This is a genomic window from Flavobacterium notoginsengisoli, from assembly GCF_014207905.1.
Lineage (GTDB): Bacteria > Bacteroidota > Bacteroidia > Flavobacteriales > Flavobacteriaceae > Flavobacterium > Flavobacterium notoginsengisoli_A.
This window is the reverse complement of sequence record NZ_JACHLB010000002.1, coordinates 57,672-173,014: the sequence shown is the minus strand read 5'-3', so window position 1 is coordinate 173,014 and position 115,343 is coordinate 57,672. Positions and strand designations below refer to the sequence as shown.

95 protein-coding genes, 2 tRNA genes and 2 pseudogenes (2 of these 99 cut by a window edge) are annotated in these 115,343 nt (G+C 33.0%); 54 read left to right on the top strand and 45 right to left on the bottom strand.

Features of this window, described 5'->3' with window-relative positions; genetic code table 11:
- The 8 genes and pseudogenes from HNP35_RS07630 to HNP35_RS07595 all read left to right on the top strand — a co-directional run.
- Positions 1-1,291 carry the 3' portion of a hypothetical protein gene (locus HNP35_RS07630; protein ID WP_184160004.1) on the top strand. Its footprint begins 203 nt before the window's first position, so the window shows 1,291 of its 1,494 coding nt (coding positions 204-1,494); its start codon lies off the left edge, out of view; the stop codon is at positions 1,289-1,291.
- Positions 1,291-1,866 (top strand): sugar O-acetyltransferase, encoded by a 576-nt coding sequence (locus HNP35_RS07625; RefSeq protein WP_184160002.1) that lies wholly within the window; start codon positions 1,291-1,293, stop codon positions 1,864-1,866. The genes HNP35_RS07630 and HNP35_RS07625 overlap by 1 nt, the downstream gene beginning before the upstream one ends.
- Positions 1,866-2,255 carry an SMU1112c/YaeR family gloxylase I-like metalloprotein gene (gene gloA2, locus HNP35_RS07620; RefSeq protein ID WP_111363319.1) on the top strand — a complete coding sequence of 130 codons (390 nt, stop codon included), beginning with the start codon at positions 1,866-1,868 and terminating at the stop codon, positions 2,253-2,255. Before HNP35_RS07625 ends, gloA2 begins: the two co-directional genes overlap by 1 nt.
- A 343-nt stretch (positions 2,256-2,598) precedes the next feature.
- The gene (locus HNP35_RS07615) at positions 2,599-3,876 is read left to right on the top strand and encodes a chloride channel protein (RefSeq protein ID WP_184160000.1); all 1,278 of its coding nucleotides are present in this window, start codon (positions 2,599-2,601) and stop codon (positions 3,874-3,876) included.
- 85 nt (positions 3,877-3,961) lie between these two features.
- Positions 3,962-4,561: an HPP family protein gene (locus HNP35_RS07610; protein ID WP_184159998.1), complete on the top strand. Its 600-nt coding sequence runs from the start codon at positions 3,962-3,964 to the stop codon at positions 4,559-4,561.
- 210 nt (positions 4,562-4,771) lie between these two features.
- The gene (locus HNP35_RS07605; RefSeq protein ID WP_091492080.1) at positions 4,772-5,314 is read left to right on the top strand and encodes an IS1096 element passenger TnpR family protein; all 543 of its coding nucleotides are present in this window, start codon (positions 4,772-4,774) and stop codon (positions 5,312-5,314) included.
- A gap of 96 nt (positions 5,315-5,410) precedes the next feature.
- Positions 5,411-5,767: pseudogene (locus tag HNP35_RS07600) on the top strand (four helix bundle protein); the annotation flags it as partial.
- A gap of 44 nt (positions 5,768-5,811) precedes the next feature.
- Positions 5,812-6,870 (top strand): nucleoid-associated protein, encoded by a 1,059-nt coding sequence (locus HNP35_RS07595; RefSeq protein WP_184159994.1) that lies wholly within the window; start codon positions 5,812-5,814, stop codon positions 6,868-6,870.
- An 85-nt stretch (positions 6,871-6,955) separates the two neighbouring features.
- Here HNP35_RS07595 and HNP35_RS07590 read toward each other — a convergent pair whose 3' ends face one another.
- Together HNP35_RS07590 and HNP35_RS07585 are read right to left on the bottom strand one after the other, a co-directional pair.
- Complete coding sequence (locus HNP35_RS07590; protein WP_184159992.1) at positions 6,956-7,537, bottom strand: TetR/AcrR family transcriptional regulator; 582 nt, start codon at positions 7,535-7,537, stop codon at positions 6,956-6,958.
- A gap of 72 nt (positions 7,538-7,609) precedes the next feature.
- A complete protein-coding gene (locus HNP35_RS07585; RefSeq protein ID WP_184159990.1) occupies positions 7,610-8,362 on the bottom strand; it encodes an SDR family oxidoreductase in 753 nt (250 codons plus the stop codon).
- 227 nt (positions 8,363-8,589) lie between these two features.
- On the opposite strand from HNP35_RS07585, the gene HNP35_RS07580 reads away from it, so the two are divergent.
- A complete protein-coding gene (locus tag HNP35_RS07580; protein WP_184159988.1) occupies positions 8,590-10,959 on the top strand; it encodes a GAF domain-containing protein in 2,370 nt (789 codons plus the stop codon).
- Positions 10,960-11,201: 242 nt separating this feature from the next.
- On the opposite strand, the gene HNP35_RS07575 is transcribed toward HNP35_RS07580, so the two are convergent.
- The gene (locus HNP35_RS07575) at positions 11,202-12,380 is read right to left on the bottom strand and encodes a Pycsar system effector family protein (protein ID WP_184159986.1); all 1,179 of its coding nucleotides are present in this window, start codon (positions 12,378-12,380) and stop codon (positions 11,202-11,204) included.
- A 26-nt stretch (positions 12,381-12,406) separates the two neighbouring features.
- Between HNP35_RS07575 and HNP35_RS07570 the strand changes: the two genes are divergently transcribed.
- Positions 12,407-16,138 carry a metallophosphoesterase gene (locus HNP35_RS07570; RefSeq protein ID WP_184159984.1) on the top strand — a complete coding sequence of 1,244 codons (3,732 nt, stop codon included), beginning with the start codon at positions 12,407-12,409 and terminating at the stop codon, positions 16,136-16,138.
- A gap of 125 nt (positions 16,139-16,263) precedes the next feature.
- Here HNP35_RS07570 and HNP35_RS07565 read toward each other — a convergent pair whose 3' ends face one another.
- The gene (locus HNP35_RS07565) at positions 16,264-17,121 is read right to left on the bottom strand and encodes a hypothetical protein (protein WP_184159982.1); all 858 of its coding nucleotides are present in this window, start codon (positions 17,119-17,121) and stop codon (positions 16,264-16,266) included.
- An 86-nt stretch (positions 17,122-17,207) separates the two neighbouring features.
- Positions 17,208-18,260 (bottom strand): hypothetical protein, encoded by a 1,053-nt coding sequence (locus HNP35_RS07560; RefSeq protein WP_184159980.1) that lies wholly within the window; start codon positions 18,258-18,260, stop codon positions 17,208-17,210.
- A gap of 106 nt (positions 18,261-18,366) precedes the next feature.
- On the opposite strand from HNP35_RS07560, the gene HNP35_RS07555 reads away from it, so the two are divergent.
- Genes HNP35_RS07555 through HNP35_RS07545 form a run of 3 tightly spaced genes read left to right on the top strand, consistent with a single transcriptional unit; the run spans position 18,367 to position 22,480 of the window.
- The gene (locus tag HNP35_RS07555) at positions 18,367-19,278 is read left to right on the top strand and encodes an ABC transporter ATP-binding protein (RefSeq protein ID WP_184159978.1); all 912 of its coding nucleotides are present in this window, start codon (positions 18,367-18,369) and stop codon (positions 19,276-19,278) included.
- 3 nt (positions 19,279-19,281) lie between these two features.
- A complete protein-coding gene (locus HNP35_RS07550) occupies positions 19,282-20,118 on the top strand; it encodes an ABC transporter permease (protein WP_184159976.1) in 837 nt (278 codons plus the stop codon).
- A 13-nt stretch (positions 20,119-20,131) separates the two neighbouring features.
- On the top strand, positions 20,132-22,480 hold the full coding sequence (locus HNP35_RS07545) for a T9SS type B sorting domain-containing protein (protein ID WP_184159975.1): 2,349 nt from the start codon (positions 20,132-20,134) through the stop codon (positions 22,478-22,480).
- A gap of 106 nt (positions 22,481-22,586) precedes the next feature.
- On the opposite strand, the gene typA is transcribed toward HNP35_RS07545, so the two are convergent.
- Positions 22,587-24,383 (bottom strand): translational GTPase TypA, encoded by a 1,797-nt coding sequence (typA, locus tag HNP35_RS07540; protein ID WP_184159973.1) that lies wholly within the window; start codon positions 24,381-24,383, stop codon positions 22,587-22,589.
- Positions 24,384-24,551: 168 nt separating this feature from the next.
- Between typA and HNP35_RS07535 the strand changes: the two genes are divergently transcribed.
- The gene (locus HNP35_RS07535; protein ID WP_184159971.1) at positions 24,552-26,261 is read left to right on the top strand and encodes a PAS domain-containing sensor histidine kinase; all 1,710 of its coding nucleotides are present in this window, start codon (positions 24,552-24,554) and stop codon (positions 26,259-26,261) included.
- Between the two features lie 5 nt (positions 26,262-26,266).
- Positions 26,267-26,674, top strand: coding sequence for a response regulator (locus HNP35_RS07530; RefSeq protein ID WP_184159969.1), 408 nt, complete (start codon positions 26,267-26,269; stop codon positions 26,672-26,674).
- A 147-nt stretch (positions 26,675-26,821) separates the two neighbouring features.
- On the opposite strand, the gene rpsT is transcribed toward HNP35_RS07530, so the two are convergent.
- The 4 genes from rpsT to proS form a co-directional block, all read right to left on the bottom strand.
- Positions 26,822-27,073 carry a 30S ribosomal protein S20 gene (rpsT, locus tag HNP35_RS07525; RefSeq protein ID WP_091492106.1) on the bottom strand — a complete coding sequence of 84 codons (252 nt, stop codon included), beginning with the start codon at positions 27,071-27,073 and terminating at the stop codon, positions 26,822-26,824.
- 154 nt (positions 27,074-27,227) lie between these two features.
- A tRNA-Glu gene (locus HNP35_RS07520) sits at positions 27,228-27,299 on the bottom strand.
- Positions 27,300-27,343: 44 nt separating this feature from the next.
- A tRNA-Glu gene (locus HNP35_RS07515) sits at positions 27,344-27,415 on the bottom strand.
- A 78-nt stretch (positions 27,416-27,493) separates the two neighbouring features.
- On the bottom strand, positions 27,494-28,972 hold the full coding sequence (gene proS / locus HNP35_RS07510) for a proline--tRNA ligase (RefSeq protein ID WP_184159967.1): 1,479 nt from the start codon (positions 28,970-28,972) through the stop codon (positions 27,494-27,496).
- 102 nt (positions 28,973-29,074) lie between these two features.
- On the opposite strand from proS, the gene HNP35_RS07505 reads away from it, so the two are divergent.
- The 5 genes from HNP35_RS07505 to HNP35_RS07485 all read left to right on the top strand — a co-directional run bounded on the left by HNP35_RS07505 (position 29,075) and on the right by HNP35_RS07485 (position 34,670).
- Complete coding sequence (locus HNP35_RS07505) at positions 29,075-30,115, top strand: hypothetical protein (protein WP_184159965.1); 1,041 nt, start codon at positions 29,075-29,077, stop codon at positions 30,113-30,115.
- Positions 30,116-30,154: 39 nt separating this feature from the next.
- Positions 30,155-31,657: an OmpP1/FadL family transporter gene (locus HNP35_RS07500; protein ID WP_184159963.1), complete on the top strand. Its 1,503-nt coding sequence runs from the start codon at positions 30,155-30,157 to the stop codon at positions 31,655-31,657.
- A gap of 176 nt (positions 31,658-31,833) precedes the next feature.
- Positions 31,834-33,147 (top strand): 30S ribosomal protein S12 methylthiotransferase RimO, encoded by a 1,314-nt coding sequence (rimO, locus tag HNP35_RS07495; protein WP_144218453.1) that lies wholly within the window; start codon positions 31,834-31,836, stop codon positions 33,145-33,147.
- A gap of 41 nt (positions 33,148-33,188) precedes the next feature.
- Positions 33,189-33,740, top strand: coding sequence for a hypothetical protein (locus HNP35_RS07490; RefSeq protein WP_184159962.1), 552 nt, complete (start codon positions 33,189-33,191; stop codon positions 33,738-33,740).
- Positions 33,741-33,767: 27 nt separating this feature from the next.
- Entirely contained in the window at positions 33,768-34,670 is a 903-nt protein-coding gene (locus tag HNP35_RS07485) for an N-acetylmuramoyl-L-alanine amidase (RefSeq protein WP_184159960.1), read from the top strand.
- 430 nt (positions 34,671-35,100) lie between these two features.
- On the opposite strand, the gene HNP35_RS07480 is transcribed toward HNP35_RS07485, so the two are convergent.
- From HNP35_RS07480 to HNP35_RS07450, 7 genes are all read right to left on the bottom strand, one after another.
- Entirely contained in the window at positions 35,101-36,192 is a 1,092-nt protein-coding gene (locus HNP35_RS07480; protein WP_184159957.1) for an outer membrane beta-barrel protein, read from the bottom strand.
- A 610-nt stretch (positions 36,193-36,802) separates the two neighbouring features.
- The gene (locus HNP35_RS07475; protein WP_184159955.1) at positions 36,803-37,765 is read right to left on the bottom strand and encodes a glycoside hydrolase family 5 protein; all 963 of its coding nucleotides are present in this window, start codon (positions 37,763-37,765) and stop codon (positions 36,803-36,805) included.
- Positions 37,766-37,776: 11 nt separating this feature from the next.
- Positions 37,777-39,009 (bottom strand): glycoside hydrolase family 27 protein, encoded by a 1,233-nt coding sequence (locus HNP35_RS07470; protein ID WP_184159953.1) that lies wholly within the window; start codon positions 39,007-39,009, stop codon positions 37,777-37,779.
- A gap of 85 nt (positions 39,010-39,094) precedes the next feature.
- On the bottom strand, positions 39,095-40,150 hold the full coding sequence (locus HNP35_RS07465; RefSeq protein ID WP_184159951.1) for a hypothetical protein: 1,056 nt from the start codon (positions 40,148-40,150) through the stop codon (positions 39,095-39,097).
- A gap of 17 nt (positions 40,151-40,167) precedes the next feature.
- The gene (locus HNP35_RS07460) at positions 40,168-41,766 is read right to left on the bottom strand and encodes a RagB/SusD family nutrient uptake outer membrane protein (protein WP_184159949.1); all 1,599 of its coding nucleotides are present in this window, start codon (positions 41,764-41,766) and stop codon (positions 40,168-40,170) included.
- 12 nt (positions 41,767-41,778) lie between these two features.
- Complete coding sequence (locus tag HNP35_RS07455; RefSeq protein ID WP_184159947.1) at positions 41,779-44,976, bottom strand: SusC/RagA family TonB-linked outer membrane protein; 3,198 nt, start codon at positions 44,974-44,976, stop codon at positions 41,779-41,781.
- 318 nt (positions 44,977-45,294) lie between these two features.
- On the bottom strand, positions 45,295-46,173 hold the full coding sequence (locus HNP35_RS07450) for an AraC family transcriptional regulator (RefSeq protein ID WP_184159945.1): 879 nt from the start codon (positions 46,171-46,173) through the stop codon (positions 45,295-45,297).
- Between the two features lie 304 nt (positions 46,174-46,477).
- On the opposite strand from HNP35_RS07450, the gene HNP35_RS07445 reads away from it, so the two are divergent.
- From HNP35_RS07445 to HNP35_RS07410, 8 genes and pseudogenes are all read left to right on the top strand, one after another.
- Entirely contained in the window at positions 46,478-47,614 is a 1,137-nt protein-coding gene (locus HNP35_RS07445; protein WP_184159943.1) for a glycoside hydrolase family 26 protein, read from the top strand.
- 39 nt (positions 47,615-47,653) lie between these two features.
- Complete coding sequence (locus tag HNP35_RS07440; RefSeq protein ID WP_184159942.1) at positions 47,654-49,045, top strand: MFS transporter; 1,392 nt, start codon at positions 47,654-47,656, stop codon at positions 49,043-49,045.
- A 27-nt stretch (positions 49,046-49,072) separates the two neighbouring features.
- Positions 49,073-50,263, top strand: a complete 1,191-nt coding sequence (locus HNP35_RS07435) for a glycoside hydrolase family 130 protein (RefSeq protein ID WP_184159940.1) — start codon at positions 49,073-49,075, stop codon at positions 50,261-50,263.
- 6 nt (positions 50,264-50,269) lie between these two features.
- A complete protein-coding gene (locus tag HNP35_RS07430; protein WP_184159938.1) occupies positions 50,270-51,460 on the top strand; it encodes an AGE family epimerase/isomerase in 1,191 nt (396 codons plus the stop codon).
- A 34-nt stretch (positions 51,461-51,494) separates the two neighbouring features.
- Positions 51,495-52,043: a carbohydrate binding domain-containing protein gene (locus tag HNP35_RS07425; RefSeq protein ID WP_184159936.1), complete on the top strand. Its 549-nt coding sequence runs from the start codon at positions 51,495-51,497 to the stop codon at positions 52,041-52,043.
- A 6-nt stretch (positions 52,044-52,049) separates the two neighbouring features.
- Positions 52,050-53,279: a glycoside hydrolase family 26 protein gene (locus HNP35_RS07420; RefSeq protein WP_184159934.1), complete on the top strand. Its 1,230-nt coding sequence runs from the start codon at positions 52,050-52,052 to the stop codon at positions 53,277-53,279.
- A 163-nt stretch (positions 53,280-53,442) separates the two neighbouring features.
- Positions 53,443-54,729 (top strand): glycoside hydrolase 5 family protein, encoded by a 1,287-nt coding sequence (locus HNP35_RS07415; RefSeq protein WP_184159932.1) that lies wholly within the window; start codon positions 53,443-53,445, stop codon positions 54,727-54,729.
- A 131-nt stretch (positions 54,730-54,860) separates the two neighbouring features.
- Positions 54,861-56,840 (top strand): annotated as a pseudogene (locus HNP35_RS07410) (glycoside hydrolase family 97 protein).
- 56 nt (positions 56,841-56,896) lie between these two features.
- Here the strand turns inward: HNP35_RS07410 and HNP35_RS07405 are convergent.
- Positions 56,897-57,853, bottom strand: coding sequence for an aldo/keto reductase (locus tag HNP35_RS07405; protein ID WP_184159930.1), 957 nt, complete (start codon positions 57,851-57,853; stop codon positions 56,897-56,899).
- 107 nt (positions 57,854-57,960) lie between these two features.
- Between HNP35_RS07405 and HNP35_RS07400 the strand changes: the two genes are divergently transcribed.
- Together HNP35_RS07400 and HNP35_RS07395 are read left to right on the top strand one after the other, a co-directional pair.
- Positions 57,961-58,191 (top strand): DUF433 domain-containing protein, encoded by a 231-nt coding sequence (locus HNP35_RS07400; RefSeq protein ID WP_184159928.1) that lies wholly within the window; start codon positions 57,961-57,963, stop codon positions 58,189-58,191.
- Positions 58,191-58,526: a DUF5615 family PIN-like protein gene (locus HNP35_RS07395; protein ID WP_184159926.1), complete on the top strand. Its 336-nt coding sequence runs from the start codon at positions 58,191-58,193 to the stop codon at positions 58,524-58,526. The genes HNP35_RS07400 and HNP35_RS07395 overlap by 1 nt, the downstream gene beginning before the upstream one ends.
- A 97-nt stretch (positions 58,527-58,623) precedes the next feature.
- On the opposite strand, the gene bglX is transcribed toward HNP35_RS07395, so the two are convergent.
- The 3 genes from bglX to HNP35_RS07380 all read right to left on the bottom strand — a co-directional run bounded on the left by bglX (position 58,624) and on the right by HNP35_RS07380 (position 63,777).
- Positions 58,624-60,921, bottom strand: a complete 2,298-nt coding sequence (gene bglX, locus HNP35_RS07390; RefSeq protein ID WP_184159924.1) for a beta-glucosidase BglX — start codon at positions 60,919-60,921, stop codon at positions 58,624-58,626.
- 386 nt (positions 60,922-61,307) lie between these two features.
- Positions 61,308-62,687, bottom strand: a complete 1,380-nt coding sequence (locus tag HNP35_RS07385; protein WP_184159922.1) for a sialate O-acetylesterase — start codon at positions 62,685-62,687, stop codon at positions 61,308-61,310.
- Positions 62,677-63,777, bottom strand: coding sequence for an SGNH/GDSL hydrolase family protein (locus tag HNP35_RS07380; RefSeq protein WP_184159920.1), 1,101 nt, complete (start codon positions 63,775-63,777; stop codon positions 62,677-62,679). Before HNP35_RS07380 ends, HNP35_RS07385 begins: the two co-directional genes overlap by 11 nt.
- A 216-nt stretch (positions 63,778-63,993) precedes the next feature.
- Here HNP35_RS07380 and HNP35_RS07375 point away from each other — a divergent pair, with 216 nt between their 5' ends.
- On the top strand, positions 63,994-64,503 hold the full coding sequence (locus tag HNP35_RS07375; RefSeq protein WP_184159917.1) for a C40 family peptidase: 510 nt from the start codon (positions 63,994-63,996) through the stop codon (positions 64,501-64,503).
- A 127-nt stretch (positions 64,504-64,630) separates the two neighbouring features.
- Here the strand turns inward: HNP35_RS07375 and HNP35_RS07370 are convergent, their stop codons facing one another.
- Both HNP35_RS07370 and HNP35_RS07365 read right to left on the bottom strand, forming a co-directional pair.
- Positions 64,631-66,211, bottom strand: coding sequence for a L,D-transpeptidase family protein (locus HNP35_RS07370; protein ID WP_184159915.1), 1,581 nt, complete (start codon positions 66,209-66,211; stop codon positions 64,631-64,633).
- Positions 66,212-66,377: 166 nt separating this feature from the next.
- Complete coding sequence (locus HNP35_RS07365) at positions 66,378-66,794, bottom strand: DUF1573 domain-containing protein (protein ID WP_184159913.1); 417 nt, start codon at positions 66,792-66,794, stop codon at positions 66,378-66,380.
- 164 nt (positions 66,795-66,958) lie between these two features.
- Between HNP35_RS07365 and HNP35_RS07360 the strand changes: the two genes are divergently transcribed.
- The 3 genes from HNP35_RS07360 to HNP35_RS07350 all read left to right on the top strand — a co-directional run bounded on the left by HNP35_RS07360 (position 66,959) and on the right by HNP35_RS07350 (position 69,756).
- A complete protein-coding gene (locus HNP35_RS07360) occupies positions 66,959-68,224 on the top strand; it encodes a sensor histidine kinase (protein WP_184159911.1) in 1,266 nt (421 codons plus the stop codon).
- Positions 68,221-68,907, top strand: coding sequence for a response regulator transcription factor (locus tag HNP35_RS07355; protein WP_184159910.1), 687 nt, complete (start codon positions 68,221-68,223; stop codon positions 68,905-68,907). Before HNP35_RS07360 ends, HNP35_RS07355 begins: the two co-directional genes overlap by 4 nt.
- Before the next feature lie 84 nt (positions 68,908-68,991).
- The gene (locus tag HNP35_RS07350) at positions 68,992-69,756 is read left to right on the top strand and encodes an MBL fold metallo-hydrolase (RefSeq protein WP_184159908.1); all 765 of its coding nucleotides are present in this window, start codon (positions 68,992-68,994) and stop codon (positions 69,754-69,756) included.
- Between the two features lies 1 nt (position 69,757).
- Here HNP35_RS07350 and HNP35_RS07345 read toward each other — a convergent pair whose 3' ends face one another.
- On the bottom strand, positions 69,758-71,974 hold the full coding sequence (locus HNP35_RS07345; protein ID WP_184159906.1) for a B12-binding domain-containing radical SAM protein: 2,217 nt from the start codon (positions 71,972-71,974) through the stop codon (positions 69,758-69,760).
- Positions 71,975-72,087: 113 nt separating this feature from the next.
- Between HNP35_RS07345 and HNP35_RS07340 the strand changes: the two genes are divergently transcribed.
- The gene (locus HNP35_RS07340) at positions 72,088-75,699 is read left to right on the top strand and encodes a T9SS type B sorting domain-containing protein (protein WP_184159904.1); all 3,612 of its coding nucleotides are present in this window, start codon (positions 72,088-72,090) and stop codon (positions 75,697-75,699) included.
- A 63-nt stretch (positions 75,700-75,762) separates the two neighbouring features.
- Here HNP35_RS07340 and HNP35_RS07335 read toward each other — a convergent pair whose 3' ends face one another.
- Positions 75,763-77,040, bottom strand: a complete 1,278-nt coding sequence (locus tag HNP35_RS07335) for an MFS transporter (RefSeq protein ID WP_184159902.1) — start codon at positions 77,038-77,040, stop codon at positions 75,763-75,765.
- A 273-nt stretch (positions 77,041-77,313) separates the two neighbouring features.
- Here HNP35_RS07335 and bshC point away from each other — a divergent pair, with 273 nt between their 5' ends.
- From bshC to HNP35_RS07320, 3 genes are all read left to right on the top strand, one after another.
- Positions 77,314-78,903: a bacillithiol biosynthesis cysteine-adding enzyme BshC gene (gene bshC, locus HNP35_RS07330; protein WP_184159900.1), complete on the top strand. Its 1,590-nt coding sequence runs from the start codon at positions 77,314-77,316 to the stop codon at positions 78,901-78,903.
- 123 nt (positions 78,904-79,026) lie between these two features.
- Entirely contained in the window at positions 79,027-80,298 is a 1,272-nt protein-coding gene (locus HNP35_RS07325; protein ID WP_184159898.1) for an acyltransferase family protein, read from the top strand.
- Positions 80,299-80,517: 219 nt separating this feature from the next.
- The gene (locus tag HNP35_RS07320) at positions 80,518-80,937 is read left to right on the top strand and encodes a nucleoside-diphosphate kinase (RefSeq protein ID WP_012026941.1); all 420 of its coding nucleotides are present in this window, start codon (positions 80,518-80,520) and stop codon (positions 80,935-80,937) included.
- A gap of 150 nt (positions 80,938-81,087) precedes the next feature.
- Here HNP35_RS07320 and HNP35_RS07315 read toward each other — a convergent pair whose 3' ends face one another.
- Positions 81,088-81,384 (bottom strand): DUF721 domain-containing protein, encoded by a 297-nt coding sequence (locus HNP35_RS07315; protein WP_184159896.1) that lies wholly within the window; start codon positions 81,382-81,384, stop codon positions 81,088-81,090.
- Entirely contained in the window at positions 81,365-81,805 is a 441-nt protein-coding gene (locus HNP35_RS07310; RefSeq protein WP_184159894.1) for a lipocalin family protein, read from the bottom strand. Before HNP35_RS07310 ends, HNP35_RS07315 begins: the two co-directional genes overlap by 20 nt.
- A 315-nt stretch (positions 81,806-82,120) precedes the next feature.
- Here HNP35_RS07310 and HNP35_RS07305 point away from each other — a divergent pair, with 315 nt between their 5' ends.
- Positions 82,121-82,651: a hypothetical protein gene (locus tag HNP35_RS07305; RefSeq protein WP_184159892.1), complete on the top strand. Its 531-nt coding sequence runs from the start codon at positions 82,121-82,123 to the stop codon at positions 82,649-82,651.
- Positions 82,652-82,738: 87 nt separating this feature from the next.
- Entirely contained in the window at positions 82,739-83,809 is a 1,071-nt protein-coding gene (locus HNP35_RS07300) for a serine hydrolase domain-containing protein (RefSeq protein ID WP_184159890.1), read from the top strand.
- Between the two features lie 74 nt (positions 83,810-83,883).
- Here HNP35_RS07300 and HNP35_RS07295 read toward each other — a convergent pair whose 3' ends face one another.
- The 12 genes from HNP35_RS07295 to HNP35_RS07240 form a co-directional block, all read right to left on the bottom strand.
- Positions 83,884-84,048, bottom strand: a complete 165-nt coding sequence (locus tag HNP35_RS07295) for a hypothetical protein (protein ID WP_184159888.1) — start codon at positions 84,046-84,048, stop codon at positions 83,884-83,886.
- Between the two features lie 6 nt (positions 84,049-84,054).
- On the bottom strand, positions 84,055-85,008 hold the full coding sequence (ftsY, locus tag HNP35_RS07290) for a signal recognition particle-docking protein FtsY (protein WP_184159886.1): 954 nt from the start codon (positions 85,006-85,008) through the stop codon (positions 84,055-84,057).
- A gap of 189 nt (positions 85,009-85,197) precedes the next feature.
- Positions 85,198-85,350, bottom strand: coding sequence for a DUF4295 domain-containing protein (locus HNP35_RS07285; RefSeq protein WP_070261881.1), 153 nt, complete (start codon positions 85,348-85,350; stop codon positions 85,198-85,200).
- Between the two features lie 77 nt (positions 85,351-85,427).
- On the bottom strand, positions 85,428-85,610 hold the full coding sequence (gene rpmG, locus HNP35_RS07280; RefSeq protein ID WP_008253902.1) for a 50S ribosomal protein L33: 183 nt from the start codon (positions 85,608-85,610) through the stop codon (positions 85,428-85,430).
- A gap of 27 nt (positions 85,611-85,637) precedes the next feature.
- Positions 85,638-85,874 carry a 50S ribosomal protein L28 gene (rpmB, locus tag HNP35_RS07275; RefSeq protein WP_008468080.1) on the bottom strand — a complete coding sequence of 79 codons (237 nt, stop codon included), beginning with the start codon at positions 85,872-85,874 and terminating at the stop codon, positions 85,638-85,640.
- Positions 85,875-85,945: 71 nt separating this feature from the next.
- Positions 85,946-87,199: a CinA family nicotinamide mononucleotide deamidase-related protein gene (locus HNP35_RS07270; protein ID WP_184159884.1), complete on the bottom strand. Its 1,254-nt coding sequence runs from the start codon at positions 87,197-87,199 to the stop codon at positions 85,946-85,948.
- Between the two features lie 155 nt (positions 87,200-87,354).
- Positions 87,355-87,699 (bottom strand): Hpt domain-containing protein, encoded by a 345-nt coding sequence (locus tag HNP35_RS07265; RefSeq protein ID WP_184159882.1) that lies wholly within the window; start codon positions 87,697-87,699, stop codon positions 87,355-87,357.
- Positions 87,699-88,310, bottom strand: coding sequence for a fumarylacetoacetate hydrolase family protein (locus tag HNP35_RS07260; protein ID WP_091492172.1), 612 nt, complete (start codon positions 88,308-88,310; stop codon positions 87,699-87,701). The genes HNP35_RS07265 and HNP35_RS07260 overlap by 1 nt, the downstream gene beginning before the upstream one ends.
- A gap of 94 nt (positions 88,311-88,404) precedes the next feature.
- Entirely contained in the window at positions 88,405-89,175 is a 771-nt protein-coding gene (locus tag HNP35_RS07255; RefSeq protein WP_184159880.1) for a 3'-5' exonuclease, read from the bottom strand.
- A gap of 220 nt (positions 89,176-89,395) precedes the next feature.
- Positions 89,396-90,754, bottom strand: a complete 1,359-nt coding sequence (locus HNP35_RS07250; protein ID WP_184159878.1) for a dihydrolipoamide acetyltransferase family protein — start codon at positions 90,752-90,754, stop codon at positions 89,396-89,398.
- Positions 90,755-90,838: 84 nt separating this feature from the next.
- Positions 90,839-92,002, bottom strand: coding sequence for a glycosyltransferase family 2 protein (locus HNP35_RS07245; RefSeq protein ID WP_184159876.1), 1,164 nt, complete (start codon positions 92,000-92,002; stop codon positions 90,839-90,841).
- Positions 92,003-92,034: 32 nt separating this feature from the next.
- Positions 92,035-93,219: a BamA/TamA family outer membrane protein gene (locus tag HNP35_RS07240; protein WP_221433432.1), complete on the bottom strand. Its 1,185-nt coding sequence runs from the start codon at positions 93,217-93,219 to the stop codon at positions 92,035-92,037.
- A 143-nt stretch (positions 93,220-93,362) separates the two neighbouring features.
- On the opposite strand from HNP35_RS07240, the gene HNP35_RS07235 reads away from it, so the two are divergent.
- On the top strand, positions 93,363-93,923 hold the full coding sequence (locus HNP35_RS07235; RefSeq protein ID WP_246453390.1) for a hypothetical protein: 561 nt from the start codon (positions 93,363-93,365) through the stop codon (positions 93,921-93,923).
- A 214-nt stretch (positions 93,924-94,137) separates the two neighbouring features.
- On the opposite strand, the gene HNP35_RS07230 is transcribed toward HNP35_RS07235, so the two are convergent.
- Entirely contained in the window at positions 94,138-95,328 is a 1,191-nt protein-coding gene (locus HNP35_RS07230) for a DUF5009 domain-containing protein (protein ID WP_184159874.1), read from the bottom strand.
- Positions 95,329-95,440: 112 nt separating this feature from the next.
- Between HNP35_RS07230 and HNP35_RS07225 the strand changes: the two genes are divergently transcribed.
- Complete coding sequence (locus tag HNP35_RS07225) at positions 95,441-96,178, top strand: tyrosine-protein phosphatase (protein WP_184159872.1); 738 nt, start codon at positions 95,441-95,443, stop codon at positions 96,176-96,178.
- Positions 96,179-96,183: 5 nt separating this feature from the next.
- On the opposite strand, the gene HNP35_RS07220 is transcribed toward HNP35_RS07225, so the two are convergent.
- Complete coding sequence (locus HNP35_RS07220; protein ID WP_184159871.1) at positions 96,184-97,602, bottom strand: undecaprenyl-phosphate glucose phosphotransferase; 1,419 nt, start codon at positions 97,600-97,602, stop codon at positions 96,184-96,186.
- Between the two features lie 145 nt (positions 97,603-97,747).
- Here HNP35_RS07220 and HNP35_RS07215 point away from each other — a divergent pair, with 145 nt between their 5' ends.
- The 5 genes from HNP35_RS07215 to HNP35_RS07195 all read left to right on the top strand — a co-directional run bounded on the left by HNP35_RS07215 (position 97,748) and on the right by HNP35_RS07195 (position 102,461).
- Complete coding sequence (locus tag HNP35_RS07215; RefSeq protein WP_184159869.1) at positions 97,748-98,713, top strand: T9SS C-terminal target domain-containing protein; 966 nt, start codon at positions 97,748-97,750, stop codon at positions 98,711-98,713.
- Positions 98,714-98,762: 49 nt separating this feature from the next.
- Positions 98,763-100,625 carry an ABC-F family ATP-binding cassette domain-containing protein gene (locus HNP35_RS07210; RefSeq protein WP_184159867.1) on the top strand — a complete coding sequence of 621 codons (1,863 nt, stop codon included), beginning with the start codon at positions 98,763-98,765 and terminating at the stop codon, positions 100,623-100,625.
- A gap of 96 nt (positions 100,626-100,721) precedes the next feature.
- A complete protein-coding gene (locus HNP35_RS07205) occupies positions 100,722-101,087 on the top strand; it encodes a four helix bundle protein (protein WP_184159865.1) in 366 nt (121 codons plus the stop codon).
- Positions 101,088-101,186: 99 nt separating this feature from the next.
- The gene (locus tag HNP35_RS07200; RefSeq protein WP_184159863.1) at positions 101,187-101,660 is read left to right on the top strand and encodes an FKBP-type peptidyl-prolyl cis-trans isomerase; all 474 of its coding nucleotides are present in this window, start codon (positions 101,187-101,189) and stop codon (positions 101,658-101,660) included.
- 21 nt (positions 101,661-101,681) lie between these two features.
- Positions 101,682-102,461: an O-methyltransferase gene (locus HNP35_RS07195; protein WP_184159861.1), complete on the top strand. Its 780-nt coding sequence runs from the start codon at positions 101,682-101,684 to the stop codon at positions 102,459-102,461.
- Positions 102,462-102,522: 61 nt separating this feature from the next.
- On the opposite strand, the gene HNP35_RS07190 is transcribed toward HNP35_RS07195, so the two are convergent.
- A complete protein-coding gene (locus HNP35_RS07190) occupies positions 102,523-103,182 on the bottom strand; it encodes a DUF6565 domain-containing protein (protein WP_184159860.1) in 660 nt (219 codons plus the stop codon).
- Between the two features lie 283 nt (positions 103,183-103,465).
- Between HNP35_RS07190 and HNP35_RS07185 the strand changes: the two genes are divergently transcribed.
- The 4 genes from HNP35_RS07185 (at position 103,466) to secA (ending at position 108,679) form a co-directional block, all read left to right on the top strand.
- Positions 103,466-104,158 carry an ABC transporter ATP-binding protein gene (locus HNP35_RS07185; protein ID WP_184159858.1) on the top strand — a complete coding sequence of 231 codons (693 nt, stop codon included), beginning with the start codon at positions 103,466-103,468 and terminating at the stop codon, positions 104,156-104,158.
- A gap of 75 nt (positions 104,159-104,233) precedes the next feature.
- Entirely contained in the window at positions 104,234-104,803 is a 570-nt protein-coding gene (locus tag HNP35_RS07180; RefSeq protein ID WP_184159856.1) for a cob(I)yrinic acid a,c-diamide adenosyltransferase, read from the top strand.
- A gap of 217 nt (positions 104,804-105,020) precedes the next feature.
- Complete coding sequence (locus HNP35_RS07175) at positions 105,021-105,242, top strand: DUF2795 domain-containing protein (protein ID WP_007138072.1); 222 nt, start codon at positions 105,021-105,023, stop codon at positions 105,240-105,242.
- An 89-nt stretch (positions 105,243-105,331) separates the two neighbouring features.
- Positions 105,332-108,679, top strand: a complete 3,348-nt coding sequence (gene secA / locus HNP35_RS07170; RefSeq protein WP_184159854.1) for a preprotein translocase subunit SecA — start codon at positions 105,332-105,334, stop codon at positions 108,677-108,679.
- A gap of 155 nt (positions 108,680-108,834) precedes the next feature.
- On the opposite strand, the gene HNP35_RS07165 is transcribed toward secA, so the two are convergent.
- Both HNP35_RS07165 and HNP35_RS07160 read right to left on the bottom strand, forming a co-directional pair.
- Positions 108,835-109,500 (bottom strand): TrmH family RNA methyltransferase, encoded by a 666-nt coding sequence (locus HNP35_RS07165; protein ID WP_184159852.1) that lies wholly within the window; start codon positions 109,498-109,500, stop codon positions 108,835-108,837.
- Positions 109,493-110,128 (bottom strand): hypothetical protein, encoded by a 636-nt coding sequence (locus tag HNP35_RS07160; RefSeq protein WP_184159850.1) that lies wholly within the window; start codon positions 110,126-110,128, stop codon positions 109,493-109,495. The genes HNP35_RS07165 and HNP35_RS07160 overlap by 8 nt, the downstream gene beginning before the upstream one ends.
- 94 nt (positions 110,129-110,222) lie before the next feature.
- Between HNP35_RS07160 and HNP35_RS07155 the strand changes: the two genes are divergently transcribed.
- The 3 genes from HNP35_RS07155 to HNP35_RS07145 all read left to right on the top strand — a co-directional run bounded on the left by HNP35_RS07155 (position 110,223) and on the right by HNP35_RS07145 (position 114,753).
- On the top strand, positions 110,223-110,912 hold the full coding sequence (locus tag HNP35_RS07155; RefSeq protein WP_184159848.1) for an SIR2 family NAD-dependent protein deacylase: 690 nt from the start codon (positions 110,223-110,225) through the stop codon (positions 110,910-110,912).
- A 78-nt stretch (positions 110,913-110,990) separates the two neighbouring features.
- Positions 110,991-112,337 (top strand): adenylosuccinate lyase, encoded by a 1,347-nt coding sequence (gene purB, locus HNP35_RS07150; RefSeq protein ID WP_184159846.1) that lies wholly within the window; start codon positions 110,991-110,993, stop codon positions 112,335-112,337.
- A gap of 178 nt (positions 112,338-112,515) precedes the next feature.
- Entirely contained in the window at positions 112,516-114,753 is a 2,238-nt protein-coding gene (locus tag HNP35_RS07145) for a cation:proton antiporter (RefSeq protein ID WP_184159844.1), read from the top strand.
- 163 nt (positions 114,754-114,916) lie between these two features.
- Here HNP35_RS07145 and HNP35_RS07140 read toward each other — a convergent pair whose 3' ends face one another.
- On the bottom strand, positions 114,917-115,343 hold the 3' portion of the coding sequence (locus HNP35_RS07140; protein WP_184159842.1) for a peroxiredoxin. 212 nt of this gene lie beyond the right edge of the window; 427 of the gene's 639 nt are visible here — the last part of the coding sequence; its start codon lies beyond the right edge, outside the window; the stop codon is at positions 114,917-114,919.

Genomic DNA, 115,343 nt, shown 5'->3' with positions numbered 1-115,343 from the left:
AGAATTAAAAAAAACTGCTTCACAAGAAGAATTATTGCAATTAACCAAACATTCGAATGCAGTTGTGCGTTGTTATTCTTTTTGGGCTTTAGGCAATTACAAAAATTTTGATTTGTTTTCGTTAGTAAAAGATCATATTAATGACGATGCTCCAGTAAAAACGCAATTTGGCTGTATAATTTCAACCGAAAAAGTAGGCGATTTTTTCATTAATCTTGTAAATCCTGAGAATGAGAATTCTGAGATTAGGCAACTAACTAAGAAGGAATTTTCGAAACTAGAAACTATCTTAATCAATCAAGAAAACAGTCTTTATGCTTTAAATAATGCAATTGAAAGCGCAACGCCAACGAAAGCTTTATATCCTAAATTACGCGCTTTAGTTATAAAAAAACATAACCAAAGCGCTTTAGTTACTTTATCTAAATATAAAAACCCAAATGATATTGAGCTCATTCTTACCAATAGAGAGAAAGAGCTAGACGATGATGGCGAAAGTGGCTACTTTTATACTTATAAAGCCATTCAAAATTTTCCCGATCCGCATTTCTTTCCTTTTTTAGAAAAGAGGTTATACGAAACTTTAGATAATGATCATTTTTCTAATGAATGGTTAGAAATGTATGCCGCAATTGCTGCTTACAAAGATGCAAAAGCATTAGAATTATTAAAAATTCCTTTTACAAAAGTTCAGCATCAAAACATTAAAGAATATCATATCAAGTTTGTTTACGAAGGCATTTTAGTAAATCCATCTCCATTATATGATGATTTGTTGTGGAAAATTTGGCAAGAAGAACATATTATTACCTTGGAAGGATTTACATATTTACTGCAATTGAATAGTGGTAAAACTTTAGAGTTTTCTAAAAAGGAACTTATGCCGAATTATCAGATAAAAAACACAAAATCAACTGCGAGATTCACTCAGGGAATATTCACTGAAAATCTCGAAGAAACTATGCTGAATTTTTTATTAATTAATGACAAACCATTTACTTACAAAATTCTAAAAGAAAAAATTGCAACGGCCTATGTCAATGATTTCGAAATTTATTGTGCAAAAGTTTTAGAACTGGGTGATAAATCTTTCGCAGAAAGTCTTTTTAAAAGACTAAAAAATGAAGGCAATCCGCATGTTTATCTCCAAATCGTAGAAACACTAATTTCTTTTAAAGACAAAGCTATTAACGAAAGAATTCTAGAAGTTAGAAAGCAAAATAAAAATATGAATGTAGATTGGGGAAGTTATTCCTTAAATGCAATCCTCGAAAAAAACAACATTAAATAATGAAAACAGAAAAAGAAAAAATGATCTCTGGCGAATATTACAATGCTTTTGATCCTGAACTATTTAAAGGTCGCAGAAATGCTAAAAATCTTTTGCATAGTTTAAATGTAAAAGAATATAGAGTTACCAAAAAGGCAAAAGAAATTTTAAAAGAACTGATTCCAAATGCTGGAGCAGGTTTATATATTGAGCCTCCTTTTCATTGCGATTATGGTTATAATATTTTTTGTGGAGAAAACGTTTATTTTAATGTGAATTGTGTTGTTTTGGATTGTGCTCCTGTGAATATTGGTTCGAATGTATTCATTGCGCCAAACGTTCAAATTTATACGGCATCTCATCCGCTTGACGCTGAATTGAGAAAAACACTCGAAAATGCTTATCCCGTTACCATTGGCGACGATTGCTGGATTGGCGGAAATTCGGTTATCTGTCCTGGAGTGACAATTGGAAAAGGTTGTGTTATTGGCGCTGGATCTGTTGTAACAAAAGACATTCCAGACAATTCACTTGCTGTTGGAAATCCAGCAAAAGTTATTAGAAAATTAAATCAAGAACCTGAACAAGAAAAATAATGCTTACCCTTAATAAAGTCCATCATATTGCCATTTTGTGCTCCGATTACGAAAAATCGAAATATTTCTACACGCAGATTTTAGGTCTGACTATTATTAGAGAAATTTATCGTGAAGAACGCCAATCTTATAAGTTAGATTTGGCTTTAAATGGTTCTTATGTTGTCGAATTATTTTCATTTCCTAATCCGCCGCAACGACCTTCAAGACCTGAAGCTGTTGGTTTACGCCATTTGGCTTTTGAAGTTATCAATCTAGAAGAAACGATTGCTTTTTTAACTTCAAAAAATATCGAATCAGAACCAATCAGAATTGATGAAACTACCGAAAAACGTTTCACTTTTATTGCTGATCCTGATTTATTGCCGATTGAGTTTTATGAGCGCTAAGCTCTTGCCACAAAGACACTAAGACACGAAGATTTTATCTCATTTTTGTCATTTCGACGAAGGAGAAATCTTCGTTACTAGATCGACAAAGATTGTCAATTTTGATTGCGGAATTACTTGCGAAGATTTCTCCTTCGTCGAAATGACAAACTTTGGCTTTAACCATCCATTTAAGAAAAAAACTTCGTGTCTTAGCGCCTTTGTGGTAAGCCTTCTCTTGAATGATTTTTCTTCCTTATATCGATTTTAACACACTAAAATCAAGATTTATTATAAAAAAACCAATTTTGATGCTTAATTTTGTAATCCGCATAAAAAAAGTGCGGAATCAAATTTACTTCTGATGAACAAAACGGCGCAAATCAAAAAAAATCATCAATTCATTAAATTCCGAAAATTAGTTATTGTTTCTATTTTAATTGGTTTTCTTTCAGCCTTTCTCGGAATTTCACTCAAAAAAATCACAGAATATTACGAAGAGATTTTCTTTCATGAAGTTTCAGTTCATCCATTCTTTTACATTATTTTCCCTGTTTTCGGATTATCTGTAATTTATTTTCTAAGACAATATCTTTTCAAGAAAAAAGAAAATAAAGGAATTAAAGAAGTTTTTGAAAGCACACAAACTAAAAAAAATCTTCCATCTTATAAAATTCCATCTCACTTTATAAACGGATTATTGACTGTTATTTTTGGAGGTTCGACCGGAATCGAAGTTTCTACCGTTGTTGCTACAGCTACAATTGGTTCTGTGGCTCACGAAAAAGAAAATGTTTTCCGTCAATACAAAACAGAATTAATTTGCGCAGGAGTTGCAGCTGGTGTTACGGCACTTTTCAGCAGTCCGATTGCGGGCGTTTTATTTGCTTTTGAAGTCATTTCCAGAAAAGTTACTCGTGCTTTTGTTATTTCCAATTTAATCGCCGTTTCAATAGCTTTTGGATTATTGACGATTTTAAAAGAAGAACCTTTATTTGCGGTTTCCATTACAACATGGCATTTAAAAGCGATTCCTTATTTCATTCTTTTAGGAATTCTAGCTGGAATGAATTCGGTTTATTTAACTAAATGTGTTTTATTCATTAAATCACAATTCGGAAAAATCAACAAACACTATTATAAAATCATTATCGGATCTGCGGTCTTAAGTGTTTCACTTTTCTTTTTCCCTCAATTATACGGAGAAGGTTATCATGCTATAAAAGGAATTTTCGGAACTTCGAATCAGCTTCCTTTAACTATAACTCTAGCTTTAAGTTTTATTGCAATATTGATTTTAAAACCAATTGTAACTTCAATTACGCTTGCTTCTGGTGGTGACGGAGGTGTTTTTGCTCCAAGCTTATTTATCGGAGCATTTTTAGGATTATTATTGGCTTCTGTTTTAAATACTTTCTTTCATGTAAATGTAATTCCAGTGAACTTTATGATTATCGGAATGGCAGCTGTTTTGAGCGCTAGTATTCATGCGCCTTTTACAGCCATTTTCTTAGTTTGCGGATTGACAAATGATTATACCTTGTTTTTTCCAATTTTAGCAGTTTGTCTGATTTCAAAATATACAGCAAAAGCAATTTATCCTTACACTGTTTACAGTTATTCGCCAAGTTTGGTTAAATAATTGAAGATTTATAAAACAGTAATAAACAGCGAAAGCAAAGTGTATTTAAAAACATAACGAACAAAAAAACATCATATTACCAACTATGCCTGTTCAAAAAATAAAAAGAAGCTACAGAAAGACACGTTACATTTTATACAAAGAAACTTTAGTAGATTATAAAGAACATTTTTGGTCATTTTTAGGGTCTTTTGTCGGCATTGGAATTCTCGCTTATCTTGAATCTTCTCATTTTTATGGTCCTGATGCCGTTTTCTTAATAGGCTCTTTTGGAGCTTCAAGCGTTTTGGTTTACGGAATAATTCAAAGTCCGTTTTCTCAGCCTCGTAATTTAATTGGAGGTCATTTGATTTCAGCTTTTATTGGCGTTACCGTTGGCAAACTGGTTCCTGATATTGTCTGGTTAACGGCTCCGCTTGCTGTTTCGCTTTCGATAATTTTCATGCAGATTACCAAAACGCTCCATCCGCCGGGAGGAGCTACAGCTTTGATTGCTGTTACAGGTTCTGCCCAAATAAAAGGCTTGGGATATATGTATGTAATTTCGCCTGTTTTAACTGGAGTTCTGATTTTATTTGTAACGGCTCTCATTTTTAATAATATGACTTCAAGCAGAAGTTATCCGAGTCATAGTACTTATCATAAACATTATCATAAAATTCGAAAAAGAATTACTGGGAAGTAATTTTATGTCTTTCCTGCAAGGTTTTAAAAAACCTTGTAGGTATAACTTTAAATATAATTACAAACCTACAAGGTTTTGGAAACCTTGCAAGATCTCCAATCCAAAACAACAGTAAATCAAAAGATTAAAATCTTTTCAACAAATCGTAATTCAAAATTCGTATTTCGTTTTTTATATTTTACCTTTGACCTCTCAATAAAAACAAAGATTATGGTTTATAAATTTAGAGTTATTCTAGACGCCGAAGAAGATATTTTTAGAGACATCGCAATTCTTGAGGAAGATACACTTGAGGATTTACACAATGCAATCTTCAACGCTTTTGGTTTTGACGGATCAGAAGTAGCATCATTCTACACTTGTGATGACACTTGGAATCAGGAAGATGAAATTCCGCTTTTTGATACTGGAGATGTTCCTGGCGAAATAAGAACCATGAACGATTACCCATTATCTAGTATCTTAGACAAAGAAAATACTAAAATCATTTACGTTTACGATTTCATCAGCATGTGGACTTTCTTAGTTGAATTGGCTGCAATCGAAGATGAAGCTGTTGGAGCAACTTACCCAGAAACTTTGTTTTCTCACGGAGAAATGCCTTCAGACGCTATCGAAAAAAACTTCGAAGCCGATGATATGCACAATGATATCTACGGAGAATTTGAGGATGACTTAGACGAAGATGATCTTGATATGTTCGAAGGAGACGACAGCTTCGAAGATTATGGATTTGAGGAGAATTGGAATTAATTTTTGAGGTTCTAAGGTTCTGAGATGCTAAGGCTCTAAGGTCTTTGCTTTGACAGACTTTTCTTATTTTTATACTAAATTTAAAAATAAGAAAAGAGCAATTTTAGAACTTTATTGGTCTGGCAAAAATCGATGGCTTTGACGACCAAAATTTATTTTTCAACAAACAATTTTCCCAAAGAAGAAATCTTCGGATTAACTTCACAAATTAGACGCAGTTCAATTTCTATCCCGAGTAATATTGCAGAAGGATTTGGTCGAGAAAGCGATAAAGAACTTTTACGTTTTTTAAACATTTCTGTAGGATCATTATTTGAAATGCAGACTCAATTAGAAATAGCAAAAAACATATCTTATTTAAAAGAATACGATTTTAACAACTTATATGAGGACAGTCGCGAAATAGAACGAATGTTAGTTTCTTTTATCAAAAAAATAAAAGAAAGAAACTAAACCTTAGTACCTTAGCTTCTCAGAACCTCAGAACCTATATACACATGATAAATCTTTTCAATACCCACATCGACACGCTTTCGATACACCGCGTAGGAAACAAGAGCCGTAACGAAGCTATTTTTTTATCAGAGCAGCCATTTAATCTTAACGATGAGATTGTTCCTTTGATAAAAGAGTTCTTTTTTAAGCCTTTTAGAGAAAAAGAAGAAAACTATTATCAGTTTGCACACGAAGTGGACTTGGATTACAATGACATGTTTAAATACGCAACAGAGATTTTTGCTAATCCAGCGAATATACATGAGATTTCGAAAAACATTACTAAACATTTATACGAACAATCAAATCATCCGCACATTAAAAATGGTGAGGTTTATGTAACGTATTTAACCAATCTGAGTATTGATAATAATGTTGTTGATGCTATCGGAATTTTCAAAAGCGAATTGCAAGCTGACTTTTTACAATTTGAAGAAAAGGAAAGCAACCTTGAAATGATTCTGCAACAAGGAATCAACTTGAATAAATTAGACAAAGGATGTTTGATTTTCAACTACAAAAAAGAAGAAGGATACAAAATTTTGACTGTTGATAGTAACCGTTATGATGCGCGTTACTGGTTAGAGCACTTTTTATCTGTTGACGCATTTGAAGATGAAAATTTCATCACTAAAAAATATTTAAAATTCTGTCAAAACTTTGCCAAAGATGTTGTTTTGCCAGCAGAAGATAAGAAAGAGGAAGTAATGTTTATGAACCGATCTGTGAATTATTTCGCTAAAAATGATCAGTTCGAAGAGCAGAATTTCTTGAATGAAGTACTAGATAATCCTGATTTGATTCCTGAATTTAAAAACTATAAAGTTGATAAAGGAGAAAAATACAGCATCGAAGATGTTACATCATTCCCTATTGCCAACGCAGCAGTTTCTGACGCTAGAAAATCGATTAAAAATGTGATTAATTTAGATACTCACATTCAAATCAAAATGGATTTTATTAATCCAGAAAGTGCAGAAAAATTTGTTGAAAAAGGCTGGGATGAAGAAAAACAAATGTATTACTACTTAGTTTACTTCAACAAAGAAGAGAAAAGCTAAGAAGTTTTCATTTTCTATTACTTACTTAAAACAGAAAACGGCAGTTACGTTTGTAACTGCCGTTTTTTATTTGCTTAAATTCTTTCTAAAATAAAGAAAAAATTGCTTTTAGAATATCGTCATAAACTTTTTTGTCTTTCTCGCCTGCTCTCGCCAAGACCCGAATTCCAGAATAATTATTAAAGATAAAACGCGCTAACGATCTAGCTTCTTGTTTATCTGAAATCTGACCAGACTTCTGCCCTTTTTCTACTGCATTACAAAAAATATCTTCAACAGCTTTTTGGTTATCGTGAACGATTTTTCCAATTTCAGGGTCGTGCATCGCCAATTCAACCGCAGAATTTACCATAAAACAGCCTTTCGTAATGCGATCTTGAAGACTTTCTAAAACAGCTTGTTTGAAAATTTCAGTAATCGTTGTTCTAATATTCTCAGATTTTTCAAAAAGCTCTATTAGATTCTCCTGATTTTGCAGCTGATACCGCTTTAACGACTTAACAAAAAGTTTTTGCTTGTCACCAAAAGTATCGTAAAGACTAGAGCGACTTAATCCTAAATGTGTCACCAAATCTTGCGCAGAAGTTCCGTTGTAACCTTTGTGCCAAAAAATTTCAATTGCTTTATCTAAAGCCTGATCTTCGTTAAATTCTTTTGTTCTAGCCATTGCTTTAAAATTAAAATCCTTTTCAAAGATACTAAAAATACGGAACAATCGTTCCTGAATTTGTCAAAAAAATTATAATACTGTATTTACAGTAAGTCCACCGTCAATAACAATTTCTGTCCCTGTAATGAATGAAGAATCGTCTGAAGCTAAGAAACTGATTGTTTTAGCAACTTCCGCAGCTTGTCCAAAACGTTTCAATAAAATTTTGTTTCCTAAAGCAGCTCCTAAACCTTCTACTTCTTCTTTTTCTAAACCAACTTTTCCATATAAAGGTGTTTCAATTGGACCAGGAGAAACCGCGTTTACTCTGATTTTTCTTCCTGCTAATTCAGCTGCAAAGATTCTGTTTAATGATAAAACTGCTGCTTTACTTGCTCCGTATACACTTGAACCAGGCATTCCTAATTGAGCATTTACAGAAGTATTAAAAATAATAGAACCACCATCATTTAAAATTGGTAATACTTTTTGAACAGTAAAATAAACTCCTTTTACATTCACGTTCATAATACTGTCATAATGATCTTCTGAAGCAGAATCTACTGGAGCAAAAGCTGCGATACCGGCATTCAAAAATAAAACATCAACTTTTCCGAATTGTGCTTTTACTTCTTCTACCAAACTGTCAATTGATTTTAAATCAGATTGATCTGCAACAATTCCGGTAACGTTCAATTCTGTTTCTGCTTTTGCTAAAGCTTCTTTGTTTCTTCCTGTTACAATTACTTTTGCTCCTTTTGAAGCTAAATCAGCTGCTGCTGCGTATCCTATTCCACTGTTTCCACCTGTAACTATTGCTACTTTGTTTTCTAAATTTTTCATTTTATTTGTTTTTTAAGTTATTGATTATTCAATTATTATGGTACAAAGATATAATAACGGAACGATCGTTCCGTTATTATTATTGTTAAAAATAAGTTAAAATTAAAAGCGCGTATTTTAAAGCCTTTATTTATAAGGGATTTAGTTATTTAACTATAAATGAAAGAAATCGTAAAATGTCTGAGATTCTTAATTTATCATTAATTTTGCATTAAAAATAAACTAAGATGGATATTCAATTTTTTAAAGAAAGTCCTTTCACTACCATAATCTCTTTTCATAAGCTAATTGAATCTTTTGAAGAAATTGCTTTGTCTGATGTTGATTACAGATCAAATTATGCCAAAGCGATTTTAGAACAAATTGAATTGATTCCGGAATTAAGGACAGGAATCCAAGATTATTCAGTAATCAAAAACAATGAAGCTTTAATCAAAAATATTTTAGCCGATTTATTTCCGACTGCATTAACGCATAACGAAATAAAAGCGGTTACCATTCCATTTCAAAATATCTCTTTTAATTATACTGAACGTTTCAAAAAAATTCTAAAAAACGCAGGAGACGAATTTTATATGGAAATTCGTGATTTTAGTGAACATCAATTTTACATCAATAACTGTTGTTTAATTTTAAGCTATTATTATAACCAACATATCGATTTTAACCAGCCTTTTTTCTACGATATTCCAGATGAACAAGGTGTTGAAAGACACTACCGCATTTTATACAATGCTGATTTTATGGAAATAATCCCAACTGAAAATTCTGTAGAACTAACGCAGCAAGATATCGACCAGCTTATTGACAATTATAATGATATCGATTTATGGAAATCTAAATTTCCTTCTGGAAGCTGGATTTTAAGAGGTTTCGGAATTGTTTCTCTTTTTGATGCTACTACCGAAAGCGCTATTTCGACTTTAAAAAGTAATTTGCTCAAACCAGGAGAAAAAACTGTTGCCACTGGTGAAGAAGTTTCTAATATTTTTCAGTCAATCTTTAATCTTCCTAATTTAAAAGTTGGTTTTATTGTCTATAATCCAGAAGAAGAAAAATTCCTCAGACCAGCAAAATACAATGACAAACTTATAAGCTATCTGCTTTCATCTGATCAGGAAATAGATTGCAAAAATGCTTTCTTTGGCTGTTCATTCGAAAATCTATTAGACAAAAAAGAGCCTTTTGTTATTTCTAATGTGAAAAAATTCACAGAAGAATCTGTGAACAAAAGACTTGGAGAGCATTTGTTAGCACAAAACATTCACAGCTGTATTTTTGCACCAATAATAAAAGACGGGCATTTATTAGGAGTTGTCGAATTGGTTTCTGAAAATCCGAGAGATTTAAATAGTGTAAATGCGACAAAATTAGAATTGGTTCTTCCGTATTTAACAGATACAATTGACCGATATAATACGGATATGCAACACCAAGTTGAAGCGATTATTCAACGTGAATACACGACAATTCATCCTAGTGTTTACTGGAAATTTAAGAAAGAGTCTCAGAACTACTTTCAAAATTTAAATCATACAAAAGATTATATTTTTAAGGAAATTGTTTTTAAAAATGTATTCCCGCTGTATGGACAAATTGACATCAAAGGTTCTTCTGAACATCGAAATGAAACGGTAAAAACAGATTTAAAAAGTCAGCTTTCTGCTCTTTTAGAAATTTTCGAAAATCAGGATTCGAATTCAAATTTAGTTCTTTTGGAACAAAGAAAGTTTGAATTGGAATCTCTCAGAAGCGAATTAGATTTCCCTCTAAAAGCAGATACTGAACAACACATTCAGCGTTATATTGAAGAAGAAATTCATCCGATACTTAAAAACACAAAAAGCAACCCTAAAAACGAACAATTAGAAAAACTTTACTTTGAAAGTCTGGACGAAAAAACAGGAATGTTTTATCAAGAAAGAAAGAAATTTGACAATGCAATGTCAATCATAAATAAAAGATTGGCAACGGTTTTAGATAAAAAACAAGTTGAAGCACAGCAGATTTACCCTCATTATTATGAGCGTTTTAAAACGGATGGTGTAGAACACAATCTATACATCGGAGCTTCAATTTCGCCAACAAAACCATTCGACATTATGTATTTGCATAATCTTCGTTTATGGCAATTACAGACTTTATGCGAAATGGAATTGGAACATCACGACCTTAAAGAATCACTTCCTTACGAATTGGATGTGACTTCGTTGATTTTAGTTTTCAGTTCTCCCCTTTCTATTCGCTTTAGAATGGACGAAAAACGTTTTGATGTTGATGGAACTTATAATGCACGATATGAAGTAGTTAAAAAACGTATAGACAAATCTCATATTAAAGGCACAACTGAACGAATTACTGAAAAAGAGAAAATTACAATTGTATATTCTCAAAATAGCGAAGAAGCAGAATACCTAAAATACATTAAATATCTACAGCATAAAAAAGTTTTGGAACCTGCTATTGAACAATTTGAGGTAGAAGATCTTCAAGGAGTTTCTGGTTTGAGAGCGATTCGCGTAAAAGTGATCAACAACAATGCAAAACCAGGTGTAAAAAAAATAACCTATCAAGATTTATTAGATGAGCTCAACTAACCAGTTGGGCTTTTTTTATATTTAAACACATAGAAACATAGATTTCGAAACTTTAAAGAGGCGTTTCACTTGCATCAATACACATAGTTATGTGTGAGAAACTAGTTTCTTTCTTAATCCTTTTTTGATAAAGAGAAAAAACTATGTTTCTACGTGTTTAAAATACTTCTGCAAAAAAAAAGAGCTTTGTCAAAGTTCCAAACTTTGACAAAGCTTTAATCGTAACAATATTTTCTAATTTTTTAAATCGATTTAAAAGCAATCACAAACGCAATTACGGTGATAATAATTCCGACCATAAAAAAGTTGTAGGCAATTCTGAGTAGATTGTATTTTCGCTGTAAAACCAAACCTAGATAATACAAATCTTTGATCATTGTAGAATACAGATAATCTCTGTCTTTCATCATTTCATTCATGGCCCAATCATAATCTTCTAAAGGCATTTTATAGAAATTTCCGAAGAACATTAAATTTACTTTTTTCGCTTCAACATCATCGCGAGTAAAAAAACCTGAAGTTACTTTTGGTCTTGTAGAAAGAATTGCAAAAATAATTGTGACAACACTCGACATCAGCATAATAAAAGTTGGAACAACTAAATGTGCATTTTTAGGACTATCCAATTTAGGTATAATTGAAGAGAGTGCAATCGAAATGATAATCGCATTTACAGATAAAAGAATATTTGCTTTACTATCTGCAATGCCGCTTAAGCGTGTATGATTCCCAAGTGTAACACGAAATAAAGTATCAATTCCGCGATCTGGTTTTTCTGTTTTATCTTTCTTTTTATTTTCTTCTTCGATTGCTGCGGCCGCTTTCAATTCTTGTTTATTTATTTTTTTCTGAATCAAAAGCAGATTTTTTTCTTTTAAAGGTTGCCATTTTCTTAGAGCATAGTCGGTATAAAATCGATGTTTATTCAATAAGAAATTCAAATTTTCTCTTGTCCATTCTGCATTTGAGAAGTTTACAATTCCAGTATTTTTCAATTCTAGTCGTAATAATTCGCAAGTTGTGGTATATTCAGTTCCCATTAAATGTGCGTAATCAGCATCTTTAATGATTTTTTCTAAATGCGTTTTAGGCTCATATTCTTTAGCTGTAGCTAAAATTAAACTCGAAACAAGAGCAATAAATTCTTCTGATTTTCCCTTTTCTTTTAAAAAATCTTCTGCAATTTTCACACTTTTACTTTCGTGGTTTTCGTAACCGTCAACATATCCCGTATCATGAAACCAAGCAGCAACTAAAAGTGCCTCTTTATCACCATCTCCGACATCTTCTTTTTTACAAAGTTCTTTTACCGCAGTAACCACTGTGAAAGTATGGTTAAAATTATGGTAAGAATATAAATTAGAAAGTTTATCTTTGAGTAAATTACTGACGAAATCTTCGGATTGTTCTATTAGATTCATAAAGAATATTTTTATACCACTAAATTATGAAATTGTTTTTGGATAATCATTTTATTGCCAAAATTAAAACTGGAACGGTTACTCTACTTCTACTTTTCCTAGTTTATTCTTGTGCAACTCACAAGCCCCAATACGGAAAAAATGTAAGCTCGATCGAGAATGAAAACGCAACAGATACCATAAAAATTGCGCATACTTTCTATCTTGTAGGTGATGCTGGAAATGCTGACGAAGAACAAGCACAGCAAACACTGGAACTTTTACATCAAAGACTGAAAAAAGCCAGTAAAAAATCGACTTTGCTTTTCTTGGGAGACAATATTTATCCTAAAGGTTTTCCGAGCGATAAAAAGTCTGGAGACAAGGCTTTAGCCGAAACAAAACTTACTAATCAATTAAAATTGGCCGATGGTTACAGAGGAAAAACCATCTTTATTCCAGGCAATCATGATTGGTACAGCGGTATTAAAGGTCTTGAATTACAAGCCGATTTTGTAACAAAACATCTAAATGACAAGAAAGCTTTTTTACCTAGAAAGTCTTGCCCGATAGAAGATGTGAAAATTGATAGTATTACAACGTTAGTAACTATCGATAGCGAATGGTTTCTAGAAGATTGGGATAATCATCCAACAATCAATGATAATTGCGAAATCAAAACCAGAGAAGCTTTTTTTGAAGAACTCGAAAACATTTTAAACAAAAATCAGGAGAAAACTGTTGTTCTGGCTATTCATCATCCTTTACTAAGCAACGGTACTCATGGTGGACAATTTTCATTAGAAAAACAATTATTCCCTTTAGAACAAAAAATTCCTTTACCAATTATTGGTTCGTTCATCAATTTATTACGAAAAACATCTGGTGTTAGTCCACAAGATATTCAGAACAAACAATATACAATTTACGCTAAGCGAATTAAAACACTTTTGCAAAAGCAGAAAAATGTTATTGTAGTTTCTGGCCACGATCATAACTTGCAGTACATTAGCAATGAAAATATTCAGCAAATTATAAGCGGTGCAGGATCTAAATCTGAAGCTGCCAGAGCTGTGCATGACAATGACTTCTCTTATGGTGGAAATGGTTATGTAAAACTGACTTTATTTAAAAGCGGTGATGCCAAAGTTTCATTCTATGGAAATGAAAACAATAAAGAAAAACTTCTTTTTGAACGTGAAATTATAAAAGCCAAAGAAATTAACTGGGCTTCAGATATTCCAAATAAATTTCCATCAAAAATTACAACTTCTATCTATTCGCCTAAAATGACAGATAAAAGTTGGTTTCATAGTTTCTTATTCGGAAAACATTACAGAAAATATTACAGTATGCCCATTGAAGCAAATGTTGCAACTGTTGATACGCTAAAAGGTGGACTGAAACCAATTCGCGAAGGCGGTGGACATCAATCGGTTTCTTTAAGAATGTCTGATCCTAAAGGGCGTGAATTTGTAATGCGTGGCATGAAAAAAAGTGCGACCGTATTTTTACAATCTGTTGCTTTTAAAGATCAATATGTGGTAAATGATTTCGAAGATACTTATACAGAAAGTTTCTTGTTTGATTTCTACACTACTTCTCATCCATATGCTCCATATGCAGTTGATGGTATGTCTAACAAAATTGGATTACTACATACAAATCCAATTCTATATTACATTCCACGACAAAATGGTTTGGGTGAGTTTAATGCAGGCTTTGGAGATCAATTGTATATGATTGAAGAAAGACCAGCTGATAATCATTTAGATGGCAAAAACTTTGGTAATCCAAGCAATATCATTGGCACAGATGACATGATGCTGAATCTCCATAAAGATGAAAAATATTCAGTTGATGAAAAAGAATATATAAAAGCTCGTTTGTTCGACATTTTAATTGGTGATTGGGACAGACATAGCGATCAATGGCGTTGGGCAGAATTTAAAAAGGATGGAAAAGTAATTTACAAACCTATTCCGCGCGACAGAGATCAAGCATTTGTAAAATATGATGGGGCTTTGCTTTCTATTTTAATGAATATTCCGGCATTGCGTCATATGAGAACTTTTAAGGATAAAATTGGCAATGTAAAATGGTTAAGCAGAGAACCTTATCCGATGGATTTGGCTTTCTTAAGAACCTCAGATCAAAAAGATTGGATTGAACAGGCAAAATATATTCAAGATAATTTATCTGATGCTGATATCGAAAAGTCTTTTAAAAACATGCCAAAAGAAGTTCAGGATGAAACTGTCGATGAAATTATTCGAAAATTAAAAAACAGAAAAAAAGAACTTCAGAAATATGCTGCCATTTATGCTGATGTTTTAAGCAGAACGGTTATGATTGCCGGAACAGACAAAAAAGACAAATTTGTTCTAAATCATAATGCTAAAAAAAGTATAGAAATTCAGGTTTTCAGAAGTAAAAAAGAGGGAGACGATTTGCTTTACTCTAAAACAGTTACAGATGCCAAAACCAAAAATTTATGGATTTACGGCTTAGATGATAATGATATTTTTGAAGTAAAAGGCAATTACAAATCAAACATTAAGATTCGTTTAATTGGTGGACAAAACAATGATACTTATAATATCGAAAACGGAAGAAAAGTTATTGTTTACGATTTTAAATCAAAAGAGAACACCTATAATTTAGATTCTAAAACTCAGACTCAATTAACAGACGATTACGATGTTAACTTATACAACTATGAAAAACCGAAATACAATGTCGTTTCTGGGCTTCCAAACATTGGTTTTAACCCTGATGATGGAGTAAAAGTTGGTATTAATTTCAATTATACGGTGAACAATTTTAAACAAAATCCGTATACGCAAAGACATGTTTTAAATGCTTTTTATTATTTCGCAACGGGTGGTTTAGAGTTTAATTACGCTGCACATTTCCCTGGATTACTCGGAAAATGGGTTATTGATGTTGAATCTCTTTATACTACCCCAAATTTTGCCATGAATTATTTTGGCTACGGAAATGAAGCTCAATATGATGATGATTTAAGCATGGATTACAACCGTGTTCGAATCAGAAAATTTAATGCTTCTGGAGCTATCAGACACGTTGGAAGATATGGTAGCGAATTTAGCATTCAACCCATTTTCCAGAGAATGACGGTTGAAGAAACTGAGAATCGTTTTATCAATCTTCCGAATATTGTAAATCCAGATGTATTTAACAGTCAGAATTACGGAAGTTTGAAAGTAAAATATCTTTTCAAAAATTCAGATTTTGCAGCAAAACCAACTCTTGGAATGTTTTTTATGATTGCTGGAACATGGACAACCAATCTAGAGGAAACCAATAAAAACTTTCCAACTCTAGAAAGTGCTATAGGTTTTACACATAAAATTGACAAAACAGGAAAACTGATTTTAGCAAGTTATCTGAAAGGAAAAGCCATTTTTAATAATAATTATGAATTTTATCAAGGTGCAGCTTTAGGAGGAGATACAGATTTAAGAGGATTTAGAAACGAACGCTTTTTAGGAAATTCGTATTTTTCTCAAAGTTCTGATTTACGTTTAAGCCTGGGCAGAATAAGAAAAACAATTGCTCCTTTTACTTACGGAATTCTAGGCGGTTTTGATTACGGAAGAGTTTGGCTTGATGGCGAAGATTCTAAAAAATGGCACCACGATTACGGCGGCGGACTTTGGTTGAATGCAATCAACGTTTTAACTGCACGAATCTCATACTTTAAATCTCCTGACGAAATTGGAAGGGTGATTTTTGGAGCAGCATATAGTTTTTAAGTTCCTAAGGTTCTGAGATGCTAAGATTCTAAGTTTTTTTCTTAGATACGATAAAAAAAACAGCCATGCATTCATGGCTGTTTTTTTTGAAACTTAGTTCCTTAGAATCTTAGCATCTCAGTAACTTAGAGCTTAAATTCGTAGACCTTTCCTCCTATCTTATCGGCTTTTTCATCTGCGATCAAAAGGGTGTTATTATCTTTAAAAACGATGGCTTCTTTTTGAGAAAAATGATTTAGTTCTATTTGCGTATGAGTTCCTTTGTGAAATAAATCTCCTTTAAAACCTTTAAATAAAAGCACTTTATCATGACTAAGCAAGGCCACTTTTTTTCCGTCTGGACTAATTGTGGCGCTCGTTAAAACACAATGATTGTAATTACTACAAGTTTTAAACTCTCCTATTCTCACTGCTTTTTGAGTTCCTGCGACATTTTTTATTTTGTAGATAAACGCAGTTCCATCAAAACCTTTACTTCTGTTTTTGGTAAAAAGATAGAAATAACCATTGAATTCAAAGAAACCTTCTACATCATAAAACATTTCTTTTTTCTTTGGCGGAAATTCTTTTTGTTCAGGATACGAGAATGAAATTTTATATTCGGCTTTAGCCAAATCATTATTCAATTGATTTTTGGCAACTTTATAAATGCATAGATCTCTTCTTTCGTTGTCATTATTTCCGAAATCGCCTATGTAAATATTTCCTGTTTTATCTTTTGTAATATCTTCCCAATCTACATTTGTAGCGTTCGAAATAGTTATGGTTTTAGCTAATTTCCCTTTTGAATCAATAGCGTAGATAGCATTTTTGTTTCCGCTATCTTCCAAAGTATAAAGAATATTTGTTTCAGGAAAATAAGTAATTCCAGAAGACTCTTTTATTTTTTTTGGAAGCGAATAAAGCTCTTTTAAGTCAGAACTAGATTGTTGCTGACAAGCCAATAAAATTAAAGAAACGACTATTAAAAAAGATTTTTTCATAAGATTTATTTTTTTTTAGCCACAGCTTAAAAGAATTATAATGATTATAAAATCTTTTAATCTGTGAAATCTGTGGCAAAATACTTTTAAACTAAATGTGTGTTTTTAAAATTACGCGTAATAAATTCGAATGCTGCGTGCATAATATGTCCCATTGATTTTGCATTTTTAAACTTCATATCGTTTGTATATCTGTACAATTCCATTTTTAACTGCAATAAATGTTCTTGAGTCGAAATCGTGTCATGGCACATTATATTTAGTAATTTATTAATTCTGGTTTCTGCCGAATGGATACGTTTTGCCAAAATAGCTCTTTCTTCATCTTTATATTGAATAATTGAACGCTCTTCTAATTTCTCCTTAATCAATTGAATCATCGGAAAATTTTCTTTAAAAAACTGCGGGCGATAAACTTTGAAATTTCCCTCATAGCATTGCTGGTCAAAATCGATTGGGCGAATTTTATAAACTACCTGATCAAAATCGTGAATTGGAACAATTACATAATTGTAAGCACGCATATCGCCTAAAAGACGAATCATACAGCGTTCATTAAATTTTACAAACTCTTTAGCAATTTGCGCTTTTTCGGTTTCAGAACAGCTTTCTAATAAAGTATCCATAAAAACATCGCCTGGAATTCCGATAATATGCTCCTCGATCAAAGTGTCTTTATAAACTAAAAAATTGATTTTATCTGGCGAAAGAATATCTTCCAGTTCTAATCCATAAATCCTCGAAGCATCGGCTTTTTTAATGTAAAAATGAACGTAATTATCGTTCAGAATATTTCTAACTTTTATTCTAAAAGGTTTCGAATTTCCGAAAGTACAATAATCAATTGCATCGACATTTAGATACTGAATAATTTCACTATTTCCATCAGAATGCAAAAGCGAATAAATTTTCTTTAGGTTTAAATCAATTTCATTGCGTTCAAATTCGCCGTAATACACTCTAATCCAAAGTGTATCGGTGTCATTTTTATCATAAACATTTATGGAACCCGAAAAACGAAGCAGATCATCATAAAACACAGAAACCTTAGAAATACGCTCGTATCTTTCTAAATAACTTAAAAGTGGCTGTGTTAAAGGATAAGACGGTTTTTTTAAAACCATTAAAGGCTCGCTCATTTTGAATATCTTTAATACAAATTTACATCAATACGATTGAAAGTTAGAATTTAAAGTAACAAAAATCAAGTTGATTCGTCATACTAAAAACTAAAACCAGAAAAATTTGGAAACCATATTAACCATTGAGAATCTAAATAAAAGATACGGCCGAATTCAGGCTTTAAAAAATGTGTCTTTTACTATACAGAAAGGTCGTGTTTATGGCATTCTTGGCCCGAACGGCAGCGGAAAATCGACTACATTAGGTATTGTGCTTAATGTTGTAAATAAATCGTCTGGAAATTATAAATGGTTTGACGGAAAAGTAGAAACACATGAAGCCTTGAAAAAAGTTGGAGCAATTATAGAAAGACCCAATTTTTACCCATACATGACAGCAGAACAAAATTTGAAATTGGTTTGCAAAATCAAAAACATCAATTATTCTAAAGTAGCAGAAAAACTAGAATTAGTTGGTCTGGACGATAGAAAAGACAGCAAATTCAGTACTTTTTCTTTAGGAATGAAACAGCGTTTGGCAATTGCATCTGCCCTTTTAAACGACCCTGAAATTTTAATTTTAGATGAACCAACCAACGGATTAGATCCGCAAGGAATTCATCAGATTCGAGATATTATTAGAAAAATTGCTTCTCAAGGAACTACTATTTTGCTTGCTTCACATTTATTAGATGAAGTCGAAAAAGTTTGTTCTCAAGTAATTGTATTAAGAAAAGGCGAAATTTTATATTCTGGTCCTGTTGATGACATGGCTTCAAACGAAGGTTTTTTTGAAATTCAGTCTAATGACAATTTGCTATTAAAAACAGCTCTACAGGAACATTCTGCAATTGATCACGTTTCTGAAGAAGATGGAAAAGTTTTAGTTTATCTGAAATCTGAATTATCTGCTTCTGATTTAAATCAGTTTTTATTTTCCAAAAATATTGTTTTAAGCCATTTGGTAAGACGTAAAAACAGTTTAGAAGCTCAATTTTTAGAATTAACCAAAAATGCTACCGCTCAAAAAAACTAAACCATGAAAAGACTTCTTTCTATAGAATTGCAAAAAATCTGGATGAATAAAGCCAGTCGTATTTTAACCTTAACTTACTTTATATTACTTTCTTTTATAGCCTTAATTGCATCCATAAAATTTGATATTGGGCCATTTAAATTTCATTTAGCAGAAATGGGAATCTTTAATTTTCCTTTTATTTGGCATTTTAATACTTATGTAGCTGCTTGGTTAAAATTCTTTTTGGCGATTGTAATTGTTTCTATGATGGCTAATGAATATAGTTACGGAACTTTAAAACAAAATCTAATCGATGGATTAAGTAAAAAAGAATTTATACTTTCAAAATTCTTGACAGTAGTTTTATTCGCCTTCGGATCAACTGTTTTTATTTTTATCTTGAGCCTAATTTTAGGATTATTTTATTCTTCTTACACAGAGTTCAGCATTATATTTAGTGACTTAGATTACCTCTTAGCTTTCTTTGTAAAACTCACGGGTTTCTTTTCTTTTTGTTTATTTTTAGGAATTCTTGTAAAACGTTCTGCTTTTGCTTTGGGATTTCTTCTGGTTTGGAGTATTATCGAAGGAATTATAAAAGGAACTTTGGCATTTAAAATTTTCCCAGACAGCAATACAGATGAAAAAATAATGCAATTTCTGCCTTTAGAAGCAATGTCAAATCTAATTGTTAATCCTGGGCCAAGACTCTCTGTCGTTAAAAATATTGGTTCACAAATAGGAATTGAAACAGATATCGATTACAGTATAAACTATACGGCGATTTTTATTGTTCTAGCATGGACATTCATATTTATATCTTCTGCATACAAATTATTAAAAAATAGAGATTTATAGTATATTTGTTACTATGAATTATGTAAAAGTAATACTCCTTATCTGCCTTTTGCTTTGTATCGGGTCTAAAACCAGCGCCCAAAATATTTCTGTTGATCCAACTGTAACGCCAGATGTTTTAGTTAAAAATATTTTGATAAACAGCTCTTGTCTTAGTATAGATAATGTAAGTGCATCTGGAAATCCACTAGCAGGACAACAAAGCTATGGTTCTTTTACAGGAGGGAGTAATTTTCCATTTTCTACAGGACTTGTTTTAGCCACTTCTGCTAGCAAAAATGCCGAAGGACCATATAATCAAGCAACTTCTATAGGTGTAAAAGTATTTTCATGGAATGGCGATCCAGATTTAAATACCGCATTAGGAACTTCTACGAGTACACACGCAACAGTTTTAGAATTTGATTTTATACCATCTACTAATTCAATAAGCTTTAATTATTTTTTTGCTTCGAATGAGTACCAATCGTTTTACCCCTGTTCTTATTCAGACGGATTTGCTTTCCTAATTAAAGAAGTAGGAACAACAGATCCCTATAAAAATTTAGCCGTTCTACCTAACACAACTACTGCCGTTTCTGCAACGACTGTTCATCCAAAAATAAACAGTGCCGTTGTTGAAGGAACGCCAAAACCAGGATGTGAAGCAGTTAACGAAAACTATTTTAACGGCTATAATCCTGCGTCAAGCCCAATTAACTACGCAGGACAAACGGTAGTTATGAATGCTTCGACCGATGTTGTACCGAACAAAAAATATCATTTGAAATTGGTTGTCGCAGATGATTTAACTAGAAATTTTCCTTCAGCAGTTTTTATAGAAGGAGGCAGTTTTTTAAGCAAAATAAATTTTGGAAAAGACAGAACATTTGCCAACGATAATCCGGTTTGCTTTGGAGAAAATTTCGTTTTAGACACAAAATTAAATGGTGCTGATTACACTTTTAAATGGTATATAAAGGATGCTTCTAATAATTATGTTTTATTATCAGGCGCTACAACTCCTACTTATGCGGTGATTACGCCAGGAACATACAAAGTTGAAGCTACTTTAAATAGTGCTTCTTGTACAGCAACGGGAGAAATTTCAGTAGAATTTACCCAAGAAATTAAATCAACAAATACTTCTATATTACAATGTGACGATGATACTGACGGAATCACATTTTTTGATTTAACTAAAGTTGCTAATATTGTAAAAAACAACGTTTCTCAGATTACCAATCAAGGTTATTATGAAAGTTTGGCAAATGCAAGAAACAAGGTAAATCCAATTCTTAATCCAAAAAAATATTTTAATAAATATCCGAATCAGGTTGTTTATGCTCGAATTGAAAACACTTACGGCTGTTTTGCCACTCCACAAATTGCGCTTAATGTTTCTCCCTACATTATCCCCGATCAGCCTCCGTTTACAACATGCGATGAAGATCAAACCCAAGATGGTTTATATCAATTCAATCTAGCGGAACAAGTAACGCCTCAAATCACATCAACACTTCCTTCTGGGCTTGTTGTCAATTTCTTTTTAACGGCAGATGATGCTTTAGCAGAAACAAATCCTTTAGCTAATATCTTCAAAAATACTGTTCCCTTTAATCAAACCATTTATGTTAGAGCTATAAATGGCCCTGATTGTTATGATATTGCTCCTGTAGAACTGGTTGTACATACTTTTGATCCACCAAATTTTGAAGACGAAACCTTATATTTATGTAAAGGAGAAGAAATGAGTTTAACAGTTGCTTCTGGTTTTAAAACGTATCAATGGTCAAATGGTGAAACTAATAATTCGACAATAATTAATACTGCAGGAGATCATACAATTTCGGTAACCGACTCAAATGATTGTCAAAAAACAAAAACATTCAAAGTAATTTTATCTGAACCTGCTACTATCACAGGTGCTGACGTAAAAGATTTTTCCGGAATAGATAATTCTGTAAAAATTGTATATACTGGTGTAGGAGATTATGAATTTTCGCTTGACGGATCTGTTTTTCAAGACGATCCAACATTTACGCAAGTACGTCCAGGAATTTATAATGCGGTGGCTGTAGATAAACATGGCTGTGGTATTTCAAATTCATTTTTACTTTACGTATTAGACTATCCTCGTTTCTTTACTCCTAATGGAGATGGCTACAATGACCTTTGGACAATTCAGAATATAGATCAAATGCCGGATTACAGCGTTTCTATTTTTGACCGATATGGAAAATTATTAAAACAGATGAATCAAAACAGTTCTGGTTGGAATGGAATTTTCAACGGACATGAATTGCCTTCAGACGATTATTGGTTTACTCTTTTATTTGTCAACGGAAAGATAGTTAAAGGACATTTTTCATTAAAAAGATAACTTTTAATAAATTTCAATTTTTTAAAAATCCAAATTCCAATAATAAAAAGAAATCCCAAAATCTAAATTAGAATTTGGGATTTTTTATATTGAAATTTAAATCGAATTAGATTTTATATCTTTTTCTATCTGTTTCACTTAAATAAATCTTTCTTAAACGTAAAGATTTTGGAGTAACTTCAACATACTCATCTTTTTGGATGTACTCTAAAGCTTCTTCTAAAGAGAATTTGATAGCTGGAATAATTCTAGCTTTATCATCAGCTCCAGAAGAACGTACGTTAGAAAGTTTTTTCGTTTTAGTAACGTTAACAGTCATATCGTCGCTACGAGTGTTTTCTCCAATTACTTGTCCTTCGTAGATATCCTCGTTAGGATCAACGAAGAATTTTCCACGGTCTTGTAATTTATCGATAGAGTAAGGAATTGCTTTTCCGTTTTCCATAGAGATTAAAGAACCGTTGTTACGTCCAGGAATTTCTCCTTTGTATGGTTCGTACCCGATGAAACGGTGTGCCATAATAGCTTCACCAGCAGTAGCAGTAAGTAATTGATTTCTTAATCCGATAATTCCACGAGATGGAATATTGAATTTAATAATCATACGCTCACCTTTACCTTCCATAGAAAGCATTTCACCTTTACGGATAGTTACGAATTCAACCGCTCTACCTGAAAGGTTTTCTGGCAAGTCGATAGTTAATTCCTCAATTGGCTCACATTTAACACCATCAACTTCTTTGATGATAACTTGTGGCTGACCAATTTGAAGCTCGTACCCTTCTCTTCTCATTGTTTCGATAAGAACAGATAAGTGAAGTACACCACGACCAAAAACCATGAATTTATCAGCAGAATCAGTTTCTCCAACTTTCATCGCTAAATTTTTCTCCAACTCTTTTGTTAATCTTTCACGGATGTGACGAGAAGTAACAAATTTACCTTCTTTACCAAAGAAAGGAGAATCGTTAATTGTAAATAACATACTCATTGTTGGCTCATCGATAGCGATAGTCTGTAAAGCTTCTGGATTTTCAAAATCAGCAATTGTGTCACCAATTTCAAAACCTTCAACACCTACAACAGCACAAATATCTCCAGCAATAACTTCTTCTACTTTTCTACGGCCTAAACCTTCAAAAGTGTGTAATTCTTTAATTCTAGATTTGATGATTTTCCCATCTCTTTTTACTAAAGAAATTGGCATTCCTTCTTTTAAAGTTCCTCTTTCAAGACGTCCGATAGCGATACGACCTGTAAATGAAGAGAAATCTAAAGATGTAATTAACATTTGAGGAGTACCTTCAGAAACTTTAGGAGCTGGTACATTAGCAATAACCATGTCTAATAAAGGTTCAATGTTTTGAGTTTGAACTTTCCAGTCTTCAGACATCCAGTTATTTTTAGCAGAACCGTAAACCGCTGGGAAATCCAATTGCTCTTCAGTAGCACCCAATTCAAACATTAAATCAAAAACTTTCTCGTGAACTTCTTCTGGAGTACAGTTTTCTTTATCAACTTTATTAATAACTACGCATGGTTTTAAACCTAAGTCAATAGCTTTTTGTAACACGAAACGAGTTTGTGGCATTGGCCCTTCAAAAGCATCCACTAGCAAACATACACCATCGGCCATGTTCAATACACGTTCTACTTCACCTCCAAAATCCGCGTGGCCAGGAGTATCAATAATATTGATTTTTGTTCCTTTGTATTGAACTGATACGTTTTTAGAAGTAATTGTAATACCTCTCTCACGCTCTAAATCGTTATTATCAAGGATTAAATCACCTGTGTTTTCGTTTTCACGAAATAACTGACAGTGATACATAATTTTATCAACCAAAGTGGTTTTACCGTGATCGACGTGGGCAATAATTGCAATGTTTCTAATAGATTCCATCTGTGATTTTTAATGGGCGCAAAGGTACACTTTATTTTGATAAAAAAAACGTTTCTATTATAGTTTACGTATATACAATCAATTAGTTAATATAAATCACCAAAATATAGCCTTTAAATTGACATTAACATATGTTTAGTTATAGTTAATTTAACTATATTTGGAGTAATGAAAAGTAAAACTCTCCAAATTACTCTTATTTACACCATCATAACGATAATTATGGCAATTATTTGTCATCAATTACTAACAACCTACTTTTCTCTTACTCAATACCCAACTTTATCTCTCATAAAGGACATTTTAATCATTTTAATAACCGGAGTAGTTTTTAGTTTTATCCTTTCAAAAAATGAAAAAAAGAATATTACGATTTTTGAGAAGTTAAACAAGACTAATGAAGAAATAAAGGAATCCAATGAAAAGTATGACATTGTAGCAAAAGCAACAAGTGATACCATTTGGGACTGGAAAATCCAAGAAGACAGCATAAATTGGAACAAAGGAATAGAAAGCGTTTTTGGATACAATCCTGAAGAAGTTGGCAAAACCTCTAAGTGGTGGTTTGACAAAATACATCCTGAAGATAGCATCCGAATGTCTATCAAATTATACTCTTTCATTGAACAAAAAACTCAAAATTGGCAGGATCAATATCGTTTTAGATGTGCAGATGGAACTTATAAATATGTTCTCGACAGAGGATTTCTATTAAAAGATGAAAAAGGAAGAGCCATCAGAATGATTGGAGCTATTCAAGACATTACCAAACAAAAAGAAGAAGAACAGCGTTTAAAACTTCTAGAAACAGTAATTACCCAATCTAAAGACTCTATTTTAATAACCGAAGCTAATTCGCCAGACGGCAAGATACCAAGAATAGTGTATGTCAATCCTGCTTTTTCTCAAATGTCTGGCTATCTATCTAATGAAATAATCGGAAAATCACCTAATATTTTTAAAGGGCCAAAATCCGATTCAGATGAATTGAAGAAATTATTAAAAGCCATAAAAAACGAAGAGGAATGCCTGATTGAAACTATTACTTACACCAAAAACAATGAGGAATACTGGGTGCGTTTCTCTATGATTCCAATTTTCAATAATGAAGAAATAATCACTCACTGGATTTCTATACAACGAGATATTACTGAGGAAAAAAAATTAGAAACAGAAAAAGAACATCTTATTCGAGAACTTACACAAAACAACAAAGATTTAAAACAGTTCTCTTACATTACTTCTCATAATCTTAGAGCTCCATTATCTAATCTTATCGGTCTTTTAAACCTAACAGAAGATATTCCGATAGAAAATGAAGAACTACAAGAAATTTTAGCCGGTTTTACAAAATCTACGCATTTACTTAACGAAACTATTAATGATTTAGTAAAAGTAATTATCATTAAAGACAACCCTTCGATGCAAAAAGAAGTGGTTTCATTAAAAGAGGTTTTTGAAAATGTGTTCAGCCAATTATCTTTCCAAATTGAACTGCACAAACCAATTATCAAACTTAAGTTTGACAAACTACCACAGCTAACCACAAACAAAGCTTACATAGAAAGTATTTTACTTAATCTGCTCACCAATTCAATAAAATACAAATCTGAAAATAGAAAACTAAAAATAGCGATAACCGCCGAACAGATAGACAACAAAGCAGTACTAACCTTTAAAGACAACGGAATTGGAATTGATCTAGAAAGAAACCGAGATAAAGTTTTCGGGCTATATCAAAGATTCCACAATTACCCAGACAGTAAAGGATTAGGTCTTTATCTTGTCAAATCACAGGTAGAAACAATGGGAGGAGTAATTGCTATAGATAGTGAAGTTAACAAAGGCACCACATTTACAATAACATTTAAAAACTAATTATTATGCTTGAGCAGATTTTATGCATTGACGATGATCCAATCACATTAATGCTATGCAAAAAAGTAATTTCAAAATCTTCATTTTCACATGAAATTATTACAGCTCAAAACGGTGAAGAAGCACTCCATCATTTCAACACCTTAAAATACACTAATGACAAAAACAGAAGAAAACCCGAGCTTATTTTCTTAGATTTAAATATGCCTATTATGGGTGGCTGGGAATTTTTAGATCATTTTACTTCTTCTGCTTACAACGAATTTAACGCTGCTCCTGTAATTGTCTTATCATCGACTATTGATCCTGAAGATCTTGCCAAAGCAAAAAAATACCCAATCATAATTGATTTTCTTTCAAAACCAATCACGCAGCAGATGCTAGAGTATCTTAAAAAGAAAATAAATCTTTAAACAAAAAAATCAATATTTTAAAACCCAAATTCAGACTTAGTATTAAACCATCGTTTTTTATTTGATTTTAAAATATTGACCGATAACATATAAACAAAAAAAGTCCTCTAAAAGAGGACTTTTATATTTTTAGCAAATTGCTTTTAATTACAATTTAGCAACGTGTTTCGTTAATTTAGACTTCAAGTTAGAAGCTTTATTATCGTGAATGATGTTCTTTTTAGCTAATTTATCAATCATAGAGATCACAGTTGATAATTTAGCAGCAGCATCAGACTTATCAGTAGCTAATCTTAATGCTTTAATAGCATTACGAGTAGTTTTGTGTTGGTATCTGTTAAGAACTCTTTTCTTTTCGTTACTTCTGATTCTTTTTAATGCTGACTTATGATTTGCCATTTTCTTTAATTTTAGATGTAATAATTATTATAAATACTAGTTAAAAAAGAAAAACCTCCCACAATTATAAAAACAATCACTTTGGTTTTAACTAATAAAACAAAAACCGAGACACCAATTTTTGTTTTACAAAACTTATTTACAACTAATTTTGTAGTCCGTAGGGGAATCGAACCCCTGTTACCAGGATGAAAACCTGGCGTCCTAACCCCTAGACGAACGGACCTAAATTCTCCTAAGTTGGAAACTTTTCAATATGTATATAACTTGTAGTCCGTGGGGGAATCGAACCCCCCTTACCAGGATGAAAACCTGGCGTCCTAACCGATAGACGAACGGACCGTGCTTCTCTAATGCGGATGCAAAGATACATCTATTTTTTAGTTGCACAATAGCTGATGCTATTTTTTTTATCTTTTTTTAATAAGCCTTTGCAAAAAGCACTCTTTTAGAAGAAGGATTACCAGTAAACACACAGCTTCCCGCCTCTTCAACAGCATCCAAAGGGATACAACGAATCGTCGCTTTTGTCAAATCTTTTATTTTTTCTTCAGTCGCTGCGGTACCATCCCAATGAGCTGAAATAAAACCACCTTTTCCTTCTAAAATTTCTTTAAATTCCTCAAAACTATTTACTTCCGTAATATGTGTATTACGATAATTCAAAGCTCTATCAAATAAATCTTTTTGAATCTGTTCTAAAAGATTATTAACGTGATCAACAATATTTTCATTTGAAACGACTTCTTTCGACAAATTATCGCGTCTTGCCACTTCAAAAGTTCCATTTTCTAAATCTTTTGGACCAACAGCAATTCTAACCGGAACACCTTTTAATTCCCATTCAGCAAATTTAAATCCTGGCTTTTGAGTTGTTCTATCGTCATATTTCACAGAAATCTTCAGCTTTCTCAATTTAGCAGTCAACTCATTAACCGCAGCTGTGATTTCAGCCAATTGCTCATCCGTTTTATGAATAGGAACAATAACAACTTGAATTGGCGCTAAATTCGGAGGAAGAACCAACCCTTGATCATCTGAATGCGTCATAATAAGAGCTCCCATCAAACGAGTTGAAACTCCCCAAGAAGTTCCCCAAACATGTTCTTGCTTTCCTTCTGCATTAGCAAACTTAACATCAAAAGCTTTTGCAAAATTCTGACCTAAGAAGTGAGATGTCCCAGCTTGCAACGCTTTTCCATCTTGCATTAATGCCTCAATACAATATGTTTCATCCGCACCTGCAAAACGCTCTGTTTCTGTTTTAATACCTTTTACAACAGGAATAGCCATGAAGTTTTCAGCAAAATCCGCATAAACATTCATCATTTTTTCAGATTCCTCAATTGCTTCTGCTTTTGTAGCGTGAGCAGTATGCCCTTCTTGCCATAAAAACTCGGCCGTTCTTAAGAATAAACGCGTACGCATTTCCCAACGAACTACATTGGCCCATTGGTTAATTAATAAAGGTAAATCTCTATAAGACTGCACCCATCCTTTATATGTAGACCAAATAATTGCCTCACTAGTTGGACGAACGATAAGCTCTTCTTCCAATTTAGCATTTGGATCAACCATTAATTTCCCCGGTCTTTCCTCATCATTCTTTAATCTATAATGTGTCACAACAGCACATTCTTTCGCAAATCCTTCAGCATTAGTTTCCTCAGCCTCAAACATACTTTTGGGTACAAACAAAGGAAAGTACGCATTTTGATGTCCAGTCTCCTTGAACATACGATCTAATTCAGCTTGCATTTTTTCCCAAATAGCATATCCGTACGGCTTAATCACCATACATCCTCTAACTCCTGAATTTTCAGCTAGATCTGCTTTTACAACCAGCTCGTTATACCATTTCGAATAATCTTCTGATCTTGTAGTAAGGTTCTTACTCATATTATATAGTTTGGCACAAATTTTGTTTTAAATAATTTTAACTAAATAGTTTGACAAAACTAACTATTTTTGTAATGTGCAACAATAAAAAACACCACAGATATGAAAACTAACATTTCTATTCGCCAAAACTCTAATCATTTTTACTTAATTGGATTATTGAGTTTATTGCTTACGTCGTGTGGTTCTTACCAAAATTCATCTTATCATGACAATGATGGTGTTTATGGTAACTCATCAAACAACTATGTGCAAGCTACTTCTAATGGCACAAACAATCAATACAAAGAATACTTTAAATCTTTGCAAGACGACAATCAGCCAACTGAAATTTTTACAGACGTTGATAATTACACTAACTACGCAGAAAATGACAGTACTCAAACTGCATCTGTAGGCTACCCTGCTTGGGGAAGCAGCAGTTCTGACGTTTCTGTAAATGTATATTCAGATCCAATGTGGTCATTCGGATTCGGAATGGGTTACCCATACTATGGATGGGGATACGGAGGTTATTATGGCTGGGGATACCCAGGAGGCTACTGGGGAGGTGGCTGGGGTTATCCAGGTTATTGGGGACCAGGTTGGGGCTGGGGCTACCCAGGATACTGGGGTGGCGGTTATTACGGCTACAACAACTATAACTACACTTACGGAAGAAGAGGTTCTGCCGCATATTATGGAGGAAGAAACTACGCTTCTGACAGATCAGGCTATATGTCAAGTAGAGGCTATGCTACTAATAGAAACTACTCTAGCAGAAACTACACTACTAACAGAAGTAGCTATACAACAAATAGAAATTACACAACCAACAGATCTAGTAACGGCTATACAGATTTCAGAAGAACTTCTACAGTAAACGGAAGAACATCAAGTCCTACCTTTACAAACAGAAGATCTAGCACAAACGGATCTGATTACAGCAACAGCACTTATAGCAACAGAAGATCTTACAACAATAATAGTAGCGGAACTACAAACAGAAGTTACACACCTAGCAGCAACAGCAACTCATCTAGAAGCTATAGCCCTAGCCCATCACGTTCAATGAACAATAGTGGCGGCGGAAGCATGAGATCGTCTGGCGGCGGCGGAGGCGGCGGAATGAGATCTGGCGGTGGCGGTGGAGGAAGAAGATAATTTTTTTCTCAAAACAATTTCAAACTAAAACTTATCAAAATGAAAAAAATATTATTCCTATTTATAACAGGACTAACTGTCAGCGCGTCATATTCTCAAGAAGTTTCAGATGCTTTACGCTATGCACAGGACAATCTAACTGGAACTGCTCGATATAGAGCAATGAGCGGTGCTTTTGGTGCAGTTGGTGGAGATTTATCCGCTTTAAGTGTGAATCCTGCAGGTTCAGCAATTTTCAACACGAACCAAGTTGGAGTATCTTTCAGCAATCAGAATATTAAAAACAATTCTAATTATTTTGGCACTCAAACTTCTGATAAAGAAAACTCATTTATCTTAAACCAAGCTGGAGGTGTTTTTGTTTTTAAGGATCATAATCCTAAAAATGGATGGAACAAAATTGCTATTGGAGCAATGTATGAGAATACAAACAATTTCAACAACAATATTTTTTCTGCAGGAACAAATCCAACGAATTCAGTTGATGGTTATTTCTTATCTTTTGCAAATGGAATTCCATTAGGAAATATAACAAACAACCCTTACGAAGATTTAACTTATAGAGAGCAACAAGCATTTTTTGGTTACGAAGGTTATGTAATTAATCCTGTCGCAAACAATAACAACAACACAGCTTACACCTCTAATGTACCAGCTGGAGGAAACTATTATCAAGAAAATGAGATTTACTCTAGAGGCTACAATAGCAAAGCAAGTTTTAATATTTCAACTTCCTACAAAGACAGACTTTATTTTGGTGCCAATTTAAACGTCCACGTAACTGATTATAGAAGAACTTCAAGTTTTTATGAGGACAACATAAACCCTTTAGAAACTTACGATACAGTTTCGAATTTGCGTTTTAACAATGAATTATACACTTACGGAAACGGGTTTTCTTTCCAATTGGGAGCAATAGGAAAAGTAACAGAGGCTCTTAGAGTTGGTTTATCTTACGAATCAAACACTTGGTACACACTATATGACGAAGTTACACAAAGCTTATTTACTACAACTGAAAATAGCGCAGGTGATTCATTTGACAATCGTGTAAATCCAAATGTTGTAAATGTATATGACTCTTACACTTTACAAACACCAGACAAGTGGACTCTTAGCGCAGCTTACGTTTTTGGGAAATCAGGTTTAATCAGTATTGATTATTCTACAAAAAATTACGGAAACAGTAAATTCAAACCTACTAACGATGCTGGTTTCAGAGGAGTTAATGCTGACATAAGCAATGACTTAAAAAGAAATGACGAACTTAGAATTGGTGCAGAATACAAAATCAAACAATTAAGCTTAAGAGGCGGATATCGTTTTGAAGGAAGTCCGTACGAAAACAGAAGAACAATAGGAGACCTTAATAGTTTTTCTGGTGGTTTAGGATATGATTTTGGAGGAACAAAATTAGATTTAGCTTATTCTTACGCTCATAGAAAATCAAATCAAGGATTTTTCTCAACAGGTTTTACAGACGGCGCAAACATTAATTCCAAATTGAACAATGTAACGCTTACCTTATTATTCGCATTGTAATTAAAATTAAATAGATTTATGGAAATTTCCGTCAGGTTTTTATCTGGCGGATTTTTTTTAAACCATTATGAAAGCTTTTTCAACGCATTAACTTCATAAAAAACAGCTAAAACAACTTTAAAACTAGTGCTGTTTGAATAAAAAAAGTGTAATTTTGCACTCCAATTTATAAAAGTATGAGAACCAAGTCTTTAAAAAAGAACAAAATTAACGTAATCACTCTTGGGTGTTCAAAAAATGTTTATGATAGTGAAGTCCTTATGGGACAGCTGCGCGCTAATGGAAAAGAAGTTGAACATGAAGCTCCTGCAGAAAAAGAAGGAAACATTATTGTAATCAATACTTGTGGTTTTATTGATAATGCTAAAGCAGAATCAGTAAACATGATTTTGGAATACGCTGATAAAAAAGACAGAGGAATTGTTGATAAAGTTTTCGTTACAGGATGTTTATCTGAACGTTATAGACCCGATTTAGAAAAAGAAATTCCGAACGTAGATCAATATTTCGGAACTACAGAATTACCTCAGTTATTAAAAGCTCTTGGAGCAGATTATAAACATGAATTACTTGGAGAACGTTTAACAACAACTCCAAAAAATTACGCTTACTTAAAAATTGCTGAAGGTTGCGACAGACCTTGTAGTTTCTGTGCAATTCCTTTGATGAGAGGTTCTCACGTTTCTCAGCCAATTGAAAAATTAGTTAAAGAAGCTCAAGGTTTAGCTAAAAACGGTGTAAAAGAATTAATCTTAATTGCTCAAGACTTAACTTATTACGGACTTGATCTTTATAAAAAAAGAAACCTTGCTGAACTTTTAGAAGAATTAGCAAAAGTTGAAGGTATCGAATGGATTCGTCTTCACTATGCCTACCCTACTGGTTTCCCAATGGATGTTTTAGAATTAATGAAACGCGAGCCAAAAATTTGCAATTACATTGATATTCCATTACAGCATATTTCAGATTCTATTTTGAAATCAATGCGTCGTGGAACTACTCAGGCCAAAACAACTCAATTATTAAAAGACTTCCGTGCTGCAGTTCCTGGAATGGCAATTAGAACAACTCTTATTGTTGGTTATCCTGGCGAAACTCAAGAAGATTTTGAAATTTTGAAAGATTTTGTTCAGGAAATGAAATTTGACAGAATGGGTTGTTTTGCTTATTCTCATGAAGAAAACACTCATGCTTATTTACTAGAAGACAATGTTCCAGATGATGTAAAACAAGCAAGAGCTAATGAAATTATGGAATTGCAATCTCAGATTTCTTGGGACTTAAATCAGGAAAAAGTTGGTAAAGTATTTAGATGTATTATTGACAGAAAAGAAGGTGCACATTTTGTTGGTAGAACTGAATTTGACAGTCCAGATGTCGACAATGAAGTTTTAATAGATGCCTCTAAACATTATGTAAAAACTGGAGAATTTGTTAATATCAAGATAATAGAAGCAACAGAATTTGATTTATACGGAGAACCTGCTTAAATTTACACTGAACAATTCTTAATTAAGATAAAAATACTTTTATGAAACCAACTCAAACTTTATTTATTTTAGTTTTTAGCTTATTCTGTTTTACTGCTTCTGCACAGTATGGTGGAGGCTACAACAATGGCTATGGTGGTTACGGAAACGGCTACGGAAGAGGTGGCGGAATGGGAATGGACAGAAGTATGATGGGAGGACAACAGCAAGGAACTCCAAGCAAACCAAAGGAAACTCCTCCAGAAGAAACTGCAGCTATAGTGGTTGAACAAATGAAACCTCAAGTAAATCTTGACGAATTGCAAGCAATTGCAATTACAAATGTTTTAGCAGAAAGCATCAGAGAACAAGGTATTTTACTGAAAAACGAAAGTAGCAGCCAAGATCAAAAAATTGAGCAAATAAAAGCTTTAAGAGAAAATACAGATAAAAAAATTACAGCATTCTTAAATCCAGACCAAGTTGAGAAATACAAAACTTTTATGGACACTTTGAAAGAGGTTAAGAAAACTAAATCTAAAAAGAAAAAAGACAAAGATTCTAAAGATACTAAAGAAGTAAAAGAAAATACAGATACGAAAATCTCTGAATAATCGTTTAAACTTATAAAACAACGAATTATGACAAAAAAGCTTTTTTGTTATCTGATTTTAGCTGCTATAATCAGTTCCTGCTCTACTAATCCGTATAAAAGTACGGAAAAGGCTTATGACCAGCAGTTAAAGACTTTAGAAAACCAAATTACAAGTAAAGAAGCAAAACCAATTCCAGCTACAACAGTTGTTATTGATACTTCTTATGCGCAACAATTGAAGATTGTAAAAGATACTTTATCTAAAACAAATTCAACTTATTTGCAAAACGGGATTAATACCGAATGGATTGGCACGGTAAATTTTAATTTAAGAAAACCAAGCTTCGTTATTATTCATCATACTGCTCAAGATTCTCTTCAACAGACAATTAATACTTTTACAAAAACGAAGACACAAGTTAGCGCCCATTACATTATTTCAGAAAATGGAAAAGTGGTACAAATGCTTAATGACTATCTAAGAGCGTGGCATGCTGGAAATTCTACTTGGGGAAAAACAACCGATCTAAATTCTTGTTCTATCGGAATTGAATTGGACAATAATGGTTTTAAACCTTTTACAGAAGCACAAATTAGCAGTTTAGTAGCTTTACTAACTAAATTAAAAAAGGATTACAACATTCCGACGCAAAACTTTTTAGGTCATGCTGACATCGCTCCAGGAAGAAAACAAGATCCAAGTGCTTTATTTCCTTGGAAAACACTTGCCGAAAAAGGATTCGGAATTTGGCCAGATGAAGTTCTAGAGCCAGCACCATTTGATTTTAAAATCGAACCAGCGCTTAGGATCATTGGCTACAATACCAAAAATTTAACAGCCGCAATTCAAGCTTTTAAACTGCATTATATTCAAACAGATGCAACATCTGTTTTAGACAGAAAAACAATCGATACGATTTATTCTATTTACAAAAAACAGGTTCAATAAATAATAATTTGAATTCAAAATATGCAACGCATTTCTAAATTAGAAATGCGTTTTTTTTTATTATCAAAAGAAGCTATCATATACAGAATTAGACGCACTGCGGTGCGTCTCCAAAAGTGAACTATATCGGTTAAATTATATTAGAATAACCTCTTTTCCAAAACTAACTTCAATGCACTAAAAAGAATATCAAAGTAAACCTTATACAGTTTTACATCAGTTTAAAGTAAGAATCCAATACTTCATCATAACCAAATTAGTTTATAACTGCAATCTTAATTCTTAATTCTTAATTCTTAATTCTTAATTCTTAATTCTTAATTCTTAATTCTTAATTCTTAATTCTTAATTCAAGCAAAATAAAAAAGCTGCCAAAACATTAGTATGTTTCGACAGCTCCAAAAAAAAAAAAAAATATCAATCTTTATCTCTAGAAAGAGTATGTTGTAGCAATTAATCCGTAGAAGCTTCCTCCTGTTGGCATCACATCTTTATCTAAAAAGATATCTTCTGATGCAGCGTCGTATCTTAACTCTGGGATGATTGTTAGTTTTCCAACTTTAAAGTTCAAAGAAACTGTATTTGCAAAAACACTTGATCCAGCTAATGTTCCAAGACTTGGAGCAGCATCTTTTGCATCAAAATATTCCATTCTGTACGCTAAAAGAAGAGATGGGCTGAAAGAGTAGTTTGCATATCCTACGATAGAAAACCATTCTCCATCTAAAGCGCTATCAAAATCGTTAGTTGTTTTAGCATATGTTGCATTTAAACCAAGTGCAAAACTATCGCTGATGGTTTTAGAAGCAGTTAAATCAAACTGTGTTTTGTTTTCATCTGAAACTGGAATTATACTTCCTGGAATTGGGTTAGTACTTCCTGTTGTAAAATTCAAGTAAGCACTTCCTGTTTCTCCAATATATCCCACTTGTCCGATAAATGTTTTTTGGTAAGATCCCGCATCCATAGCTGATTTAAAATCTGTTGGATTTGTAAGTCCTAACATAGCAGTAAATTTACCAGAAGTATATTGTGCTTTCAAACCAGTATTAAAGAATGGTCCGTAAGAGAAAGCATAAGACATACTATAGTTTTTATTATCTACAGCATCTAGTACCTCATATCCGATATGAGTTCCGAAACTACCTGCTACAAATTTAAATTCGTCAGTCACGTTATATGTAAAATATAACTGTTTAATTAAAAATTTTGCACTTGCATCTTTATCCGGTGTTTCATTATATGAAAACTCTGCAGCTCTTTTTCCGAAACCTAAATCTACAAAAACAGATGCTTTTCCGAAAGTATGCCCTGCTTCAATAGATGCCATTCCTAATTCAAATGAATTCTGAGAGTTGGTAAAGCTCGTTAATCCATTCATTTGTTTTGAAAAATCATATTTATAATACGCATCGGCAGAACCTCCCCAAGTGGTTGCAGGTGGAGCAGCAGCTTCATCTTCTTGGGCAAAGGCAAAAGAACTTGTTAACATGGCGGTTAAAATGTAAAATGCTTTTTTCATGTTTTAAATTGGTTTTTAGTTATTAAATTGATTCTGGTTAGTTAATCTTTTATATATCTATGTAATAGTATAAGTCATTTCTAAAAACTTTCAGCGCCTCAAATCATCATCATTTTCATTAGCGAATTTATTAACTTTTGTATCATCAGAATAATTCAAAACTACTTTTTTGACGTTTTAAGCGAAGAATTACGGATTACAAAAATTAATCTTCCAATAATCGTTATTTGATATTTATCGATAATTGTTTTTGAAAATTCAATAACAAAATTTTAAGAGTTTTTACAAAATAAAGAGGGTTAAAAGTAAATTTTACTACAAAAACAGGACACAAATAATCAAAAAACAGATTAAAAAACATACTACCCCCAAAAAAATAGGGGGTAAATACAAATTAAAATAAAAAAAGCAAAAACACAGAATAACCTAATTAAGGAATATAGACTAAAAACCCATTAAAAAAAATTCTTACAAAATATAACTCTCAAATTACTACAATTTGTGATCTAAATGAAGTGGTTTTAATTGACCTAAAAATGCTTTTTTAAAAGAATAAAAAAAGCCCGCTCATAAACGAACGGGCTTTTTAATGCTAAAAAAATATCTTTATTTATTCCTTATTATACTTGCGTAGAAATTCACGCACTTTAATGCCCGAATCTTTTAAGTCTTCATTTTTCCATTTTCCTTCAGAATTGGCTGATTTTTTCAAAATAGAACAAGTTTCATCTTTATCTGAAACTGACCATGTAATCCAGCTCAGTTTTTTAGATTCCATCCAATCAATATAATCCTGCCAAGCTTTATAATCTAAAGGTCCGTCACCAGAAGCTTCCATCCCAGCCGATTCTGATATAAAAACAGGCAAACCTCTTTTTATGGCTTCATCTGTTCTATCTCTTAAATATTTTCCGTGAGTTGCTGCATAAAAATGCATTGTATACATTATATTAGTATAACCTACTATAGGATCTTCGGCTGGACGATCAATATCCTGATCCCAATGCGGGCAGCCAACCAATATAATGTTGTTAGGATCGTTCTTTCGAATAACCTTTATTATTTCTTCTGCGTATGCTTTTACTTCTCCCCAAGTTTCATAATCAGGTTCATTAAATACCTCATATATAATATTAGGATACTTAGCGTACTTTTTTGATACCTCATCAAAAAACTGCTTGGCTTCTTTTAGATTGATATTATGGCTGTGCCAATCTATTATTACATAAATATCTGATTTTATAGCTCCCTTTACGACAGCCTCTACTTTTTCTTTAGAAAATTCTGGATCTTTTATATAAGAATGATCTCCAAGCTCAATTCCCATTGCGGCACGAACTACATTACAATTAAAATCTTTTTTCAGCCAACTTACCGCTTTTTCGTTATAAAATCTTGGCCACAAGCTATGCCATCCAAAACTTAATCCGCGAAGTACTATTGGGTTATTATTTTTATCTACCAATTGCGTGCCTTGAACACTCAGTGGCCCGTGCTTTTTTACAAACTGCGCTTTAGAAACATTTACAATCATTAAAAGAGAAAAAGCGACATGCCAAACTTTTGATTTCATAATGATAGTTTTTAAGGAATTAGTTTTAATGTTATAACATCGTGTGAAGCAATTTCGGCAGTAAAAGCTTTTTTAGTATTTCCTGCTTCTTTATTTTTCCAAAGATCTTTTATTTTATAAGTTGCTTTAGCAAAATCTGCTTCATATCCGAAATCAGCATCTTTAATACTGTTTTTCTTCCAATCAAAATTGATTTTTTTAGCACTTTCGGTTCTATTTATAAAACTTACTGCCCACGCTCCATCTGAAAGCGGTTTAACCCAAACCTCTACTCCATCTAAAATAATATATTTAAATCCTTGAACTCCTAATTTATCCTGATTTACAGCTAGCAGTTCTTTATTTGTCAAAATCGCTAATGTTTCTTTTGACATTTTTCTATAATCGTTTCCTGTGAACAATGGCGAAGAAAGCATACACCACATAGCAAAATGGGTTTTATCTTCGGTATCATTCATTTCATTTCCAACTTCCATCATATCAAAATCGTTCCAATGATCTGGACCTGAATATTTACGGATGTCTTTTCTCATATCAGCAATTTTCATAAATCCCCATGAAGACCAATTTTCAGGGTGTTTGAACTCGCAATCAAAACATGGATAAATATCTCCCGAAATTCTCCAAAGATTTCCAATAGGTTTTCCCCATTCCCAAGGCTGATTATCTCCCCATTCGCAAAGACTAAAAACGATTGGTCTTCCAGCAGTTTTAAGCGCATTGCTCATAGTTGCATACGCTTCCTTTGCAGTAATTCCTTCTGTATTACACCAATCATATTTTAGAAAATCGATTCCGAGTTTTGCATAAAATCTTGCATCCTGATATTCATAGCCACGCGTTCCAGGATAACCTGCACAGGTTTTTGTTCCGGCGCAATTGTACAATCCGAATTTTAAACCTTTATTATGAACATAATCGATAAGAGCTTTCATTCCGCTTGGAAATTTCTCAGGATCTGGCACCAAATCACCATTTGCGTCGCGTTCGTGCGTCATCCAACCATCATCTAATACAATATAATTGTAACCAGCAGCCGCCAAACCTGAAGAAACCATTATATCTGCAGTTTCTTTTACCAATTTTTCATCAATATTAGTTGCAAAGGTATTCCAAGAATTCCAGCCCATTGGAGGTGTCATGGCGAGACCTTCAAATTTTCCGGCTTGCTGTTTATGTGTATTTCCTTGGCTAAAACTTAAACTAGACAAACTTAAAGCGAGCAACAAAGCGATTTTTTTCATTTTATAAAAACTTAAATTATTATAAAAAGATGTTCCCTAATTTCTCAACTAGGGAACATCTCACAAACTAACTCAAAACAGAATCTTATTTTAATACAAATCCTAGATCATCAAACAGTACGACGTTACCGCCATCATTATTTGATTCTTGGAAAGTAATCATACTTAAAGTTGTAGGATTTCCTAATTTATCAAATGGAATTTCCATATAAACCCATGTTGTTGTTACAGGAATTACATAATTAGCTCCTCCATTCATACTGAAATTTACTTGACCATTTTTAGCTCCTTTTACTGCAATCCTGAAAGCCTTGTATTTAGACAAATCAATATTAAAGCCCCAGTTTCCGCCATCCCAAGCACTGAAAGTCCATTGCCAAGATTTTTCACCTTGATAAGAATCTCCATCAAAATCAAAATTTACACCTTTTCCTGCCCAAGGTCCACCCCATTGCATTCCATACAATTTATCATCATATAAAGCTGTACCAATTGCTTCTTTTGAAACTGCAGTACCTGAAATATTAGTTACAGCAAGATTTCTATAATCAGCATTTGCTGGAATTTTCACTACAATCTGTTCTAAAGTTGAAGAAACAATTGTAACTGGAACTTCTGGCAACGTTGCTGTTTTTGCAAGTGTTACAACCGGATTTAAGAAATATTTACCTTTAATAATTACCTCATCGCCTGCCGCACAGTTGATATAATTAAATCCTGAGAAAGTAGGAACTGGAGGTGCAACCGTAAATGGCATTGTCACAGTTCCATTTTTTGTAACTATTTTTAACTCATTTGAAGCATTTGCATAAGGCGTATTTTCATCAATTAAAACAACAATATCTGTATCTGTAACAAATGTTGGTCTGAAATAAGTATCGTAATCATTAAAGTAGATTTTTTCTGTAGTTAAGAAACCTTTTCCATGAATGATATAATAGTTTTTAGGATCACCAACAGTTACAGGAGTTGAAGGAAACATATTTCCATTCTCATCATAACCTGAACGCACAACACTTTCTATAACAGGCGCACCTGAATATGCATCGGCACTATCATCATTGGAGCATGAAGTAAAAAACATTAAAGAAAGCATTAATGACATGCACGCTGCTAACGAAACAATTTTTATATTTTTCATATTTATATTTTTAAAAATTATTTAAAAGTATACGGTGCTACTTCTTTTAATTTTGGATTTTTAATTAAATCATCAGCTGGATAAGGCAATAATAAGTTTGTTGCAGATATCGTGATGTGTCTCTCATTTTCTTTATCTCCTCTATTTTGAGCTTCTAAAATTGCTTTAGCTTGAGCGAAAGGAAGACGACCTAAATCAAAATAATAATCTCCTTCGCAAGCCAATTCTGCACGTCTTTCTTTGAAAATATCATTGAAAGAAATTGATGCTTTTTCAGATAAACCAGCTCTTTTACGAACTGCATTGAACGATTTTAGAGCACCAGCATCTGTTGTACTTCCTGATTGAGATCCTAAAGTAGCTTCTGCATGAATTAATAGCAATTCCGCATAACGCATCATATAGCTATTCATACTGCTTTCTCCATTAAAAGGCGCATTAAAGGGCCCAGTTATTGGAAGATTTTCTTTTCCGATTACATATTTTTTAAGACCAGCTCCAGAATTTTGCGCTTCATTTGCCAATTCAAAAGTGTACCCTAAAAGCTTCGGAGAATCTACTGCCAATGTTTGTGCGTAAGTTAAATTTGGATAGTAATCTCCTGGAAGCATAAAAGTTTCAATTCTTCTTCTATCTCCATTTTCAAAAACATTATGAATTAAATCTTGAGAAGGCGCAATCTGCCCAGAATAAGTAGTTTCTACTAATCTGTTTTCTGGCGCAAATAAAGTATTCGAAAAATTTCCTTCAAAATAAGTTCCAGCACCTGTCCATTGCCAAGAAAAAATAGATTCTTCGTTGTTATTATTTTTTTGAAGCCATAAATCTGCGAATGATTTTGTTGGCAGCTCTTCTCCTCCCAACAATTTAAACTCTCCACTATTGATTACTTCTTGTGCCATCGCTTTCGCTAAATCATATTTCTTCTGATATAGATAAACTTTTGCAAGAAATGCTTTTGCAGATCCACTTGATACGTGTGCGTTTGAAGCGTAATCAGAACCTCTATTCTTTTGTCTCAAATTTGCAATTGCATATTTCAAGTCGTTTTCTATGAATTTATAAACGTCTTCGACAGGATTACTTGGAATTACAAAATTTTTAGAATAATCTGCATTGTTTTCAATAATTGGCACATTTCCCCATAATCTTACTAAGAAGAAATAAGAGAAAGCTCTAATAAAATGTGCTTCTCCCAAAGCATTATTCAAAGCTTCTTTACTAACATTTGGACCAACACTTTGCGGAAGATTACTAATGTAAGCGTTAGAATTTGCAATTGCTCCAAAACATGATCTCCATGCGTCAGAAATAAAAGCTTGAGAATTTGTAAAACTCAAATCGGTAAACTTACCAAAGTCATTGTATTGGCTTGCGTACATATTGCCAGAAATTACATCTGTAATACCATAAAAAGCCGATTTATTCATATTAAACCAAACGATACCGTACAATCCGTTTGCCGCATTATCCAATTTCGTATCCGAATCGTAATAATTACCAACAGTTGGTGCTCCTTCGGCTGGAACATCAAGGAAATCTTGAGAACAAGAAGAAGACATTAACATTAATAATGTCATAAAAACTGCACTGCTTCTTTGTATTATTTTTTTCATCTTTAATTCGTATTAAAATTCAACATTAAAACCAAAAGTGATTTGTCTTGGCACAGGATAACGCCCGTTATCGACACCAGACAACAATGCATCTTGGTTAAAAGAACCTACTTCAGGATCGTATCCTTTATATTTCGTAAACGTGTATAAGTTTTGTCCAGAAGCATAAATTCTCAATCTTGTTAAACTTAGTTTAGAAATCATTTCTGAAGGAAGCGAATATCCTAGAGTTACGTTTTGAATTCTTAAATATGATCCGTTTTCAATGTTGCGAGTTGAAATGGCATTATTGATATGATCATAAGTTGAAGGTCTAGGAAGCGATGCATCTAAATTTGAAGCAGAATAAAAATCAGCAGCTTCAGTTAAATAATTTGTTCCCATATAACTGTTCATCGTACCAGACAAACGGGTTAAGTTCATTAATTTATTTCCTGCAGTTCCTTGAAGGAAAATAGATAAATCGACATTTTTGTATTTGAAATTATTAGTTAACCCATAAGTGAATTTTGGATTTGGATTTCCAATTGGAACTAAGTCATTCAAATCAATAACACCATCATTGTTTTGATCTTTATAAATCACATCTCCTTTTTGGAATGCCGGCTGTAAAGAGTTTGTTCCATCTTTTAAAACAACTTTAGTTCCATTCCCATCCGTATGACCATATTTTGTCAAATCATCATCAGTTCTGTAGATTCCTAAAGCTTCGTAACCAATAAACGAACCAATCGGAAGACCTTCTGTTGTTCTAGAAACTGTTACCGTATTATAAGCTAGAGTATTCATTGTTTTTACAATGTTTAAGCCAGCCATATTAGTCACTTCATTTACATATCTGGTGAAGTTACCGCTCACATTCCAAGAGAAATTATCAGAGAATTTTTCTGTGTAACCTAATGTAATTTCAATACCTTTATTTTCCATACTTCCAAGATTAAAGTAAGGAGGATTTACACCACCTTCGTAATCTCCACCTCCAGAAAGGTAATTTGGAAGCGGCACTTGGTACAAGAAATTTTTATTGACTTTTTTATACACATCTACCGTAGCAGTAAGTTTTGAACTAAACATATTAAAATCTAGACCGATATTCGTCTGATCTTGAGTTTCCCATTTCAAATCTTTATTTGGCGTATTTGCAGGAAGATAAGACGTTCCCATTGTGCTATTTACTAAGTGCAAATTAGAATCGTATAGATTATTTCCGATTTGATTATTTCCTGTTTGTCCCCATCCAACTCTAATCTTGATACCGTCAACATATTTTCTTGTGCCTTCCATAAATTTTTCATTAGAAAGTTTCCAAGAACCACTTACAGAACTAAAAACACCCCATTTATTTCCAACAAAGAATTTAGAAGAACCATCCGTTCTAACAGAAGCAGTCAAACCATATAAATCTCCATAATCATAAACTACCCTTCCTAAATAAGAAGCTAAAGTTTGTGTTCCAGAATAAACTCCGCTTGTAACTGCTTTAGACAAATCTGAAGCTGAAAGCGATTTATCATTATTGTCTTTATAACCGTAACCCGTTATAGAATAACCTTCCCAGTGCGCTCTGTTCGATTCCTGAACGGCTAAAACTGTAAAATTGTGTTTACCAATTGTATTCTTATAAGTAAGCATGTTTTTTAAGTTCCAAGAATTTCCAGTTGATGGATTGTAATATAAGTTAGCATAACTTTTTACAGCATTTCCTAAAGAATACATCGGATCAAAACGCTGTCCTAAATTGTCATAAATATATCCACCTGCTTCAAAACGATATTCTAAACCTTTTAAAATATCAATTTGCGTGTAGAAATTTCCAGAATAGTTTTTTCTAACTAATGTATTCGAACCTAATAAAGAAGTCGCAACAGGATTTACAAAAGAAGTCTGTCCTCCCGCCGGCGGACCTGCAAATGCACCTGACAATTCTCTAACAGCAACATCTGGAGTTGCCAATAATGAAGTAGCAACAACACCATTGAATTGCCCGTTTAATGTTAATTTTTCATCTGTAATAGCTCCGCTTACGTTTACACCAACTCTGATGAATTTGTTAACCCTTGCATCGATATTAGATCTAAAATTATATCTTTTAAAACCAGACTCAATTACAATTCCTTCCTGATTTAAAACTCCTCCAGAAATATAATAATTGATTCCGTCTTTACCTCCAGAAAAAGACAACTGATTCGATTTCATGATTCCAGTTTCATAAATCGCATCTTGCCAATCTGTTCCAGCACCCAAAATCTCTGGATGAGCAAACTCAGGACGTTTTGCAGTCGGATCATAAACATCTGCCAAAGCGTTTTGGTGAACTGCATATTGCTGTAAATTCATTGAATGCAATTTTTTAGGCAGATTGCTAATAGAATAAGAGTTCTCGAAAGTTAATTTCCCCGTTCCTTTTCTACCCGATTTTGTTGTTACAATTACAACTCCATTCGCTCCTCTAGAACCATAAATTGCTGTTGCAGAAGCATCTTTCAAAATATCGATAGATTCAATATCATTTGGATTGATTAATGATAAAGGACTTATTGTGATATTTCCCGCGTTAGAGAAGTTAGAATCTCCAGCCGCATTTCTTCCAGAAGTAGATGAATTTCTTGCATCTCCAGAAATCGGCACACCATCAATAACGTACAAAGGCTCATTTGTACCTGTTAGAGAAGAAACCCCACGAATTCTTACCGAAACGTTACTTCCAGGCGCTCCAGAGTTACTATTTACGACTACCCCAGCAGCTTTACCTTGCATCATCTGATCAAAAGAAGCTACTTTTAGATTTTCAATATCTTTAGAAGCAATACTAGAAATCGCACTGTTTACATCTTTACGCTTTTGAGTTCCGTATCCAATTACAACTACGTCTTTTAAGTCTTCTGCATTAGATTTTAAAATTACGTTAATCGTTTTTTTACCTTCTACAGCTACCTTTTGTGTTGTGAAACCGATGAAAGAAAATACTAGAGTCGAATTTGGCGGAACATCAATAGAATATTTACCATCAAAGTCTGTTGAAACTGTTGTTTTAGAGCCTGCAACCGAAATGTTTGCTCCGGGAATCGATAACCCTTTTTCGTCAGAAACAGTTCCTGAAACTTTTACCTGAGCTGTAATAAAATTACTTGCCAGCAACAAAAATAATATCAATGGAACTGCTCTGTGGTTAGCCTTCCAATGAATAAAGTTAGTCATTAGTTTTTTCATAATAAATGTTTGGTTAGTTTAAAGTGTTTATTGCCAATCTAAAAGATAAAACGAGCCTGGATATATTTTATCTTTTAAATTATTTAACAAATCTATAACACTGGGGATTATCAAATCGATAATATTATATCATTTAATGATAATATTTTTACTGTAAACGATTTAAAAAACACATATGAAAATAAAATCATGTATTTTTTAAATTATTCGCAATGACAATCCTCAAAAACAACCTGTAGTATGAATAAAAACCAACGAAAAGCTAAAAATCAAACGTTTTCGTTAAAAATAATATTTATTAGTGACAAAAAAGTACCACTATAAAATACGCTTCAATCCTGAGAAATCTTCTCGATATTGACTCGGAGTGCAGTTTTTAGTAGCTTTAAAACTGCGGTTAAAATTGGCTATATTATTAAATCCAGATTTAAATGCAACTTCAGAAACGCTCATGTCTTTCTCTACTAGCCAACGAGCCGCATAACCAATTCTAATATCATTTATATAATTGACAAAAGTTTTACCTGTACGTTTTTTTATAAATCTATTAAAAGAAATAATCGACATACTCGCCACATTTGCCACATCTTCTAAAGTGATTTTTTCAGCAAAATGTTTTTGCACGTATTCGTAAACTAATTTCATTTTATCATAATCATCGAAAGTATCGTAATCAACTGTATAAGTCGAAAGCAAACGCTGATTTCTCGAATTTGCCAAATCATATAATAAAGAAGTAATTTCTAAAAAGTAGTCCATACCGTCAAGTTTTGAAAGCCTCACAAGTCTTGGCGTTAATTCTTCGGCCGTTTTTTTGGAAAAAAGAATTCCATGAATAGATCGGTTAAACATATCTCGTATCGGATTCATAATACGTCTCGACAACAAAGATTCATGAAACAAATCATTATGAAACTGAATGGTTATTTCGTGAATTTTTTTACTTGTACATTTATTAAGCTCCCAACCGTGATATAAATTCGGACCAATTAAAACCAATTCGACGTTATCAATTTCTTCAATATTATCTCCAACAACTCGTTTTACACCTTTACCATTCAAAATAAAATTAATCTCAAATTCTGGATGATAATGAACCGGAAAATCAAAACTATCTTTTACGCGATCAAAAACCAAAAAGCTGTCACTTGACGCAAGGGGCGCAATTTCTCTATAAAAATTCTTTGTAGTACTCATCTTAAAAACTATTTTCAGGAAATCAATATTCTTTTTTTGACTGCAATAATATGATATATAATTGATAAAATAATATTAATTACACTATATTCATCCGTTTATCTTTGAAAAATCAAATTATCAATTCTTTAAAAAGACCATTAATAATAAACATTAATCATTTTTAATTAAATAACTTTTTATAGTTTTAATAATTTTAACAGCATAACGCTGAAAAAAATTCGGACTAAAAAACGAAACGCTTTTAAAACTATAATTAACTGTATATTTTGCTTTTAGCAGAAACCAATTAAACCATTTTCTAATGAAAAACCATTTTCTAACCCTTTTAGCAACAGCAATTGTGAGTTCTTCTTGCCTATCGCATAACAGCACAAATAATACTAATTTGTCACTTTCTGACAAAAAAGCAACAGCAGAGACAAAAGCTCTTTACCAAAAACTAAATAATTTATCACAAAAAGGTTTTCTGTTCGGACATCAAGATGATTTAGCTTATGGCGTGAAATGGAAATATGAAGATGGAAGAAGCGACGTAAAAGAAACAGCTGGAGATTATCCTGCGGTTTACGGTTGGGATATTGCTGGTTTAGAAAAAGATAATGCTAATAATATAGATGGAGTTCCATTCGAAAAAATGAAACAATATATTATTGAAGCCAATGCAAGAGGCGGAATTTCTACTATAAGCTGGCATTTTGATAATCCCGCAACAGGAAAAGACGCTTGGAATAATGTTCCAAATTCTCTAAAAACTATCCTTCCTGGCGGAGAAAACAACCAAAAATTTACTTCATGGCTAGATAAAGCTGCTGTTTTTTTTCTTTCTTTAAAAGATAAAAACGGAAAAAATATTCCAATTCTATTTAGACCTTTTCATGAACTTACCGGCGGATGGTTTTGGTGGGGAAAAGGAAATTGCACTCCAGAAGAATTCAAAACGGCTTGGAAGTTTACTTTTGATTATTTGCAGAAAAAAGGAGTTCACAATTTAATTTATGTTTACAACACAGGCGGTTTTGGCAGTGAAGAAGATTTTCTAACGAATTATCCTGGAGACAACTATGCAGATATTTTAAGTTTTGACAGTTACCAAAACGGTAATGATCCGAATGGTGAAAAATTCATTCGTGAAGTTCAAAATCAATTTAAAATACTAAATGAAATCAGCCATAAAAAAAATAAATTGATGGCTTTGGCAGAAGCGGGTTACGAAGCCGTTCCAGATCCAAAATGGTGGACAGGAACTTTATTAAAAGCAATTGGAGATTATAAAATTTCTTATGTGTTATTATGGAGAAATCATGGTTGGCAGGAAAAAGAACAAAAAATGCATTATTATGCTCCGTTTAGCGGACAAGTAAGCGAAAAAGATTTTAAAGATTTTTATAATCTGGATCAAACTATCTTTGAAAAAGACATTCCTAAAAAATTAAAATAATTGCCTCAAATTTAAATTTCAATCATTAAAAAAAATCTAATGCACGACAAAATTAGTTTAAAAGAAAAAGTAGGTTACGGTCTTGGAGACGCTGCTTCCTCAATGTTTTGGAAAATTTTCAGCATGTACCTGCTATTTTTCTATACCGACGTTTTCGGATTGGCGCCTGCCGTAGTTGGTACAATGTTTTTAATTACTAGAATTTGGGATTCTTGCTTTGACCCAATTGTTGGAATTTTAGCCGACAGAACTAAAAGCAAATGGGGAAAATTTAGACCTTATTTACTTTGGGTTGCCATACCTTTTGCCGTGATTGGAGTTTTAACTTTCTATACTCCAGATTTTGATGAAAAAGGAAAAATCATTTATGCTTATGTTACTTATTCCTTAATGATGATGATTTATTCTTTAATCAATGTGCCTTATGCATCGCTTTTGGGCGTAATGTCTTCTGACAGAAAAGAAAGAAACACGCTTTCTTCTTACCGTATGGTTTTTGCATTCGGCGGAAGTCTTCTAGCACTTTGGTTAATCGAACCTTTAGTAAATTATTTTGGAGGAAATTTAAATTCTAAAACGGGCTGGTTGGCTACAATCGCTGTTTTCGGATTAATCACGACTATCTTTTTCTGGGCTTGTTTTTTATTCACTAAAGAAAGAATCAAACCTATCGAAAATGAACAAAATAACTTAAAAGAAGACTTAAAAGATCTTTGGAAAAATAGACCTTGGTGGATTTTGCTTGGCGCAGGAATCGGAGCTTTAGTTTTCAATTCCATCAGAGATGGCGCTGCCGTTTATTACTTCAAATATTATGTAAGCAGTGCCGTAAACTTCGATTTCTCACTTTTCGGAACCGATTTTCATATGACTCCCACTTCTATTTATTTGGTTTTAGGACAAGCAGCAAATATTATTGGAGTAATCATTGCAACACCGATTGCCAATAAAATTGGTAAAAAGAAAACCTTTTTTGGCGCTATGGCAGTAGCGACAATTTTAAGTTTGATTTTCTATTTATTCGGAAAAGAAGATGTAATGCTAATTATGAGTTTTCAAGTTTTAATCAGCATTTGTGCGGGTTGCATTTTCCCTTTAATCTGGTCAATGTATGCTGACAGCGCTGATTACTCGGAATGGAAACAAGGAAGAAGAGCAACAGGATTAGTCTTTTCTGCTTCTTCAATGTCGCAAAAATTCGGATGGACAATTGGAGGCGCTGGCGCTGGATGGCTTTTAGGTTATTACGGTTTTCAAGCCAATGTTGAACAAACTGCAACAGCTCAAAACGGAATTCAGTTAATGTTAAGCATACTTCCTGCAATTGCTGCGGCAGTTTCAGTAGCATTCATTTTATTTTACCCTTTATCAGAAGAAAAATTACAGATTATAGAACAGGATTTAAACGAAAAGAGAAATCAAAACCATTAAAAAATACAGACAAAGAAATCAAATCATATGACAACAATAACCTCTTCAGCTACTTTTCAAGAAAGAAAATCGGCGTTAGAAAAACAGCATAAAACATTAATAGAACAAAAAAATCAGCCACAGCAAACTATCGGAAACGGAATTTACGAACGTTACGAAAACCCAGTTGTGACAGCAGCGCACGTGCCATTAAACTGGCGTTATGATTTTAACGAAAATACAAATCCATTTTTACAGGAAAGAATCGGCATAAACGCTGCTTTCAATGCTGGAGCAATGAAATGGAACGGAAAATATCTTTTGGCTGTTCGTGTAGAAGGAATTGATAGAAAATCTTTTTTCGCAATTGCTGAAAGCCCAAACGGAATTGATAATTTCAAGTTTTGGGACAAACCTTGCGTAATTCCACAAACAGAAGATCCAGATACCAACGTTTACGACATGCGTTTAATAAATCACGAAGACGGATTTGTTTACGGCATTTTCTGTACCGAAAGAAAAGATCCAAATGCACCAAAAGGAGATACGAGTTCAGCCGTGGCAAATGCAGGAATTGTCCGTTCTAAAGATTTGGTAAATTGGGAAAGACTTCCTGATTTGATTTCAAATACGGGACAACAACGAAATGTAGTTTTACATCCAGAATTTGTAAACGGAAAATATGCTTTATATACACGCCCGCAAGATGGTTTTATTGATGTTGGAAGCGGCGGCGGAATCGGTTTAGGTTATGTTGAAGACATGAATAATCCAATTGTTAAAGACGAAAAAATCATTTTCGGAAAACAATATCATACCATTTATGAATTGAAAAATGGTTTGGGTCCAGCTCCAATTAAAACATCAAAAGGATGGCTACATATGGCGCATGGAGTTCGTAATACTGCTGCAGGATTACGTTATACATTATACCTTTTTATGACTGATTTGAACGATATTTCTAAAGTTACTCACGTTCCAGCAGGACATTTTATGGGACCGGAAGGAATTGAAAGAGTCGGTGACGTATCAAACGTTTTATTCTCAAACGGTTGGATTGAAGACGAAAACGGAACAGTTTACATTTATTATGCTTCATCAGATACGAGAATGCATGTCGCTGTTTCTTCTATAGATCAATTAGTTGATTATGTAATTAATACACCAGCCGATACATTTATTTCTGCAGGTTCTGTACAGACAATTATCAATCAAATCGAAAAAAATAACGCAATTTAAAATATCGTGTCACTACAAAGAAAGCTTTTAAAATCTGAATTGAATGCAGAATTAGAATCCATTTTAAACTATTGGTCAGAACGAACTTTAGACAATCAAAATGGTGGTTTTGTCGGACAAATTGATTTTAATGATCATCAAATTGCCAATGCTGAAAAAGGTTCGGTTTTAAATGCCCGAATTCTTTGGACGTTTTCTGCCAGTTATTCAACCACAAAAAACGAAAACCACAAAAAACTGGCAAAAAGAGCATTTGAATATCTAGCCGAAAATTTTTATGACACACAGTTTGGAGGTCTTTTTTGGAGTATTAATGAGGATAAAACTCCAAAAGACACCAAAAATCAGATTTATGCGCTAGCCTTTGCGATTTACGGATTGTCTGAATATTATGCGATTTCTAAAGACGAAAAAGCCTTAGAAATTGCTAAAAATTTATATTCAAAAATTCAAGAACATAGTTACGACAAAGTAAACAAAGGTTATCTGGAAGCTTTTACCAGAGATTGGCAACCAATTGAAGATTTACGCTTAAGCGAAAAAGATGCCAACGAAAAGAAAACTATGAATACACATCTTCATATTATTGAGGGTTATGTGAATTTATATAAAGTTTGGAAAGACGAAAATCTGCTAAAAGACATTATAGAATTATTAGAAACAATCGAAAAACATTTTATCAATCCAGAAACAGGGCATTTACATTTGTTTTTTGATGAAAATTGGGTCGAAAAACCAGATGTGATTTCATACGGACATGATATTGAAGCGGCTTGGCTTTTACAACAATGCGCTGAAATTTCAGGAAATGAAACTTTAATTGCCAATTATAAAAAATACGCGATTCAAATTGCAGAAGCCACAAAAGAAGGTTTAGATACCGATGGCGGTTTATGGTATGAATTTGATCCCGAAAAAAACGAATTGATTCCAGAAAAACATTGGTGGCCACAAGCAGAAGCTTTAATTGGTTTTTACAATGCTTATCAATTAACTGGAAAAGAAGAATATTTGGATATCGTTTATAAAATCTGGAAATTCACAAAAAAATATATTATTGACCAGAAAAATGGCGAATGGCATTGGGGAATTTTCAGTGATTATTCTCTAATGAAAAAAGATAAAGCCGGATTCTGGAAATGTCCTTATCATAATAGCCGCGCTTGCCTAGAACTTATTACCCGAATCAAAGATTAACCTATTTAGTTTAAAATCTTAGCATAATATTATCATGAAACAGCTTTTACTTTTTAGTTTATTATTTCTTGCCACAATGTCAAACGCGCAAATGAATCTCGTAAAAAATTCTGGTTTTGAAAGAGATCTTATCAATTGGACTGGACAAGAAAATGCAGCACTTTCATCTTACGATAAAAAAACGGGAAGAAGCAGCGCCTTAATCAATCAATATACGGGAGCAGAATGGCGCGCTTTAGATCAAACCATTTTAATTCCGAAAAACAGTTACGCCGTTGAATGCAGTGCTTGGATGAAAACGGATCAAGTAGAAAGTCAAAAAGAAGATTATAAAGCCGCTGCAATCATTATAGAATTTATCAATGCAGCCGATAAACAAATTAGCTCAGAAACTATCGGAAGGGCAAAAAACACAACCGACTGGACCAATTACAAAAAAGCTGTAAAAATTCCAGCAAATGCAAAAAAGGTAAGAATCATGTTGGCATTAGCGCAGACAAATGGAACAGTTTTTTTTGATGATGTCAATATGATAGCGCTTGGTGAAGAGGAATTTGCAAAATTAAGTCCTGAAACAAAATAGTGAACCATGAAAAAATCTTTTCTTAAAATACTATTTCTGAGTTTATCCATTTTAGTTCTGGCCGGATGTTCTTCAGATAATGATTCGACCGATGAAGTTATAGTAGATCCACCAACACAAGATGATCCTTTAACGACATCAAACGTTACCAATTATATGGTTGATCCAAATGCAACAAAAGAAACCCAAGCTTTATTTTATAACTTAAAAAAACTGGCAAAAACCAAAACAGCAATTGGTCAACAAGATGCTTTTAATAGCTTTTATCAAGATGCTGGCGGAGATTCAGACATTAAAAAAAATACAGGTTTTGATCCAGCAGTTTTAGGTTCAGACTTTATGTTTATCACTGATAAAACCAATAACGAACAATCGAACAACTGGTTTTATCAACAAGAACAAAAAATAATTGCAGATACCAAAGCCGCTTACGCGAAAGGAATAATCAATACTTTCAGTTGGCATTTGAGAGAACCTAATAAAGAAGAGTCTTTCTATGCTACAGATATTACGGCTGAGCAAAAATCGACTGCTTTTAGAAGCATTCTTCCAGGTGGAGCAAATAACGAATGGTATAAAAAGAAATTAGATAAAGTAGCCAAAGTTATTTCAAATCTAAAAGGTTCGAATGGCGAATTGATTCCTGTAATTTTTAGACCTTTTCACGAATTTGACGGAAGCTGGTTTTGGTGGGGAGCCGATTTTTGTACTCCAGATGAATACAAAAAAGCTTATCAGTTTACGGTTGATTATTTGAAAAACACAAAAGGAGTTCATAATATTCTCTATGCCTTTTCTCCCGATAATTCATACACAACGGAAGTCAATTATTTAAGCCGTTATCCGGGAGATAAATATGTTGATATTATCGGAATGGATAATTATGGTGACTTTAATAATCAAGGTCAAACGGGATCTGACAAAGCAAATTCTAAACTAAAAATCCTTTCAGATTACGCAAAATCTAAAGTAAAAATCGCGGCTTTAACCGAAACTGGATACCGTGTTACCAATACAACGCCAGCCATTACAGATTGGTTTTCGACTTTATTATACAGCGCTTTGACTAAAAATGATATTCAGATAAGTTATGTCATGTTTTGGAATAATACTGTAGATGGCTATTATGTTCCAAACGGAACGGTTTCAAATACAAGTGATTTTAAAACATTCAGTTTAAAAACTAAATCGGCTTTGGTCAATTCGTTGCCAAAAATGTATGAAATGCCTAAATAGTTTTTTGTTTCAGGTTTAAAGTTTCAAGTTCAAAATAAAACGCGTAATATAACGGATTGCCCTAGCCCCGATAGAAGTGGAAATCCTTTTTGTGTCTCGTTTCTTTAACGAGACACAAAAAGATTGCAACGGATAGCGGGAATAGCTCCTTAAAATATAAATTATGAAAAATAGATTTTTTAAAACACTTTCTCTTGCCTTGCTTTTCTCAGTAATTGCTTGTCAAGCGCAAGAAAAAATTAGTGTAAAAGGAAACCAGTTTTACAAAGGCGATAAACCTTATGCATACATCGGAACCAATTATTGGTATGGAAGTATGCTTGCTTCAAAGAAAATTGGCGATCGCAAAAGACTGCTTCGTGAATTGGATTTAATGCAGAAAAACGGAATCGATAATTTACGCATTTTAGTAGGTGCCGATGGCGGAAAATACGACTTTACGGTTCGTCCTGCATTGCAATATGAACAAGGAAAATACGACGAGGATTTGTTGGACGGATTGGATTTCTTGATTAATGAAATGAGCAAGCGTAAAATGTACGCCGTTTTGTATCTGACCAATAACTGGGAATGGTCTGGCGGTATGTCACAATATTTAGAATGGAATGGTAAAGGTCCTGTTCCCGTTCCCGCTATTCCGCCGAATACTTGGCCACAATTTATGTCTTATACCGAGCAATTTCATAGTTGCGAACCTTGTATGGAGGCTTTGAATAATCATGTTAAGTTTATTATTGGCAGAACAAATGCTTATTCTAAAAAGAAATACAACGAAGACAACACCATTATGGCGTGGCAAGTTGGAAATGAGCCGAGACTTTTTACCGTAGAAAACGAAGCAAAATTCACAAAATGGCTAAATAACATTGTCGATCTGATTGACAGTTTAGACAAAAATCATTTGGTTTCAACAGGTTCTGAAGGGAAAAACAGTTCAAACGACAGCATGGAAATTTTCGAAAGAACACACAAAAATCCGAATATCGATTATTTGACCATGCACATTTGGCCTAAAAACTGGAATTGGTTTAAAGCTGATAATGCAGAAGCGACATTTCCAAAAACAATTGAAAATGCTGGAAAATATATTGATGATCATATTAAAGTAGCCAACAATCTGAAAAGGCCTATTATTATTGAAGAATTTGGTCTTCCAAGAGAAAACGAAAATCTAAACGCAGGAGCTTCTTCCGTTTACAGAGATAAATTTTACAGCTATATTTTTGGAAGAGTTGTAGAAAGTGTTAAAAATGGCGGACCATTAAGAGCAGCAAATTTCTGGGGTTACGGTGGAGAAGGGAAAGCTATTCATCCTGATGGAAAATGGAATCCGGGCGAACCTTTTACAACAGACCCACCGCAAGAACCGCAAGGTTTAAATTCTGTTTTTAATGGAGATCTATCGACATTGAAAATTGTGAAAGATTACAATTTAGAATTAAAAAAATAGAATAGAATTCATCCCTATTTTCTGTAGAGACGCACCGCAGTGCGTCTACACAACAAATATCCACAATACGTTAGACGCGCTGCGATGTGTCTCAACAGAATAACAAAATCAAAATTTGATAAAAACACAACATGAAAAATACATTTATTCTTTTCTGTTTTCTAATCATAAACTTTTCTTTCGCACAGAAAAAACAGGATTTTAGTGTAGTCTCTCCAAATGGAAAAATTGAAGTAAAAATTGCTTTGAATGATAAAATCTCTTGGTCAATTTCACATGAAAAAGATTTGATTTTGGCTCCATCTGAAATGGCTCTGACTTTGGATGGGAATGTTATTTTAGGACAGAATCCAATTGTTTTAAATTCGAAAAAAGAAAGTATCAATACTTCTTTTGAAACACCTTTGTACAAAAAGAAAACCGTAAAAGATCAATACAGCAAATTGACGATTAATTTCAAAAACGATTTCAGTCTTGAATTTCGTGTTTTTGATGATGGCGCGGCGTATCGTTTCATCACAAAAAAGAAAAAAGAAATTACAGTTAAAAATGAAGAAGTTGTTTTAAATTTTGATCAGGATTACAACACTTTGATACCTTACGTTCGCGATTTAAGAAACCCAAAAGATCAGTTTATTTCTTCTTTTGAATCACATTATGAAAACAAAAAAATAAGCGGATTTTCGAAAGATACTTTGGCATTTTTACCTTTTTTAATTGATTATAAAAACCATAAAAAAGCTGTCTTCTTAGAAGCAGATTTAGAAGATTATCCGGGATTATTTGTCACCAACAATAAAAATAAAACAGGTTTTGAATCTCGTTTTTCAAAGTATCCAACTCAAGAAACCAATGGTGGATTTAATTTCCTAAATAAATTAATTACCGAAAGAGCTGATTATTTGGTAAAAACCAAAGGCACAAGAACTTTTCCGTGGAGAGCGATTGTTATTGCTGAAAACGACGCTGATTTAGCTAATAATGATATGGTTCAGAAATTGGCAGCACCATCAAGAATAAAAGACGTTGCATGGATAAAACCTGGAAAAGTCGCTTGGGATTGGTGGAACGACTGGAATATTTATAACGTCGATTTTAAAGCGGGAATTAATACCCAAACCTATAAATACTACATTGATTTTGCTTCTAAAAACAAAGTTGAATATGTTGTTTTGGACGAAGGCTGGAGTGTTGAAACCGATATTATGAAACACAATCCGAATGTGAATTTGGAAGATTTGATTGCTTACGCGAAAGAAAGAAACGTTGGTATTATTTTGTGGGCTTCGTGGATGGCAATAAACAATAAAGTAGACGCCGTTTTTGACAATTATGCAAAACTGGGCGTTAAAGGCTTCAAAGTTGATTTTATCGATCGCGATGATGCAAAAATGGTCAATTCTGTTTATGATATTGCACAAAAAGCAGCAAACCATAAACTAATCATTGATTTCCATGGAATGTATAAGCCAACTGGAATTCAGCGAACTTTCCCAAATATTTTAAATTTTGAAGGTGTAAAAGGTTTAGAAAATAATAAATGGACACCAAATGACGATGTGCCTCTTTACGATACAACAATTCCATTTATTAGAATGATGGCAGGCCCAATGGATTATACGCCTGGTGCGATGCGAAATGCAACCAAAAGCGAATTCAAACCAAGTCATTCGACACCAATGAGTCAGGGAACGAGATGTCATCAATTGGCACTTTACACCATTTTTGAAGCGCCTTTACAAATGATGGCGGATAGTCCAACCGCTTTTATGAAAGAACAGGAAAGCACTGATTACATCTCTAAAGTTCCAACTACTTTTGATGAAACCATTGCTCTTGATGGCGAAGTTGGAAAATACGTTTCCATTGCCAGAAGAAAAGCAAACATTTGGTATTTAGGCGCCATCACAAATTAGGATTCCAGAGATATTACAATTGATTTTTCTTTCCTTGAAAAAGGTAAAAAATTCCAAGCCGAAATTTTCTCAGACGGACTAAACGCAGACAAAGCTGCAACCGATTATAAAAAAGAAATTATAACTGTTGATTCAACGACAAAACTAAAATATCATTTAGCAAGCGGTGGTGGATTAGCAATGATTATTAAATAAAAAAGGAGAACAAATTGTTCTCCTTTTTTATCATTTTACATTTTACAAATAACATTTTACGCCAGTATCTTCTCAATAGCATTCAATTCATCATGCGTAAATTCGGTATTCTGCAAACAGTCAATATTATTACACAATTGTTTTACAGAACTTGCTCCAATTAAAACCGATGTAATTCGTTTATCTTTCTGCAGCCAAGCCAAAGCCATTTGTGCCAAAGACTGGTTTCTATTTTTAGCAATTTCATTCAGCTGAATTAATTTCTCAATACGTTCCTGCGTCACCTCATCTTCTCTCAAATGTCCGTTTGGATTATGCGCACGTGAATTTTCAGGAATTCCGTTTAAATATTTATCAGTCAAAAGTCCTTGCGCCAAAGGCGAAAAGGCAATACAGCCAACTCCCTTTTCTTCTAAAACATCTAACAACCCATCTTCTACCCAACGTTGTAGCATTGAATATTTAGCTTGGTGAATCAAACATGGCGTTCCCAATTGCTTCAAAACATCAACCGCAACACGAGTCTGTTCCGCAGAATAATTACTGATTCCAACGTACAAAGCTTTTCCACTTCTAACAGCATAATCTAAAGCCATCATAGTTTCCTCAATCGGCGTTTCTGGATCTGGGCGATGCGAATAAAAAATATCAACATAATCGACTTTCATTCGTTTCAAACTCTGATCTAAACTTGACAATAAATATTTTCTAGAACCCCAATCCCCATAAGGTCCGTCCCACATGGTGTAACCAGCTTTGGTTGAAATAATAATTTCATCTCGCAAATTTCCTTGAAAGTTATGCCAAAGAATTTTACCAAAATTAGTTTCGGCAGAACCTGGAACAGGTCCGTAATTGTTCGCTAAATCATAATGAGTAATTCCTTTATCAAAAGCTTCTACAGCAATGCTTTCGGCATTATCAAAATTATCCACCGATCCGAAGTTGTGCCATAATCCTAAAGAAATCTCTGGAAGCAGCAATCCGCTTTTCCCGCATCTGTTATATTTCATTGTTTTAATTTTGGAGTTTTAATAGATTTTAAAGGTAAAAAACAAACGCCAATAATTAAAAATCTAATTCATTTTAAATTTTGTAAATTTGTTTAAATTCTAAAATTATGAATACTAGCTGGCAAAACTTAATTTCAATAAATCCTGATATCAGATTTGGTAAACCCGTAATAACAGGAACTAGAATTTGTGTTTCGGATATACTTTCATGGCTTTCTACAGGAATGTCGTTCGAAGAAATTATTGAAGATTTCCCTGAATTAAATAAAGAACATATTCTTGCTGCTTTAGCCTTTGCTGCTAATAGAGAAAATATCACAAAAATAATTGCAGCATAATGAAACTGCTTTTAGATGCCAATATTTCCTGGAGAATAACCAAACTTATTGAAACTGATTTTCCTGATTGTTTTCATTCTAAAGACATTCCCGTAAATCAGCCTGCAAAAGATTTGGAGATTTGGGAATATGCCAGAAAAAACAATTTTACCATTCTTACCCATGATGATGATTTTGAAAAATTATTACTTCTTAGAGGAGTTCCTCCAAAAGTAATTATTTTAAAAACTTTCAATAAAAACACTAAACAAATAGCTGAGCTGCTTATTTCAAAAAAAGATATTATAGAATCATTTAATCTAAATGACGAATTAATGATTTTAGAAATCTATTAAAAGAAATCGCCACGAATTCACGAATTACTAGTTTCAAAATTCGTGAATTCGTGGCGAAAAAACCTTTGTCTCTTTGTCCCTTTGAACCTCAAAAAAACTATTCTTTAATTTCAAAACCACTTTGCAACCCTTTATCAGAGCTTCCTCCAACCATGATTTTAAAAGTTCCCGGTTCAACTAAATAAGCGCCTTCATTATTATAAAATCCAAGTTCCTTATCCGTTAAAGTAAAGTTTACCGTTTTTGTTTCTCCTTTTTTCAGATTTACCAATTCAAAGCCTTTTAATTCTTTAATCGGACGAACGATGCTTGCGTATTCATCATGAATGTATAATTGCACCACTTCTTTTCCGTCGTAATTTCCTGAGTTTGTAACCTCAACACTTACTTGAACATTTTCTCCTTTTGCAAAAGCAGGTTTATTAATTTTAAGGTTTTTATAATCGAATTTAGTGTAGCTTAATCCAAAACCAAACGAAAATTGAGGTGTTTTTTCCACATCCATGTAATGTGACCAGAAAACATTTTTATCACTGTCAATTGGTCTTCCTGTACTGTATTTGTTATAATAAATCGGCACCTGACCTACATTTCTAGGAAATGACATTGGCAGTTTTCCGCTCGGATTATAATCTCCGTATAAAACCTGCGCTACAGCATTTCCGGTTTGAGTTCCTAAATGCCAAGCTTCCACAATTGCTGGAACATTTTCTGCAGCCCACGGAATACTCAACGGACGGCCATTATTTAAAACCAAAACTACATTCGGATTTACTTTAAAAATTTCTTCTAATAATTCTTGCTGTAATCCTGGCAGATTCAAATCGGTACGGCTTCTTCCCTCTCCACTTTGGAATCCGTATTCACCTAAAACCATTACCACAACATCGGCATTTTTTGCAGCTGTTTTTGCAGCTTCAAATCCGCTTTTATCTGTGGTATTGAAAACTGTTTCTGTTAAGAAAGTCGCTTTTTGTTTCAATAAATCAACTCCTTTTTCAAAAGTCAACTGATTGTTTTTGTATTGCTGCATTCCTTCTAAAACCGAAACCGCAGTGTCATCAGAAGCGGCAATTCTCCAGCTTCCCAACGGACTGTTTTTATCATTTGCTAAAGCTCCAATCAAAGCGATTTTCTGTCCGGATTTCTTTAGCGGAAGTAGATTTTTTTCATTTTTTAATAAAACGATAGATTTCTTCGCCATATCCAAAACGCCCTCATTGTTAGCTTTGCTTCCAACAACTTCTTTTTCACGTTTTTCGTCACAATATCTGTACGGATCATCAAATAATCCTAACTCAAATTTCACTCTTAAAATTCTGCGAACAGCATCATCAACCAAAGATTCTTTTACTTTTCCAGATTTTACTAAGTCAACTAATTTGGCAACATATAAATACGATTCCATATCCATATCAGAACCTGCAATAACCGCTTTTGCCGTTGCATCAGCTTCGTCTTTTGCATAACCGTGCGCGATCATTTCGCGAATCGAAGCGTAATCCGAAATTACAAATCCGTCAAACTTCCATTTTCCTTTTAAAATATCTCTTTGCAAAAAGGCATTTCCAGTTGCCGGAACACCATTCAAAGTATTAAACGAATTCATAAACGTACGAACTCCTGCATCAACAGTGGCTTTAAAAGGAGGCAAAACCGAATTGTACAATTTAGAATTACTGATATCTACAATATTATATTCCAATCCTGCTTCCACATAACCATAAGCGGCAAAGTGTTTCGCACAAGCCGCAATAGTATTTACTTTAGCCAAATCGGCCACCGTTTCTCCTTGAAAACCTTTTACTCTGGCATAACCCACTTTGCTTCCTAAATACGGATCTTCTCCTGCGCCTTCCATAACACGTCCCCAACGCGCATCATTCGCAACATCGACATTTGGACCAAAAGTCCAGTTAATTCCTGACGCAGAAGCCTCATCTGCCGCAATCGCCGCCGATTTCTTAATCGCTTCTAAATCCCAACTTGCTGCTTCAGCTAACGGAATCGGACTTAACGTTTTATAACCATGAATTACGTCAAAACCAATAATCAACGGAATTCCCAAACGAGTTTCTTCCACCGCAATTTTCTGTACGGCACGCACTTCTTTCACGCCACGCACCGTAAGCATCGATCCGACTAATCCTTTTCTTAAATGTTCGTATTTTAATTCTGCCGTTCCGCCTTTTGGCGCTGGCCCCGTAACATCCCAAAAACCATTATATTGGTTCATTTGCCCTACTTTTTCTTCCAACGTCATTAACGGTAAAAGCAGATCTATACGTTGTTCAACAGTTTTATTCTTATCCAGATACGGCTTTTTTTGTGCATTCATATTTCCAACAGTAAACAGAGCAAAAACTCCAATAATTAGTATTTTTTTATTTTTCATATTTGTGGTTTAGTTAGTTTTTTTTTTAAGATTCTAAGGTTCTGAGGCACTAAGATTCTAAGTTTTTTTTGGGCGTGTCCCTCCGGGTCGGGCTATCCGTTTCAAGTCCTCGCCTGTTCGTTCCTCACGGCTGTGGGCTTTCCACTTCTATCCCTCACGCAAATCGTTTTCAAAAGAGCATTTTGGTTATCTTGTCATTTCGACTGGGAGAAATCGCACTCGTGATTCGACAAAGATTGGCGACGTTCTGTGTGGAGTTTCTAGTGTGATTTCTCCTTTCAGTCGAAATGACAAAAAATGCGGGACTTCGACTTCGCTCAGCCTGACAAAAAATCTAAAATCTAAAATCTAAAATCTTTATTCTTGCTTCTTTCTTCTTTACAAACTCACTCAGAAACAAAACAAGAAGCAGGCAAATTCGCTTTATTAAACAAATCCGATTGCGTTGTGTTTCCCCATGCAAATCTCACTTTTGCCGGAGAAGCCACTTTTTTACTTGTCAAAATCACTTCGTTATTTTTAATTGAAGCTTCGGCAGGATAGAAAACTCCATCAGTTCCTGCAACTTCAAACTGATTTGATTTTTTGTCTTTGAAATACAATCCGTCTCCATAATCAAAAGAAACGGTTACTTTATTTTTATCTATTTTAATGGATTTGAAGAGCGGTCCATTAACTAAATTAGAATTTACTTTATAAGTTTCGGCAAGAGCCAAATTCGCCAGACGAATTCCAACCGACTTTTTGTTTTTTGGATGAATATCAATCGTATCCGAAATATCACTGATTACGACCATTCCAGTTTTCGGAACTTCTTTCAGCAGTTTTCTTTGCGAATCTCTAACCGTAACATTTGAAAAGTTATTACTTCCAGTTTTAAAAGGCGCAATCTGAACATAATAAAACGGAAATTCGTCTTTCCATTCTTTTCTCCAAGATGTAATTAAAGCACCTAAAGTTTTATCATAAACCAACGATCCAACATTAGATTCTCCCTGATACCAAAGCGTTCCTGCAATTTTAAATCCGATAATTGGATAAATCATCGCATTGTAAGCGCGTCCAGGTTGTCTTGGTCCGTATTCTTGTTCGTTGAGTTTTTTGGCGTTTTCTAATAAAACAGGGTCGTTGTTTACTACATCTGCTGACATCCAGATTTCTGCAGGAGTTCCGCCCCAATTGGAAGAAATTAATCCGATGGGAACATTTTTTAAATCTTCGCGAAGACGTTTTGCAAAAAAGTAGCCAACTGCACTGAAATACTTCATAGTTTCAGGAGTTGATTCAACCCAGTTTCCTAATAAATTATTCTGCGGATTTTCGGCTGTTAATTTCGGAACGGTAAAAAATCTAATGTTTGGATTTGTAGCATTCTTAGCTTCTTCTTCCCCATCGTCAATTCCCCAGCTTGCAGACATTTCCATATTAGATTGTCCAGAACAAAGCCAGACTTCACCAATCAAAATATTCTTTAAAACTACCTCGTTATAACCTTTTATAGAAATGGTAAAAGGCCCACCGGCTTCAGGAGTTTTAATCGTCAATTCCCATTTTGCTTGATTGCTCGCCACGGTTTTATATTCCTGATTATTCCAGCTTGAAACCAATTTGATTTCTTCTTTTGGATTTGCCCAACCCCAAATTTTCACTTCAGAATTGCGTTGTAAAACCATATTATCACTAAAAATATTCGGAAGCGAAACGTTTGCCATCATAGTACTGGAAATCAATAAAAAGAAAACAAACTTATAGATATTATTTTTCATTTAGCAGTTTCTTTAAAAATGGTGCATATTCATTTGCCAAAACCTTATGATCTGCCACATCCGGATGTCCAGAACATCCATTTGGAGTCATTGGTTTAAATTTGAAAATCTGAATGGTTTTGTGTGCTTTATCATCCGCGAAAGCGTTTTTAACTTTATTCAGACATTCTTCAAAAATTATTGCTCTGTCTCCGCCAACCATCGGACTGTTTGTAATCACAATTTGTGCTTTTGGATTGTGTGTATAAAGCATTTTTATAAAATCAATATAATTAGAAACATACTTTTCTGCATTAAAAGGAAGACGTTCTTTTTTTCCATCTCCACCAGAAAAATCATTTGTTCCCAAAGCAATACTGATGATATCTGGCTGAAAAGCAAAGTCGTATTTCGGTTTCGAAGCATCTTTTGTCAGATATAAATTTTGATAAACATCTGGCATTATGGCTTCGTCTTTATGCTCGTCATTCCAGTTTCTATACATTCCGATTCCCGAAACACAGCTCATTAAATAATCAACACCAATTTCACGAGAAAGCGTTGGTCCGTAAGCATAATAACCATTATGATGATCCATATATTCGCCTTTATCGCAAGGTACGTCTGATGGATCGCTCGCCGCGCCACAGGTAATAGAATCGCCTATGAATTCGATTTTCTTTTTCTTCTTAAATGAAATCGGAATTAGTTTCGCCGTTGTTCCTGCAAATAAAATATTTCCGCTTTGGGCTTCTGTATTTTTGTAAATCTCTAATTGATGTTCTTTTTTGTTTGAAGTCACTTTTACTGGAAAAGATTGTACAGCTCCTTTTTCAACTTTAATCTTTCCAATAGATTTTCCGTCCAAAACTAATTGAACATAATTATGATGTTCGTAAGCATCTACACTTTGAAGCGAAATTGAACATTCATTTCCTGTAAAATTAAAAGCAACCGAAGATGCTGTTCCGATTAAAATTACTTGGTCATTTTGAAGCTTATCCACTCTTCCTTGATACAAGAAAGTTTTAGCAGCATTTTGAGTTTGAGCATTCGAAAAGGCTGAAATCAGCAAAAACGAAATTAAAACGGCTATTTTTTTGGGAAACATAATTTATTTGTTAAATCTAAATACGATTCACAAATATATTTGAAATGAATTATACAGAAAGATACTAAAATGTCAAAATGCAATAAAAAAACACCACATAAACACATCATTTGAAGACCAAATGGCGCACATTCGTACTTTTTAGGGTGTAGTTGTTCTTTTTAAAGTAAAATAACGGTTTATATTTAGCGTTTCAATTTATATAAAACTAAAAAAATGAGATTGCGCTTACTATTATTTCTTCTGTCTGTTATTTTACTTTCTTCTTTTACAATCAAAAAGAAAGAACCTCAAATATTGGATCCAAAAACTAAAATTCAGACCGAAATAAATCGTGATTCTATTATTTCTTATGCAAAACAATATTTAGGAACTCCTTATGTATACGCAAGCAGTAATCCGAAAAAAGGATTTGATTGTTCTGGATTTGTAAGTTACGTTTTCAGCAATTTCGGAGTGACTTTGCCAAGAAGTTCCAACGGATATAAAAATTTAGGAAAGGCTTTAAAACCAGAAGAATTTAAAGTGGGTGATGTTTTAGTTTTTTATGGATATAAAAACAGAAATATTGTCGGCCACGTCGGGATTATTTGTGAGGCCAACGGAATGCAGTCCAAATTTATTCATGCTTCGTCAGGAAAAGCACAGCAAGTCACTATAACTGCACTTGATACAGAACATTATACCAAACGCTTTTATAAATGTGTTGATGTTTTGGCTAAATAGTTTTATTATTATTTTTTCACGCAGATTTTACAGATTAGAGCAGATTCAATTAGATCTTTTTACTAACTGCAATAAAAAATCTGCGAACATCTGCTTAAATCTTTTCAAATCTGCGTGAAATCAACTTTTATTCCTCTGTCAATAATTTGATCAAACTTTCATCTCTTCCGTAAATATCTTTATAGAAATTCAAATTTCCTTCGCGATCTACCCAAGCGGTAAAATAACCAATATAAACCGGAACTTTTTTCTTCAAAGTATACCAGCTTTCTTTTCCGGCGTGCATTGCTTTATCAATTCTGGCAGGATTCCATTGTGGGTCAACTTTTAACAATTCAATTGCTAATTCTCTTGGTTTTGCTACACGTACGCAACCGTGGCTGAAAGCTCTGCTTTCTCTTTCAAACAAACTTTTTGAAGGCGTATCATGCAGATAAATATTGCTTGAATTTGGGAATAAAAACTTTACCAATCCCAAAGAATTATTTTTTCCCGGAAGCTGACGAACAGAACCATTATTCCATTCTAAGTTTTTCTTTTTTAGATAGTTTTTATCTCTAGCCATTCCGGGTTTTATTTCCGATTTTATAATACTCGGCGGAACATTCCAATACGGACTAAAAACAATATTGCTCATCATTCCGCTAAAAATCACCGTTTTTGTCATCGCTTTTCCGACTACAACTGCCGATGTAAAAGCAATTTTTCCATCTTCAATTATATACAATTTAAATTCTGGAATATTAACTTCGATGTATTTCTGACCTTTTTCTAATTCGGGATCAATCCAACGACAGCGCTCCATATTGGCAATAATGGTTTTGATTCGATCTGAAACTGGAATATTTAAATCAGTAATATGTTCTTTTAAAATGATATTTTTTGGAGTATAACCATGACGCAATTCGTAGTTTTTCATGGCTTTCATCAAAATCGTATCGCAGACAGCGCTTTTTGTGTCTTCTTTCAAATCTTTAGTAGCAAAAAGCCTTTCTCTAATTTGAGCAACAACATCTGAGGAATCACCAACTTTTAGACTTTTATAATCTTCTCCCGTTTCTATTGTTTTCCAACCACCATTTTTCTCTATTTCTCGATATTCTTTTAAAGCATCACGAAGCTTGTAATACTGACTGAACATCTTTTTTTTCTTATCATCCAAAATGGTTGATTTCTTAAAAATAGAATCAGATAGCACTTGATAATTGAACTTTTTTCTAGGCAAAAGCCATTCCATCGAAATACTTGTTTTTTCGTCAAAACCTGCGTAGACTTTCTCTGCATAATAGTAATACAAATTAGAAAGCAGTAAATCGGTATCTTCTTTAGACAGTTTTTGAGTCGGATTATTTTCAAAAACGGCATTTAACTCTTCTTTATAAGGATAATTGGCTTTTAGTCCTTCTTGATCTAAATTTTTGTATTGATTGAATAAAGTATTTCCGAATTCGACAACTCCTTTATTATCCTGCCAAAGTTGAGTCGATTTATTCTTCTGATATAAAGAAATTACATCAGTCTTGTATTTTACTAATTTCGGATAACTTTCATAAAACTTTGCGATACGAGTTGTATCGATTGTAAGTTTCAATTCTGGAATCTTCTCCACTTTTTTAATTGCATTTTCTTCCTTTTTATCCGCTTTCGAATTACACGAAAAAATCATCAAAAAAATAACTGCTATAAAGGGCGTATACCAAATTTTCATAAGTAGGATTTTTTATTAAAAGTAAAAAAAAATCTATTAATTAAAAATGCTCTTGAATGAATATTAATGTTGCTATTTTTATCTGTTTCAGAAGCTTTAAAAAGTAAAAAGCTCCAAACAATTTCTTGTTTAGAGCTTTCGCCATATAACCAACCTATTAAAATTTTTAAATAACCGTACCTTTTAAAGTAAGGATTTTTGGTGTAGTTTCTGCACTAGTTGTTACAGTAACTGTTTTTGTAAAAGCACCTTTGTTTGCAGCATTGTAAGTTGCAGTAACTTTTGCAGATTTACCTGGCTGAATTGGTTCTTTTGTGTAATCTGTAGCTGTACATCCGCAAGATCCTTGTACGTTTGTAATAACTACGGCAGTTTTTCCAGTGTTTTTAAATTCGTAAACAATTGCTTTTGGAGTTCCTTGCGGAATTTGTCCAACATCAATAGTTTCTGCTTTCCAAACAATTGTAGAAGCTGTAGTTGCTGAAATTGCAGTTTCAGAAACTAAAGATTTTACTGGAGCAATTGCCGAAAAAGACATTAAGCCAAGAGCTAAAGCTAACATCGAAATTTTGATCATTTTCATAACAGTTATATTTAAAATGGTTTATAGTTCAACTTGATATTACAAAGGTAATTCAGACAAAATAAAATCGCTGTTAACTGCTTTCAAACGTTTGTTAATGACTTGTTAACCGCCTGTTTTTAGGCTAAAATTGATTAATATTACACTCTCAAAATTGCTTATTCTTGAAAATTAATAAACTCAACAGCATCATTCTCTTAGGATTGGTAGCCATCATTAGTATTTTGGTGGCGCAATTGCTATGGACAAAAGAGGCTTTTACGATTGAACAAAAAAAACTAAGTCAGAAGGCACATATTGCTTTATTGGAAGTGGCGAAAAAATTGTACGAAGGAACCAATCACGAACTTCCTGTACAAAATCCAGTGCAGAAAATTGCCAACGACTATTATATTGTAAATGTTGATAATGAATTTGAACCTGAAATTTTAGAATTCTATCTAAAAACAGAATTCAAAAAAATGAACATCACTACAGATTTCGAATACGCGATGTACAATTGCCAAAGCGACGAAATGATTTATGGTGATTATATTACGTTGACAAAGAAAAAATCAGAATGCAAAAAGACTGTTTATTTCCCAAAGCATAAAAATCTGGTATATTATTTCGCTGTGCGTTTTCCGAACGAAACTACTTATTTATTTAGTTCGATGCGATTCTGGTTTATCCTTTCGACAGCTTTGATTTTAATTTTACTGATTTACGTTTATTCTATTTTTAAACTTTTACAGCAAAAAAAATATTCCGAATTACAGCGTGATTTTATCAATAATATGACGCATGAATTTAAAACACCTTTGGCATCGATTCTTATTGCATCAAAATATCTGATTGAACAAAAACCTATTAAAGAGGACAAAAAACTTCATACCTATACCGATATTATCATCAATCAAGGAAATAAACTGAATAGTCATATTGAAAAAATTCTAAACATTGCTAAATCAGATTATACCCCTTTGGAACTTAAAAAAGAAAGTCTTTTGATTGTTCCGATTATTGAAGAAGCTATAGAAAATATCAAACTAAAATATCCTGAAGCTACTCTTTCTATAGAAACGGCATCAACTCAATATTTAATTGATACAGATGCTTTCCATTTTGGTAATCTGGTTTATAATTTATTGGACAATGCAGTAAAATATTGCAATGAAAAACCTGAAATAAAAATCACTATTAAGGAAGAAAATAATTGTTTAAAACTAGAGTTTAATGATAACGGAATTGGCATTAATCCTAAAAAAATATCTTTTATCTTTGATAAGTTTTACAGAGTTCAAAACGAAAAAAGCAATGAAGTAAACGGATTTGGTCTTGGTTTGTATTATGTAAAAGAAATCTGCAGTCTTCAGAGCTGGAAAATAAAAGCCGAAAATAACACAGAAAAAGGCGTTACCATAACTTTATCTATTCCTTATAAAAAATGAGAAATTTCAAAATACTTTATGCCGAAGACGATGAAACCCTTGCGTTTTTAACCAAAGACAATTTGGAGCAAAATAATTATGACGTAACGCATTGTTCTGATGGAAAATCTGCTTTAAAAATTTTTGAAGAAGAAGAATTCGACATTTGCATTTTTGATATTATGATGCCCAAAATGGACGGTTTTGATTTGGCTGAAGCTGTTCGAAAAATCGATCTTGATGTTCCGATTATTTTCCTTTCGGCTAAAACTTTAAAGGAAGACAGAATTAAAGGCTTACGACTTGGAGCAGATGACTATTTGGTTAAACCTTTCAGCATTGAAGAATTATTATTGAAGATTGAAATTTTCTTAAAACGTTCGCAGAAAAATATTCCAGCGGTAAAAACCATTTACGAAGTCGGAAAATATCAGTTTGACACTAAAAATTTTATTCTTTTTAATGATGAAGAAAAAGTCGGACTTACACAACGCGAAGCTGAATTATTGAAGTTATTTCTAGATCACAAAAATTCTGTTCTAAAGCGCGAACAAATCTTAACCTCTTTATGGGGCACAGATGATTATTTTATGGGAAGAAGTCTCGATGTTTTTATTTCGCGTCTGCGTAAAATCTTAGCCAACGAAGATGGAATTTCGATAGAAAACCTACACGGAATTGGATTTAGGTTTTCTATTGGGTAAATCACAATTCTGTTAAAAATAAAGAAAAATCTGTAAACAATTTTTCGAAAAACTTTGTATTTTTAATATCTAATTTTCCTCGATATGAAATTACATCATTTGCGAAATGCCACTTTGGTGATTGAAACAGAAAAGCATGTCATTTTAATTGACCCAATGTTAGGTAAAAGGAAAACAATTCCGCCTTTTACAATTTTCAGATATAAACCGAAAAGAAATCCGCTGGTAGCACTGCCTAAAAACAGTCGTGAAATTTTGAGCAAAGTCACACATTGCTTAATTACGCATTTGCATCCAGATCATATAGATAAGGCGGGCGAGGTTTTTTTGAGAAGAAAAAGCATTCCCGTAATTTGCAGTTCTAAAGACGAAAAAGCTCTTGTACAAAGAGGATTAAGTGTGATTCAAACTTTAGAATATTGGCAACCTCAATTATTTTTGGATGGAAAAATAACTGGAATTCCTGCAATTCATGGTTATGGTTTTGTTGCAAAATTAATGGGAAATGTAATGGGTTTTCTTATCGAATTAGCCAATGAAAAATCGATCTACATCAGTTCTGATACAATTTTTACCGAAGATGTAGAAAAAGTTCTGACACAACTTAAACCAGATATTTCTACTGTAGCTTGTGGCACCGCTAGATTAGATTTCGGACAGCCTTTATTAATGCGAATGGACGATATTTTAAAATTCGTCACGCTTGCTCCAGGAAAAGTAATTGCAAATCATTTAGAAGCTTTAAATCATTGTCCGACAACAAGACTGCAATTGAGAACTGCACTTGCAGATCATGGACTTTTAAACAAAACGGCTATTCCGAATGATGGAGAATGTTTGGAATATTGATTTAAAGCACCAATAATCCGAATTCGCGTAAAGTATTTACAGGCTTTGAATACCAAAACAATTCGAAATCTTCTAATTCAGATTCGAAGTCATTTTTTATTTCTTGGAAAGTATAATTTTTAGAACCAGAAACAGCTATTTTTGACAAAATCGAAATCAGCCATTCTCCTTCTTCTTTGCTAGTTTGGATATCGAAACTTTCTTTTTTATCATGAAAAGTCAAAGCCATCATTTCCCAGCTTCTTCCTTTTTTTGATTTTGTAAAAAGTTCTGATGAAGGTTTTCCGCCAAGCCAAACTACTTTTGCATTTGGTTTTGTATTAAAATCGTTTTGTTCCTCTAAGGCATTAAAAATAAAATCGGGATGAATTTTTGTTTTCGGAATTTTAAAATCGAACCATTCTTGGAGTTCGTAATCAAAACAAATTCCGTGCATAAAATTGAAAAGCGATTTTTTTAAGCCAAAGCTAAATTTATCGTGATTGATTCCTGTTGCATCAGTATATTCAATGTCATTATTAGCAAATGCTCCAATTGTTTCTGTTTTCTTGGTAACACCAAATTGTTCCGGATATAAACCAACCGGACTATGTGCCGTCAAAGCAAACTGATGCCAAAAACCTGATTGTAAAACTCCCGCTTCAAACAACTGACGAACCATTTCCAGACTATCAACTGTTTCTTGTATCGTCTGTGTTGGATATCCGTACATTAAATACGCATGAACCATAATTCCGGCTTCAGTGAAATTTCGAGTCACTTTTGCAACTTGTTCAACCGTAACTCCTTTATCAATTAATTTCAATAATCGATCCGAAGCAACTTCTAAACCGCCTGAAACGGCAATACAGCCAGAAGCTTTTAAGAGCAAACACAAATCTTTAGAAAAACTTTTTTCGAAACGAATATTGGTCCACCATGTCACTGCCAGTTTTCTTTTTAAGATTTCAAGCGCTAAAGCACGCATTAAGGCTGGTGGCGCAGCTTCATCAACAAAATGGAATCCGTTTTGACCTGTTTTTTCAATTAATTCTTCTATTCGATCGCAAAGCAAGCTTGCCGCAACGGGTTCATAAACTTTTATGTAATCTAAAGAAATATCGCAGAAAGTACATTTTCCCCAATAACAACCGTGCGCCATTGTCAGTTTATTCCAACGGCCGTCACTCCACATTCTATGCATCGGATTTACAATTTCGATAACTGAAATATATTTATCCAAAGGCAGATCGGAATAATCGGGCGTTCCAACCTGAGATTGTTTATAATCATGTTTTAGAGAATTATTTTTATAGACCACTTCTCCATTTTCTAAAAGAAAAGTTCTTTTATAACGCTTCTCGTCCCTCGACTCCGCTCGGGATGACAAATTATCAACAAGTTCTTCAATTGGAACTTCGCCATCATCCAAAGTGATAAAATCGAAAAATTCAAAAACACGTTTATCTGAAAGCGAGCGCAATTCGGTATTTGGAAAACCTCCACCCATTGATATTTTTATTTCAGGATGGTTTTGTTTTACCCATTGTGCTGCTCGAAATGCACTATATAAATTTCCTGGAAACGGAACAGAAATTAAAAACAAGGTTGGTTTTACCGTTTCAATTTTTTCTTTCAAAAGTGAAATTAAAATTGAATCGATGTAAGTTGGTTCTTTTTGAAGTTCGTTATATAATTCGTCAAAAGAATTAGCGCTTCGTCCTAAACGTTCTGCATAGCGGCTGAAGCCGAAATTCTCATCGACACATTCTACAATAAAATCTGAAATATCTTCGAGATATAAAGTAGCTAAATGTTTTGCTTTATCTTGCGTTCCCATTGTTCCAAAAGCCCAATCCAATTCTTCTAACTGTGCAAAACGAGAAGCCTCAGGCAGAAAATCTTCCTGACAAATCTGTAAAGCCAAAGTTGGATTTTTTCCCTGCAAAAACTGAATTACAGAATCAATCGTTTTGATGTATTCGTCTTGTAAAGCAAAAATACGTTTAGAATTATCGGAGATTTCGTTTCCAACAATATCAAACTTGAAACCTGAAACCTGAAACAAACTTTCTAATCCTTTTTTCGAAAACAATTCTAAAATCACATCGATACCCAAATCAGCCTGAACCGATTCGATATTTTTGGTGTTTAGAAAACCTTTTATATAAGCTGTTGCTGGATACGGGGTATTCAGTTGCGTAAATGGAGGCGTAATTACAAAAAGTTTTGTTTTCAAAAGGGAATTATTTTTTTGCAAAAATACAGGTTATTAGGGACTTTTTCGCATTTCATTTTTTGATTTGAAATTGTAAACATTTAATTACATTTGTCACCGACCAAATTATTCAAATGAAACATAAATTACTTTTTCTTTTCCTATTAATTACAATTCCATTATTCTCTCAAAATAAAACACAATCAATTGGTTTTAAAGAGAATAAAGGACAAATTATCGATCAAAATGGAAAACCTAATACTGCTGTAAAATATTTACTGAATACTAACGGTTTGGGTGTTCAACTAAAAAAGAATGGTTTTTCTTATGATGTTTATGAAGTAAAAAAGACTCCAGTTGTTTGCTCATCAACAACAAAAAAGATTCCTTATGCAATTCCTGAAAAAGACGATGAAGGAAAAGAAGAATCTAATTTAGAATATATTTTTCATAGAATAGATATTGACTTTTTAAATTCTAATTCTAAAGTTGAATTAATTACGGAACAGAAATCAACCGATTTTGATAACTATTATAATATTCCAAATAAACCTGAAGGAATTATTGGAGTTCATCAATACAAACAAATTACCTATAAAAATATTTATCCGAATATCGATGTTGTTTTTACAATTCCTGATGATCCCAAAAAGACCGTTGAATATAATTTTGTAATTCATCCAAAAGGAAATATTTCAGATATCCAGTTAAAATTTAACGGTGCAGAAACTAATTTGGTCAATAATAAAATCCAAATGAATGTTCGCTTTGGAAAAATGGAAGAAACGCTTCCCGCGAGCTGGATTGAAGAAAAAGGTCATAAAAAAGAGATTCTTGTTGGATACAGAAAAATTAAAAAAGATATTTATGGATTTCGCTCAGCCAATTTTTTGCGTGGGAAAACAGTTGTAATTGATCCTGTTCCGACAAGACTTTGGGGAACTTTTTATGGCGGACAGGATTGGACAGAATCTAACACACTCGATAAAGATGATCTAGGCAATATCTATTTTGGAGGTAAAACCGCCAGCGTTTCTACTATTGCTACTTTGGGTTCCCATCAATCATCTGCAAGCTTTACCAAGTATCCAGGCTACATTACCTGGGATGGCTACATTGCCAAATTTGATGCTAACGGAAACAGAATTTGGGCGACCTATTACGGAGGAAACTATGACGATAATATTAAATCGATAAAAGTATCTCAAAATAAAGATTTAGTTTTTTGTGGAAACACCAACAGTTTAAATAATATTTCGACTATTGGTTCTTTTAAGGAAAATAAATCAGGCTCTTATTCTGAAATGTTTTTAGGCAAACTAAATTCAAACGGGGTTAGACAATGGGCAACCTATTATGGAAATGATAACGGATTGACTTTTGCTAACAGCGTCTCAGTTGACCAACAAAATAATATTTATCTTTCGGGCGCTACAACAAGCGATGAATTTATTTCGACTCCTAACTCATTCAAAGAAACAAGAATAGACAACAATCGCTTTGACGGATTTTTAGCAAAATTTGACCGTAATGGCAATAGAATTTGGGGAACTTATTTTGGAGGGGATAAAGATGATTCTTTTGAAGATTCAGCTATTGATAAAGATGGCAACATTATTTTAGTCGGATACACATTAAGCGAAAACAATATAGCCACGGCTAATTCTTATCAACCTTCTTATCATGTAGGAGATTTAGCTTCTGCAGGAGATGGAATGATTGTAAAATTTGACCCTAATGGCCAACGTATTTGGAGTACTTATTTTGGAGGTATAAAAAGTGATTGGATATATACTTGTAAAATTTATGGTGATAATTTATACATAACAGGTAAAACTGAAAACAATAATATTTCGACACCTGATACATTTGAACCTACAATGAAATCTTCTAGAAGCAGTTATTTTGCTAAATTCAATTTGAACACACAGAAATTAGCATGGTTAAGTTACTGTCAAGGAGATGCAACTTCAATTTATCCGAAAAATGATAGCGAAGTTTTTGTCACAGGAATATCCACTTATGGGTTTGAAATTGCATGCTCAAATGCTTATAATCCCGTAAATAGATCATTTTCTGGTTTTATACTGAAATTGGATGGAAATTGCAGAAAAACTTGGGGAACTTATTTTGGAACAACAAACGTCGTCAGAGATCCTATTATCATAAGTGAAGGCACAAGTAATATTTTTGTAACAGGGAGTGTTTTTAGCGGTTTTGCTGATTATGATATCGCAAGTCCAGGAGCTTTCATTGAAGTCCCTAATGGTAGTCCATCAGGTTTTTTAATCAAATTTCAAGATTTGCAACAATCTTTAACCCCATCAGCATTAAGTAATTCTCCAATTTGTATTGGCGAAACATTAGAGCTTAAAGCATCTGGAGGAACGAGTTATTTATGGACAGGACCAAATGGTTTTACCTCCAATTTGCAAAATCCAAATATACCAAATACCTCAGCAATCAATAGCGGAGAATATTCCTGCACAATTTTGGGAACTGATATTTGTGATAATGTAAAGAAAATTAATGTTGTAATTCAAAATACTTCTGAACCAACAGGAAACATAAATCAATCTTTTTGTACAGGGCAAAATTTGACTATTTCAAATATTGAAATAACAGGAACTTCAATAAAATGGTACGATGCATTAACCAATGGTTCTTTACTATCAGAGACAACAACTCTTGAAAATGGAAAAACCTATTATGCTTCACAAACAGAAAACAATTGTGAAAGTCCAAGATTTGGAGTTACTGTTTCAATTGTCAATACACCTTCTGTTCCATCGGGAGCTCCAGAGCAGTCGTTTTGTAAAAAAGAAAACAAAACCCTTAATGACATTCAAATAATGGGACAAAACATCAAATGGTTTGATACCATGATGTCTGCATCAACATTACCCAATACCACTCTGTTAGAAAACAACAAAACCTATTATGCATCTCAAACTGTTGGATGCGAAAGTGACAGGACGCCAATTTTGGTTCATGTTTACGATACACCTTTGCCAACAGGAAATAACAATCAGCAATTTTGTATTGATGAAATTGCTATTATTGAAGATCTTAATATAAACGGAACTGCTTTAAAATGGTATGATTCGGCTCTGAATGGGAATCTGTTGTCTGAAACGACTTTATTGCAAAATGCTGTTTATTATGTCTCTCAAACTTTAAACAATTGCGAAAGCGAAAGATTAGCCATTACTGTCAAAATACAAGACACTCAAATTCCGAGTTCTGACTCTCCGCAACAATTTTGCATTCAAAAAAATGCCAAAATCAGTGACATTGATATTATCGGACAAAATATTAAATGGTATGAAAGTTCTTCATCCACAAATAATTTATTTGAATCAACTTCATTGGAAGACGGAGTAACATATTACGCTTCTCAAACCATTAGTAATTGTGAAAGTGACAGAGTTCCTGTAACTATAAATATTCTCGCGACAATTGATCAAAATTGTATCAATTTAGTTGACGAACTTCCTTATCCAAAATTCTTTACTCCAAATGAAGATGGTTTTAATGATACTTGGACCATTAATCCTTCTTATTTGGCTCCAAATTCATCGATCAGAATATTTAACCGTTATGGAAAATTACTTAAAGAATTGGCTCCAAATACAGCTTGGGATGGGACTTTTATCGGTCACCTGCAACCTGCGACAGATTATTGGTTTACTGTAACAAGAATTAATGGAACAGAATTTAGAGGGCATTTTACTTTAAAAAGATAAAAAAATAAAAGTCCGCAAAGTATTTAACTTGCGGACTTTTATAATTCTTAATATTTCTTTTATCTAAAATTTATGCTCATCTTTACTAATCACCAAAAATGATATTAAAGATATCAGTGCGGCTGTAACTAAATAAAAACCTACATAACTGACATCATAGGTTTTTGCCAACCAAATTGCAATCATCGGTGCAAAAGCTGCTCCAAGAATCCCTGCCATATTGAATGTTAATGAAGCTCCAGAATAACGAACTGTAGTTGGGAACAATTCGGATAGAAAAGTTCCTAATGGTCCATAAGTAAATCCCATTAAAGACATTCCGATACAAGCGAAAATCGTAACTAAAACTATATTTCCTGAGCTCAAGAAGTATGAAAAGAAAAATCCGAAAATAGCAATTGCTGCTGTTGCCAAAATAAGCATTTTACGGCGTCCAATTTTATCGGCAACTACAGCAGAAACAGGGATAAAAAGTGCAAAAAACAATACCGAAAACAACTGAATTAACAATCCGTCTCTTTTTACAATTCCTAAATCTGAAGTTGCCCAGCTTAAAGTAAATACTGTCATTAAATAAAAAACCAAAAATGTAGTAATGGCAGCAAATGTTCCGAAGATCAACTGATTTTTGTACGATTTCACCAATTCTAAAAAAGGAACTTTTACTTCTTCCTGTTCTTTTTTAGAATTTTCAAATGAAGGCGTTTCTGTAATTTTTGTTCTAATATAAAAACCAACAATTACCAAAAGCGCACTTGCAATAAAAGGAATTCTCCAACCGTAATTCATAAAATCTTCATTGCTCATAGAATCGGTTAATAACAAGAACGTTCCTCCTGAAAGCAATAATCCGATTGGAGCTCCCAATTGTGGAAACATTCCATACCAAGCGCGTTTATTTGGCGGTGCGTTCTCGATTGCCAATAAAACGGCTCCACCCCATTCTCCTCCCAGACCAACACCTTGTCCGAATCGACAAAGCATTAATAATAAAGGCGCAGCAACACCGATACTTTCATAACTTGGTAAAAATCCGATTGTAACTGTCGAAATTCCCATTGTAAGTAAAGCGGCAACTAAAGTAAATTTACGGCCAATTTTATCTCCATAATGTCCAAAAAATGCCGAACCTAAAGGGCGTGACAGAAAAGCAATAGAAAAAGTAGCTAAAGATTCCAGAGTTGCCATTGTCGAATCTGAACTTGGAAAAAATAATTGAGGAAAAACCAAGACCGCGGCGTTGGCATAAATATAAAAATCAAAAAATTCGATTGTGGTACCAATAAGGCTTCCAAAAAGAACATGTTTTAGAGAGTTCTTTTTATTTGGGTTAGTTTTCATGTAAAATAGATATAACTTTTTTTTTGCTTACAAAAATATAGTTTCATTATTAATAATTCATATTTACAAGAACTAGTTTTAAAACACTTAGTGTTTTTTAACAAATTTCATAAGTTTTCCATTTTAAAAACAGTAATTGAAACCAAAAATAAAAACCTGATTATCGGAACTTTAAAACAAAAATGAAAATATCAATTCTTAAGCAATTGTTAATAGCGTTTTTAACTGTATATTTTCATTAAATTTACAGCTGTCAAAAATAAATTTAAAATTATGCCTACCGACTGTATCAGCTTTCAATCTTCTGGATATTTTTCTAAACTAATGCAAGATTATTTAGATGAAAAGGAAGAATTAAAACCGCTGTACAATAATTTTCCAACTCTAGAAAATTTCGAAAAACAAATTGCCGAAAAAGCAGTTAATTTTGATAACAATAACCGTACTGCATTGGTTGAAGCTTTGCAAAAGCAATATCAAAATATTGAAATATCAGATGCTACTAAACAAAATATCACGCTTTTAGCACTCGAAAATACTTTTACAATTACTACAGGACACCAATTAAATCTTTTTAGCGGACCACTGTATTTTCTATATAAAATTATTTCTACGATTAATTTAACTAAAGAATTAAAATCAAAATATCCTTCATACAATTTCGTTCCTGTTTACTGGATGGCAACTGAAGATCATGATTTTGAAGAAATTAATTATTTTAATTTTAAAGGAAAAAAAATTCGTTGGAATGCCGAAAGTACTGGACCTGTAGGAAGACTTTCTACAAATGGATTAGATGATTTGTTTGAAGTTTATTCTAAAGAATTAGGTTCAAGCACTAATGCCAATACACTTAAAAAACTTTTTGAAGAAGCTTATTTAAAACACGAAAATCTTGCTGATGCGACTCGTTTTTTAGCCAATAGTTTATTTTCAAATTATGGTTTAGTAATTCTAGATGCAGATAGTGTTGATTTAAAACGTGCTTTTATTCCATTTGTCAAAGAAGAATTAGAAAATCAAACTTCATTCAAAACGGTTCAAAAATCAATTGATAAACTTGAAAATTATAATGTTCAGGTCAATCCACGTGAGATTAATCTTTTTTATATTGAAGATAAATTGCGAGAAAGAATCATTTTTGAAAACGACAAATATGTAGTTAACAATACCAAAATCTCATTTTCTAAAGAAGAAATTTTTAAACTACTAGAAAGTAATCCTGAAAAATTCAGTCCGAACGTGATTATGCGTCCATTGTATCAGGAAATTATTTTACCAAATCTTTGCTACATTGGCGGAGGTGGAGAAATTGCTTATTGGTTAGAACTGAAAGGTTTCTTTGATGCAGTAAACATTACTTTCCCGATTTTATTGGTTCGAAACTCCGTACTTCTAGCAACAGAAAAACAAGTTAAAAAAGCAGATAATTTAAATTTATCATGGAAAGATTTATTTAGTAAATCGGAAAATCTAATTAATGAAATTACCCATAAACTATCTCCTTTCCCAATTGATTTAACCGCTCAAAAAGAAGCTCTTGAAAAACAATTTGCTTATCTTTTTGAATTGGCAGAAAAAACAGATAAATCTTTTTCTGGAACTGTAAAAGCGCAAGAAGTAAAACAAAAGAAAGGTTTAGAAAATTTAGAAAAACGTTTATTAAAAGCTCAAAAAAGAAAATTACAAGATCAATTACAGCGCGTTACAGATTTGCAATGCGAATTGTTTCCAAATTATGGACTTCAGGAACGTCAAACCAATTTTTCTGAGTTTTATTTAGAAAAAGGAGAACAGTTAATCCCTCTTTTAATTCAAAAATTAAAACCTTTAGAACAAAATTTTGACATCATAATAATCTAAAATAATTATCTTTAGAAATTCAAAAGCGATAATTTAGGAACAAATAACCAGCTCATTTCCGAGATTATCACTCTCTCAAACCAAATAGAATTATATTTTATAACCTATTAACTAACTAACCAAATGGTAAGAGAACGCCTAATTTCGCTAGATGTCTTTCGCGGACTGACAATTCTATTGATGACTATTGTAAACAATCCCGGTGACTGGGGAAATGTTTATCCACCGCTTTTGCACGCACACTGGAACGGATGCACGCCAACAGATCTAGTATTTCCTTTTTTTGTTTTTATAATGGGAGTTGCTGTTCCGCTGGCAATGCCTGAGAAAGTTTACGATAGTACTACATTTAATAAAATTCTAATTCGTTCTTTAAGAATGCTTTGTCTCGGAATATTCTTTAATTTCTTTGACAAAATTCAATTATTTGGTTTAGAAGGAATTCCTCTTCTCATTGGCCGTTTAGCCATTACTATTGCGGTTGGTTATGCTTTGATGGGAAATTTCAGCAATCGATTAAAAAGTATATTCGCTGTCGGAATACTTTTAATTTATCTAATTTTAGCTTATGGAGGTTTTGAAAACTATCAAGACGTAAGACTTCCAGGTGTTTTACAACGTATTGCAGTTGTTTATTTTGTAGTTTCTCTTTTATATTTAAAAACATCTCGAAAAACACAAATCATTACAGGAATTGTTTTACTTCTAGGATATTGGGCAATAATGACTTTAATTCCAGTTCCCGGAGTTGGTGAAGCAAATCTAGAAAGAGGAACCAATTTAGTTGCATGGGTTGATAGCGTTCTACTAAAAGGACATATGTATCACGAAACCAAAACTTGGGATCCAGAAGGAATATTAAGTACTTTGCCTTCAATAGTAAATGGAATAATTGGATTATTTATAGGGCAAATTTTATTATTGAATGCTAGCAAAGTCCAAAAAGCGTTGACAATGGGAAGAATTGGAACTGTACTTCTTTTTCTTGGATTAATCTGGGATTTAGTTTTCCCGATAAACAAATCTATCTGGACAAGCAGTTATGTTTTGTACACAACAGGACTGGCAACTGTGTGCTTAACAGGTTTATATTATTTAATTGACATTAAAGAATACCAAAAAGGTTTTAAACTGTTTATAATTTGGGGAGTAAATCCGATGATTGTTTTCTTTGCATCTCAGATTATTCCGCAGGCTTTGGTGATGATCCGTTTTCAGAATCCTTCAAATCCAGAAGAACAAACCAATTTATTAGATTATTTATACCGTTTCGGAATTGCGCCTTTATTTTCTAATCCAATGACAGCTTCTTTGGCTGGAGCATTAACTTATGTCGCAATCTGGTCTTTTATACTATGGATCTTCTACCGAAACAAACTGATTTTCAAAGTTTAAAAATTTCACCATATAAGTGATATAAGTTCATTTAAAAGCTTTGCGCAGAAATCCCAAATAAACTTTACAGCGTTCTAAAATGAACTTATATCACTTATATGGTTTCCATAAAAAACATTTCTTGCTCAAAACAGCATTTGAATACATTTTAATTAAGAATTTATTAAAATCAATTGATAAAAAAAGTATACTTTTGCACAAAATTTAATAAAATACAAAATGGCAACAAATAGAACTTTTACAATGATTAAACCAGATGCTGTTGCAAACGGACACATCGGGAACATCTTAGCAATGATTACTAATGGTGGTTTCAAAATCGTTTCATTAAAATTAACTCAATTAACTGTAGCAGATGCAAAAGCATTCTACGCAGTTCACGCAGAAAGACCTTTCTACGGAGAATTAGTTGAATTCATGTCTCGTGGACCAATTGTTGCTGCTATTTTAGAGAAAGATAACGCAGTAGAAGATTTCAGAACTTTAATTGGAGCTACAAACCCAGCAGAAGCTGCTGAAGGAACTATTCGTAAAGCATATGCTACTTCTATCGGAGAAAATGCTGTTCACGGATCTGATAGCGACGAAAACGCTGCTATCGAGAGCGCATTCCACTTTGCAGGAAGAGAGCAATTCTAATAATTTTAGATTGTAGAGTTAAGATTTCAGATTGTTGAACTTAATGATCACAAATAAAAAAATCCATTTCAATTGAAATGGATTTTTTTTATATCGAAAAATCTAAAATCTAAAATCTAAAATCTAAAATCTAAAATCTAAAATCTAAAATCAGCGAAGCACTACATCTTTAATAACTTCTCGTCCTAATTCTTCATTAATCATTTTAACGATTTTTGACTTTCCGTGGCTCAATTCTTCGCGTAAAACTGCAGAACCTAATTCAACATAAAGTGTACTTCCTTTTAAAACTACATTTTTCGTGTAGGTATTAACACCACTTCCCATAAGATTTTTCCAAGCATCACGCACATCAATTTGATCCATTCCTGGCTGTAGCTTATTCACTTGAATAATTTGTTGTAAAACTGCGCTAATAGTAGATTCGTTATTTAGTCTTTTCGCCATCGTTTAAAAGATTTATTGGTGCTGCTTTTTTATAATGATATTCAATTTTTTGCTGATTTCTAGTTACCAACTTTTCATCAGAAATTGAAACAATTTCTTCACTCCATTTTGCATAATCTGTTTTATAATCTAAAAAAACCTGTTCATCTTTAAATCGAACTGAAACATTTTCAAAAGTATCTGTTGTCAAAAATGTCCCATCAAATTGTGGCATCACTTTCGTTCGAACACCCTTGTTGTCTTTAATTTGAAAAAAATCAAAAGTCTCATTCATTTTATACTCTTTCTCTTCTCCTTTTTCAAAAACCACTTTTTCGATTTCCCAATAGCCGTTTAGTTTTTTAATATCATCAGGCTTAATTTCTTGTTTACAGCTCACAAGTAAAAGCGACAAAACCAAAATCATAAAAGTGTTTTTCATAAATCGTGCGTATTTTTAAGCAATTGTTTACCTCCTCAATCTGGTGTAAAATATGCCATCTGTTACCTTATGTAGAAATTTTTCTCGGACTACAAAGATAACCTTATAATCATCAAAAGAAATATTTTGCATTGATTATTTCATTCTAAAAAAACAAAATCCTCAAGAATAAAAAAAACAAGAAACACCTTATTTTAACAGCATAATAACTTCCATAGGCAATTATCTTTTTAAAAGATCGAGATTTTTATAGCACAATTACCATAGTGGCAAATTGAATTAAAAAAATCTAAAATTCCCATTTTCAACTAAAAAATGAAAAAAATAGCACTTCTAGTTTTTAGCACACTATTTCTATTTTCAAAATGCGACCAATCTAAACAAGAAAAAAAAGCCCAAATTAATTCCGAAAAATATTCAATAGAAGACGAAAGCAAAGGAATTCAAACTGATACGCTTCTAACAAAAAAAATCACCTCAAAAATTCCAAAATCAGAAGAATTTCCCATAAAAATTTTAAACGCTACCCTCTTAAAAAACAGCTATTCTCACCATAAAGACATTAAAATAACCTATAAAAATCTAAGTTCCAAATCGATTAAAGCAATAAAACTAAACTGGTTTTGTCTAAATGCCTTTGAAGAACCTGCAAGTGGAAATTATTTTTATGGCGAAGGAAATTTTAAAGGCAACATAATAGACTTAATAAAACCCGGGCAGACTAAATCTGAAATTTGGGAAGATTTCTCAACAGATGCAGATAAAATTATTCATGTTACTGTTTATTATATTGTCTATAATGACGGTACAAAATGGAAATTGCAGAAAGATAAAACTGCACTATAATCTTTTTATAAACCTAAAAATAAGTTTGTTAGCCGATTAAACTTTTTTGTATATTTTTGGTCAAACCCCAAACCAAAAACAAAAAACATGACCAAATCAATTTGCACAATCTTATTAGCGCTATTTTTTATAGCCTGCAGTAAAGACTCATCTGAAACAGATCCGACTCCAATTCCTGATGAAACCATGTATTTCCCTCCTTTGACAGGAACGAGCTGGGAAACAAAATCAATTTCTGATTTAAAATGGAATCAAAACGCCGTCCAACCTCTTTTAGATTATTTAGAACTCAAAAATTCTAAATCTTTTATAATTTTAGTTAATGGCCGAATTGTGTTAGAAAATTATTTTAACAAACATACTGCAACAACAAACTGGTACTGGGCCAGTGCAGGAAAAACATTAACGTCTACTCTTACTGGAATTGCACAGCAAGAAGGACTTTTAAACATCAATAGTAAAGTGTCTGATTATATTGGAACAGGATGGACAAGTGAAACTCTTGCCAAAGAAAACCTTATAACCTGCAAACATCTTTTAACGATGACATCCGGTCTCGATGATACTACAGATAACGTAGACCCAGAAGACTTAATCTACAAAGCTGATGCTGGAACCAGATGGGCTTACCATAATGTATATGTAAAACTTCAAGATGTTGTAGCAAAAGCTAGTAAACAGACTTGGGAAAACTATTTCAACACCAAATTAAGAGACAAAATCGGAATGGACGGCAATTGGGTTCAACTTGGCGTTAATAGCGTTTATACAAGTACAACAAGAAGCATGGCTCGCTTCGGATTGTTAATGCTAAATAAAGGAAAATGGGAAAACACAACCATTTTAAACGAAACTTTCTTTAATGAAGCAACCTCAACTTCGCAAAATATCAATTTAGGATATGGCTATTTATGGTGGTTAAACGGAAAAGCAAGCTATCATTTGCCACAATCACAGCTTAACTTTCAAGGAAGCGTGATTCCAACAGGACCAAGCGATATGTTTATGGCTTTAGGAAAAAATGACCAGAAGATTTATGTAATTCCGAGTAAAAAAATGGTGGTAATTAGAATGGGAGATGCTGCTGATAATGTAAATCTTGCCTTATCCGATTTTGATAAAACTTTGTGGGAGAAAATTAATGCTTTATATCAATAAAAATGGAGTTCAGAAAAACTAGATTTACTATAAATCTAGTTTTTCTGAACTCCATTTATTTTCAAACTATGTAATTATTTATTAGTTCGAATTCTTTTAAGAACTCCTAAAAAGAACAAAATGATTCCAGCTACCAATAAAATATAATATACTGAAAGATTCTTATCCTTTAAAACATTTGCCAGAACAAAAGATATTACACTAGCAAAATAAAATGTTAAAGCTGATATATTTTTCATTATAAATTATTTAAAAAAACTGTCAACGAATTCATATTTATTAAAAACCTGTAGATCTTCAATTCCTTCACCAACACCTATATATTTAACCGGAATCTGAAATTGGTCAGAAATACCAATTACAACTCCCCCTTTTGCAGTTCCATCTAATTTAGTTACAGCCAATGAAGTCACTTCTGTTGCTGCTGTAAATTGTTTCGCTTGTTCAAAAGCATTTTGACCTGTAGAACCGTCCAAAACCAAAAGCACATCGTGAGGAGCATCGGCAACTACCTTTTGCATCACACGTTTTACTTTTGTCAACTCATTCATTAAATTAATTTTATTATGAAGACGTCCAGCTGTATCAATAATAACAACATCAGCATCTTGAGCAACAGCAGATTGTAAAGTATCAAATGCTACAGAAGCAGGATCGCTTCCCATTTGCTGCCTAACAATCGGCACATTAACACGATCTGCCCAAACTTGCAATTGGTCTATAGCCGCAGCACGAAATGTATCTGCCGCTCCCAAAACTACTTTATGTCCAGCTTTTTTAAACTGATAAGCTAATTTACCAATTGTTGTTGTTTTCCCTACTCCATTTACTCCAACAACCATTAAAACGTAAGGTTTTTTATCTTTCGGAATTTCAAATTCTGTTGCTTCACCTGTATTTGTTTCGGATAATAAAGCACCAATTTCATCACGGAGAATTTGATTTAACTCTTCTGTTCCTAGGTATTTATCTTCAGCAACTCGCTTTTCGATTCTTGAAATGATTTTCAAAGTTGTATTTACACCAACATCCGAAGCCACAAGAACCTCTTCCAGATCATCTAAAACATCGTCATCAACTTTAGATTTTCCGGCAACCGCTTTGCTTAACTTCGAGAAAAAAGTAGTTTTCGTTTTTTCAAGACCTTTGTCTAAAGTCTCTTTTTTTTCGGTAGAGAATAATTTTTTAAAAAAACTCATTTTTTGTAGATTATTTAGATTTATTAGATTTCTTGATTTTCATACAAGAAATCCAAATCTTTAAAGAAAGCGCAATTGTTTTTCAAAAAAAGGTCAATTGTTACGATTCTTTAAATTTTTAGACAAATATAGGTAATAAAAAAGCTACTTCCGAAATGAAAGTAGCTTTTCTATATAATGTAATTGTAATTATTTCTTTTTCAAGAATTCATCAACTTCTTCAGGAGCCATAATAGATTCTACGAATGTATATGCACCAGTTTTAGGAGATTTTACCATTTTAATGGCTTTTGACAATCTCTTAGAAGCTGTTTGTAACGATGCTACGGTTTTCTTTGCCATGATTCAAATGTTATTTGAAGTTTTCCATAAAACTCGAAATGGCTAAACCATTTGAGATTTATAAAAATCTCTAATTATTACTTAATTTCTTTGTGAACAGTTACTCTTTTTAAGATTGGATTAAATTTTTTAATCTCTAATCTATCTGGAGTATTTTTTTTGTTCTTAGTTGTAATATATCTAGAAGTTCCTGGAACACCAGAAGTTTTGTGCTCAGTACATTCTAAAATTACTTGGATTCTATTACCTTTCTTTGCCATCTTGCTATATATTTATTTAGGAAAAGATTATTTGATAAATCCTTCTGACTGCGCTTTTTTCAAAACTGCAGTGATTCCATTTTTATTAATTGTTTTTATCGTAGATGCTGCTACTCTAAGAGTAATCCATCTATCTTCTTCTGGAAGATAAAAACGCTTTTTAACTAAGTTTACAGAAAACTTTCTCTTAGTTTTGTTCATAGCGTGAGAAACGTTATTTCCTACCATCGCTCTTTTACCTGTAAGGTCACAAACTCTTGACATTATACTTATCTTTTATCGTTATTCAAAATCAGGGTGCAAAGAAAAGAAAAATAAACCATTGTAGCAAAAAATTATTGCACAATTTTTAAAATTTCTTTCTGCAGTATTTCCAAACTCTTAACTGATGCCCTATCTATCACTTTTTCACGCGGTTGTCCGAAGTTAAATTCTTCAACAATTACATCATTAGGCGTTGCTAAAGCAATAAAAACAGCACCAATTTCGGCATCAGAATCGCCTTTTGACGGACCAGCATTACCCGTCGTTGCTAATGCATAGTCAGTTTTAAGTAAGTTTTTCACATTCAAAGCCATAGCAGATGCAACTTCAGCACTTACTACCGAAAATTGACCAATTAAACTTTGAGAAACACCAAGTACATTTACTTTTGCTTCGGTTGCATAAGAAACAACACTTCCTTTAAAATAACTAGATGATCCTGGTACAGCAGATAAAAGCGACGCAATTCTTCCTCCTGTACAACTTTCTGCCGTTGAGATCGTTTTATTTTGTTTAGAAAGTAATTTACCAATTACAGTTTCAATTGTTTCATTTTCTTCATAACCTACAATAATATCATGAATTATCGCATCCAATGATTGCACATTGCTCTCTATAGCTTCTTCTAATTCTTCTTTATTAGTTCCTCGAGCAGTCAAACGAAGACGAACTCTTCCAGGATTTGGCAGATAGGCTAGCTTTATAAAGTCAGGAAGATTATTTTCCCATTGCTCTATACGTTCTGCCACTAAACTTTCTCCTTGACCATAAGTCAAAATGGTTTTATGAATAATATAAGGGCGTTTATATTCTCGAACTATTTTCGGAATTATTTCTTCTTCTACTAAATATTTCATTTCATACGGAACACCCGGAAGCGAAATAAAAACAGTATTTTCTTTTTTCATCCACATCCCTGGTGCTGTCCCAACTTTGTTATACAAAACAGTACACGTTGAAGGAACCAAAGCCTGATCTTTATTCAACTGAGAAATAGGTCTTTTATAAAAACCTTCAATTAATTGCGTTACATGCGCCAAAACTTCTGGATTTACAACTAATTCATCGTCAAAATATTCACAGAACGTTTTTTTTGTCACATCATCTTTAGTTGGACCTAATCCACCAGTAACTATTACAACGTCAACCTTATTTTGGAGATTGGAAAAAGTATCTAAAATATGTTTTTTGTCATCGCTTATTGACAGCATTTCTGCCACCTCAACTCCAATTCTATCTAAAGATTTAGCAATAAAAGCTGAATTTGTATCTACGATTTGACCAATTAGAATTTCATCTCCAATTGTTATGATTGCTGCTTTCATATTTATTTAAGGAAAATTTTACCCGACTTGAGCAGGTTATTATAAAGGAAGAAAATTCAGCACTTGAATCTTATTTTACAGAAACAGTAGCTTTTCAAAATTAGAAAACAAAACCCAATTCTTTCTCAATACAAGAATTGGGTTTTAATTATATTTTATAAATCAAAGTCTTTTTTTATCTCTTTAATTGCCTCTTTAACTTGTATTTTGATACTCTTAAAAGTTTCAATAATATCTTTTTTCTTGCCCTCAGCTTTTGTCCAGGCTTCCACTTGAAGAATTTCCTCAAAGGCTACATTTAACCCCATTAAATCCAAAGTAGGCTTTATTTTGTGCGCATAAGAATAAGCATATTTATGATCCTTTTTCTTAATTCCTTCTTTGATTTGTTTTAAATCTTCCGGAACTTCTGTAACAAATAAAGTTAAAATCTGATTTACAAATTCAGGATCGTTATCTGAAAGTGCATACACTTTCGAAAGGTTGTACTTTAAAGCCATTATTTTACTTGTATTCTGAATAATTTTTTATCTTCTAAAAAGCCTTCTAAAACATCATTTGGTTTTACAGCAGAAACCCCAGCAGGCGTTCCTGTAAAAATAATATCTCCAATTTTTAATGTAAAAAACTGAGATACGTGCGAAATTAATTCATCAATCTTCCAAAGCATCATCTCAGAATTTCCTTTTTGAACCGTTTCGCCATTTGTTTTCAATTCAAAATTAAGATTTTCCATAGAAACAAAGTTAGTTTTTGGCAAAAAATCACCAATTACCGCAGAACCGTCAAATGCCTTAGCTTTTTCCCATGGAAGACCTTTTTCTTTCAGCTTACTTTGTAAATCTCTAGCTGTAAAATCGATTCCGACACTTATTTCATCATAATACTTATGAGCAAATTTAGGTTCGATATACTTTCCGACTTTATTAATCTTTACAATAATTTCTATTTCATGATGAACATCTTCAGAAAACTCCGGAATAACAAACGGATGCTGTTTCAACAAAACCGCAGAATCAGGTTTCATAAAAACTACCGGCTCGCTCGGACGTTCGTTCTTTAGTTCTTCTATATGATTGGCATAATTCCTGCCGACACAAATGATTTTCATTCTTTTTAGTTTTCAGTCACAGTTTTCAGTCGCAGTTATCTAAATACAGAAATAGTCTCAGTCAAAACTGAAAACTGAGACTGCGACTGATAACTTACTTCGTATTTAATTTTCTTAATTTAATTGCTGTCAAAACTTTTTTGGTATACAAAGGAAAATCAGCATTTTGAATCCAGCTGAAATAACCTGGCTCTGATTCTAAAACTTTTTCCACTTTAGCACCTTTATGTTTTCCAAAAGTAAAAATTTCTTCGTCATCTTTATCAAAAGCAATCATTCCAGCAAAATCTGCGATTTTTTTACGGGTTGTAAATTCAGACAACGATTTCATATCGTTTTCTAATTCAGGATAACGATCTAATTGCGCTTTCAGAATTTCGTAAGTCGCCATTGTATCAGCTTCTGCAGAGTGTGCATTATCAAGGGTTTTTCCACAGTAAAATTTCAAAGCCGCACTTAAAGTACGCTCTTCCATTTTATGAAAAATGGTCTGCACATCTACAGAAACTTTATTTTTCATATCAAAATCAACTCCCGCACGAAGCAATTCTTCTGCCAAAAGCGGAATATCAAAACGATCTGAGTTGAAACCGCCCAAATCACTATCTTTAATCATATTATGAATATGAGGAGCAAGTTCAGTAAACGTTGGTTCATTTGCTACTTTTTCATCAGTTATGCCATGAACTGCAGTAGTTTGCGGAGGAATTGGAATTGTTGGATTAACCAGCCAGGTTTTACTTTCTTTGTTTCCGTTAGGAAAAACTTTGAATATTGAAATTTCTACGATTCTATCTTTACCGATATCAATTCCCGTTGTTTCGAGATCAAAAAAGCAAATTGGTTTGTTAAGTTTTAATTCCATTTCTAATTTTTATAAGTTTACAAATGTAATTTTTAAAGCCGAATATCCTCCTTTATTCTCATTTTTTTTGTCGAAAAAAGCTTTCATTTAACGATTTTAACTTTTAAGAAATACAACAATAACCTCTTCAGGCATTACCATCTAACGCTTTTCTTACAAAACATAAAAAAATCCGATCAGTATTACACTAATCGGATTTGAAAAATTTTTTATAATCGATTTAGAAATCTCTATCCACATCAAAAGCTTCTAAATATTCTGCTACTCTTTTCACAAAACTTCCTCCTAAAGCTCCATCTACTACTCTATGATCATAAGAGTGAGACAAGAACATTTTCTGACGAATTCCAATAAAATCCCCCTCAGGAGTTTCTATTACCGCAGGAACTTTACGAATTGCTCCAAGAGCTAAAATACCCACTTGAGGCTGATTGATAATCGGAGTTCCAAAGACACTTCCAAAAGTACCTACGTTTGTTACTGTATAAGTTCCGCCTTGCGTATCGTCTGGCTTTAATTTTCCAGCTTTTGCACGATTTCCTAAATCGTTAACCGCTTTTGCCATTCCAACCAAATTCAACTGATCTGCATTTTTAATTACAGGAACAATTAAATTTCCGTTTGGTAACGCCGCCGCCATTCCTAAATTGATATTTTTCTTTTTGATGATATAATCGCCATCAACAGAAATGTTCATTCCTGGAAAATCTTTCAAAGCTTTTGCAACTGCTTCCATCATAATTGGCGTAAAAGTCAACTTCTCACCTTCTCTTTTTTCGAAAGCAGTTTTTACTTTATCTCTCCATTTTACAATGTTCGTTACATCAACTTCTATAAAAGATTGAACGTGAGCCGAAGTCTGAACTGAAGCTGTCATGTATCCTGAAATCAGTTTACGCATTCTGTCCATTTCGACAATTTCGTCAGCTCCATTTACAGAAACCGGAACTGCCTGTTGGCTTTTTTGAGCAACTGGCTCAACTGCTTTAGGCGCTTCAGTTTTTGGCGTTTCTGCAACTACTTTCGGAGTTTCCTCAACCGCTTTTGGAGCTTGTACAACCCCAGATTTACGGTCTTCTATATATTTTAAAATATCTTCTTTAGTCACGCGTCCGTCTTTTCCTGAACCAGATAAATTTTCTAATTCACTCAAAGAAACGCCTTCTTCTTTTGCAATATTTTTTACTAATGGAGAAAAGAATTTTTCTGAACCTGAAAAATCTTGAGAAACAGCAACCGTCTCTTTTATTTCTTCGATTGAATTTTCAATTTCAGTAGCTTCGGCAGGAGCAACGGTTTCTTCAACTTTATCCGCTTCTACAACTGGCGCATCTCCGCCTTCAGTTTCAATAATAGCAATAGTCTGTCCTACCTGCACCAAATCATCTTTTCCAAACAACTGCTCAACTAAAATTCCTGATACTTCGCTAGGCACTTCGCTATCAACTTTATCGGTTGCAATTTCGAGTACAGCTTCATCAGCTTCAATTTTGTCTCCAACTTCTTTCAACCAGTTTGTAATGGTTGCTTCAGCGACACTTTCTCCCATTTTCGGAAGCTTTAATTCAAATCTTGCCATATTGTTAATCTAAAAGATGTTTTTGATTTTCAGATTGCGAAATTAATGAATATTTTAAACATAAATTACACTTAATATAATTTTTTACTCAATTTTTATAATTTGCCCTCTGTCATTTCTGGAATTACTTCCAATAATAAAACCCGTTTTTTTGGGAAATATTTTAAAAGTAACCTTCTTATCTTTAAGAGTTTCTATGATTTCGATACATTTTTTGAATGAAATATAGTGATTATCCAAAATGATCTCTGTCTTTTTACCCTTTAAAACAAGGCACGAATTTACCATTTTTTCCTCTTTGAATTCTAAAAAACCAACTTTATTTTCCAAAATCGAAGCCAGTTTTTTAGTGAAATTCTCATTTTCGGAGCATAAAAAATAGCTTTCCAGCAATGGATTATCCTTTGGTTTTCCTTGAAACATTTTCGCAATAGAAAACAAAAAAGTACCAATTTGTATAAAAAGGCTAAAAAACCAAGATTTCTTAAAATGCTTCTGATAAAAGAAATTCATAGCTTCCTGAAAACGTTTCATGTACATTTCATCTTTTACTGTACTTTCTCCTTTGTAATGTAAAACTGTTGTTTCATGAAAATAAAAATTAGTCTTTTGTAATAGTAAAGCACGATAAGACAAGTCGATATCATCTGCGTACATAAAACAGTTTTCGTCAAAACCATTTAAATCTTCGTATAGTTTTTTTTCTAAAAACATAAAAGCACCAACCAGAATATCAACTTTTCCGGTTTCGTTTTCATTTAAATGCTGAGCATAATATTGATTGAAAAGTTTTGTTTTGGGAAAGATTTTATACAAACTAAAAATCTTTGTAAAAGCGACCCAAGGCGTTGGAATTCCTCTTTTACTTTCGGGAAGAAATTCTCCAGTTCCGTCAATTAGTCTACAGCCGATAATTCCGAGATTGTTTTGCCTTTCGGCGAAAGCCAGAATTTTAGTAAATGTATCTTCGGCAACAACGGTATCGGGATTTAAAATACAGATGTACTTTCCTTTCGCTTCACGAAAACCTATATTATTTCCTTTTGGAAAACCAAAATTCTCTTTGTTTTCAATCAGTTTTACGTCTGGAAATTTCTCTTTCATCATCAAAACACTGTCATCTGATGAATTATTATCTACCACAATTATCTCTGCATCGATTGTTGTGATTGCTTCCTGAACACTTAAAACGCATTGTTCCAGAAAATAACTTACATTATAGTTGAGAATAATAATCGATAACTGCATGAATAATTGATCTTGTAGATTTTGGCCGAAAGTTAGAAATTTTCTGATAACCCCAAGCGAAGTGACCAGTCGTTTTTACTAATTCCGTAATCTAGCGCCAGATTACTGCCGTTACGTTTGTTCCATTTTATGCGAATTCCGGTTCCAACAGCAGGATTCCATTTCTTAAATTCATAAGTGTCCAGTTTTGAAACTGATGAAATATTGGTAAAAAACACGGCTCCAAAAAAGCCATTTCGACTGATATCTGTTCTGTATTCGGTTTCAAAATAAATTAAGGCATTACTTCGATATCTGTTTTTGGTAAAACCGCGTCCTGTTTTTCCGTCACGATCCCAGCCAATACTTGGCAAATCTAAATAATGCGGTTTTCCTCCAAAAGTAGACCAATAAAAAGCTCTCGAAGCCCAAACTCTATGTTTGGTCTTACTGAAAGAATGATATTTTCTGGCGTCTATATATAACGATTGCCACTTATCACCTTCTACTCCACTGGTATTAATACGCAAATCGGCCTCAACATATAATCCTTGTTTTGGATTGATGATATTTTCCCGTGAATCATACAAACCCTGAATCGCAAATCCGAATGAAGTTTCATCTGTGTAATCTCCGTTCATATATTGATCATAATCAGTTTCCTCGTCTACATAAGATTGCTCCGAAATATTTTGATAATTATCTAAGAGGAAACCCATTCCTAACCTATAATTCCCAACAATTTTTCTGGTTACAAATTGATAAAAACGCCATTGTTGATAATCGAGTGTTGACATTTTTTCTTTAGAATCATGTTCGCCTAATCCGTAAGTATCCTGTGGATAAATCATATAGCGATAATCTCCAATAAAATTCCATTTGTTCTCACTTGTATAAACATAAGATTGTATTGGAAAAACATATTGTTTGGTAAAACTAAAATAAGGCGAAAAGGTAATCTGAGACATTTTGGTGTTTTCGTGATCTTCGTCTAAATAAAATGTAGTTAAAAAGGAAACCACTAAACCCGTACTGGAATTGACGTCGACAGGAACTGGAAGTAAAGAAAATGCTAACTTTTTTTGATGATCTTTTTTAATGGTATCATTCTTATCAAAAATTTTATGAATAACATCTAAGATATCTCGATTCCCCACAGCTGTACTATCGTTCTGAGCTGTGCAAAACGAACTTATTAATAAAACACCGAAAATACATAGACTTTTTAAACTATTCATTCACAATATTTTAAAAACCGACTCTTACAAATTTAAAATTTTAATTAAGAATTATACTTAAAATTTTAAGTGAATAAAAAAGATTTTTAAAAGGCTAAAAAAAGTACATTTGAGTTTCTAATTATCTGATTTTAAAAAGTAATATGCGTCAATTATTTATCTGTTTTTTAGTTGTTTGTTTTGTTAGCTTTTCGGCAAATGCCCAAGAAAAAAAAGAAAATCTTGTACAATCTAACAAATGGTTTATCGCTGGTCCATCAAAGGAAAGTGAAGAAACAATAAATGATGTTCGCTTAAAAAAAGGAATAATTACGATAACCGCAAAAGACAACCCGAAAGGTGAAATTGAACTTAATGTGATGATTACTTCATCTGAAACCAATGATGGAATTCCGACCAATCTTTCTAATGAATCGAAATTTGTAGAAATCACTTATCAATCAACACAAATTATAAAACTGCAAGCGAGAGAAGGAAATTCTGAAGGAACTGGATGCGTGCATGGCGGCTCGCATCCGAGAATTAGTTTGCCTGCTTCTCCAAATCAATTTAAAACGATAAAAATTCCTTGGTCAAACTTTAAACAAGATGAACTCGCTGATGGAAAACTTCTGAATATTCACAATTTATGCAAATTCAATTTTGTGAATTATAATCCAGTTTCTGGATCTGTATTGAAGATTAAGTCTGTAATTATAGATTGATATTTTAATTTTAACGCAAAGAGCGCAAAGGATTTTTCGCAAAGGGCGCAAAAGTTTTTTCTTAAGTGAGTTTTACAAACTGCGAAGTTCGCAAAGCATTATGTAAATAAAGCTTTGCGAACTTTTATATTTTTAAATATTCCGCTCAAATTCTTAGCGTACTTTGCGAAAAATCCTTTGCGCCCTTTGCGTTAAAAAAATCGTTTTAATAAAACTATAAATGCAACTGAATCTTATACTTGTTTAAAATTTTCATTACAAAAAGCATAATGGTAGAAAAAACCAAAGACCAAATAATTCCTGGAACACCTACTCTGAAATATCCTGGAATAATATGAAAATTAAGCATTTTGCAGAAATAATAAATTACTCCCGGCAAAATATATATCAAAAGCGGATTTGCCGCTGCGGGCATAAAAAATTCACTCCATTTGGTTTGTTTTTTAACTTCCATAAGCCAATACAAAAAGTAAAACAGAATAGTACAAATTCCCGCTGAAATCATTGTCCAAGATGGAGTTCCTTGAATTTTTGAAATTCCGAATAAAGGTCTTAAACCAAATCCAACGGCAAAAAACAATATGATAAAAGCAATTACAGGCCAGTTGATTTTATTTTCAATCTTTCGGTCAAAGAAGAGCAGTGAAATTACAATTCCGGCTGAAACCAAAGCGCCATGCGTAAGATGACCAGCAATAAAACTCAGCCATGAAGTATTTTGAACAAAAGAATTTTCAGTCAAGTTTAGAGAATTCATAGCAACGCAGAAAACCAAAAAACCAATCATTGCCCATAAATTTCCAGAAACGAGCCAATAATAGATAACCGTAAAAAGATACGCCCAACCAATTAAACCGAGAATTCCCCACCATTTTGGAGTCATTCCCCTTTCTCCAGTATCCTGAATATATAGAAAGTAAAGTGTTACAAGAACTACGATTCCTCCGTATTGCAACACATTTTTAAGCCAAAGAGGAAAATCTTTAGGGTATTTATTCCAAATCGGAATTGGCATTGTATAGGCTAAAAGTCCCCAGAAAGCTGGTGCAATTATCATTTTTGTAGCATCATAACCATATTCGGCATTGACCATAAAAACACCAATGATTATAAGAGCCAAAGCTCTTTTTAAAGTGTGAGTCCAAATAGTTTTGGTACTGTCTCCTTTTAGTAATCTGGCATTAAATGCAAACGGAACGGACATTCCGACAATAAATAAAAAAGCAGGAAAAACTAAATCGACAAAAGTCATTGCATCTGCATCTGCTGGCATGTGTTTCATCCATTGAGGAACGTTTTGAATACTTGCCAACTCATTTACAAAAATCATTACAAAAATGGTAATTCCACGTAAAGCATCAATAGAAATAATTCTCTGATTGAACAAATTCTCTTTTATTTTCATAATTTTTTACAGTTTTACTAAAAATCAAATATAACATAATTCTAAAACGGCTAATTAGAATTTCTACATTAATTTTGTAGTCTATAAAATTGAGTTATAAAGTTTTGCCCCAATGCTATCTTTTTTCAAATCTAAACCTATCTTAAAGGATCTATTAGACGGAAGTTTTGTAGATATCCATTCTCACGTTTTACCAGGAATTGATGACGGAGCTCAAACTATTTCCAATTCTATTGAACTTGCAAGATCTCTAGAAAAAATTGGCATTTCTCAAATTATTACTACACCGCACATTAATCATTATGTTTGGAATAATTCTCCAGAAATTATAAAATCTAAACTCGAAGAGACACAAAACGCATTCTCAGAAAACAATATTCAAACACCAATTCAATCTGCTGCTGAATATTTTATAGACGATTGGTTTACGGAACACTTAAAAGAAGGAAAGCTTTTAACTTTAAAAGATAATTACATTCTGGTTGAAATGTCTTATCTCAATGCACCTTTAACGCTATACAAAACGATTTTCGAATTGCAAGTTGCAGGTTACATTCCAGTTTTGGCACATCCTGAGCGTTATACTTTTTTTCATAAAAAATTTGATGAGTACAAAAAACTGAAAGATGCGGGATGTCTTTTTCAATTAAATCTGCTTGCGACTGTAGAATATTATGGTTCAAAGATTGCCAATACAGCCGATGAGCTTTTAAAGAAAGGAATGTATGATTTTTGCGGAACTGATGTTCATCACAAAAACCACATTAGAGCATTTGATAAAAAAGTAAAAATTGACAATATTGATGCTCTAAAAGAGATTATTTCTAATAATGAGTTTTTTAGATATTGAATTGACTAATAGGCATTTTCTTCGCCTTTAATAATATTGATTACCGTTTTTATTACAATTTTTATATCGAGCAGAAAACTCCAGTTTTCGATATACCAAATATCATATTCTACACGATTTTCCATATCACTTAATACTTTCGTTTCACCTCTAAAGCCGTTTACTTGCGCCCAACCCGTAATTCCAGGCTTTGCGTACTGGCGAACTAAATAATTGCTGATTAAATCACTATATTCTTTAGCCAAATTAACCATGTGCGGTCTTGGCCCAACTACCGACATATCGCCCCAAAAAACATTGAAAAACTGAGGAAGTTCGTCTATACTTGTTTTACGGATAAAGGCTCCAAATTTAGTAATTCGGCTATCTCCTTTTTCGGCTTGTTTATTGTCAGCTAAGACATTTACGTGCATACTTCTAAATTTCAAACACATAAAAGAATGATTATCTCTTCCCGCTCTTTCTTGTTTAAAAAAAACAGGACCAGGAGATTCTAATTTAATGATAATCATAATTATAGGAAAAAGCCAAGGAAAAATCAGCAAAATAACTAAACCTGAAAAACAAACATCAAAGATTTTTTTCAGAACCCTGTTAGAAGCGTATTCCATAGGTTCTGTTCGAAACATTAGTACAGGTGTATTTTCATAAAAGCTTACTTCAACTTTGCTTGCTTTTGTGTAGAGCTGGAAATCCGGAATAAATTTGATACGAATCATATTCTGTTCGCAAATTTCAATCAATTCATTAATTACCTCAATATTATCAATATGTAATGCAACGTACATTTCGTCTATTTTGTTGTCAATCGAAAACTTTTTTACGTTTTCAAAAGAACCCTTAATCATTGCAGAATCAACTGACGTCTGACTTTGTTTTTCGTCAAAAAAGCCTAAAAATTTATATCCATAAGTTAGATCTTTTGCTAACACTTTTCGGATTTTTTCGCCGCTTTCATTAGCACCAACAATAATAAAGGTCTTAAAATTATAGCCTTTACTTCGAATGTATTTTAGAAGCTTCATCGATAAATACCTCGTAATCATCAACAATCCGAAAAAGATCAAATAAAAATACACCATTCGAAGTCTTGAAATATCAGCATATTTTAAATAAACCACTGAAACAGAAATTAAAGCGGCATGAATAGAAATCTTTTTTATCGTTCTCCATAAAATAGATTCAATTGGCTCAACGCGAATACTTCTGTTCGAATCATTTTGAAACAATAAAACAATCCAGACAAAAATTGCCAAAAGCGAAATAGTCTGCTCTTCTTTTGTCAGCAATTTATTTAGACTTCCAAATCTTGCCAATGAAGAAAGTACCGTTGCTAAATTAAGTAGTATCACATCGACTATAACAAACAAAAGTTTGAAGTAACGTGAGATTCGGTAATGCGACAGTTTCTGTAAAATCTTCATTCTGGGTTTGACTTTATTCTAAAGAATAGAAAACAATGGTGTTTTTAGTGTTGCAAAGTAACATTTAAATTATATTTTTTAATACTATTTTTATTCTATTATTTAAAACTTTACTTTTAAGGTATGCAAATTTAATATTGCAATCATGCTAAAATTCTTTTTCTTCTTTCTCACCATAACAACGGCTGTCAATGCGCAAATTTCTGGCTGCACCGATCCAAAGGCTGAAAATTACAATTCTGATGCTACAATTAATGACGGAAGTTGCAGTTATAAAAACTTAAAACTAAAACCAGAATATTCCATTCGCTTAAACGATTCTATAAAAGAAACCTCTGGATTAATCGCTTTCGAAAATTTATTCTGGACACATAATGATGATCACGATCAAACCATTTACGGATTGGATTCTTTGGGAAAAATCAAAAGAAAAATCATTCTTAACGACATCATAAATAACGATTGGGAAGAAATTGCACAAGACAGTTCGCATATTTATATTGGTGATTTTGGCAATAATTATTCAGGAAACCGATCTGATTTAAAAATATTTAAAATTGAAAAGAAATCATTTTTAGAAGAAAAGCCCAAAATCGAAACAATCAATTTTACTTATGCTGACCAAAAAGATTTATCTGCTTCAAAACCCAACAAAACCGATTTTGACTGTGAGGCTTTTATCATTTTAAAAGACAGCATATATTTATTTACCAAACAATGGAAATCTTCTAAAACTTCAATTTACACTTTGCCCAATCAAGTAGGAAATCAAATTGCCACATTAAAAGCTACACTCGACACCAAAGGTTTGGTTACTGGCGCGACATTTTTAGAAGATAAACATTTGATTACTTTGTGTGGCTATACCAAACTCGGAAAACCGTTTATTTATCTTCTTTATGATTTTAAAAATGATGATTTTTTATCTGGAAACAAGAGAAGAATCGATTTAAAACTTCCTTTTCACCAACTTGAAGGAATTGCAACTAAAGATGGATTACATTATTTTTTGACAAATGAAGCGCTTATTCGCAAACCTATAATTAATGTTTTACAGCAGATTCATTATTTTGATTTAGCTCCAGCACTCGATTTGTATCTCCATAAATAATTCGCAAATCGTAAGATAATAGTTTACTTTTGCAAAAAATTTTATTCTTGTGAATTATTTATCTGTAGAAAATATATCGAAGTCATTTGGCGAAAGAGTCCTTTTTGACAACATTTCTTTTGGAATCAACAAAGATCAAAAAATCGCTTTTATTGCTAAAAACGGTTCTGGAAAAACAACTATTATGAGTATTATTAATGGTTTGGACGAACCAGATACTGGGCAAGTTGTTTTGAGAAAAGGAATCAGAATGGCTTTTCTTTCTCAAGATAACAATCTGCAGGATGAATTGACAATTGAAGAAAGCATTTTCGCTTCGGATAACGAAACTTTAAAAGTTATTGAAGCTTACGAAAAAGCGCTTGAAAACCCAAATGATGAAGAAGCATATCAAAAAGCTTTTGATGCAATGGATCAGCATAATGCTTGGGATTTTGAAACACAATACAAACAAATCTTATTCAAACTGAAATTAGAAGATTTTAAACTTAAAGTAAAAAATCTTTCTGGAGGACAGAAAAAACGTCTTTCATTGGCAATAATCTTAATCAACCGTCCAGATTTATTGATTTTGGATGAGCCAACTAACCATTTAGATTTGGAAATGATCGAATGGTTGGAAAGTTATTTTGCCAAAGAAAATATTACCTTGTTTATGGTTACGCACGACCGTTTCTTTTTGGAGCGTGTTTGTAACGAAATTGTCGAATTAGACAATGGAAAATTATACCAATACAAAGGAAATTATTCTTACTATTTACAGAAAAAAGAAGAAAGAATTACTTCTGAAAATGCGAGTATTGACAAAGCTAAAAACCTTTTTGTAAAAGAATTAGAATGGATGCGCCGCCAGCCAAAAGCGAGAACAACCAAATCTAAATCACGTCAGGATGATTTCTACATTATTAAAGAAAAAGCACAAAGCCGACGTAAAGAAAACAAAGTTGAGCTCGAAATTAATATGGAAAGAATGGGAAGCAAAATTATTGAGCTTCATAAACTTTCTAAAAAATTTAAAGACAAAGTTATTCTTGACAATTTCAGTTTCGATTTTCAACGTGGAGAACGAATTGGAATTATTGGTAAAAACGGAACAGGAAAATCGACTTTCTTAAATCTTTTGACAGGAACAATTCCGCCAGACAGTGGCCGCGTTGTAAAAGGTGATACTATAAAAGTTGGTTATTACACGCAATCTGGAATTAACCCAAAACCAGGACAGCGTGTTATTGATATTATTAAGGAGTATGGAGAATATATTCCGTTGGCAAAAGGAAAAATTATTTCGGCTTCACAACTATTAGAGCGTTTTCTTTTTGATGCCAAAAAACAATACGATTATGTAGAAAAATTGAGCGGTGGCGAATTAAAACGTTTGTATCTGTGTACGGTTTTAATTCAGAATCCGAACTTTTTGATTCTCGATGAGCCAACAAACGATTTGGATATTGTAACACTTAATGTTTTAGAAAGTTTCCTTTTAGATTATCCAGGCTGTTTATTGGTTGTTTCACACGACCGTTACTTCATGGATAAAATTGTCGATCATTTATTTGTTTTTAGAGGAGAAGGCGAAATTGAAAACTTCCCAGGAAATTATTCTGATTTTAGAGCTTATGAAGACAGCGCCGATGTTACTCAAAAAGAAGAAAATAAAGCCGAAAAGAAAGACTGGAAACAAAATAATCCAACAGGAAATCTAAGCTTTAACGAACAAAAAGAATATCAGAAAATCGAAAGAGAAATTAAAGATTTAGAAATCGAAAAAACTAAAATCGAACAACTATTCTCTGACGGAAAAGTCGCAGACGCCGATATTGAAAAGAAAGCAAACGAACTTCAAAATATAATCAATAAAATAGATGCCAAAGAAGAACGTTGGTTTGAACTTTCGGCTAAACTTGAAGGGTAATTTTTTAGTTTTCAGTCACAGTGACAGTTTTCAGTTTTTTTCTTTAAAAGTAAACTTTTTCTTTCTTTTTTATTATTCTTGCAAAAAAAATAATATATGGATTTTAAAGAATTACTGGCATACAAGAAATCTTTTGAGCTTGCGATGGAAATTTTCGAATTATCAAAAACTTTTCCTGTAGAAGAAAAATATTCATTAACAGATCAAATAAGAAGATCTTCTAGAAGTGTTTCAGCAAATATCGCTGAATCTTATAGAAAAAGAAGATATCCAAATCATTTTGTGAGTAAGTTAACTGATAGTGACGCTGAAAATTCAGAAACATTTACTTGGCTTGAATTTTCAATGGAATGCAAATACATCAGCAAAGAGACATTTGAAAACTTACATCTAAAAAATCTTGAAATAGGAAGATTAATAAATTATATGATAAATAATCCTAGTAAGTTTGGATGCAGCTAAAACTTTTAAAGATTCCAACAAACTGAAAACTGTCACTGTGACTGCGACTAAAAACTAATTTCCCTATATTTACCAACATTAAAAAAATAAAATACCACAATGAAAAAATTATTAGCCGCATTATTTAGTTTAACGTTATTTGTTTCTTGTGTAAGTTCGGACAAAGATTCAGCACCAGAACCAGCAAAAGATTACAGAGAACAAAACGAACAAGAAATCAAAGATTACATTGCCAAAAACAATTTAACTGCACAAAGAACAGATTCTGGTTTGTATTACATTATTAATGAGCCTGGAACTGGAAAACAGCCAACATCTACTTCATCTGTTACTGTAGCTTATACAGGTTCTTTCACAAGTGGAAAAACGTTTGACCAAAGTAGCAGCGCCGGAATTACTTTCCCTCTAACGCAAGTGATTCAAGGTTGGACAGAAGGAATTCCGTTATTTAAAGAAGGCGGCAGCGGAACGCTTTTGATTCCTGCTCATTTGGGATATGGAAGTTATGACAGAAGTGGAATTCCTGGAGGTTCTGTACTTATTTTTGATGTAAAATTGATTAAAGTAAACTAATCACTTATTGCAAATTTTTAAATGCTTTTTCAAATAAAATCTTATCTAAAGTTCCTTTGGAATTCTAAAAATGAACACGCCGTTCATTCGCCTTTCGTTTTTAATTTATTAACGAAATGCTTCTACGATAAGAAAAGAAAACCTGAATATCGCATTCTTGAAAATTACAGAAAGTCACTTTTAAAGAATAAGAATTTTATCGAAGTAACCGATTTTGGAGCTGGTTCAAGAGTTTTTAAATCGAACCGAAGACAGATTTCTAAAATTGCTCAAACAGCTGGAATTTCTCCAAAACGAGCAGAATTATTGTTTCGTGTAACGAATTATTTTCAGCCAGAAAATATTTTAGAAATTGGAACATCTCTAGGATTAGCAACTTCAGCTTTAGCTTTAGGAAATCCGAAAGCTAAAGTAATTACACTTGAAGGTTGCCCAAATACAGCTGGCATTGCAAAAAATCAATTAAATCAATTTGATTGTAAAAACGTAGAAAATGTAATTTCAGAATTTGAATCATTTTTAATTTCAGAAAATCTACAAGCTACAATCTACAATCTAATATATTTTGATGGTAATCATTCAAAAAAAGCAACTTTAGCTTATTTTGAACTTTTATTATCGACAATTAACAACGATTCTGTTTGGATTTTCGACGATATTCATTGGTCAAAAGAAATGGAAGAAGCTTGGGAAATCATTAAAAACCATCCTAAAGTAAAAGTTACGATTGACACTTTTCAATGGGGATTTGTATTCTTCAGGCGCGAGCAAGAAAAAGAACATTTTATAATAAGAGCATAAAACAAAAAAAAGACAATCATTTCTGATTGTCTTTTTTATTACTAATTCAAAATTTTAAAGCTTATTTTTTAGCTTCTTTATTCTCTTCTGCTTTTGCTCCCATTCTATTTACAGTGTACATAGGCGCAAATTTAATTTTCAGACCAGCAATTTTTCTGTTGTCTTCAGAAGTTAAACCTTCTTTTTCAACCGTATTTTTTCTGCTGTCTAATGCTTCATATAATACTTTAATTTCATCCCAGTCTTCTCTAGAATATTTATCTTTATTATTCTCAACTGTATGAACGAATTGTTGGTACACACTGTGAATATTTTGTGCGTTTACCCAAGCAAAACTCATATCGTCTCCAATTTTTCCTTCACCAAACAAAGCATTTCTCAATTGTTGTTTAGGACTTGGAGCAGGTGGGGCTAAAAGGGTGGCCATTTCGCTTTTAAAATCTTCGTATTTCGCTTTGCTTGCATTTATTTTTTCTGTTTGAGCAGCATTGTCTTTAATATCAGCCAAAGCTAAATTTGCCTCTGCAGATCTTTTATCATATTCAGCTTCTACAGCTTGCCAGTTTTCTTTCAAATCATCGGCTTTTACATTTTTTACCGAATCGACGTAGGTTACATAAGAGTCGATTGTTTTCTGTGCTTTTTCTTGTTTTTCATCTTTACACGATGTAAAGCTTAACGCTAATAATGCAATTCCTGTAGCTATTTTGATATTTTTCATAATCTTGATTGTTTAATTAATAATACCAAAGTTACTTAAATCATAATGTCAAAAATTACATTATTACCACGTTTTAATCGATAAAAACGTATTAAAATTATAAAAAACAGCAAATAATGATAATTACATAAAATTCACTTCAAATATTATAACGGTTTTAAAAAACATCTTTTTATGTAAATAGACGCACTAATTGTTTTTGTAACAAAAATCAATAATCGGCTACTTATCATTTTTATTCAAAAGTGTTTTTGTACTTTTAAATCCAAAATTGTAAAGCAAAATGGCCGAACCATTAATTAAAATAACCGACATCAAACGAAATTTTGTTTTAGGAAATGAAATCGTATATGTTTTAAAAGGAATTAATTTAGAAATAAACAAAGGTGAATATGTAGCTTTAATGGGACCTTCGGGATCCGGAAAATCTACTCTTATGAATCTTTTAGGTTGTTTAGACACTCCAACTTCGGGGCATTACGTTCTGAACGGAAAAGATGTCAGCCAAATGAAAGACGATGAATTGGCCGAAATCAGAAATAAAGAAATTGGTTTCGTTTTTCAGACTTTTAATTTATTGCCAAGAACAACTGCTTTGGATAATGTTGCTCTTCCTATGATATATGCAGGTTACGGAAAAACTGATCGAATTGCGCGAGCGACAGAAGTTCTAAAACAAGTAAATCTTGCAGACAGAATGGATCACCAGCCAAATCAGCTTTCTGGAGGTCAGCGTCAACGTGTTGCAGTCGCAAGAGCTTTAGTAAATAAACCTTCGATTATTTTAGCCGATGAGCCAACAGGAAACTTAGACAGTAAAACTTCTGTAGAAATCATGAAACTTTTCGGAGATATTCACGCGCAAGGAAACACGGTTATTCTAGTTACTCACGAAGAAGATATTGCTGCTTATGCACATAGAGTTATTCGTTTAAGAGATGGATTGATAGAAAGCGATACGAGAAAATCTGTTTAATCGTTTAATTGGTTAATCATAGCAAAGGAAAAACTTAGCATCTCAGCACCTTAGAACCTTAGCATCTTAAAAAAAATGAAAGTATATACCAAAACCGGCGACAAAGGTACAACAGCTCTTTTTGGAGGAACCCGAGTACCAAAAGACCACATCAGAATTGACAGTTACGGAACTGTTGACGAATTAAATTCTTATATTGGATTAATTCGCGATCAAGATATCGATTCTCATTACAAAACCATTTTAATAGAAATTCAGGATCGTCTATTTACCGTTGGTGCCATTTTGGCAACTCCACAAGAAAAAGAAGTTCTAAAAAACGGGAAACTTCGTTTAGAAAATCTCGGAATTATAGTTTCTGATATTGAATTATTAGAAAACGAAATAGATAAAATGGAAGAAAGCCTTCCACCTATGACTCATTTTGTTTTGCCAGGCGGTCATCCTACCGTGTCACATTGTCATATTGCGCGCTGTATCTGCCGTAGAGCGGAGCGTTTAGCGGTTCATTTAAGCCATAACGAACACGTTCCTGAAATCGCAATTATGTACTTAAACCGACTTTCTGACTATCTTTTTGTCTTGGCACGGAAGTTGTCGTCAGACTTAAAAGCGGAAGAAGTGAAATGGATACCGCGTAAGTAAACAGTTACGGTTTTCAGTTTTCAGACTGCAAACTATCACAAAAACTGGATACTTAAAAACACAGTAATTTAGTAGTAAACATCAGTTTTTGTACTGCAAACTGCCACTGAAAACTGACCACTAATAAGGACGTTCTTAAATTTTATTAAAATAAATCAAAATTTACTTGTCTTTTTCAGTAAAAAATTTATTTTTGCACAAACTAAACAGATAACAGATGTATTGGACATTAGAATTAGCATCTTATTTAAGTGATGCGCCATGGCCTGCTAACAAAGATGAACTTATTGACTACGCCATTAGAGCAGGTGCTCCATTAGAAGTGGTTGAAAACCTTCAATCAATCGAAGATGAAGGCGAGATATATGAATCAATGGAAGAAATTTGGCCTGATTATCCAACAGACGAAGATTATCTTTGGAATGAGGATGAATATTAAAAAAATAAACCAAATGAAAAAGTCTCTCATCACAGAGACTTTTTTTTTGGTTCAAATACATATTAAATAATAAAGAAATACAATAAATCATGAGTTTCATAAATAGTATTATTAAAGTCTTTGTAGGTGATAAATCACAAAAAGATGTCAAAGCTTTACAACCTTACTTAACTAAAATTAAAGCATTCGAAGCTCCCTTAATGAATCTTACTAATGATGAATTAAGAGGGCGAACTGTGTATTTTAAAGACAGAATTAAAGAAGCTAGAGCTGACAAAGATGCTAAAATTGCTTCGCTTAAAGCGGAAGTAGAAAACATCGAAGACATCGATAAAAGAGAAGATATTTATGATGCTATAGATACTCTTGAAAAAGAAGCTTACGAAATTTCAGAAAAAACTTTATTGGAAATTCTTCCAGAAGCGTTTTCTGTAGTTAAAGAAACGGCTCGTCGTTTCAAAGAAAATTCACATGTTGAAGTTACAGCAACTGCAAAAGACCGTGAATTCTCAGCAACTAAACCATATATTACAATTGATGGAGAAAAATCTATTTGGGCTAACAAATGGAATGCTGCTGGAAAAGACATTACTTGGGATATGATCCACTACGACGTTCAGTTGATTGGTGGTATGGTATTGCACGAAGGTAAAGTTGCCGAAATGCAAACGGGAGAAGGTAAAACTTTAGTTGCTACTCTTCCACTTTATTTAAACGCATTGACAGGAAACGGAGTTCACTTAGTAACAGTGAATGACTACTTAGCAAAACGTGATAGTACTTGGAAAGCTCCTTTATTTGAATTCCACGGTTTATCTGTTGATTGTATCGATAATCACCAACCAAGTACAGAACAAAGAAAGAAAGCATACGACGCGGACATCACTTACGGAACTAACAACGAGTTTGGTTTTGACTATTTAAGAGATAATATGGCGCACTCGCCTAGCGATTTAGTTCAGAGAAAACACAATTTTGCAATTGTCGACGAGGTGGATTCTGTATTAATTGATGATGCTAGAACTCCACTTATCATTTCTGGACCAGTTCCTCAAGGAGATCGTCACGAATTCAACGAATTGAAACCAAAAATTGAAAACTTAGTTGCACAACAACGTCAGTTAGCAAATGGTTTCTTAGCTGAAGCTAAAAAATTAATTAAAGAAGGAAATACTAAAGACGGAGGTTTCTTATTATTAAGAGCTTACAGATCTTTACCTAAAAATAAAGCATTAATTAAATTTTTGAGTGAAGAAGGAATTAAACAATTGCTTCAAAAAACTGAAAATCAATACATGCAAGATAACAACCGCGAAATGCATAAAGTTGACGAAGCTTTGTATTTTGTGATTGAAGAAAAAAACAATCAAGTTGAATTGACAGACAATGGTATCAAATACCTTTCTGGAGATACAGATGCAGATTTCTTCGTTTTACCAGACATTGGAACAGAAATCGCTGCGATTGAAAAACAAAAACTAGACAAAGATGCTGAAGCAGAAGCTAAAGAAAGATTATTCCAAGATTTTGGAGTAAAAAGCGAGCGTATTCACACTTTGACTCAGCTTTTAAAAGCGTATGCTCTTTTCGAAAAAGATGTAGAATACGTTATCATGGACAACAAAATTATGATTGTCGATGAGCAAACAGGTCGTATCATGGATGGACGTCGTTACTCAGACGGTTTACACCAGGCGATTGAAGCAAAAGAAAATGTAAAAATCGAAGCTGCAACTCAAACTTTTGCAACTGTAACATTACAGAATTATTTCAGAATGTACAGTAAATTAGCTGGTATGACGGGTACTGCTGTTACAGAGGCTGGTGAGTTATGGCAAATCTATAAATTAGATGTTGTTGAAATTCCAACAAACCGTGGAATTGCAAGAATTGACAAAGAAGATTATATCTACAAAACAACACGTGAGAAATTCAACGCCGTTATTGAAGACGTTACTGAATTATCACAAGCAGGAAGACCAGTGTTGATTGGAACAACTTCTGTAGAGATTTCAGAATTATTAAGCCGTATGCTTAAAATGAGAGGAATCACACACAACGTATTGAATGCTAAAATGCACAAGCAAGAAGCACAAATCGTTGAAGAAGCTGGTAAAGCTGGAGTTGTAACTATTGCAACAAATATGGCTGGTCGTGGTACCGATATCAAATTATCTCCAGAAGTAAAAGCTGCGGGAGGTTTAGCAATCGTGGGTACAGAGCGTCATGATTCTCGTCGTGTAGACAGACAGTTACGTGGTCGTTCTGGTCGTCAAGGAGACCCAGGAAGTTCTCAATTCTACGTTTCTCTTGAAGATAACTTAATGCGTTTATTCGGTTCTGAAAGAGTAGCAAAAGTAATGGACAGAATGGGACTTAAAGAAGGTGAAGTTATTCAGCATTCTATGATGACTAAATCTATCGAACGTGCTCAGAAAAAAGTAGAAGAAAACAACTTTGGTGTTCGTAAACGTTTATTAGAATATGATGACGTTATGAACTCTCAACGTGAAGTAGTTTACAAACGTCGTCGTCACGCATTATTCGGAGAGCGTTTGAAACTGGATATTGCTAATATGCTTTATGATACTTGCGAACTAATCGTAAGCAACAATAAAGTGACAAACGATTTCAAAGGATACGAATTTGATTTAATTCGTTATTTCGGAATCACTTCTCCAATCTCTGAAGCAGATTTCGCAAAATTATCTGATATCGAAGTTACTGGAAAAGTATACAAAGAAGCTTTGGCTTTCTATACAGAAAAAACAGAAAGAAGTGCAAGAGAAGCTTTCCCAATTATCAAAGGAGTTTTTGAAGAGCCAAACAATCATTTCGAAAGAATCGTAGTTCCATTTACAGACGGAATTAAAACTTTGAATGTGGTAACTGACTTGAAAAAAGCTTACGAAAGCGAAGGTGCTCAGTTAATTGCTGATTTCGAGAAAAACATCACACTTTCTATTGTTGATGAAGCTTGGAAAAAACACTTACGTAAAATGGACGAATTGAAACAATCTGTTCAATTGGCTGTTCACGAGCAAAAAGATCCATTGCTTATTTACAAATTAGAAGCTTTCAACTTGTTTAGAGGAATGTTAGATAACGTTAATAAAGAAGTTATTTCATTCTTATTTAAAGGTGATTTACCTGCTCAAGAAACACCTGAGATTCACGAAGCAAGAGAAATTTCTCGTCCTAAAGAAAATTTACAATTAAGTAAAGACGAAATTCCAAACAGCGAAAGCATCAACCGTGAGGCCGGAGAAACTCAGCAACGTCAGGTTACAGAAACTATCGTTAGAGATATGCCAAAAATCAACAGAAATGACACTGTTACAGTTCAAGAAGTTGCAACTGGTAAAACTGAAACCATGAAATACAAAAAAGCTGAAAGTTTACTAGCAGCTGGAACTTGGGTTTTGGTTAATGAATAATTTTTTAAGTATTCAGTTGCAGTTTACAGTCAAAGTTTACCAACTGATGTTTTTAAATCCATAAAAAAAGACCGATAGTTAAACTATCGGTCTTTTTTTTATCTAAATTTCTAATTTAAAATGCCAACACTGAGACTTTAAACTGCGACTGAAAACTAACTCTTTGGATTATCCTGATAATATCTTTCTTCAATACGTTTTATATCTCTTATTGAATTTTTAGCCCAATCTAAGCGTTTTGCTAAAATTTCTTCCTCACTTAATTTCCAGTCAATATCAGATCTTCTCAATCTGTTTGTTAAGCTTTGAATTATGATTGCTGCCGAAACAGAAATATTTAAACTTTCGGTAAAACCAACCATTGGTATTTTTAGAAAACCATCAGCATTATCCATAATTTCTTGAGACAAACCTTCTTTTTCTGTTCCGAAAAACAATGCACTTGGTTTTGTAATATCGAAATCTTCCAACATACAATCTTTTTCATGCGGTGTTGTCGCAATAATCTGATAACCTTTATTTCTTAAATCAGAAAGACAGCCTGAAACCGAATCAAATCTATTAATGTCAACCCATTTTTGTGCGCCTAACGCAATTTCTTTGTCTATTCTTTTTCCGAAACGTTGTTCAATTACATTCAATTCTTGAATACCAAAAACTTCACAGCTTCTCATTACAGCACTTGTATTATGCATCTGATAAACATCTTCAACCGCAACTGTAAAATGTTTTGTTCTGTTCTCTAATACTTTTAGAAAATTAGCTTTTCTATTTTCAGTTAATATGTTTTCTAAGAATGCGAGGTAATCTAAATCAATCATTTTTAATATTTTTATTGGCAATAATAGTATTAACTACGTTATATAAAACAAATGTATTCCAGTCTTTTTGATAGGAATAACCACGGTTAAAATCTAATGGATTTTCTTTTGAATAAACAGAAAAATAAGTGGCATACTTTCTAATTCCTACATCATTCCATGCAATTAGTTTTTTTTCTTGTTTAAGAAGTTTCGATACTGTAATAATTATTCCTTCTGGATTAATCTCGGCTTCTCCGATAAAGAAAGATTTGCCTTGTTTAAAATCTTCAATAAATGCTATCGTTTTTTCTTTAAAATACAAATCCCAAACTGAAGTTATTATTTCAGAATAAAGCTCGTGGACTTTAAGTTTTTTAATTCCAAAATAACTTGTAAATTTTATTTTTAAAATTTCGTCATCAAAATTTTTTATCCAAACTTGATATTCTCTTCCAAAAACAAGACGATACTGATACAAAGTTACACCATAACAAAATTCTTTTATTTCATTGGTTTTAAAAGAAGTAAACCCATCATTTACCAAATCTTTATCTTCGAATTTAATAAAATCAGGATGCAGATGTAATTCTCTTTTGTAATTATCTAGAAAACTTCTTTTAATCTTTAATCTCAGTTCCGTTTTCAAATCAATTAAATTTAGTTTGCGAAAATAACTATTTCATTTGAAAAATTTCTCATTTCCTTATCTTTGAATGAGAATCAACCAATCATTCATAAAAATGAAAAAGAAACTTGTAGTCTTAACAGGAGCAGGAATTAGTGCAGAAAGTGGCATCAAAACTTTTCGCGACAGCGATGGTTTATGGGAAGGTCATGATGTAATGGAAGTTGCGACTCCAGAAGGCTGGCACAAAAATCAAGAATTAGTTCTAGACTTTTACAACAAAAGACGTCAACAGTTAAAAGAAGTAAAACCAAATCTTGGCCATATTATTTTAGCAGAATTAGAAAAAGATTTTGATGTTCATATTATTACTCAAAATGTAGACGATTTGCACGAACGCGCCGGAAGTACTAAAGTTTTGCATTTGCATGGAGAATTGTTAAAAGTTAGAAGCGTTCGGGATAAAAATCTAATTTTAGATTGGACTGAAGATTTATTTACTGGAGATTTTGATTCAAACGGACATCAGCTCAGACCTCATATTGTTTGGTTTGGCGAAGAAGTTCCAGCGCTTGAAGAAGCAATTGACATTACAGAAACAGCCGATTATTTTGCTGTAATCGGAACTTCACTTCAAGTTTATCCCGCAGCAGGTTTAATTTCGTATACTCCAAGCACAACACCGGTTTTTTATATTGATCCAAAACCAATCTCAATTCCGAACATTCGAAATAAAGTAGAAACGATTGCTAAATTTGCTTCTGAAGGTGTTGCCGATTTAAGAACGCGATTAAATTCATTTTGAATGCACAAATGAACGTTTTAATTACCTGTAATCGCTAAATTCTGTTTATATTTGCACCTTTCGAAAAACAACATAACAATGACTACTCTAAACGAATTGAATGCTATATCGCCAATTGATGGAAGATATAGAAATAAAACCCAAAATTTAGCACCATTTTTCTCTGAAGAAGCATTAATTAAATACCGCGTTTTGGTTGAAGTGGAATACTTCATTGCGTTATGCCAAATTCCATTGCCACAATTACAAGGTATTGATTCTAGTTTATTTGAAAGCTTGAGAAACATCTACAAAAATTTCTCAACTGAAGATGCTCTTTGGATTAAAGAAACAGAAAAAGTAACCAACCACGACGTAAAAGCGGTTGAATATTTCATAAAAGATGCTTTTGAAAAATTAGGTTTATCTCAATACAAAGAGTTCATTCACTTCGGATTAACATCTCAAGACATTAACAATACTGCTATTCCGCTTTCTACAAAAGAAGCGTTTGAAGAGGTTTATATGCCAACTTTAATCGCAGTAATTGCTAAATTAAAAGAATTATGTATTGAATGGAAAGACATTCCAATGTTAGCGCGCACACACGGACAACCAGCTTCACCTACTCGTTTAGGAAAAGAGATTTTGGTATTCGTTGAGCGTTTAGAGGAGCAAATGCGTTTATTATTCAATATTCCGTTTGCTGCTAAATTTGGTGGCGCTACTGGAAATTTCAATGCACATCACGTAGCTTACCCACAAATTGATTGGAAACAATTCGGAAATAAATTTGTTGAAACTGATCTTGGTTTAAAACATTCATTCCCAACAACACAAATTGAGCACTACGATCATTTTGCTGCTTTCTTTGATGCTTTAAAAAGAATCAACACGATTATTATTGATTTAGATCGCGACATCTGGACATATGTTTCGATGGATTACTTCAAACAAAAAATCAAAGCGGGAGAAATTGGATCTTCTGCAATGCCACACAAAGTAAATCCAATTGATTTTGAAAATTCTGAAGGAAACTTAGGAATTGCCAATGCTATTTTTGAGCACCTTTCTGCAAAATTACCAATCTCGAGATTACAGCGTGACTTAACAGACAGTACTGTTTTACGTAATGTTGGAGTTCCGTTTGGACATACCATTATTGCTTTTGAAGCAACTTTAAAAGGTTTGAACAAATTGCTTTTAAATGAAAGTAAATTTGCTGAAGATTTAGAAAAAAACTGGGCAGTTGTGGCTGAGGCAATTCAGACAATTTTACGTCGTGAAGCATATCCAAATCCTTATGAAGCTTTAAAAGGTTTAACAAGAACGAACGAAGCAATTGACAAAAATGCGATTCATAATTTCATTGCAACATTAGAAGTTTCTGATGCTGTTCGTGCAGAATTATTGGCTATAACTCCTAGTAATTACACAGGAATTTAGAAAAAAACTAAAATATTTTCCCAAAAAAAGCTATCTTTATCGAGATAGCTTTTTTTATTTAATTTGGAGTTATTAGCCCAGATTACTTCGTGCAACTTTATAGTTTTTTCCTAAGTTCTGCGAATTTCATTTCAAATGAAAGACTGGATTTACTCCTGAAAAAATACCACGTTTTTATATGATTGCATTAAATGCCGCAGCCGAAAGTACACACCATCTACAACCTTTAATTAGTGATTTGGGTTTAATCCTAATGACTGCTGGAATTGCCGTTCTATTGTTTAAAAAACTAAAACAACCTTTGGTTTTAGGTTACTTAATCGCAGGATTTTTAGCCGGAAACCATTTTGATTTTTTCCCTTCGATTACCGACATGAAAAGTGTCGAAGTCTGGGCCGAAATTGGGGTTATATTTTTGCTTTTTAGTTTAGGACTCGAATTCAGCTTTAAGAAACTAATGAAAGTTGGAGGAACCTCTTCTGTTACCGCCATAACCCAGATTCTATTTATGATATTAGTGGGATTTTGCGTTGGACAATGGATGGGCTGGGGAAAAATGGATAGTATTTTTCTAGGAGCAACACTTTCAATTTCTTCAACAACAATTATCATTAGGGCTTTTGACGAATTAGGAGTTAAAGGAAAAAAATTCGTCGGAATTGTATTTGGAGCTTTAATTGTTGAAGATATCGTTGCCATTTTAATGCTCGTTTTATTATCTACTATCGCTGTAAGTGATCAGGTTTCTGGAACTGAATTACTGCAATCTGTATTAAAATTAGTTTTCTTTTTAATTATTTGGTTTTTGGGAGGAATCTTTATCATTCCAACAATCTTTAAAAAAGCAAAACACCTTTTAACTGATGAAATGCTTCTCATATTATCATTAGCATTATGTTTAATGATGGTTATTTTTGCAGCGAATGTTGGATTTTCTCCAGCATTGGGAGCTTTTATAATGGGTTCTATTATTGCCGAAACGACAATGGCAGAAAAAATTGAACATTTAATTCAACCTGTAAAAGACTTATTTGGAGCGGTTTTCTTCGTATCGGTAGGAATGTTAATTAATCCTGGAACGTTGATTTCTTATGCGCTTCCAGTTGCTTTGATAACCTTAATTACCATTTTCGGAAAAGCACTTAGCTCTTCTTTTGGTGCTTTGCTCTCTGGACAACCTTTAAAACAATCTATTCAGACCGGAATGAGTTTGGCACAAATTGGGGAATTCTCTTTTATTATTGCAACTCTTGGTATGACATTAAAAGTAACAAGCGATTTTTTGTATCCAATAATCGTAGCCGTTTCTGCCATTACCACATTTACAACACCTTTCTTAATTAAATATTCTGAAACATTTGCCTTGTATTTAGAATCAAAAATGCCAAAAAGATGGGTTAAAAACATTAATCGTTATAGTGTCAATGCACAAGCAATTAAATCTGTAAGCACATGGCAAATTGTACTTCGTTCTTCAATAACGCAGATTATTCTTCACACTATAATTATTACAGCCATTATTTTATTGTCTTCTAAATTTGTTGCGCCTTTAGTGGCCGATACGAGATTCGGAAATACTTTGGCCGCTTTATTAACTTTGGTAGTTATTGCTCCATTTTTATGGGCGCTTTCTCTAAGACGTGTCAAAGTAGACGAAGTAGAAATTTTGTGGGAAGAACGTAAATATCGTGGTGCCTTATTGATGTTGATTTTAATAAGAATGAGTCTCGGATTGTTCTTTGTTGGTTTTTTATTGAATATTTTCTTCTCTCCTTTAGTCGCTTTTATAGCCTTGATTATTGCAATTGGAGCGTATCAAATTTTCCCTAAAAAATTAAATGAGCAATATCATAAAATCGAAAATCACTTTCTAAAAAATCTTAACGATCGCGAGAATAAAAAAATCGACAGAAGATATGCCAACTTAATGCCTTGGGATGGACACATGTCTTTTTTCGAAATAAAAAAAGAATCTAATTTGGTTGGACAAACATTACAAGAACTTAAAATTCGTGAGCAATTAGGTATAAATATCGCTTATATCAAACGCGGAGAAGTTACGATTCCGATTCCGACCAAAAACGAACGCTTATTTCCTGGAGATGAAATCTGTGTAATTGGTACAGATGCTCAAATTGTTGAATTCACAAAATACCTAAACCAAAATGAAACAGAAGCCCGCGGAAAAGTTGAAGAAACTGACATTGTACTTCGCCAGCTAGAAGTTTCGCAAGAAGAATTTATTCAAAAAAGCATAGGTCAATTTAGAGCCAAAACAGACGGAATGGTTGTCGGTATCGAACGAAACGGAAATCGTATTCTAAATCCAGAATCTAGCTTGATTTTAGAAAAAAACGATATTCTGTGGGTTGTGGGAGATAAAAAAAGAATGACAGCTTTGTTGGCGGTTAAATAAGGTTCTGAGGAACTAAGTTGCTAAGGCACTAAGATTTTCCTTCAACACCTTTAAAATTTTGCAAAAAAAATAAAGCGCTAAAATTTCAACAATTGAAATCTTAGCGCTTTTATATTTAAAAACCTTAGAATCTAAGTTCCTTAGTCCCTTAGAACCTTAAAAATTATTTATTCGGCTGCGGAGTCAAACGTAAATAAGGTTTTATTGGTGTATGTCCTTTTGGGAATTTTGCAGGAATATCACTGTCTGGAATTGCAGGCGCGATTACTACATCTTCTCCATCTTTCCAGTTTGCAGGAGTTGCTACACTGTAATTTGCCGTTAATTGCAAACTATCAATAACGCGAAGCAATTCATCAAAATTTCTTCCTGTTGAAGCTGGATAAGTTAAAGTCAATTTGATTTTTTTATCAGGTCCGATAACAAAAACAGAACGTACTGTAAATTTATCACTTGCATTTGGATGAAGCATATCATATAAATTCGCTACCTTTTTATCTTCATCTGCAATAATTGGGAAATTAACTTCTGTATTTTGAGTTTCATTAATGTCTTTAATCCATTCTTTGTGCGAATCTAAACCATCTACA

Coding starts and splice junctions, on each gene's coding strand:
- HNP35_RS07340 (WP_184159904.1), top strand. CDS start 72,088: ATGAAACATAAATTACTTTTTCTTTTCCTATTAATTACAATTCCATTA.
- rpmB (WP_008468080.1), bottom strand. CDS start 85,874: ATGTCAAGAGTTTGTGACCTTACAGGTAAAAGAGCGATGGTAGGAAAT.
- HNP35_RS07305 (WP_184159892.1), top strand. CDS start 82,121: ATGAAAAAAATAGCACTTCTAGTTTTTAGCACACTATTTCTATTTTCA.
- HNP35_RS07370 (WP_184159915.1), bottom strand. CDS start 66,211: ATGAAAATTTGGTATACGCCCTTTATAGCAGTTATTTTTTTGATGATT.
- HNP35_RS07610 (WP_184159998.1), top strand. CDS start 3,962: ATGCCTGTTCAAAAAATAAAAAGAAGCTACAGAAAGACACGTTACATT.
- HNP35_RS07415 (WP_184159932.1), top strand. CDS start 53,443: ATGAAAAATAGATTTTTTAAAACACTTTCTCTTGCCTTGCTTTTCTCA.
- HNP35_RS07200 (WP_184159863.1), top strand. CDS start 101,187: ATGAAAAAATTATTAGCCGCATTATTTAGTTTAACGTTATTTGTTTCT.
- HNP35_RS07500 (WP_184159963.1), top strand. CDS start 30,155: ATGAAAAAAATATTATTCCTATTTATAACAGGACTAACTGTCAGCGCG.
- HNP35_RS07195 (WP_184159861.1), top strand. CDS start 101,682: ATGCTTTTTCAAATAAAATCTTATCTAAAGTTCCTTTGGAATTCTAAA.
- HNP35_RS07175 (WP_007138072.1), top strand. CDS start 105,021: ATGTATTGGACATTAGAATTAGCATCTTATTTAAGTGATGCGCCATGG.
- HNP35_RS07205 (WP_184159865.1), top strand. CDS start 100,722: ATGGATTTTAAAGAATTACTGGCATACAAGAAATCTTTTGAGCTTGCG.
- HNP35_RS07365 (WP_184159913.1), bottom strand. CDS start 66,794: ATGAAAATGATCAAAATTTCGATGTTAGCTTTAGCTCTTGGCTTAATG.
- HNP35_RS07285 (WP_070261881.1), bottom strand. CDS start 85,350: ATGGCAAAGAAAACCGTAGCATCGTTACAAACAGCTTCTAAGAGATTG.
- HNP35_RS07375 (WP_184159917.1), top strand. CDS start 63,994: ATGAGATTGCGCTTACTATTATTTCTTCTGTCTGTTATTTTACTTTCT.
- HNP35_RS07550 (WP_184159976.1), top strand. CDS start 19,282: ATGAAAAGACTTCTTTCTATAGAATTGCAAAAAATCTGGATGAATAAA.
- HNP35_RS07530 (WP_184159969.1), top strand. CDS start 26,267: ATGCTTGAGCAGATTTTATGCATTGACGATGATCCAATCACATTAATG.
- HNP35_RS07265 (WP_184159882.1), bottom strand. CDS start 87,699: ATGGCTTTAAAGTACAACCTTTCGAAAGTGTATGCACTTTCAGATAAC.
- HNP35_RS07455 (WP_184159947.1), bottom strand. CDS start 44,976: ATGAAAAAACTAATGACTAACTTTATTCATTGGAAGGCTAACCACAGA.
- HNP35_RS07560 (WP_184159980.1), bottom strand. CDS start 18,260: ATGAGCGAGCCTTTAATGGTTTTAAAAAAACCGTCTTATCCTTTAACA.
- HNP35_RS07220 (WP_184159871.1), bottom strand. CDS start 97,602: ATGAAGATTTTACAGAAACTGTCGCATTACCGAATCTCACGTTACTTC.
- HNP35_RS07165 (WP_184159852.1), bottom strand. CDS start 109,500: ATGATTGATTTAGATTACCTCGCATTCTTAGAAAACATATTAACTGAA.
- HNP35_RS07180 (WP_184159856.1), top strand. CDS start 104,234: ATGAAAGTATATACCAAAACCGGCGACAAAGGTACAACAGCTCTTTTT.
- HNP35_RS07485 (WP_184159960.1), top strand. CDS start 33,768: ATGACAAAAAAGCTTTTTTGTTATCTGATTTTAGCTGCTATAATCAGT.
- HNP35_RS07470 (WP_184159953.1), bottom strand. CDS start 39,009: ATGAAAAAAATCGCTTTGTTGCTCGCTTTAAGTTTGTCTAGTTTAAGT.
- ftsY (WP_184159886.1), bottom strand. CDS start 85,008: ATGAGTTTTTTTAAAAAATTATTCTCTACCGAAAAAAAAGAGACTTTA.
- HNP35_RS07480 (WP_184159957.1), bottom strand. CDS start 36,192: ATGAAAAAAGCATTTTACATTTTAACCGCCATGTTAACAAGTTCTTTT.
- bshC (WP_184159900.1), top strand. CDS start 77,314: ATGCCTACCGACTGTATCAGCTTTCAATCTTCTGGATATTTTTCTAAA.
- HNP35_RS07565 (WP_184159982.1), bottom strand. CDS start 17,121: ATGAAAAAATCTTTTTTAATAGTCGTTTCTTTAATTTTATTGGCTTGT.
- HNP35_RS07580 (WP_184159988.1), top strand. CDS start 8,590: ATGGATATTCAATTTTTTAAAGAAAGTCCTTTCACTACCATAATCTCT.
- HNP35_RS07320 (WP_012026941.1), top strand. CDS start 80,518: ATGGCAACAAATAGAACTTTTACAATGATTAAACCAGATGCTGTTGCA.
- HNP35_RS07545 (WP_184159975.1), top strand. CDS start 20,132: ATGAATTATGTAAAAGTAATACTCCTTATCTGCCTTTTGCTTTGTATC.
- HNP35_RS07575 (WP_184159986.1), bottom strand. CDS start 12,380: ATGAATCTAATAGAACAATCCGAAGATTTCGTCAGTAATTTACTCAAA.
- HNP35_RS07335 (WP_184159902.1), bottom strand. CDS start 77,040: ATGAAAACTAACCCAAATAAAAAGAACTCTCTAAAACATGTTCTTTTT.
- bglX (WP_184159924.1), bottom strand. CDS start 60,921: ATGAAAAATAAAAAAATACTAATTATTGGAGTTTTTGCTCTGTTTACT.
- HNP35_RS07230 (WP_184159874.1), bottom strand. CDS start 95,328: ATGAAAATAAAAGAGAATTTGTTCAATCAGAGAATTATTTCTATTGAT.
- HNP35_RS07420 (WP_184159934.1), top strand. CDS start 52,050: ATGAAAAAATCTTTTCTTAAAATACTATTTCTGAGTTTATCCATTTTA.
- HNP35_RS07625 (WP_184160002.1), top strand. CDS start 1,291: ATGAAAACAGAAAAAGAAAAAATGATCTCTGGCGAATATTACAATGCT.
- HNP35_RS07490 (WP_184159962.1), top strand. CDS start 33,189: ATGAAACCAACTCAAACTTTATTTATTTTAGTTTTTAGCTTATTCTGT.
- HNP35_RS07240 (WP_221433432.1), bottom strand. CDS start 93,219: ATGAATAGTTTAAAAAGTCTATGTATTTTCGGTGTTTTATTAATAAGT.
- HNP35_RS07260 (WP_091492172.1), bottom strand. CDS start 88,310: ATGAAAATCATTTGTGTCGGCAGGAATTATGCCAATCATATAGAAGAA.
- typA (WP_184159973.1), bottom strand. CDS start 24,383: ATGGAATCTATTAGAAACATTGCAATTATTGCCCACGTCGATCACGGT.
- rimO (WP_144218453.1), top strand. CDS start 31,834: ATGAGAACCAAGTCTTTAAAAAAGAACAAAATTAACGTAATCACTCTT.
- proS (WP_184159967.1), bottom strand. CDS start 28,972: ATGAGTAAGAACCTTACTACAAGATCAGAAGATTATTCGAAATGGTAT.
- rpsT (WP_091492106.1), bottom strand. CDS start 27,073: ATGGCAAATCATAAGTCAGCATTAAAAAGAATCAGAAGTAACGAAAAG.
- HNP35_RS07595 (WP_184159994.1), top strand. CDS start 5,812: ATGATAAATCTTTTCAATACCCACATCGACACGCTTTCGATACACCGC.
- HNP35_RS07155 (WP_184159848.1), top strand. CDS start 110,223: ATGAAAAAGAAACTTGTAGTCTTAACAGGAGCAGGAATTAGTGCAGAA.
- HNP35_RS07475 (WP_184159955.1), bottom strand. CDS start 37,765: ATGAAATCAAAAGTTTGGCATGTCGCTTTTTCTCTTTTAATGATTGTA.
- HNP35_RS07385 (WP_184159922.1), bottom strand. CDS start 62,687: ATGAAAAATAATATCTATAAGTTTGTTTTCTTTTTATTGATTTCCAGT.
- HNP35_RS07590 (WP_184159992.1), bottom strand. CDS start 7,537: ATGGCTAGAACAAAAGAATTTAACGAAGATCAGGCTTTAGATAAAGCA.
- HNP35_RS07435 (WP_184159940.1), top strand. CDS start 49,073: ATGACAACAATAACCTCTTCAGCTACTTTTCAAGAAAGAAAATCGGCG.
- rpmG (WP_008253902.1), bottom strand. CDS start 85,610: ATGGCAAAGAAAGGTAATAGAATCCAAGTAATTTTAGAATGTACTGAG.
- HNP35_RS07235 (WP_246453390.1), top strand. CDS start 93,363: ATGCGTCAATTATTTATCTGTTTTTTAGTTGTTTGTTTTGTTAGCTTT.
- HNP35_RS07255 (WP_184159880.1), bottom strand. CDS start 89,175: ATGGAATTAAAACTTAACAAACCAATTTGCTTTTTTGATCTCGAAACA.
- HNP35_RS07380 (WP_184159920.1), bottom strand. CDS start 63,777: ATGTTTCCCAAAAAAATAGCCGTTTTAATTTCGTTTTTGCTGATTTCA.
- HNP35_RS07350 (WP_184159908.1), top strand. CDS start 68,992: ATGAAATTACATCATTTGCGAAATGCCACTTTGGTGATTGAAACAGAA.
- HNP35_RS07505 (WP_184159965.1), top strand. CDS start 29,075: ATGAAAACTAACATTTCTATTCGCCAAAACTCTAATCATTTTTACTTA.
- HNP35_RS07400 (WP_184159928.1), top strand. CDS start 57,961: ATGAATACTAGCTGGCAAAACTTAATTTCAATAAATCCTGATATCAGA.
- HNP35_RS07465 (WP_184159951.1), bottom strand. CDS start 40,150: ATGAAAAATATAAAAATTGTTTCGTTAGCAGCGTGCATGTCATTAATG.
- HNP35_RS07445 (WP_184159943.1), top strand. CDS start 46,478: ATGAAAAACCATTTTCTAACCCTTTTAGCAACAGCAATTGTGAGTTCT.
- HNP35_RS07300 (WP_184159890.1), top strand. CDS start 82,739: ATGACCAAATCAATTTGCACAATCTTATTAGCGCTATTTTTTATAGCC.
- purB (WP_184159846.1), top strand. CDS start 110,991: ATGACTACTCTAAACGAATTGAATGCTATATCGCCAATTGATGGAAGA.
- HNP35_RS07570 (WP_184159984.1), top strand. CDS start 12,407: ATGAAATTGTTTTTGGATAATCATTTTATTGCCAAAATTAAAACTGGA.
- HNP35_RS07295 (WP_184159888.1), bottom strand. CDS start 84,048: ATGAAAAATATATCAGCTTTAACATTTTATTTTGCTAGTGTAATATCT.
- HNP35_RS07185 (WP_184159858.1), top strand. CDS start 103,466: ATGGCCGAACCATTAATTAAAATAACCGACATCAAACGAAATTTTGTT.
- HNP35_RS07460 (WP_184159949.1), bottom strand. CDS start 41,766: ATGAAAAAAATAATACAAAGAAGCAGTGCAGTTTTTATGACATTATTA.
- HNP35_RS07605 (WP_091492080.1), top strand. CDS start 4,772: ATGGTTTATAAATTTAGAGTTATTCTAGACGCCGAAGAAGATATTTTT.
- HNP35_RS07315 (WP_184159896.1), bottom strand. CDS start 81,384: ATGGCGAAAAGACTAAATAACGAATCTACTATTAGCGCAGTTTTACAA.
- HNP35_RS07225 (WP_184159872.1), top strand. CDS start 95,441: ATGCTATCTTTTTTCAAATCTAAACCTATCTTAAAGGATCTATTAGAC.
- HNP35_RS07190 (WP_184159860.1), bottom strand. CDS start 103,182: ATGAAAAATATCAAAATAGCTACAGGAATTGCATTATTAGCGTTAAGC.
- HNP35_RS07440 (WP_184159942.1), top strand. CDS start 47,654: ATGCACGACAAAATTAGTTTAAAAGAAAAAGTAGGTTACGGTCTTGGA.
- gloA2 (WP_111363319.1), top strand. CDS start 1,866: ATGCTTACCCTTAATAAAGTCCATCATATTGCCATTTTGTGCTCCGAT.
- HNP35_RS07145 (WP_184159844.1), top strand. CDS start 112,516: ATGATTGCATTAAATGCCGCAGCCGAAAGTACACACCATCTACAACCT.
- HNP35_RS07395 (WP_184159926.1), top strand. CDS start 58,191: ATGAAACTGCTTTTAGATGCCAATATTTCCTGGAGAATAACCAAACTT.
- HNP35_RS07215 (WP_184159869.1), top strand. CDS start 97,748: ATGCTAAAATTCTTTTTCTTCTTTCTCACCATAACAACGGCTGTCAAT.
- HNP35_RS07355 (WP_184159910.1), top strand. CDS start 68,221: ATGAGAAATTTCAAAATACTTTATGCCGAAGACGATGAAACCCTTGCG.
- secA (WP_184159854.1), top strand. CDS start 105,332: ATGAGTTTCATAAATAGTATTATTAAAGTCTTTGTAGGTGATAAATCA.
- HNP35_RS07585 (WP_184159990.1), bottom strand. CDS start 8,362: ATGAAAAATTTAGAAAACAAAGTAGCAATAGTTACAGGTGGAAACAGT.
- HNP35_RS07405 (WP_184159930.1), bottom strand. CDS start 57,853: ATGAAATATAACAGATGCGGGAAAAGCGGATTGCTGCTTCCAGAGATT.
- HNP35_RS07425 (WP_184159936.1), top strand. CDS start 51,495: ATGAAACAGCTTTTACTTTTTAGTTTATTATTTCTTGCCACAATGTCA.
- HNP35_RS07270 (WP_184159884.1), bottom strand. CDS start 87,199: ATGAAAGCAGCAATCATAACAATTGGAGATGAAATTCTAATTGGTCAA.
- HNP35_RS07450 (WP_184159945.1), bottom strand. CDS start 46,173: ATGAGTACTACAAAGAATTTTTATAGAGAAATTGCGCCCCTTGCGTCA.
- HNP35_RS07615 (WP_184160000.1), top strand. CDS start 2,599: ATGAACAAAACGGCGCAAATCAAAAAAAATCATCAATTCATTAAATTC.
- HNP35_RS07535 (WP_184159971.1), top strand. CDS start 24,552: ATGAAAAGTAAAACTCTCCAAATTACTCTTATTTACACCATCATAACG.
- HNP35_RS07325 (WP_184159898.1), top strand. CDS start 79,027: ATGGTAAGAGAACGCCTAATTTCGCTAGATGTCTTTCGCGGACTGACA.
- HNP35_RS07310 (WP_184159894.1), bottom strand. CDS start 81,805: ATGAAAAACACTTTTATGATTTTGGTTTTGTCGCTTTTACTTGTGAGC.
- HNP35_RS07250 (WP_184159878.1), bottom strand. CDS start 90,754: ATGGCAAGATTTGAATTAAAGCTTCCGAAAATGGGAGAAAGTGTCGCT.
- HNP35_RS07245 (WP_184159876.1), bottom strand. CDS start 92,002: ATGCAGTTATCGATTATTATTCTCAACTATAATGTAAGTTATTTTCTG.